The sequence below is a fragment of the Caballeronia sp. LZ024 genome (assembly GCF_031451455.1).
Lineage (GTDB): Bacteria > Pseudomonadota > Gammaproteobacteria > Burkholderiales > Burkholderiaceae > Caballeronia > Caballeronia telluris.
Map to the genome: position 1 here is coordinate 1,310,148 of NZ_JARUXL010000004.1, position 109,619 is coordinate 1,419,766.

General features: G+C 64.7%; 107 protein-coding genes, 1 tRNA gene and 1 pseudogene. 37 read left to right on the plus strand and 72 right to left on the minus strand.

The window, feature by feature from the left end:
• Nucleotides 1-888 (minus strand): Tar ligand binding domain-containing protein (locus QCE48_RS28270; RefSeq protein WP_309794360.1); only part of this gene is annotated, 888 nt, incomplete at its 3' end.
• A gap of 145 nt (nucleotides 889-1,033) precedes the next feature.
• Nucleotides 1,034-2,989 carry a propionate catabolism operon regulatory protein PrpR gene (gene prpR, locus QCE48_RS28275; protein ID WP_309782124.1) on the minus strand — a complete coding sequence of 652 codons (1,956 nt, stop codon included), beginning with the start codon at nucleotides 2,987-2,989 and terminating at the stop codon, nucleotides 1,034-1,036.
• Nucleotides 2,990-3,182: 193 nt separating this feature from the next.
• Between prpR and prpB the strand changes: the two genes are divergently transcribed.
• The 4 genes from prpB to prpF all read left to right on the plus strand — a co-directional run bounded on the left by prpB (nucleotide 3,183) and on the right by prpF (nucleotide 9,183).
• Nucleotides 3,183-4,079 carry a methylisocitrate lyase gene (prpB, locus tag QCE48_RS28280; RefSeq protein WP_404981953.1) on the plus strand — a complete coding sequence of 299 codons (897 nt, stop codon included), beginning with the start codon at nucleotides 3,183-3,185 and terminating at the stop codon, nucleotides 4,077-4,079.
• A 26-nt stretch (nucleotides 4,080-4,105) separates the two neighbouring features.
• Nucleotides 4,106-5,272, plus strand: coding sequence for a 2-methylcitrate synthase (prpC, locus tag QCE48_RS28285; protein WP_309782120.1), 1,167 nt, complete (start codon nucleotides 4,106-4,108; stop codon nucleotides 5,270-5,272).
• A gap of 69 nt (nucleotides 5,273-5,341) precedes the next feature.
• Nucleotides 5,342-7,939, plus strand: a complete 2,598-nt coding sequence (gene acnD / locus QCE48_RS28290) for a Fe/S-dependent 2-methylisocitrate dehydratase AcnD (protein ID WP_309782118.1) — start codon at nucleotides 5,342-5,344, stop codon at nucleotides 7,937-7,939.
• A 62-nt stretch (nucleotides 7,940-8,001) separates the two neighbouring features.
• Nucleotides 8,002-9,183, plus strand: a complete 1,182-nt coding sequence (gene prpF / locus QCE48_RS28295; protein WP_309782117.1) for a 2-methylaconitate cis-trans isomerase PrpF — start codon at nucleotides 8,002-8,004, stop codon at nucleotides 9,181-9,183.
• Nucleotides 9,184-9,224: 41 nt separating this feature from the next.
• Here prpF and QCE48_RS28300 read toward each other — a convergent pair whose 3' ends face one another.
• The 4 genes from QCE48_RS28300 to QCE48_RS28315 form a co-directional block, all read right to left on the minus strand.
• Nucleotides 9,225-9,989, minus strand: coding sequence for a hypothetical protein (locus QCE48_RS28300; protein WP_309782116.1), 765 nt, complete (start codon nucleotides 9,987-9,989; stop codon nucleotides 9,225-9,227).
• 124 nt (nucleotides 9,990-10,113) lie between these two features.
• Nucleotides 10,114-11,799, minus strand: coding sequence for an arylsulfatase (locus QCE48_RS28305; RefSeq protein WP_309782114.1), 1,686 nt, complete (start codon nucleotides 11,797-11,799; stop codon nucleotides 10,114-10,116).
• A gap of 240 nt (nucleotides 11,800-12,039) precedes the next feature.
• Complete coding sequence (locus QCE48_RS28310; RefSeq protein ID WP_309782112.1) at nucleotides 12,040-12,486, minus strand: VOC family protein; 447 nt, start codon at nucleotides 12,484-12,486, stop codon at nucleotides 12,040-12,042.
• A 47-nt stretch (nucleotides 12,487-12,533) separates the two neighbouring features.
• Nucleotides 12,534-12,974, minus strand: coding sequence for a MarR family transcriptional regulator (locus QCE48_RS28315; protein ID WP_309782111.1), 441 nt, complete (start codon nucleotides 12,972-12,974; stop codon nucleotides 12,534-12,536).
• Between the two features lie 158 nt (nucleotides 12,975-13,132).
• On the opposite strand from QCE48_RS28315, the gene QCE48_RS28320 reads away from it, so the two are divergent.
• The 3 genes from QCE48_RS28320 to QCE48_RS28330 are packed head-to-tail and all read left to right on the plus strand — an operon-like array spanning nucleotide 13,133 to nucleotide 15,571.
• Complete coding sequence (locus QCE48_RS28320) at nucleotides 13,133-13,645, plus strand: hypothetical protein (protein ID WP_404981949.1); 513 nt, start codon at nucleotides 13,133-13,135, stop codon at nucleotides 13,643-13,645.
• 60 nt (nucleotides 13,646-13,705) lie between these two features.
• On the plus strand, nucleotides 13,706-14,626 hold the full coding sequence (locus QCE48_RS28325; RefSeq protein WP_309782110.1) for a 3-keto-5-aminohexanoate cleavage protein: 921 nt from the start codon (nucleotides 13,706-13,708) through the stop codon (nucleotides 14,624-14,626).
• Nucleotides 14,627-14,629: 3 nt separating this feature from the next.
• Entirely contained in the window at nucleotides 14,630-15,571 is a 942-nt protein-coding gene (locus tag QCE48_RS28330) for a 3-hydroxyacyl-CoA dehydrogenase NAD-binding domain-containing protein (protein WP_309782108.1), read from the plus strand.
• 36 nt (nucleotides 15,572-15,607) lie between these two features.
• Here the strand turns inward: QCE48_RS28330 and QCE48_RS28335 are convergent.
• The 7 genes from QCE48_RS28335 to fdnG form a co-directional block, all read right to left on the minus strand.
• Nucleotides 15,608-15,703: transfer RNA gene (locus QCE48_RS28335), tRNA-Sec, on the minus strand.
• A gap of 36 nt (nucleotides 15,704-15,739) precedes the next feature.
• Entirely contained in the window at nucleotides 15,740-17,650 is a 1,911-nt protein-coding gene (gene selB, locus QCE48_RS28340) for a selenocysteine-specific translation elongation factor (protein ID WP_309782107.1), read from the minus strand.
• A complete protein-coding gene (gene selA, locus QCE48_RS28345; protein WP_309782105.1) occupies nucleotides 17,647-19,083 on the minus strand; it encodes an L-seryl-tRNA(Sec) selenium transferase in 1,437 nt (478 codons plus the stop codon). Before selA ends, selB begins: the two co-directional genes overlap by 4 nt.
• A 48-nt stretch (nucleotides 19,084-19,131) precedes the next feature.
• Entirely contained in the window at nucleotides 19,132-20,115 is a 984-nt protein-coding gene (fdhE, locus tag QCE48_RS28350) for a formate dehydrogenase accessory protein FdhE (protein ID WP_309782103.1), read from the minus strand.
• A 205-nt stretch (nucleotides 20,116-20,320) separates the two neighbouring features.
• Nucleotides 20,321-20,980, minus strand: coding sequence for a formate dehydrogenase subunit gamma (locus QCE48_RS28355; protein ID WP_309782102.1), 660 nt, complete (start codon nucleotides 20,978-20,980; stop codon nucleotides 20,321-20,323).
• Nucleotides 20,967-21,905: a formate dehydrogenase subunit beta gene (gene fdxH, locus QCE48_RS28360; RefSeq protein ID WP_309782101.1), complete on the minus strand. Its 939-nt coding sequence runs from the start codon at nucleotides 21,903-21,905 to the stop codon at nucleotides 20,967-20,969. The genes QCE48_RS28355 and fdxH overlap by 14 nt, the downstream gene beginning before the upstream one ends.
• Before the next feature lie 10 nt (nucleotides 21,906-21,915).
• A complete protein-coding gene (fdnG, locus tag QCE48_RS28365; protein ID WP_309782099.1) occupies nucleotides 21,916-24,984 on the minus strand; it encodes a formate dehydrogenase-N subunit alpha in 3,069 nt (1,022 codons plus the stop codon).
• A 291-nt stretch (nucleotides 24,985-25,275) separates the two neighbouring features.
• Between fdnG and QCE48_RS28370 the strand changes: the two genes are divergently transcribed.
• A complete protein-coding gene (locus tag QCE48_RS28370; protein ID WP_309782098.1) occupies nucleotides 25,276-26,604 on the plus strand; it encodes a YihY/virulence factor BrkB family protein in 1,329 nt (442 codons plus the stop codon).
• 301 nt (nucleotides 26,605-26,905) lie between these two features.
• Nucleotides 26,906-28,087: a porin gene (locus tag QCE48_RS28375; protein WP_116566465.1), complete on the plus strand. Its 1,182-nt coding sequence runs from the start codon at nucleotides 26,906-26,908 to the stop codon at nucleotides 28,085-28,087.
• Between the two features lie 121 nt (nucleotides 28,088-28,208).
• On the opposite strand, the gene QCE48_RS28380 is transcribed toward QCE48_RS28375, so the two are convergent.
• The 7 genes from QCE48_RS28380 to QCE48_RS28410 all read right to left on the minus strand — a co-directional run bounded on the left by QCE48_RS28380 (nucleotide 28,209) and on the right by QCE48_RS28410 (nucleotide 36,747).
• Nucleotides 28,209-29,066, minus strand: a complete 858-nt coding sequence (locus QCE48_RS28380) for a proteasome-type protease (protein ID WP_309782097.1) — start codon at nucleotides 29,064-29,066, stop codon at nucleotides 28,209-28,211.
• Nucleotides 29,067-29,219: 153 nt separating this feature from the next.
• Nucleotides 29,220-30,017: a transglutaminase family protein gene (locus tag QCE48_RS28385; RefSeq protein ID WP_309782096.1), complete on the minus strand. Its 798-nt coding sequence runs from the start codon at nucleotides 30,015-30,017 to the stop codon at nucleotides 29,220-29,222.
• Nucleotides 30,018-30,068: 51 nt separating this feature from the next.
• Nucleotides 30,069-31,022 (minus strand): alpha-E domain-containing protein, encoded by a 954-nt coding sequence (locus QCE48_RS28390; RefSeq protein ID WP_309782095.1) that lies wholly within the window; start codon nucleotides 31,020-31,022, stop codon nucleotides 30,069-30,071.
• Between the two features lie 57 nt (nucleotides 31,023-31,079).
• Nucleotides 31,080-32,486, minus strand: coding sequence for a circularly permuted type 2 ATP-grasp protein (locus tag QCE48_RS28395; RefSeq protein ID WP_309782094.1), 1,407 nt, complete (start codon nucleotides 32,484-32,486; stop codon nucleotides 31,080-31,082).
• A gap of 843 nt (nucleotides 32,487-33,329) precedes the next feature.
• Nucleotides 33,330-34,073, minus strand: a complete 744-nt coding sequence (locus tag QCE48_RS28400) for an SDR family oxidoreductase (RefSeq protein ID WP_309782092.1) — start codon at nucleotides 34,071-34,073, stop codon at nucleotides 33,330-33,332.
• 109 nt (nucleotides 34,074-34,182) lie between these two features.
• Complete coding sequence (locus QCE48_RS28405; RefSeq protein WP_309782090.1) at nucleotides 34,183-35,514, minus strand: MFS transporter; 1,332 nt, start codon at nucleotides 35,512-35,514, stop codon at nucleotides 34,183-34,185.
• Nucleotides 35,515-35,565: 51 nt separating this feature from the next.
• A complete protein-coding gene (locus QCE48_RS28410; RefSeq protein WP_309782089.1) occupies nucleotides 35,566-36,747 on the minus strand; it encodes a M20 aminoacylase family protein in 1,182 nt (393 codons plus the stop codon).
• Nucleotides 36,748-36,879: 132 nt separating this feature from the next.
• Between QCE48_RS28410 and QCE48_RS28415 the strand changes: the two genes are divergently transcribed.
• The gene (locus QCE48_RS28415; RefSeq protein WP_309782088.1) at nucleotides 36,880-37,776 is read left to right on the plus strand and encodes a LysR substrate-binding domain-containing protein; all 897 of its coding nucleotides are present in this window, start codon (nucleotides 36,880-36,882) and stop codon (nucleotides 37,774-37,776) included.
• Between the two features lie 72 nt (nucleotides 37,777-37,848).
• Here QCE48_RS28415 and QCE48_RS28420 read toward each other — a convergent pair whose 3' ends face one another.
• The 12 genes from QCE48_RS28420 to QCE48_RS28475 form a co-directional block, all read right to left on the minus strand.
• Nucleotides 37,849-38,319 carry an HU family DNA-binding protein gene (locus tag QCE48_RS28420; RefSeq protein WP_309782086.1) on the minus strand — a complete coding sequence of 157 codons (471 nt, stop codon included), beginning with the start codon at nucleotides 38,317-38,319 and terminating at the stop codon, nucleotides 37,849-37,851.
• Nucleotides 38,320-38,517: 198 nt separating this feature from the next.
• The gene (locus QCE48_RS28425) at nucleotides 38,518-39,234 is read right to left on the minus strand and encodes an endonuclease/exonuclease/phosphatase family protein (RefSeq protein WP_309782085.1); all 717 of its coding nucleotides are present in this window, start codon (nucleotides 39,232-39,234) and stop codon (nucleotides 38,518-38,520) included.
• Nucleotides 39,231-41,597, minus strand: coding sequence for a VTT domain-containing protein (locus QCE48_RS28430; RefSeq protein ID WP_309782084.1), 2,367 nt, complete (start codon nucleotides 41,595-41,597; stop codon nucleotides 39,231-39,233). The genes QCE48_RS28425 and QCE48_RS28430 overlap by 4 nt, the downstream gene beginning before the upstream one ends.
• A gap of 88 nt (nucleotides 41,598-41,685) precedes the next feature.
• Nucleotides 41,686-42,261: a PqiC family protein gene (locus tag QCE48_RS28435; RefSeq protein ID WP_309782082.1), complete on the minus strand. Its 576-nt coding sequence runs from the start codon at nucleotides 42,259-42,261 to the stop codon at nucleotides 41,686-41,688.
• Nucleotides 42,261-43,880 carry an MlaD family protein gene (locus QCE48_RS28440; protein WP_309782081.1) on the minus strand — a complete coding sequence of 540 codons (1,620 nt, stop codon included), beginning with the start codon at nucleotides 43,878-43,880 and terminating at the stop codon, nucleotides 42,261-42,263. The genes QCE48_RS28435 and QCE48_RS28440 overlap by 1 nt, the downstream gene beginning before the upstream one ends.
• Nucleotides 43,873-45,117, minus strand: a complete 1,245-nt coding sequence (locus QCE48_RS28445) for a paraquat-inducible protein A (protein ID WP_309782080.1) — start codon at nucleotides 45,115-45,117, stop codon at nucleotides 43,873-43,875. Before QCE48_RS28445 ends, QCE48_RS28440 begins: the two co-directional genes overlap by 8 nt.
• Nucleotides 45,114-46,577, minus strand: a complete 1,464-nt coding sequence (locus tag QCE48_RS28450; RefSeq protein ID WP_309782079.1) for an efflux transporter outer membrane subunit — start codon at nucleotides 46,575-46,577, stop codon at nucleotides 45,114-45,116. Before QCE48_RS28450 ends, QCE48_RS28445 begins: the two co-directional genes overlap by 4 nt.
• 1 nt (nucleotide 46,578) lies before the next feature.
• Entirely contained in the window at nucleotides 46,579-49,758 is a 3,180-nt protein-coding gene (locus QCE48_RS28455) for a multidrug efflux RND transporter permease subunit (protein ID WP_309782078.1), read from the minus strand.
• Nucleotides 49,759-49,784: 26 nt separating this feature from the next.
• Nucleotides 49,785-51,035, minus strand: a complete 1,251-nt coding sequence (locus QCE48_RS28460; protein ID WP_309782077.1) for an efflux RND transporter periplasmic adaptor subunit — start codon at nucleotides 51,033-51,035, stop codon at nucleotides 49,785-49,787.
• A 73-nt stretch (nucleotides 51,036-51,108) separates the two neighbouring features.
• Entirely contained in the window at nucleotides 51,109-51,537 is a 429-nt protein-coding gene (locus QCE48_RS28465) for a hypothetical protein (RefSeq protein ID WP_235021182.1), read from the minus strand.
• 59 nt (nucleotides 51,538-51,596) lie between these two features.
• A complete protein-coding gene (locus tag QCE48_RS28470) occupies nucleotides 51,597-52,073 on the minus strand; it encodes a YMGG-like glycine zipper-containing protein (RefSeq protein WP_309782072.1) in 477 nt (158 codons plus the stop codon).
• A 168-nt stretch (nucleotides 52,074-52,241) separates the two neighbouring features.
• Complete coding sequence (locus tag QCE48_RS28475; protein WP_309782071.1) at nucleotides 52,242-52,622, minus strand: response regulator; 381 nt, start codon at nucleotides 52,620-52,622, stop codon at nucleotides 52,242-52,244.
• A 277-nt stretch (nucleotides 52,623-52,899) separates the two neighbouring features.
• Between QCE48_RS28475 and QCE48_RS28480 the strand changes: the two genes are divergently transcribed.
• The 3 genes from QCE48_RS28480 (at nucleotide 52,900) to QCE48_RS28490 (ending at nucleotide 54,408) form a co-directional block, all read left to right on the plus strand.
• Nucleotides 52,900-53,514, plus strand: a complete 615-nt coding sequence (locus QCE48_RS28480) for a LysE family translocator (RefSeq protein ID WP_309782069.1) — start codon at nucleotides 52,900-52,902, stop codon at nucleotides 53,512-53,514.
• A gap of 295 nt (nucleotides 53,515-53,809) precedes the next feature.
• A complete protein-coding gene (locus QCE48_RS28485; protein WP_309782067.1) occupies nucleotides 53,810-53,977 on the plus strand; it encodes a hypothetical protein in 168 nt (55 codons plus the stop codon).
• A 269-nt stretch (nucleotides 53,978-54,246) separates the two neighbouring features.
• Complete coding sequence (locus QCE48_RS28490) at nucleotides 54,247-54,408, plus strand: DUF1328 family protein (protein ID WP_031363615.1); 162 nt, start codon at nucleotides 54,247-54,249, stop codon at nucleotides 54,406-54,408.
• An 87-nt stretch (nucleotides 54,409-54,495) separates the two neighbouring features.
• On the opposite strand, the gene QCE48_RS28495 is transcribed toward QCE48_RS28490, so the two are convergent.
• Entirely contained in the window at nucleotides 54,496-55,032 is a 537-nt protein-coding gene (locus QCE48_RS28495; RefSeq protein ID WP_309782043.1) for a cysteine hydrolase family protein, read from the minus strand.
• A 17-nt stretch (nucleotides 55,033-55,049) separates the two neighbouring features.
• On the minus strand, nucleotides 55,050-56,456 hold the full coding sequence (locus QCE48_RS28500; protein ID WP_309782042.1) for a PLP-dependent aminotransferase family protein: 1,407 nt from the start codon (nucleotides 56,454-56,456) through the stop codon (nucleotides 55,050-55,052).
• Between the two features lie 152 nt (nucleotides 56,457-56,608).
• On the opposite strand from QCE48_RS28500, the gene QCE48_RS28505 reads away from it, so the two are divergent.
• Together QCE48_RS28505 and QCE48_RS28510 are read left to right on the plus strand one after the other, a co-directional pair.
• Nucleotides 56,609-57,937: an aspartate aminotransferase family protein gene (locus tag QCE48_RS28505; protein WP_309782041.1), complete on the plus strand. Its 1,329-nt coding sequence runs from the start codon at nucleotides 56,609-56,611 to the stop codon at nucleotides 57,935-57,937.
• 128 nt (nucleotides 57,938-58,065) lie between these two features.
• The gene (locus QCE48_RS28510; RefSeq protein WP_309782038.1) at nucleotides 58,066-58,857 is read left to right on the plus strand and encodes a hypothetical protein; all 792 of its coding nucleotides are present in this window, start codon (nucleotides 58,066-58,068) and stop codon (nucleotides 58,855-58,857) included.
• 21 nt (nucleotides 58,858-58,878) lie between these two features.
• Here the strand turns inward: QCE48_RS28510 and QCE48_RS28515 are convergent, their stop codons facing one another.
• Nucleotides 58,879-59,997: a M14 family metallopeptidase gene (locus tag QCE48_RS28515; protein WP_309782037.1), complete on the minus strand. Its 1,119-nt coding sequence runs from the start codon at nucleotides 59,995-59,997 to the stop codon at nucleotides 58,879-58,881.
• Between the two features lie 24 nt (nucleotides 59,998-60,021).
• Nucleotides 60,022-60,792, minus strand: a complete 771-nt coding sequence (locus QCE48_RS28520) for a transporter substrate-binding domain-containing protein (RefSeq protein WP_309782036.1) — start codon at nucleotides 60,790-60,792, stop codon at nucleotides 60,022-60,024.
• Nucleotides 60,793-60,907: 115 nt separating this feature from the next.
• Between QCE48_RS28520 and QCE48_RS28525 the strand changes: the two genes are divergently transcribed.
• Nucleotides 60,908-61,837: a LysR substrate-binding domain-containing protein gene (locus QCE48_RS28525; RefSeq protein WP_309782034.1), complete on the plus strand. Its 930-nt coding sequence runs from the start codon at nucleotides 60,908-60,910 to the stop codon at nucleotides 61,835-61,837.
• A 12-nt stretch (nucleotides 61,838-61,849) separates the two neighbouring features.
• Here the strand turns inward: QCE48_RS28525 and QCE48_RS28530 are convergent, their stop codons facing one another.
• The 15 genes from QCE48_RS28530 to QCE48_RS28600 all read right to left on the minus strand — a co-directional run bounded on the left by QCE48_RS28530 (nucleotide 61,850) and on the right by QCE48_RS28600 (nucleotide 75,439).
• Nucleotides 61,850-62,335 (minus strand): DUF6496 domain-containing protein, encoded by a 486-nt coding sequence (locus QCE48_RS28530; RefSeq protein ID WP_309782032.1) that lies wholly within the window; start codon nucleotides 62,333-62,335, stop codon nucleotides 61,850-61,852.
• A 96-nt stretch (nucleotides 62,336-62,431) separates the two neighbouring features.
• Entirely contained in the window at nucleotides 62,432-64,237 is a 1,806-nt protein-coding gene (locus tag QCE48_RS28535) for a VWA domain-containing protein (RefSeq protein ID WP_309782029.1), read from the minus strand.
• Nucleotides 64,234-64,860: a pilus assembly protein gene (locus QCE48_RS28540; protein ID WP_309782028.1), complete on the minus strand. Its 627-nt coding sequence runs from the start codon at nucleotides 64,858-64,860 to the stop codon at nucleotides 64,234-64,236. Before QCE48_RS28540 ends, QCE48_RS28535 begins: the two co-directional genes overlap by 4 nt.
• A gap of 56 nt (nucleotides 64,861-64,916) precedes the next feature.
• On the minus strand, nucleotides 64,917-65,387 hold the full coding sequence (locus tag QCE48_RS28545) for a pilus assembly protein (protein ID WP_309782027.1): 471 nt from the start codon (nucleotides 65,385-65,387) through the stop codon (nucleotides 64,917-64,919).
• Entirely contained in the window at nucleotides 65,384-66,277 is an 894-nt protein-coding gene (locus QCE48_RS28550) for a tetratricopeptide repeat protein (RefSeq protein WP_309782026.1), read from the minus strand. The genes QCE48_RS28545 and QCE48_RS28550 overlap by 4 nt, the downstream gene beginning before the upstream one ends.
• Nucleotides 66,274-67,242, minus strand: coding sequence for a type II secretion system F family protein (locus QCE48_RS28555; RefSeq protein ID WP_309782024.1), 969 nt, complete (start codon nucleotides 67,240-67,242; stop codon nucleotides 66,274-66,276). Before QCE48_RS28555 ends, QCE48_RS28550 begins: the two co-directional genes overlap by 4 nt.
• Nucleotides 67,239-68,213, minus strand: coding sequence for a type II secretion system F family protein (locus tag QCE48_RS28560; protein WP_309782022.1), 975 nt, complete (start codon nucleotides 68,211-68,213; stop codon nucleotides 67,239-67,241). The genes QCE48_RS28555 and QCE48_RS28560 overlap by 4 nt, the downstream gene beginning before the upstream one ends.
• Nucleotides 68,210-69,613 carry a CpaF family protein gene (locus QCE48_RS28565; RefSeq protein ID WP_309782021.1) on the minus strand — a complete coding sequence of 468 codons (1,404 nt, stop codon included), beginning with the start codon at nucleotides 69,611-69,613 and terminating at the stop codon, nucleotides 68,210-68,212. Before QCE48_RS28565 ends, QCE48_RS28560 begins: the two co-directional genes overlap by 4 nt.
• A complete protein-coding gene (locus QCE48_RS28570) occupies nucleotides 69,613-70,833 on the minus strand; it encodes an AAA family ATPase (protein ID WP_309782020.1) in 1,221 nt (406 codons plus the stop codon). Before QCE48_RS28570 ends, QCE48_RS28565 begins: the two co-directional genes overlap by 1 nt.
• 25 nt (nucleotides 70,834-70,858) lie before the next feature.
• Entirely contained in the window at nucleotides 70,859-71,233 is a 375-nt protein-coding gene (locus QCE48_RS28575) for a CpaD family pilus assembly lipoprotein (RefSeq protein ID WP_309782019.1), read from the minus strand.
• A gap of 10 nt (nucleotides 71,234-71,243) precedes the next feature.
• Entirely contained in the window at nucleotides 71,244-72,731 is a 1,488-nt protein-coding gene (locus tag QCE48_RS28580; RefSeq protein WP_309782018.1) for a type II and III secretion system protein family protein, read from the minus strand.
• 50 nt (nucleotides 72,732-72,781) lie between these two features.
• Complete coding sequence (gene cpaB, locus QCE48_RS28585; protein ID WP_309782017.1) at nucleotides 72,782-73,741, minus strand: Flp pilus assembly protein CpaB; 960 nt, start codon at nucleotides 73,739-73,741, stop codon at nucleotides 72,782-72,784.
• A 12-nt stretch (nucleotides 73,742-73,753) separates the two neighbouring features.
• Nucleotides 73,754-74,263 carry a prepilin peptidase gene (locus QCE48_RS28590; RefSeq protein ID WP_309782016.1) on the minus strand — a complete coding sequence of 170 codons (510 nt, stop codon included), beginning with the start codon at nucleotides 74,261-74,263 and terminating at the stop codon, nucleotides 73,754-73,756.
• Between the two features lie 78 nt (nucleotides 74,264-74,341).
• The gene (locus QCE48_RS28595) at nucleotides 74,342-74,521 is read right to left on the minus strand and encodes a Flp family type IVb pilin (RefSeq protein WP_087632020.1); all 180 of its coding nucleotides are present in this window, start codon (nucleotides 74,519-74,521) and stop codon (nucleotides 74,342-74,344) included.
• 492 nt (nucleotides 74,522-75,013) lie between these two features.
• Nucleotides 75,014-75,439, minus strand: a complete 426-nt coding sequence (locus QCE48_RS28600; RefSeq protein WP_309782013.1) for a low affinity iron permease family protein — start codon at nucleotides 75,437-75,439, stop codon at nucleotides 75,014-75,016.
• Between the two features lie 44 nt (nucleotides 75,440-75,483).
• Between QCE48_RS28600 and QCE48_RS28605 the strand changes: the two genes are divergently transcribed.
• Nucleotides 75,484-76,056: a DNA-3-methyladenine glycosylase gene (locus QCE48_RS28605; RefSeq protein ID WP_309782012.1), complete on the plus strand. Its 573-nt coding sequence runs from the start codon at nucleotides 75,484-75,486 to the stop codon at nucleotides 76,054-76,056.
• Nucleotides 76,057-76,099: 43 nt separating this feature from the next.
• Here QCE48_RS28605 and QCE48_RS28610 read toward each other — a convergent pair whose 3' ends face one another.
• The 4 genes from QCE48_RS28610 to QCE48_RS28625 all read right to left on the minus strand — a co-directional run bounded on the left by QCE48_RS28610 (nucleotide 76,100) and on the right by QCE48_RS28625 (nucleotide 80,757).
• Entirely contained in the window at nucleotides 76,100-77,311 is a 1,212-nt protein-coding gene (locus QCE48_RS28610) for an ABC transporter substrate-binding protein (protein ID WP_309782011.1), read from the minus strand.
• Between the two features lie 70 nt (nucleotides 77,312-77,381).
• Nucleotides 77,382-78,101, minus strand: a complete 720-nt coding sequence (locus QCE48_RS28615; protein WP_309782010.1) for an ABC transporter ATP-binding protein — start codon at nucleotides 78,099-78,101, stop codon at nucleotides 77,382-77,384.
• Nucleotides 78,098-78,883 (minus strand): ABC transporter ATP-binding protein, encoded by a 786-nt coding sequence (locus QCE48_RS28620; protein ID WP_309782009.1) that lies wholly within the window; start codon nucleotides 78,881-78,883, stop codon nucleotides 78,098-78,100. The genes QCE48_RS28615 and QCE48_RS28620 overlap by 4 nt, the downstream gene beginning before the upstream one ends.
• A complete protein-coding gene (locus QCE48_RS28625; protein ID WP_309782008.1) occupies nucleotides 78,880-80,757 on the minus strand; it encodes an ABC transporter permease in 1,878 nt (625 codons plus the stop codon). The genes QCE48_RS28620 and QCE48_RS28625 overlap by 4 nt, the downstream gene beginning before the upstream one ends.
• A gap of 93 nt (nucleotides 80,758-80,850) precedes the next feature.
• On the opposite strand from QCE48_RS28625, the gene QCE48_RS28630 reads away from it, so the two are divergent.
• From QCE48_RS28630 to QCE48_RS28640, 3 genes are all read left to right on the plus strand, one after another.
• Entirely contained in the window at nucleotides 80,851-81,222 is a 372-nt protein-coding gene (locus QCE48_RS28630; RefSeq protein WP_309783808.1) for a hypothetical protein, read from the plus strand.
• Between the two features lie 193 nt (nucleotides 81,223-81,415).
• Nucleotides 81,416-82,750: a glutamine synthetase family protein gene (locus tag QCE48_RS28635; protein WP_309782007.1), complete on the plus strand. Its 1,335-nt coding sequence runs from the start codon at nucleotides 81,416-81,418 to the stop codon at nucleotides 82,748-82,750.
• Nucleotides 82,751-82,766: 16 nt separating this feature from the next.
• Nucleotides 82,767-84,164, plus strand: coding sequence for an aspartate aminotransferase family protein (locus QCE48_RS28640; protein WP_309782006.1), 1,398 nt, complete (start codon nucleotides 82,767-82,769; stop codon nucleotides 84,162-84,164).
• Between the two features lie 13 nt (nucleotides 84,165-84,177).
• On the opposite strand, the gene QCE48_RS28645 is transcribed toward QCE48_RS28640, so the two are convergent.
• Nucleotides 84,178-84,810 (minus strand): TetR/AcrR family transcriptional regulator, encoded by a 633-nt coding sequence (locus QCE48_RS28645; protein ID WP_309782004.1) that lies wholly within the window; start codon nucleotides 84,808-84,810, stop codon nucleotides 84,178-84,180.
• A gap of 136 nt (nucleotides 84,811-84,946) precedes the next feature.
• Here QCE48_RS28645 and QCE48_RS28650 point away from each other — a divergent pair, with 136 nt between their 5' ends.
• The 4 genes from QCE48_RS28650 to folE all read left to right on the plus strand — a co-directional run bounded on the left by QCE48_RS28650 (nucleotide 84,947) and on the right by folE (nucleotide 86,886).
• Nucleotides 84,947-85,369 carry a nuclear transport factor 2 family protein gene (locus QCE48_RS28650; RefSeq protein ID WP_309782003.1) on the plus strand — a complete coding sequence of 141 codons (423 nt, stop codon included), beginning with the start codon at nucleotides 84,947-84,949 and terminating at the stop codon, nucleotides 85,367-85,369.
• A 14-nt stretch (nucleotides 85,370-85,383) separates the two neighbouring features.
• Complete coding sequence (locus tag QCE48_RS28655) at nucleotides 85,384-85,815, plus strand: VOC family protein (protein ID WP_309782002.1); 432 nt, start codon at nucleotides 85,384-85,386, stop codon at nucleotides 85,813-85,815.
• A gap of 142 nt (nucleotides 85,816-85,957) precedes the next feature.
• Nucleotides 85,958-86,161, plus strand: a complete 204-nt coding sequence (locus QCE48_RS28660) for a hypothetical protein (protein ID WP_309782001.1) — start codon at nucleotides 85,958-85,960, stop codon at nucleotides 86,159-86,161.
• A gap of 74 nt (nucleotides 86,162-86,235) precedes the next feature.
• Nucleotides 86,236-86,886 (plus strand): GTP cyclohydrolase I FolE, encoded by a 651-nt coding sequence (gene folE / locus QCE48_RS28665; RefSeq protein ID WP_309782000.1) that lies wholly within the window; start codon nucleotides 86,236-86,238, stop codon nucleotides 86,884-86,886.
• Nucleotides 86,887-86,893: 7 nt separating this feature from the next.
• Here the strand turns inward: folE and epsC are convergent, their stop codons facing one another.
• Entirely contained in the window at nucleotides 86,894-87,859 is a 966-nt protein-coding gene (gene epsC, locus QCE48_RS28670) for a serine O-acetyltransferase EpsC (protein ID WP_309781999.1), read from the minus strand.
• A gap of 140 nt (nucleotides 87,860-87,999) precedes the next feature.
• A complete protein-coding gene (locus QCE48_RS28675) occupies nucleotides 88,000-88,233 on the minus strand; it encodes a hypothetical protein (RefSeq protein ID WP_062635598.1) in 234 nt (77 codons plus the stop codon).
• Nucleotides 88,234-88,515: 282 nt separating this feature from the next.
• Here QCE48_RS28675 and QCE48_RS28680 point away from each other — a divergent pair, with 282 nt between their 5' ends.
• Nucleotides 88,516-89,139, plus strand: a complete 624-nt coding sequence (locus QCE48_RS28680; RefSeq protein ID WP_309781998.1) for a DUF3005 domain-containing protein — start codon at nucleotides 88,516-88,518, stop codon at nucleotides 89,137-89,139.
• 85 nt (nucleotides 89,140-89,224) lie between these two features.
• Here QCE48_RS28680 and QCE48_RS28685 read toward each other — a convergent pair whose 3' ends face one another.
• Nucleotides 89,225-89,377 (minus strand): hypothetical protein, encoded by a 153-nt coding sequence (locus QCE48_RS28685; RefSeq protein WP_309781997.1) that lies wholly within the window; start codon nucleotides 89,375-89,377, stop codon nucleotides 89,225-89,227.
• Between the two features lie 138 nt (nucleotides 89,378-89,515).
• On the opposite strand from QCE48_RS28685, the gene QCE48_RS28690 reads away from it, so the two are divergent.
• Genes QCE48_RS28690 through QCE48_RS28700 form a run of 3 tightly spaced genes read left to right on the plus strand, consistent with a single transcriptional unit; the run spans nucleotide 89,516 to nucleotide 91,116 of the window.
• Nucleotides 89,516-89,995 (plus strand): hypothetical protein, encoded by a 480-nt coding sequence (locus QCE48_RS28690; RefSeq protein ID WP_309781995.1) that lies wholly within the window; start codon nucleotides 89,516-89,518, stop codon nucleotides 89,993-89,995.
• 54 nt (nucleotides 89,996-90,049) lie between these two features.
• A complete protein-coding gene (locus QCE48_RS28695) occupies nucleotides 90,050-90,649 on the plus strand; it encodes a short chain dehydrogenase (protein ID WP_309781994.1) in 600 nt (199 codons plus the stop codon).
• 47 nt (nucleotides 90,650-90,696) lie between these two features.
• Nucleotides 90,697-91,116, plus strand: coding sequence for a GNAT family N-acetyltransferase (locus QCE48_RS28700; protein ID WP_309781993.1), 420 nt, complete (start codon nucleotides 90,697-90,699; stop codon nucleotides 91,114-91,116).
• A gap of 16 nt (nucleotides 91,117-91,132) precedes the next feature.
• Here QCE48_RS28700 and QCE48_RS28705 read toward each other — a convergent pair whose 3' ends face one another.
• The gene (locus QCE48_RS28705) at nucleotides 91,133-91,453 is read right to left on the minus strand and encodes a YnfA family protein (RefSeq protein ID WP_087632004.1); all 321 of its coding nucleotides are present in this window, start codon (nucleotides 91,451-91,453) and stop codon (nucleotides 91,133-91,135) included.
• A 108-nt stretch (nucleotides 91,454-91,561) separates the two neighbouring features.
• Between QCE48_RS28705 and QCE48_RS28710 the strand changes: the two genes are divergently transcribed.
• Nucleotides 91,562-92,902 carry an MATE family efflux transporter gene (locus QCE48_RS28710; RefSeq protein ID WP_309781992.1) on the plus strand — a complete coding sequence of 447 codons (1,341 nt, stop codon included), beginning with the start codon at nucleotides 91,562-91,564 and terminating at the stop codon, nucleotides 92,900-92,902.
• 3 nt (nucleotides 92,903-92,905) lie between these two features.
• Here QCE48_RS28710 and QCE48_RS28715 read toward each other — a convergent pair whose 3' ends face one another.
• Nucleotides 92,906-93,985 (minus strand): alpha/beta hydrolase, encoded by a 1,080-nt coding sequence (locus tag QCE48_RS28715; RefSeq protein ID WP_309781991.1) that lies wholly within the window; start codon nucleotides 93,983-93,985, stop codon nucleotides 92,906-92,908.
• 168 nt (nucleotides 93,986-94,153) lie between these two features.
• Between QCE48_RS28715 and QCE48_RS28720 the strand changes: the two genes are divergently transcribed.
• From QCE48_RS28720 to QCE48_RS28730, 3 genes are read left to right on the plus strand one after another with little or no spacing between them, the layout of a single operon-like run.
• Entirely contained in the window at nucleotides 94,154-94,957 is an 804-nt protein-coding gene (locus QCE48_RS28720; RefSeq protein ID WP_309781990.1) for a DNA/RNA non-specific endonuclease, read from the plus strand.
• Nucleotides 94,950-95,210 carry a hypothetical protein gene (locus QCE48_RS28725; RefSeq protein ID WP_309781988.1) on the plus strand — a complete coding sequence of 87 codons (261 nt, stop codon included), beginning with the start codon at nucleotides 94,950-94,952 and terminating at the stop codon, nucleotides 95,208-95,210. The genes QCE48_RS28720 and QCE48_RS28725 overlap by 8 nt, the downstream gene beginning before the upstream one ends.
• A 34-nt stretch (nucleotides 95,211-95,244) precedes the next feature.
• Entirely contained in the window at nucleotides 95,245-95,760 is a 516-nt protein-coding gene (locus tag QCE48_RS28730; RefSeq protein WP_309781986.1) for a methylated-DNA--[protein]-cysteine S-methyltransferase, read from the plus strand.
• Between the two features lie 79 nt (nucleotides 95,761-95,839).
• On the opposite strand, the gene QCE48_RS28735 is transcribed toward QCE48_RS28730, so the two are convergent.
• From QCE48_RS28735 to QCE48_RS28745, 3 genes are all read right to left on the minus strand, one after another.
• Nucleotides 95,840-96,547 (minus strand): OmpA family protein, encoded by a 708-nt coding sequence (locus QCE48_RS28735; protein ID WP_309781984.1) that lies wholly within the window; start codon nucleotides 96,545-96,547, stop codon nucleotides 95,840-95,842.
• 334 nt (nucleotides 96,548-96,881) lie between these two features.
• A complete protein-coding gene (locus QCE48_RS28740; RefSeq protein ID WP_309781982.1) occupies nucleotides 96,882-97,556 on the minus strand; it encodes a DUF2968 domain-containing protein in 675 nt (224 codons plus the stop codon).
• 135 nt (nucleotides 97,557-97,691) lie between these two features.
• Nucleotides 97,692-97,973 carry a hypothetical protein gene (locus tag QCE48_RS28745; RefSeq protein ID WP_309781980.1) on the minus strand — a complete coding sequence of 94 codons (282 nt, stop codon included), beginning with the start codon at nucleotides 97,971-97,973 and terminating at the stop codon, nucleotides 97,692-97,694.
• Between the two features lie 418 nt (nucleotides 97,974-98,391).
• Between QCE48_RS28745 and QCE48_RS28750 the strand changes: the two genes are divergently transcribed.
• The 3 genes from QCE48_RS28750 to QCE48_RS28760 all read left to right on the plus strand — a co-directional run bounded on the left by QCE48_RS28750 (nucleotide 98,392) and on the right by QCE48_RS28760 (nucleotide 100,628).
• Nucleotides 98,392-99,903 carry an ATPase domain-containing protein gene (locus QCE48_RS28750; protein WP_309781978.1) on the plus strand — a complete coding sequence of 504 codons (1,512 nt, stop codon included), beginning with the start codon at nucleotides 98,392-98,394 and terminating at the stop codon, nucleotides 99,901-99,903.
• A complete protein-coding gene (locus tag QCE48_RS28755) occupies nucleotides 99,900-100,256 on the plus strand; it encodes a response regulator (protein WP_309781977.1) in 357 nt (118 codons plus the stop codon). The genes QCE48_RS28750 and QCE48_RS28755 overlap by 4 nt, the downstream gene beginning before the upstream one ends.
• Before the next feature lie 117 nt (nucleotides 100,257-100,373).
• Nucleotides 100,374-100,628, plus strand: coding sequence for a CsbD family protein (locus tag QCE48_RS28760; RefSeq protein ID WP_087631993.1), 255 nt, complete (start codon nucleotides 100,374-100,376; stop codon nucleotides 100,626-100,628).
• A gap of 93 nt (nucleotides 100,629-100,721) precedes the next feature.
• Here the strand turns inward: QCE48_RS28760 and QCE48_RS28765 are convergent, their stop codons facing one another.
• Genes QCE48_RS28765 through frc form a run of 3 tightly spaced genes read right to left on the minus strand, consistent with a single transcriptional unit; the run spans nucleotide 100,722 to nucleotide 103,528 of the window.
• Entirely contained in the window at nucleotides 100,722-101,453 is a 732-nt protein-coding gene (locus tag QCE48_RS28765; protein ID WP_309781970.1) for a hypothetical protein, read from the minus strand.
• Nucleotides 101,454-101,469: 16 nt separating this feature from the next.
• Nucleotides 101,470-102,249 (minus strand): fumarylacetoacetate hydrolase family protein, encoded by a 780-nt coding sequence (locus QCE48_RS28770; protein WP_309781968.1) that lies wholly within the window; start codon nucleotides 102,247-102,249, stop codon nucleotides 101,470-101,472.
• 31 nt (nucleotides 102,250-102,280) lie between these two features.
• Nucleotides 102,281-103,528 carry a formyl-CoA transferase gene (gene frc / locus QCE48_RS28775; RefSeq protein WP_309781967.1) on the minus strand — a complete coding sequence of 416 codons (1,248 nt, stop codon included), beginning with the start codon at nucleotides 103,526-103,528 and terminating at the stop codon, nucleotides 102,281-102,283.
• Between the two features lie 424 nt (nucleotides 103,529-103,952).
• Between frc and sucC the strand changes: the two genes are divergently transcribed.
• Together sucC and sucD are read left to right on the plus strand one after the other, a co-directional pair.
• Entirely contained in the window at nucleotides 103,953-105,152 is a 1,200-nt protein-coding gene (gene sucC, locus QCE48_RS28780; RefSeq protein ID WP_309781965.1) for an ADP-forming succinate--CoA ligase subunit beta, read from the plus strand.
• An 11-nt stretch (nucleotides 105,153-105,163) separates the two neighbouring features.
• Nucleotides 105,164-106,036, plus strand: coding sequence for a succinate--CoA ligase subunit alpha (sucD, locus tag QCE48_RS28785; RefSeq protein ID WP_309781962.1), 873 nt, complete (start codon nucleotides 105,164-105,166; stop codon nucleotides 106,034-106,036).
• Nucleotides 106,037-106,095: 59 nt separating this feature from the next.
• On the opposite strand, the gene QCE48_RS28790 is transcribed toward sucD, so the two are convergent.
• The 5 genes and pseudogenes from QCE48_RS28790 to QCE48_RS28810 all read right to left on the minus strand — a co-directional run.
• Nucleotides 106,096-106,827 (minus strand): GntR family transcriptional regulator, encoded by a 732-nt coding sequence (locus QCE48_RS28790; RefSeq protein ID WP_309781961.1) that lies wholly within the window; start codon nucleotides 106,825-106,827, stop codon nucleotides 106,096-106,098.
• Nucleotides 106,817-107,038 (minus strand): hypothetical protein, encoded by a 222-nt coding sequence (locus QCE48_RS28795; RefSeq protein ID WP_116566615.1) that lies wholly within the window; start codon nucleotides 107,036-107,038, stop codon nucleotides 106,817-106,819. Before QCE48_RS28795 ends, QCE48_RS28790 begins: the two co-directional genes overlap by 11 nt.
• Before the next feature lie 113 nt (nucleotides 107,039-107,151).
• The gene (locus QCE48_RS28800) at nucleotides 107,152-108,165 is read right to left on the minus strand and encodes a 2-dehydropantoate 2-reductase (protein WP_309781957.1); all 1,014 of its coding nucleotides are present in this window, start codon (nucleotides 108,163-108,165) and stop codon (nucleotides 107,152-107,154) included.
• Between the two features lie 203 nt (nucleotides 108,166-108,368).
• Complete coding sequence (locus QCE48_RS28805; RefSeq protein WP_309781955.1) at nucleotides 108,369-109,364, minus strand: LysR family transcriptional regulator; 996 nt, start codon at nucleotides 109,362-109,364, stop codon at nucleotides 108,369-108,371.
• A pseudogene (locus tag QCE48_RS28810) lies at nucleotides 109,361-109,619 on the minus strand (oxalate/formate MFS antiporter); the annotation flags it as partial. The pseudogene QCE48_RS28810 and the gene QCE48_RS28805, both read right to left, overlap by 4 nt.

The following is a 109,619-nucleotide window of genomic DNA, read 5'->3' on the forward strand; positions in this document are numbered from 1 at the left end:
TTCCTGCAGCGCCGAAGCCTGCTCTTCCGTGCGCGAAGACAGATCGATGTTGCCCGCCGCGATCTGCTTGGTCGCCGAGGCGATGGATTCGCTGCCCGAACGCACGGTGCGGACGGTTTCGATCAGCGCAGCCTGCATCTTCGCGAGACCGCGCAGCAACTGACCCATTTCGTCGTTCGACTTGGTCGCGAGTTCGCGACGCAAGTCGCCGGCCGCGATGGCGTCGAACTGCGCGAGCGCTGCGTCGAGCGGTCGTGCAATCTTCTGCCGCAACGAGAACCACGAATAACCCGCGGCGATGACACCGAGCAGGATCGCCGCAATGCTGATCATGCGCGAGCGTTCGAATTTCGCCTGCCCTCCTTCGTATGCCGCCTTCGCCGCTTCGAACTGGAACTTGCGCAACTCGACGCCGGCCTTCGCGAACACGTTGAATGCGACCTGCATGTCGTTCGCGGCCTTGATGATCCTGTCGTGATCGTTCGAGCGAACGTCGGCGTAGCCCGAGTCCAGCAGCTTTTGCAGCGCGACACGTTCCTTGTTGAAGGTTTCGGCCAGCTGCTTTTCCTGCGCGTTTTGCGGCAGCGACATGTAGGTCGTCCACGCTTCGTCGGAGGTCTTGCGCATCAGCGCGCCGCGGCCGATCGCGTCCTCGGCGGCCGGTGTGCCGGCATTGAGCGCGGCGCGATCGAAGCTCAGTCGTTCGCGCGCCATGAACATCTCGGCATTGCCCACCGACACCGCGCTCGGCATCTCGTTGGTGAACAGATCGCGCGACGTCGTGTTCGCCCGGTTCATGCCGAAAATCCCGAGCGCGCCGATCGCGATCAGAAGCGCGCTTAGAAACGCCATCGCCAGCGCAAGGCGGCCCTTTATCGTCGAGAACATGTTGATCCTGCACTATGGCACCGCATATTGCACGACAGCGGCGGCGATGCGCGTCTGCTGCGTGGACCGAACGGATGACGGACAGCCTTATTTACGACGGGGCGAGGGATATCTTTAGGGGACGGCCGAAAACCCTCCCGCACCGTCACTTCGGCCCGCCGCCATTCAGCCTGCGCCACAGCGTCGTCTTGCTGATCCCCAGCGCCTTGCACACGGCATCCCGGTCGCCGTCGCACGAAGCCAGCGCCGCGCGAATCTCGTCCGCCTCGATATGGCGGCTGCGCTCGCGCAGCGTGAGCGCGTCGTCCCGCTCGGCCAGACGCGTCGCGAAGAGTTCCGGCGCGATCAACCGCAGATTGTCGCCCGCGAGCGCGCTCACGCCGGCGCTCTCCTCATCGGCCAGTTCGACGGCAATCCGTTCGATCACGTTTTGCAATTCCCGCACGTTGCCCGGCCAGGCATACCCGGCCAACTCGCCGGCGACGCCGCCAAGCGCGCGCCCGGCCGCCTCGGCAGTCTTGACGCGAGCGCGAAGCCGCGGTTCGCGCTTCGCGATCTGCAGCAGCAGTTCGACGGCGAGCGGCATCAGATCGGCCTGCCGCTCGCGCAACGGCGGCAGCGCGATGTTCAGGATGTTGAGCCGATAGTAAAGATCCGCGCGAAACGTGCCGGCCTCGATGCCCTCGGTGAGCGCGCGATGGGTCGCGGCGATGACGCGGATGTCGACGCGCGTCGGTTCGGTCGAGCCGAGCCGCACGACCTCGCGCTCCTGCAGCACGCGCAGCAGGCGGCTCTGCAACGGCAGCGGCATCTCGCCGATCTCATCGAGAAAGAGCGTGCCGCGATGCGCCGCTTCGATCAACCCCGCCTTGCCGCCCTTGCGCGCGCCGGTGAAAGCGCCCTCCTCGTATCCAAACAGTTCGCTTTCCAGCAGCGCCTCCGGAAAGGCGCCGCAATTGATCGCCACGAATGCGAAGTCGCGCCGCGCGCTCAGTTGATGCAGGCTTTGCGCGACCATCTCCTTGCCGGTGCCGCTTTCCCCGCGGATCAGCAGCGTAGCGGTCGATTTCGCATAGCGCTGCACGAGCGAGCGGACGCGCTGCATCGATGCGCTTTCGCCGATCAGATCGTCGAGCCGGTAACGCGCGGTGAACTGCTGGGTGCGCCGCGTCGAGCGCAGCGTGCGATCGAGGCGCTCGACCGCGCGCGATTCCTGGAACGTCAGGACCGTTCCGGCGGCCGCGCCGTTCGTCGCGAGCGGCCCGCGATGCACGACGTAGCTTACTCCGCGCACCGAGCCGAGCGCGTCGCCGTCGGCATCGGGGACGGCGGCCGCGATGTCGGGCGCCAGATCCAGCAGCGTGCGGCCCACGGCGTCCATCGCATCGATGCCGAGGACCGCAGCCAGACGGCGGTTGATCGCTTCCACCTTGCCCTGCGAATCGAGCGCGACGACGCCATCGCGCATGTGCTGCAACAGGTTGTCGAGTCGCTGACGACGCAGCGCCTCGCCGCGCGTCGCCTGCGCGACATCGAGCGCGGTATCGAAAGCGGCACGCACCGAGGCGCGCGAGTAGAGGAACACCGCCTCCATTCCAGCGCGCGCAGCGAGATCGGTGACGAGCCCGGGACCGACGACAGCGCCGATGCCCCGGTCGCGCAGATCGAGCACGCAGAGTTCCGCGTCCTCGGCGGACTGGTACGAGGCAAACTCGACGTCGATGCCATAAGCGGCGGCGAAGCGCCGCAACTCGTCCGGCGTTTCGCCGTGCGTGACGAGCGCCACGGATGCCGCTTCCCGGCGCGCGCGAGCGAGCGCGTGCATCACGTCGAAACCGGTCGGGTTGATCAGCACAACGGGAATGGACACGCGCGGCTTCAGATAAGCCCCGTTCGAACCTCCGGCGACGATGACGTCGGGCCGCGCATCGCCAGCGGCGGCGATTTCCTTGACGGCGTCCTCGAAGCCGCGCGGCACGACGCGCAGATCCGCGCGTTCGCCGTACTCGTTGGCAATGTCGAAAAACAGGTCGCGCAGCCGGCTGATGCCCATCGCCCAGAGGCGGGGACGCTCGCTGCCAGGGGAAAATTCGGGAGACATGATCGGCCGTTTATTCAGGAAATGCAGACCGTCATTATGCGCTCCGGTTGCGAATCTGAACTCTCGATTTCATTAAGGAAATGATTCGGTGGAAGCTGAGATTTTAAATTTCATTTCGAATCAATGCGTTAGGATTTTGAAGCATCCTGGCCCGCCTCTTGCTTAAATGAGCCATCTTTACCGGAGACACCAATTGGACTCAGCCCGCAAGAACATCACCAGCGCAGGCGCGCGCTTTCGCACCGCCGTGTCGGAAGGACAGCCGCTGCAAGTCGTCGGCGCAATCACGGCGTATGCCGCGAAAATGGCCGAAGCGGTCGGCTTCAAGGCAATCTATCTGTCGGGCGGCGGCGTCGCGGCGAACTCGCTCGGCATTCCCGATCTCGGCATCAGCACGATGGACGACGTCTTGACCGACGCGCGCCGCATCACCGATGCGACCGACCTGCCGTTGCTCGTCGATATCGACACGGGCTGGGGCGGCGCTTTCAACATCGCGCGCACGGTGCGTTCGTTCATCAAGGCGGGCGTGGCCGCCGTGCACCTCGAAGACCAGGTCGGCCAGAAGCGTTGCGGTCACCGCCCGGGCAAGGAAGTCGTGCCGATGGATGAGATGGTCGATCGCGTGAAGGCCGCCGTCGATGCGCGCACCGACGACCAGTTCGTCATCATGGCGCGTACCGATGCGGCGGCGTCCGAAGGCATCGATTCCGCGATCGAGCGCGCGGTCGCCTACGTCGAAGCGGGCGCGGACATGATCTTCCCCGAAGCGATGCAGTCGCTCGACGACTATCGCCGCTTCAAGGCCGCGGTCAAGGTGCCGATCCTCGCGAACCTGACCGAATTCGGCTCGACGCCGTTCTTCACGACGAGCGAGTTGCGCGACGCCAATGTCGACATCGCGCTGTACTGCTGCGGCGCGTATCGTGCGATGAACGCGGCGGCGCTGAACTTCTACGAAACGACGATGCGCGACGGCACGCAAAAGGCCGCCGTCCCGACGATGCAGACCCGCGCCGACCTGTACAAGTACCTCGGCTATCACGCGTATGAAGACAAGCTCGACGCGCTGTTCGCCACCAAGAAATAATTTTTGCACCGGAGATGACCTACACCATGAGCGAAGCAGACAACAAGACGACCGCCGCTGGCACGTTCAAACCGAAGAAGTCGGTGGCCCTCTCGGGCGTGACCGCGGGCAACACCGCGCTGTGCACCGTCGGCCGCACCGGCAACGACCTGCATTACCGCGGCTATGACATTCTCGAACTCGCGCGCGCGTGCGAGTTCGAGGAAATCGCCTATCTGCTCGTGCACGAAAAGCTGCCGACGCAGGCCGAACTCACCGCCTACAAGACCAGGCTCAAGTCGTTGCGCGGCTTGCCCGCCAATCTCAAGCTCGCGCTCGAAGCGATCCCGGCCTCCGCGCATCCGATGGACGTGATGCGCACCGGCGTCTCCGTGCTCGGCACCGTATTGCCCGAGAAGGACGACCACAACATCGCGGGCGCGAAGGATATCGCCGACCGCCTGATGGCTTCGCTCGGCTCGATGCTTTTGTATTGGTATCACTTTTCGCACAACGGCCGTCGCATCGAAGTCGAAACCGACGACGATTCCATCGGCGGACATTTCCTGCATCTGCTGCATGGCGTGGCGCCGTCGAAGTCGTGGGTCGACGCGATGCACGTTTCGCTCAACCTCTACGCCGAGCACGAATTCAACGCATCAACGTTCACGGGCCGTGTGATCGCGGGCACGGGTTCCGACATCTACTCCGCCATCACCGGTGCGATCGGCGCGCTGCGCGGGCCGAAACACGGCGGCGCCAACGAAGCCGCGTTCGACATTCAGTCGCGCTATCAGACCGCCGACGAAGCCGAAGCGGACATCAAGCGGCGCGTCGAGAACAAGGAAGTCGTGATCGGCTTCGGTCATCCGGTGTACACGATCTCCGACCCGCGCAACGTCGTGATCAAGGATGTTGCCAAGAAGCTGTCGCAGGAAGCGTCGAACATGAAGATGTTCGATATCGCCGAGCGGCTGGAGTCGGTCATGTGGGAAGCCAAGAAGATGTTCCCGAACCTCGACTGGTTCAGCGCGGTGTCGTATCACATGATGGGCGTGCCGACCGCGATGTTCACGCCGCTCTTCGTGATCTCGCGCACGTCGGGTTGGGCGGCGCATATCATCGAGCAACGCATCGACAACAAGATCATTCGCCCGAGCGCGAACTACACCGGTCCCGAAGACCTGCCCTTCGTGCCGTTAGCCAAGCGCTGACCGGGAAAGGGGATAATTGATCCGGACGCCGGCAACGATCCCCGATTACACCTATTACTCCCCCACGGTATGAATACTGCAAACCGCAAACCCCTGCCCGGCACGAAGCTGGACTTCTTCGACGCGCGCGCCGCTGTCGATTCCCTCCAGCCCGGCGCGTACGACAAGCTGCCGTACACGTCTCGCGTGCTCGCCGAGAATCTCGTGCGCCGCTGCTCGCCGGCCACGCTTGCCGCGTCGCTCAGGCAGATCATCGAGCGCAAACGCGATCTCGACTTCCCGTGGTTTCCGGCGCGCGTCGTGTGCCACGACATTCTCGGGCAGACCGCGCTCGTCGATCTCGCCGGCCTGCGCGATGCGATCGCTTCGCAAGGCGGCGACCCCGCGCTCGTCAACCCGGTCGTGCCGACGCAGCTCGTGGTCGATCACTCGCTCGCCGTCGAGTGCGGCGGTTTCGATCCGGACGCGTTCGAGAAGAACCGCGCCATCGAGGACCGTCGGAATGAAGACCGCTTTCACTTCATCGACTGGACGAAGAAAGCGTTCCGGAACGTCGACGTGATTCCGCCGGGCAACGGCATCCTGCATCAGATCAATCTCGAACGCATGAGCCCGGTCGTGCAGGTGACCGACGGCGTGGCCTTCCCGGACACGCTCGTCGGCACCGACTCGCACACGCCCATGGTCGATGCGCTCGGTGTGATCGCGATCGGCGTGGGCGGGCTGGAAGCGGAGAGCGTGATGCTCGGACGCGCTTCCTACATGCGCTTGCCGGATATCGTCGGCGTGGAACTAAGCGGCAAGCCGGGCCCGGGCATCACCGCGACCGACGTCGTGCTGTCGCTCACCGAATTCCTGCGCAAGGAAAAAGTGGTCGGCGCGTATCTGGAGTTCTTCGGCGCGGGCACCGCGAACCTTACGCTCGGCGACCGCGCGACCATCGCGAACATGGCGCCCGAGTTCGGCGCGACCGCCGCGATGTTCTACATCGACGAGCAGACCATCAAGTATCTCAAGCTCACCGGTCGCGACGACGAACTGGTGAAGCTCGTGGAAACCTACGCGAAGCAAACCGGCCTCTGGGGCGACAGCCTCGTGAACGCCGAATACGAGCGCGTACTGAAGTTCGACCTGTCGACCGTGGTTCGCACGCTCGCGGGTCCGTCCAATCCGCATCGCCGTTTGCCCGTGTCCGAACTGGCTGCGCGCGGCATCAGCGGCAAGGTCGAGAACGAGCCGGGGCTGATGCCCGACGGCGCTGTCATCATCGCCGCGATCACGAGCTGCACGAACACCAACAACCCGCGCAACATGATCGCCGCCGGACTGCTGGCCCGCAACGCGAACCGGCTCGGCCTCTTCCGCAAGCCGTGGGCGAAGACTTCGCTCGCGCCGGGTTCGAAGGCCGTGACGCTGTATCTGGAGGAAGCCGGGCTGCTGCCGGAACTGGAACAACTGGGCTTCGGCGTCGTCGCGTATGCGTGCACGTCGTGCAACGGCATGTCGGGTGCGCTCGATCCCGCGATCCAGAAGGAGATCGTCGAGCGCGATCTGTACGCCACCGCCGTGCTGTCCGGCAACCGCAACTTCGACGGCCGCATCCATCCGTATGCGAAGCAGGCGTTTCTCGCGTCGCCGCCGCTCGTGGTCGCGTATGCGATCGCTGGCACGATCCGCTTCGACATCGAAAAGGACGTCCTCGGCACCGATGCGCAAGGCAAGCCGGTGATGCTCAAGGACATCTGGCCGTCCGACGAAGAAATCGACGCGACGGTCGCCGCAGCCGTCAAGCCCGAGCAGTTCCGCAAGGTCTACGAGCCGATGTTCGCCGTGTCGGTCGACACGGGCGAGAAGGCGAAGCCGCTCTACGACTGGCGAGCGCAGAGCACCTACATCCGCCGCCCGCCGTACTGGGAAGGCGCGCTCGCCGGCGAGCGCACGCTCACGGGCATGCGCCCGCTCGCCGTGCTGGGCGACAACATCACGACCGATCATCTGTCGCCGTCGAACGCAATTCTCGCCGACAGCGCCGCCGGCGAGTACCTGACCAAGATGGGCCTGCCGGAAGAAGACTTCAACTCGTATGCGACGCACCGGGGCGATCACCTGACCGCCCAGCGCGCCACCTTTGCCAATCCGACGCTGCTGAACGAAATGGTGCGCGAGAACGGTAAGGTGAAGGCGGGATCGCTTGCGCGCATCGAGCCCGAGGGCAAGGTCACGCGCATGTGGGAAGCCATCGAAACGTACATGGCGCGCAAGCAGCCGTTGATCGTGATCGCGGGCGCGGACTACGGTCAGGGTTCGTCGCGCGACTGGGCGGCGAAGGGCGTGCGGCTCGCGGGCGCGGAGGCGATCGTCGCCGAAGGGTTCGAGCGGATTCACCGTACCAATCTCGTCGGCATGGGCGTGCTGCCGCTGGAGTTCAAGCCGGGCGTGAACCGCCTGACGCTCGGTATCGACGGCACGGAAACGTTCGATGTGACCGGCGAGCGCAAGCCGCGCGCCGACCTGACGCTCGTGATCCATCGCCGAAATGGCGAACGCGTGGACGTGCCCGTCACGTGCCGTCTCGACACCGCGGAAGAACTGTCGATCTACGAGGCGGGGGGCGTGTTGCAGCGATTCGCGCAGGACTTCCTCGAATCGTCGCAGGCGGCCGCCTGACGCACCTTGAAACGGAGGGCACGCCGCGTGCCCTCCTCTCGAACAACGCACACGACATCACCATGACCCACGCTCCACAGATCAGGATTCGCGCCACGTACATGCGCGGCGGCACCAGCAAAGGCGTGTTCTTTCGTCTGCAGGACCTGCCCGAGGCCGCGCAGGTTCCGGGCGCCGCGCGCGATGCGCTGCTGCTGCGCGTCATCGGCAGCCCCGACCCCTACGGCAAGCAGATCGATGGCATGGGCGGCGCGACGTCGAGCACCAGCAAAACGGTGATCGTCGCGAAGAGCAGCAAGCCGGATCACGACGTCGACTATCTGTTCGGTCAGGTCGCCATCGACCGCGCGTTCGTCGACTGGAGCGGCAACTGCGGCAATCTCTCCGCCGCCGTGGGACCGTTCGCGATCACGAGCGGCCTGATCGATCCCGAGCGCGTGCCGGATAACGGCGTCGCCATCGTGCGGATCTGGCAGGCCAATATCGGCAAGACGATCATCGCGCACGTGCCGGTCACAAAAGGCGCCGTGCAGGAAACAGGCGCCTTCGAACTCGACGGCGTGACGTTCCCCGCGGCCGAAGTGCAACTCGAATTCATGGACCCGGCGGCCGAGGAAGACGGCGCGGGTGGCGCGATGTTCCCGACGGGCAATCTCGTCGACGATCTCGACGTTCCCGGCATCGGCACGCTGAAGGCCACGATGATCAACGCCGGCATCCCGACGATCTTCCTGAACGCGGAAGCTATCGGCTACACGGGCACCGAGTTGCAGGACGCCATCAACGGCGACCCGAAAGCGCTCGCGATGTTCGAGACGATCCGCGCACACGGCGCGGTCCGCATGGGCCTGATCGGACACATCGACGAGATCGCGAGCCGGCAGCACACGCCGAAGGTTGCGTTCGTCGCGAAGCCTGCGGGCTACGTGGCATCGAGCGGCAAGCAGATCGGTGCCGAAGACGTGGACCTGCTGGTGCGTGCGTTGTCGATGGGCAAACTGCATCACGCGATGATGGGCACGGCGGCGGTCGCCATCGGCACCGCGGCGGCGATTCCGGGAACGCTCGTGAGTCTCGCGGCCGGGGGCGAAGGGCGCGACGCCGTGCGCTTCGGACACCCGTCGGGCACGCTGCGCGTGGGTGCGCAGGCCGCGCTCGTCGACGGCGATTGGTCGGTCACCAAGGCCATCATGAGCCGCAGCGCGCGGGTGCTGATGGAAGGATGGGTGCGCGTGCCGGGTTGAACGTGGCAGCGCTTGCGAACAGCGAGCGCATGCCAATCACTTCACATCGCAAGCGACTGAACAAGTCGATTAAGGTTCTGGGGCTGAACATGAATGAGGCCGCCGCGAGGGCTGTCGACGTCCGATATGAGGGCAAGCGACAGTGAGATGGTCAGCGGAAGAATGGTGAACAGCAATCCTGTTCGGAGTTTGCCCCGCCCGCCATAGCCTTGCACGACACAGGCAATGAACGCGATGGTGAACATGAGGCACCACGCGCCGACAGGAATGTGATTGATTCGCGCCGCCTCTGAATAATCCTGCGAATTGAGTACGTCATTCATTCCGGTGACTACAGTGGCACCGATAGGCGTGGGCTGGTTCTTAGCCACCTCGGTTGCAAGTTGCCATAGCTCTGACTGCAACTTGCTCGTATCACGATCGATGCGGGCAAGTTCCTGCGCATCTCGCGTCTGGAAATGGGTCAGTCTCAGTCTTGCATAGCGGAGAAGCTCATTTTTCAACCGTGCCTGGATCGCAGCATTTGTCAGGTCCGCTCTTGCGTACTCCGTGCCTATCGCGTTTGCTTCGCTTTCTTCGAGTGTCTTGCGCTGATCGTAGCGGCTCACGGCCATCGAAAGGCTGAAGCCGATCAGCAACGCCAGTAGTGTCAGTGTCGAAGTCTGCACCACGTTGAACTCGTCCCTTGCTTCGTCGGAGAGCGGGACAACACGCCTCAAAACGAGCGCGCCCAGCGCTACCGCAACGATAAAACCCACCAGAAGCACGACGAACAGGACGGCCGGGTGGTCGACGAATGCTGCCATGCGACGCCTCCATCGAGAGACTTTCGATACCTACGCAAACCTCAACGATCACGCGGTGGAGCTAACGCGATTTATCTTCCGGCGATGTCGCGCATGTCGAGTCTCTTAAGGTGAGCGCCGGCCATCAGTTTCCACTTGGCAACGGAATGCTGAAGCCATTCTTCTCCAGTTCGTCGCGGACATACTTGAAGCGTTCATACTGTGTCAGCGTAACGGGACCCGAGTAACCTTCGCCCTGCATCTTGCGCGGTGGGTACTTCACATACGTCTGCATCAGGTCCTTGACGGCGCCGTTAAAGGCCAGCAGCGTCCAGGAGTGCTCCGTGTAATTGTTCATGAAGATGTCGTAGCGTTCCTGCGGGTCCTGGTACAAATCGAACACCTGCGGAACCGTCGCTACGTAACTCTCGGGTCCTTTCCAGCCGAGGTTCGTATCGACCGCGAGACCGCCCGTCTTCACGCCCGAATCGCCGCGCAGATTGAACACCGCCTTGAACTGGCCGACCCGCACGGCGCCCGGCGTCAATTCGTTTTCCGTGAAATAGAACCACGAATTGCGCTTGCTCTTGCCGGTGCCGAACAGCACGGGCGACATGTCGTAGCTGTCGAAGATGATCGGCTTGCCTTCGCGATCGTTCTTCGGCAAGTCGATGCCCGCGAGCGCCGCGAAGGTCGCCATGCAATCGAGTCCGCCGAGGATGTCGAAGTTTCGCGAGTGCGCCTTGATCTTGCCGGGCCACCACGCGATGGCCGGTACGCGCGAACCGCCTTCCCGGTCGGTCCCCTTGGTGCCCCGGAATGGCGTGTACCCCGCATCGGGATAGACGTCCTGCCACGCGCCGTTGTCGGTCGTGAAAAAGACGAGCGTGTTCTTGTCGAGGCCTTTTTCGCGCAGCTTGTCCATGATGTGGCCGACGCGGGCGTCGAGTCCGACGAGCGAGTCTGCGTATTTCGACTTGGACAGCGATTTGCCGGCGTAATCCGGATCGGCCATGTTCGGCTGGTGAACCTTCATGAAGTTCACGTTGATGAAGAACGGCTGTCCTTTCTGCGCGGCGTCGTCGATATCGTCGAGCGCGGCTTTCTCGATATAGCGATCCACAAACGGAATGCCGACGATCCGTTTTTCGGGCTCGTTCTGGTATTGCCCATTCAGCTTGAAGTCTTCATGCGCTTTCTCGCCGGCCTTGCCCGAGAGCATGCCCGTCGTCACCTTGGCGAACATCTCCCGGGTCTGCTGGTCCATGTCCGGAAACCATTTCGGATCGGAATATGTGTACGCGTTCAGGTGATACAGGCCGACGTATTTCATGTCGTCGTAGCCTTGTGCATTTGGAAGCGCGTAGTCCGCTTCGCCAAGGTGCCATTTACCCGTGAAATAGGTGTTGTATTTCGCCAGTTTCAATACCGACGCCAGCGTCCATTCGGCTTTGGGCAGGCCTCCGCCCTGTCCCTGGAACGCGACGGTCGTCATGCCGCTGCGATTGGGGTTGCGGCCCGTCTGAAGGGCGGCACGGCCGGGCGTGCAACTCGGCTGGCCGTAAAAACCGTAGAACGTCATGCCCTCGTCGGCCAGCCTGTCGAGGTTCGGCGTCGGGATGCCGCGTCCCTCGCCGCCGCCGTAGGCGCCGAGGTCGCCCCAGCCGACATCGTCGCCGACGATCAGCACGATATTGGGGCGCGTCGGCTGCTGCGAATCCGTCTGTGCCTGCCCGGGATTGGCGATGCCAAGCAGGCTCGCCGTCACGAGCGTGAGCAAAGCGTATGCACGTCGGCTGGGCAGGCTAAAAAAGCGCGTTCCAAGTGTCATGGAATTCCCCTCAATATCGACCATGCCTGACGGTGACGAACGTCTGGTTCATCGTTTCAATCGGCGCCACCAATCTGATTTCGCAACCAATAACGTTTTAGCCGCCAATGGACAAGCGTTTTTTTCGGCCGGGCGTCAGCCGTCGGCCGAGCACGTTGGATTGATACTGCATTTCGCGCCAACGGGCTCGTGGCCTTTAGAACGTGGAGATTCGGGCGAACTCCACGCTTAATGGAGGAGCTAAGTGCCATGCCCAAGTTCTTGAGCAAGCCCGATGAGGATTCCTTCGGGGCCGCGGATGTAGCAGAGCCGATACGCGTTTTCGTACTGCGTCAAGTTGCCGACGAGTTCCGCGCCGCGTTTACAGAGACGGGCAAGCGTATCGTCGATGTCTTCCACGGTGAACATCACGCGTAGGTAGCCCAGGGCGTTCACCGGGGCGCGACGGTGATCGGCGGCCACCGATGGCGCAAGGAATCGGGAAATCTCGAGCCGGCTGTGACCGTCTGGCGTACGCATCATGGCAATCTCGACGCGCATGCCACGCAATCCAGTGACGCCATCTGCCCAGTCTCCTTCGATTGGGGCACGTCCTTCGAGCTCAAGGCCAAGTTCGGCAAAAAACTCAATGGCGGCATCGATGTCCTCAACGACGATGCCGACGTTGTCCATACGCTTCACCGTCATGACGTCTCCTTGTCGCCGAGCCAAAGCGCCGATCGTAGCACTGCACGCTATTCGTCAAACGGGAGCAACGCCAAGAGCATGCGTCGCAACTCCCGAACTTCAGCCGGCGTCAGCTTCGCAGTCAGAATGCGCTCCACTTCCTCGACGCGCGGTCGCAACGTCGAAAGCTGCTTCTTACCGGCTGACGTGAGAAACAGCACATAGCTACGCTTATCGACGGGATCGTCGGTGCGTTCGATCAACCCATTGCGGACCATGCGTGCGACGAGATCGGCAATCGTCGACCGGTCGACGTCGAGTTCATCGCCGAGCTGGCGCTGGTTGACTCCCGGCGTCCTCTGCAGGATTTCGAGCGCCGCGTACTGGACGCTCGTGATCTCGGCGGACACCTCGCTTTGCCATACAGCCGAATGCCGCTGTTGAGCGCGACGGACAAGGCTGCCGGTGAATCTGGACAGCGCGGCTGGGTGATCGATTTTGGCTGGCACTTTCTAACGGCTTTGCAAAATGGGATCGGATCGAAAAATGGGCCGCAAGAACGCATTCAATTCGGCAAAGGCGTCGAGCGGAAGCACATGCGCGACGTACTGGTGTCTACTTCTGCTGCGCCTGCGCGGTCTACACGCTGACGTTCTGGCTGCCGACCATGATCAAGGGCCTCGGCATCGCCCCGATCGCGACGATCGGCTGGTACACCGCCGTGCCCTATGTCTTCGGCGCGCTGGGCGTACTCGTCATCAGCCGCAGTTCGGACCGGCTAAGGGAACGTCGCTGGCACGTCGGGGGAACGCTCGTTCTCGGTGCAGCTGCCCTGGCGTCCACATCCTTCCTCGGCACCGCGGTCGTCCCTGTCATGGTCCTGTTGTGCATAGCGGCGTTCTTTATCTTCGGAGGCGGGTCGCTCTTCTGGTCGATTCCTCCCACCTACCTTGGCCGGGATGCAGCGGCGTCCGGCATCGCCGTGATCAGCTCGCTAGGAATCCTCGGCGGCTTCGTCAGCCCGACCCTCATCGGCTGGATCAAGAGTGCGACCGGCACCATCCAGATGGGACTCCTCGCCTTGACCGCGCTCGTCATCTGCGGCGGCCTGACCATCCTGCTCGGGTTGCCAAAGAGCGCGGTCCGGGTGGGCACGACCGGCGACGCCACCGCGCACTGACCGGGCAACCGCAGTCGCCGCCCTTTCTTCGTTTACACATCCTCTTCGGAGAACATCGGCATGAACAAACCCAAAGTCATCGTGACGGTTGCCCCGACCGGCGGCATGGCAACCAAGAAAATGAACCCGAACCTGCCGACACAGCCGCAGGAGATCGCTGACGATACCTACCGCTGCTACAACGCCGGCGCCAGTGTCGTTGCGGTGCACGCGCGCCGTCCCGACGACCAGGCCACCTGCGATCCGGCCATTTATAGCCGCATCAACCGGCTGATTCGCGACAAGTGCGACATCATCCTGAACAATTCGACGGGCGGCGGCATCGATGGCGACATGGTTCGTGAACTCGACAACGGCCTTTGGGAGATCCAGTGGGAAGAACGCCTCAAGGGCATGCAGGGTGACGGTGTCGAAATGTGCACGCTCGATGCGCAGACCGTGATTGCAAGTTTCGGCGGCAAGGAGATTCTGGTTGCGACGCCGCCCTCGCGAATCCGGCAGATTGCCGAGATGATGAAAGCGCGCGGTATCAAGCCCGAATGGGAAGTCTTCGGCCTTGCCGACATCGTTCAGGACGTTCAACGGGCGATCAACGAGGGACTGGACGACGCGCCGCATTTCATTAACATCGTCATCGGCGCCAATGCGTTCCAGGGCGCTTTGCCCTATACGCCTCGCCTCTTGCAGACGATGGTCGATCATCTGCCACGCAACACCGTGTTCAACGTGAGCGCCATCGGCGCGGCGCAGTTGCCTGCGGCGATGAATTCGCTTTTGCTGGGAGGCCACGTGCGAGTCGGTCTCGAAGATAACCTGTACTACCGGCAGGGAGAGTTAGCCACCAACGTGCAACTGGTCGAGCGGCTCGTTCGCATGGTACGCGAGATGGGCTACGAGCCGGCCACGCCCGCTGAAGCACGCGAAATCATTAGATTGCAGCCGTTGCGCGAACCGATCGACGCTGCCTGCCTGGCGCAATAGGCCATGACAAAGCGAGCCGTCAAGATCGCGATCGTTGGGGCCGGAGTGATCGGCGCTGGGTGGGCCACGCATTTCCTGGCGCATGGTTTCGACGTCACCGCGACGGACCCCGCGGACGGAGCCGAGTTGCGACTGCGCGCGTGGATCGACGACAACTGGACTGCTGTCGAGAGACTCGGGCTTGCGAATGGCGCCTCGCGAGAGAACCTGGTCTTCACGACGGATCTGGACGCGGCATTGCGCGATGCCGATTTCATTCAGGAGAGCGGCCCCGAGCGTCTCGATGTGAAACAGGCGTTGATTGCAAGCATCGAAAGCGCGGCGAAGCCGGAGGCGATCATCGCGTCTTCGTCGTCGGGGTTGTCGGTCAGCGAGATTCAGGCCGGTGCGAAGCATCCGGAACGAATCGTCCTCGGACATCCGTTCAATCCCTCTCACATCATTCCGTTGGTCGAGGTGGGCGGCGGCGCATTGACATCGCCGGGAAGCATTGCGACGGCTATGGCGCTCTACGCCTCGACGGGCAAGAAGGTTATCCGGATCAACAAGGAAGTCAAAGGTCATATCGCCAATCGCCTGCAGGTGGCGATATGGCAAGAAGCGTTTAGTCTGGTACAGCGCGGGGTCGCCACAGTGGAGGATATCGACACGGCGATCGCCTACGGCCCCGGCCTGCGCTGGGCACTGCTCGGTCCGTTTCTCAACCTTCACGCTTCCGGCGGCTCGGGTGGCATCACGCATGTGCTGCGGCATCTTGGCGCCGCTCAGCGCGAGTGGGCGAGAGATCTGGGCACGTATCCCGAGACGGACGACTACATTGAATCAATCGCAAGAGGCGTCGAAACGACGCTGCAAGCGCACGACTTTGCGGAAATGATTCGGCAACGCGATCAATTGCTGATCGAGTTGCTCGAAGCGAAGCGCAAGCTTTCTCAGATTCCCTAGAGCCTGCGACACGCACGCGGACCATGAGCCAAGGACTGGCGGAAGGCAGCCGGAGTCGAACCGACCAGGGAGCGGCTGACGCCCCCTACTGGGTTTGAAGCCCAGCCGCACCACCGGATACGGATGCCTTCCTGCGGAGAAAAAAACGCGCGTGGCCCAAGCCGACAATCAGATCAGCTCGTGCCAGCGACTATCGACGCGCAACACGTGGAAGTCGCGGTGGAAGCGAGTATACCCAACGCGGTCGAAGAACTCCAAAACCTGAATCGCACGCTTGCGGCCAAGCGCGCTCGCATCGCGAAACGGCGCCGCGCCGAGCCGGCCATCGTGCTTCGCCGCCTCCGATGCGACGAGCCGCGCGAGCTCGCGCACCGCGTCGCGATGATAAAAGAGATCGCGCACGACCTGGAACACCTCGCCTTGCCGCGCGAGCTTGCGCAGCAGTTGCCGCACGCGCTCCTCGTCCGCGTCATGCGCACGGGCGAGATCGCGCACCCAGGGCGGATCGAACCGGCCTCGCGCAATCGTCGAGAGCAGCACATCGGCCAGCGCGCGCTCGGCGTCATCGAGCGTGACGGAGTGCGCGGGAAGATGCAGCCACGGCCCGCTCCTCGCAATGATCTTCTCCTCGACTGAGCGATCGACGAGCGCCCGCCACAGCGCATCCGGCGCGAGCGGTGCCGCAATGCGACGCAAGCGCGCCATATCCGGTCCCTGCTCATCCGGCGAGCGTTCGTGATACGCCGCGAGCGCATCGACGAGCCGCCGCTGCAAACCATCCCAGTGCGACGCCGCGACGAACAGCACGTCGCCGGATAACGGCACCGCGCGCGTGCCATGCGGCAGTTCGAGCGACTCGGCCGGCATGCCGCAAAGATGCTCGACGAGCGAGCGCTTCAAACCATATGGCGCCTCGACGAGCAAGCCGTCGATACGCCGCGTTTCGAGCATCGCCGAGAGCGCGTCGAGCCACGCGCGGCGCTCCGGCGTGCGGCGCTTGCGCGCGGGACCGAATGGATCGAGCACCCGTCCGCCGCCGACCGTCCGGTTCGCCTGCGCATTGCGCACGATGAAGCGATCGCCCGGCAGCGCGCAAACGGGCTTGTCGAAAACGAGTTGCACACGCGCGGTGTCGCCGGCCGAGAGCAAGTCGCCGTCCAGCAGCGCGACGTGCGCGACCTGATGCGTCGTCCCGAGATGCACGTGCAGCGGCGCCCAGTGTGTGAGGCTCATGCCCGCATCGGGCAGGAGCGCGAGTTCGGTGTCGATACGCAGCGACGTCTCGCCAAGCCGCGCATCGACGATCCAGTCGCCACGCGCGATCGCGTCCTTCTCGATCCCGGCGAGATTCAGCGCACAGCGTTCGCCCGCTCGACCGGACTGTGCCGCGCGGTTCTGCGCGTGGATGCTGCGCACGCGCACCGGTTCGCCGCGAGGCGCGAGCAGCATTGTGTCGCCGGCATCGACGCGGCCCGAGAACACCGTGCCGGTCACGATCGTGCCCTGCCCGCTCAACGTGAACACGCGATCGACCGCGAGCCGGAAAAGGCCGTCGTCGCGGCGCATGCGCCAGCGCGCGGCCGCTTCGCGCAAGTGCGCGTCGAGCGCGGCGACGCCCGGGTCGTCTGCGTGCGTGGCGTTCGTATCGAAGCGCGGCGCGCCGGCCAGCGTGCTCGACGCAAGCCATGATTCGATCTCGCGGTGCACTTGCCCGAGGCGCGCTGCATCGACGCGATCCGTCTTCGTCACCGCGACCGCGCCTTGCCTGACGCCGAGTAGTTCGAGGATCGCGAGATGCTCGCGCGTCTGCGGCATCACGCCGTCGTCGGCGGCGATCACGAGGAGCGCGAAGTCGATGCCGCACGCGCCCGCCGCCATCGTATGCACGAGCTTCTCGTGGCCGGGCACGTCGATCAGTCCGAGCACCTCTCCGTTCGCGAGCGGCACATACGCGTAGCCGAGCTCGATCGAAATGCCGCGCGCCTTCTCTTCCTTCAGCCGGTCCGTATCGACGCCCGAGAGCGCGCGCACGAGCGTGGTCTTGCCGTGGTCGATATGCCCCGCCGTCCCGACGATCATGCGCGCGTGTCCAGCGCCTGCAATTGCGCGATGAACGCCGCTTCGTCGCGCGGTTCGAGACAGCGCACGTCGAGCCGCAATGCGTCGTCGGCGATGCGGCCGATCACCGGGCGCGGCAACTCGCGCAACTTCTTTTCGAGCGCGTTGAGCTGGCGTCCCGCGCGCTTGCCGCTCGCCAGACGGATCGTCAGGCCATAGCTCGGCAGCACGTCGACGGGCAGCGCGCCGCTGCCGATCTGGCTGAACATCGGCTCGACCGCGATTGAGAACGCTTCGCCGACGAACCTCAACAACGCGGGCGCGATACGCTCGGCGGTGTTGCGCATGTCGTCGGCGGGACGGGTGAAGAGACGCAGCGTGGTGAGCCGCTCGCACAGAAACTCGGGCGCGCGATAAAGGCGCAGCACGGGTTCGAGCGCGGCGAGCGTGAGCTTGCCGACACGCAGCGCGCGCTTCAACGGATGCTTCTTGATCTTCGCGATAAGGTCGCGGCGCCCGACGATCAGCCCCGCCTGCGGGCCGCCGAGCAGCTTGTCGCCGCTGAACGTGACGAGGTCCGCGCCTGCGTCGATGGTCTCGCGCACGGTGGTCTCGCGCGGCAACCCCCACTGTGTCAGATCGACGAGCGTGCCGCTGCCGAGATCGACCGCGACCGGCACCTTGCGCGCCTTCGCGAGCGACGCGAGTTCCTGCAACGCGACTTCCTTCGTGAAGCCGCTGATCGCGTAGTTGCTGCAATGAACCTTCATCAGGAGCGCCGTGCGCGCGCCGATGGCTTCGTCGTAATCCTTCAGATGCGTGCGGTTGGTCGTGCCCACTTCGCGCAGCTTCGCGCCGGCGCGGCTCATGATGTCGGGAATGCGGAACGCGCCGCCGATCTCGACCAACTCGCCGCGCGAGACGATCACTTCCTTCTTCGACGCCAGCGCCGACAGCACGAGCAGCACCGCCGCCGCGTTGTTGTTGACGACCGTCGCGGCCTCGGCGCCGGTCAGCTCGCAAATGAGTTCGTCGATCAGGTCGTCGCGGTCGCCGCGACTGCCGGACGCGAGATCGAATTCGAGGTTCGCCGGACGCGTCAGCACTTCGACGACCGCCTGCACCGCTTCATCCGGCAACAGCGCGCGGCCGAGATTCGTATGCAGAACCGTGCCGGTGAGGTTGAAGACACTGCGGACCTTGCCGCGCGCACGTTCCGCGAGCGCGGCACCGACCGCCTGCACGAGGCGCGCTTCGCCCAGTGCATCGACGCAGGCGCGGCCCGCCTGCGCGTCGCGGCGCCAGTCATCGAGAATGCGGCGCAGTGCGCCGAGCGCCTGCGTACGCCCGTATTCGCCGACGAGCGGCGCCATGCCCGCCGACGCCATCACGCGCTCGACCGACGGCACCCGCGCCATCAGCGATTTCAATTCGACACTCGTTACATCGCTCACTCGGCCTTCCCCGCTTTGTGCTTACCCGCTTTGTGCTCGCGCGTATTGTTATTCCTGATCCCGGTCTTCGCCGCCTTGCTCGGGCCACAACCACGGATTCGGCGACGCGCGCCGATAACCTTCCTCGCCCATCAGCAGATCGAGCGTGAGGCTCGCGAGGTCGTCCGCGAAAGGTTCGAAATCGTATGCCTTGCTCTGATACCCGATCTTGCGATACGTGCCGCACTCGTCGCACGATTCGGCCTTGAGCGGCGCGTCCTTCGCCTGCGCATCGCTGGCTTCCTTGTTGGCATTGGCGGCACCGATGGCGTGATACGCAATGCCCTTGGTCGAATCGCAATTCGAGCATTTCGAGCGGACCATGTGCCACTCCGTCGCACACAGGCCGCATTGCAGATAGCGATAGCCATCGTAGACGCCGCCCACCCGCACGACGCTCGCCACCGGATGCGAGCCGCAGACCGGGCACAGGCCCGGCGTGTCGAGATAAGGCACCTGAGACGCGTCGATCCGGCTCGCGAGGTCGGTCCATACCACTTGCAGCGCCGCCATGATGAACGGCGCGCTGGCCGGATCGACTTCCGCGAAACGCTGGGCGAAGAGGGCGTCGGCCTGGGTGTCGAGCGTGCGCGCATCGAGCGCGCGCAGCCTCTCGAACAGTTGCGCGAGCGGTGGCGTGACCGCTCCCGCGGCCTCGATCCTGTCGACGAGCCGCAGCAGGACCTCGCGCCACGCCGGATCGCGCACGCCCGAGAGCGCGGGAATCAGCGGCATCGAATGCTGCTGGGCGCTGGCGAGCAGCTCGGCGCTCGGCGGCGTGGCTTCGAATCCAGAGAGCGTTTCCTGTTGCGCATCGGCGAGCGCGGCCATCAGGCGCAGATAGCCCGCGATCGGATTGCTGGCATCGGCGAGCTGGCGCAGGCGCGCCGCGCGCGCCGGAAAAACCGCCGCGCGTTCGGGCATCCGAATGCGCGGAATCGCAGAGGGATCGAGCGATGTAATCTGCTCGGGTTCGAGAATGCGTTGGACCACAAGCTACCTCGTGAGACGTAAACGGCCGGCGCGAAACACAAGCGCCCGGCCCGAAAAACTGGTTGAAGAATAGCAGTTTCGATGATCCGGCGTCGGCGCACACCGCGAATAACCCGGCTCCGGATGCACGGTCAAATGAAAAGGCCACCGCCTCTGACAAGACGCGGTGGCCTCGATCGCCCGAAAGAACCGAGCGCTTAAAGAACTACTTCCCGATGATCTCCCTGAACCATCGCGGATGGTGCTTCCTCGCCCATCCATACGTCACTGTTCCGCGCGTCATCGCGCCGACCGATCCCTTCACCCAGATCGCCGCATAGATATGCACGATGATGCCGACGATCAGCACGAACGCCGCCACGGCATGCACCACCGACGCGAGCCGGATAATGCCGATCGGAAAGTAGAACGAGAAGTAGCGCCGCCAGATGACGATGCCGCTTGCCAGCAAGAGGAACAGGCAAGCGACCATCACGAAGAACAGCAGCTTCTGCCCGGCGTTGTAGCGGCCGACTTCCGGCAGGTTCTCCTCGTGGTTGCCGAATACGTCGCGCGGCTGTTTGAGCCACTGCACGTCGTTCTTGTCGAGGTAATTGTGATGCCAGAACCGCAGCGTCAGAACCAGAAACGACAAGAACATCACCACGCCGATGAACGGATGCAGAATGCGCGTCCATTGTCCGCCGCCGAGCACGAAGTACAGCCACGACATCGCCGGATGGAACATCGCGAGCCCCGACAGCGCGAGCAGCACGAACGTGATTGCGGTGATCCAGTGGTTGCTGCGCTCGTTCGCCGTGTAGCGGACGATCAGACGATTGCCTTCGACATCCCTCAACTCGTGTTTCAAGTCATCGTGCTTCATCTGAGCGCTCCTCTTTGCGACGCTGCACCGCTTCCTCGCCTTCCCGCTGCGCTTCGAGTTCTTCCTCCGCGCTCACCTCGTTCGGACCGACCCGCGTGTAATGGAAGAATCCCGCCACCGCCGCGACCGCCATGCCGGCGAGCGCAAGCGGCTTGGCGAGCCCCTTCCACAGCGAGACCATCGGACTGATGTGCGGATTCTCGGGCAGGCCGTGATAGAGCGTCGGCTTGTCCGCATGGTGCAGCACGTACATGACGTGCGTGCCGCCCACGCCCGCCGGATCGTACAGGCCGGCGTTCGCGAAGCCGCGCTCCTTCAGGTCGACGACGCGTTCGGCCGCCTGATGCTGCATGTCCTCCTTGGTGCCGAACATGATCGCGCCGGTCGGGCAGGTCTTCACGCAGGCCGGTTCCTGGCCGACCGCGACGCGATCGGAACAGAGCGTGCACTTGTACGCGCGATGATCCTGCTTCGAGATGCGCGGCACGTTGAACGGACAGCCCGTCACGCAGTAGCCGCAGCCGATGCAGTTTTCCTCATGAAAATCCACGATGCCGTTCGTGTACTGCACGATCGCACCCGGCGACGGACACGCCTTGAGACACCCCGGGTCCTCGCAATGCATGCAGCCGTCCTTGCGGATCAGCCACTCGAGGTCGCCCGCCTCATTCTCGTACTCGGAGAACCGCATGACGGTCCACGAATGCTCGGTCAGGTCGCGCGGGTTGTCGTACACGCCGATCGAATCGCCCACTTCGTCGCGCAGGTCGTTCCACTCCATGCACGCCGTCTGGCACGCCTTGCAGCCGATGCACTTCGATACGTCGATCAGCTTCGCGACCGTGCCCGTCACGGGTTCGCGAATCTCGGGCGGCGGCGTCGTGGTCGCGGAGACGCGTTTGATATCCAGTGATTGCAGAGCCATCTCTTTTCCCCTATGCCTTTTCGACCTTCACCAGGAACGACTTGAATTCGGGTGTCTGCGAATTCCCGTCGCCCACGGAAGGCGTCAGCGTATTGACGAGATAGCCCGGCTGCGTGAGGCCCTTGAAGCCCCAGTGCAACGGGAGACCAACGGTCTGCACCTTCTTTCCCTCGATCATCAGCGGCTTGATCCGCTTGGTGACCACCGCCACCGCGACGATGTGCCCGCGGTTGCTGGATACCTTCACGCGATCGCCCGCGACGACGCCCACTTCCTTCGCCAGATCCTCGCCGATCTCCACGAACTGCTGCGGCTGCACGATCGCATTCAGGCGCGCGTGCTTGGTCCAGTAGTGGAAATGCTCGGTCAGACGATAGGTGGTCGCCGTGTGCGGGAAGTCCTTGGCCGTGCCGAACGCGGCGCGGTCGTCCGGGAACACGCGGGCCGCCGGGTTGCTGACGGCCTGCTTGTTGTCCGGATAGAGCGGGTTGTAGCCGAGCGGATTCTCGAACGGCTCGTAGTGCACCGGGAACGGACCTTCGTTCATCCCGTCGCGGGCGAAGAAACGCGCCACGCCTTCCGGATTCATGATGAACGGATTCATGCCGTTTTCGGGCGGCTCGTCCGCCTTGAAATCGGGGACATCCGTGCCGGTCCACGCCTTGCCGTTCCACGCGATCAGCTTGCGGGTCGGATCGAACGGCTTGCCCGACACGTCGCACGATGCGCGGTTGTAGAGAATGCGCCGGTTCGCCGGCCACGCCCACGCCCAGTTCAGCGTCTGGCCGATGCCGGTCGGGTCCGAGTTGTCGCGACGGCCCATCTGGTTGCCCGCCTGCGTCCACGATCCGCAGAAAATCCAGCAGCCGGAAGCCGTCGATCCGTCGTCGCGCAACTGGGCGAAGCTCGCCAGTTGTTCGCCTTTCTTCGCGAGGACTTTGGTTTTGTCGACCGCGTCCGTGACGTCGGCGAGCGCGCGTCCGTTGAACTCCATCGCGATTTCTTCGGGCGTCGGACTTTTCGGGTCCGCGTAGGGCCAGGTCATCTTCAGGATCGGATCGGGATACTTGCCGCCCTTCTCCTGATAAGCCTTCCGAATGCGCAGCCACAGCCCCGACATGATCTCCAGATCGCTCTTCGCTTCGCCCGGCGGCTCCGCGCCCTGCCAGTGCCATTGCAGCACGCGGCTCGAACTCACGAGCGAGCCGCGCTCCTCCGCGAAGCACGACGTCGGCAGACGGAACACTTCGGTCTGGATCTTCGACGCGTCGACGTCGTTAAACTCGCCGTGGTTCTTCCAGAACTCCGAGGTTTCGGTCGCGAGCGGGTCCATGATGACGAGCCACTTCAGCTTCGAGAGCCCAAGCCCGATCTTCGCCTTGTTCGGCGCGGCCGCGAGCGGATTGAAGCCCTGCGCGATGTAGCCGTTCATCTTGCCCTGCGCCATCAGCTCGAACACTTGCAGCATGTCGTAGGACTTGTCGAGCTTCGGCAGATAGTCGTAGCCGAAGTTGTTCTCGGCGGTCGCGTTGTCGCCCCACCACGACTTCATGAAGCTCACGAAAAACGCGCGATAGTTCTTCCAGTAGGAAAGCTGGTTCGGCCGCAACGGCTGCGTCGCGCGCTTGCCGATGTAGCCCTCGTAGTCCTGTTCGGCTTCCACCGGCAGCGTCATGTAACCCGGCAGCAGATTCGACATCAGGCCGAGGTCGGTCAGACCCTGGATGTTCGAGTGTCCGCGCAGCGCGTTCATCCCGCCGCCCGCGATGCCGATATTGCCGAGCAGCAACTGCACCATCGCGCCGGTGCGGATCATCTGCGCGCCGACCGAGTGATGCGTCCAGCCGAGCGCATACAGGATTGTGCCCGCGCGCCCCGGCACGGCCGTCGATGCCAGCATCTCGCAGACCTTCAGGAACTTGTCCTTCGGCGTGCCGCACGTCTTCTCGACCTGCTCGGGCGTATAGCGCGCGTAGTGCTGCTTCATCAGGTTGTAGACGCAGCGCGGATGCTGCAGCGTCGGATCGACCTTGGCGAAGCCGTCTTCGCCGCGCTCGTAGTCCCAGCTCGATTTGTCGTAGTTGCGTTTTTCCGCGTTATAGCCAGAGAAAAGTCCGTCGTTGAACGCGAAGTCCTCGCGCACGATGAACGGAAAATCCGTGTAGTTCTTCACGTACTCGTGCTGGATCTTGTCGTTCGTGAGCAGATAGTTGATCACGCCGCCAAGGAACACGATGTCCGTGCCGGTGCGGATCGGCGCGTAGAAATCCGCGACCGATGCCGTGCGCGTAAAGCGCGGGTCCACCACGACCAGTCGCGCCTTGCGGTGCGCCTTCGCCTCGGTTACCCACTTGAAGCCGCACGGATGCGCTTCGGCGGCATTGCCGCCCATGACCAGGATTACGTCCGCGTTCTTGATGTCGACCCAATGGTTCGTCATCGCTCCACGGCCAAACGTCGGGGCAAGACCTGCCACCGTCGGGCCATGTCAGACACGCGCCTGATTGTCGAACGCGAGCATCCCGAGACTGCGGATGGTCTTGTGCGTCAGGTATCCGACTTCGTTGCTGCCCGCCGATGCGGCGAGCATGCCGGTCGTCAGCCAGCGATTCACCTTCTTGCCGTCCGGCGTCATTTCGACGAAGTTCGCGTCGCGGTCTTCCTTCATCAGGGCCGCGATGCGATCGAGCGCGTCTTCCCACGAGATGCGCTTCCATTCGTCCGACCCGGCCGCGCGATACTCGGGATACTTGAGGCGGCTCGGGCTGTGAATGAAGTCGATGAGCGATGCACCCTTCGGACACAGCGTGCCGCGATTGACCGGATGATCGGGATCGCCCTCGATGTGAATGATGCTCGACTTCGCGTTCTTGGCGTTGTCGCCGAGGCCGTACATCAGGATGCCGCAACCGACGGAGCAGTACGGGCAGGTATTGCGTGTTTCTGTGGTACGCGACAGTTTGTACTGGCGGACCTCGGCGAGCGCGGGCGCCGGCGAGAAGCCCATCAGGGCCAGACTCGATCCGGCGAGCGTGCTCGCGGAGACCTTCAAAAACTGTCGCCTGGACATTTGCAACATGGTCGCCTCAGGCTTTCTTGTGGGGGGTTCGTAAATTATAGAGACAACATTCGCCTTTCGCCGGGACGCGCCGGGCGCGCGTGCGGGCGCGGGGCCGGATTCTACGTGTCACCGCAAAGAATTCGTGGAATTTGTTCCATGCAACAGCAGCGCTTACTGCCGATCGTCATGGCAATCCGCGATCCAAACGCGCGAGCCGCACCGAACCATCGGTTCTGGAACGGATCGTGCTCGACCGAAGCGAACGCGCAGTCCCCGGAACATTCCATCTACGAGTCACAGAGGTCGGCGATGAGCACCTTGTCCACGCAAAAGCTGCAAGCGGTCGTCAAGAAGGACGCCTCCTGGGTCGTCGGCGCGCTCAAGCAGTTCGGCGAGGACCGCTGCGCGGCAATGGCGGCGAGCATCGCGTTCTACTCCGCCTTTTCGCTCGCGCCGACGCTCGTCATGGTGATCGCGGTCGCCGGCTGGGTGTTTGGCGCCGAAGCCGCGCGCGGTCAGCTCTTTCATCAGGTGAACGGCCTGATCGGCGATCAGGCGGCGGCGGGCGTGCAGAGTATCGTCGAAAACGCCCATCGCAGCGGCGGAACCGGCTTCGCGGCGATCATCTCCTTCGTGCTGCTGGCCGTGGGCGCGTCGGCGACTTTTTCTTCGCTCAATACCGCGCTCAATCTGGTGTGGCCCGTCCCCGGCGACCAGAAATCGAGCGTGTTCGCGCTCGTGCGCGTGCGGCTGATCTCGTTCGGGCTCGTGCTCGGCGTCGCGTTCCTGCTGATCGTGTCGCTCGTGCTCGATACCGCGATCCAGGCGGTCGGCATGTGGCTTTGGGGCGATTCGCCGTTCGTGATCATCGGCGACATCGTGCAGCTCATCGCAGGCCTGATGATCCTGACCGTCGCGTTCGGGGCGCTGCTCAAGCTGCTGCCCGACGCGCGCGTGGAGTGGCGCGACGCGCTCGTCGGCGGCGTGATGTCGGCGGTGCTGTTTTCGGCCGGCAAGAAACTGTTCGCGTTCTATCTGACCCACGCTGGCACGGCGAGCGCGTTCGGCGCGGCCGGCTCGCTCGCGGTGCTGCTGATGTGGCTCTATTTTTCCGCAGCCGTGCTGCTGCTCGGCGCGGAATTTTCGGCGGCCCGCGCGCGCCTGCACGATCCGCGCGGCGCGTGGGGCGTCCAGAACGACCGCGTGCCGCCCGGCAGCCGCGCGAAAATCGGCTCGCTGCTCGCCTCGTCGACGCGCGCCGCCGGCGCGGCAACCGACGGCAGCCTGGCGCCCGCCCCCGGCGGCGCGTCCGCTGCGATGGTGCCCGCGGGCGCACGCCGTTCGATCGGCACGCGCCGCGGCCGCACGCAGCAACTCACGCAGCAGGCGCGCGCGAAAGTCTCCGCGATAAGCCGCGCGCTCGCGATCTCGCGCAAGGTAGCGCGCGCCGAGACGACGGCCACGCGCGTCACTGCCGATGCCTTGATCGGCGCGAGCCGCAAGGCGACGCAGGCCAACGAGATGGTGCGACGCCATCCGTGGCGCGCGGTGCTGGTCGCGGCGAGCGCGGGCATGGCGGTCGCGCTGCTGTCGAACCGCGATTCGCGCCGCGCCGGTCCTCGCCCGCCGAGCGCCTGAAACCTTGTCGAACGGCTGTTCGCAGCGATTTCTTTGTTACCAAAAGTAACGGTAATCGGCGCATCTAATCAGTAGGCGGGTCACACGCCCGATGGCCGACGGTGCGTGCACGGAACTTTTCCGCAGCCGTTCTGTCGTCCCGAAAACACCCGCGAAAAGTTCGCAAACCCTTTACCGGCGGCCATTTGGCGAAGTGTCTGTTTTTCGAGACAGTCTATTTTTTTCGTTTCTTAAGTTTTGAAACACTGCGTTATTCTCTGCGCCGGCAACAACGATTTTAATCATTCGCGTGGAGAATTCGATGAAACGACTCGCACTGACGTCCCTCTCGCTGGCACTGCTCGGCGCAGCTGGTGCGGCACAAGCACAATCCAGCGTGACGCTGTACGGCGTGATCGACGCAGGTCTCGGCTATGTCAGCAACGCCAACGCAAACGGCGACCACCAGTACGGCATGATCAACGGCAACCTGTCCGGCGACCGTTGGGGCCTGAAGGGTCAGGAAGACCTCGGCGGCGGTCTGAAGGCGATCTTCCAGTTGGAAAGCGGCTTTGACGTCGGCACCGGCCAACTCGGCCAGGGCGGCCGCGAATTCGGCCGTCAAGCGTTCGTCGGTTTGACGGGCGACTCGTGGGGCACCGTGACGGTCGGCCGTCAATATGACCCGCTGGTCGACATGGTTCAAGGCATCACCGCCGACAACTACTTCGGCAGCGCGTTTGCAACGCCGGGCGACGTCGACAACTACGACAACAGCCTGCGCGTGTCGAACGCAGTGAAGTACGTTTCGCCGAACTTCGCCGGCTTCCAGTTCGAAGGCCTGTACGCGTTCAGCGGCCTGGCAGGCGCAACCGGCCAAGGCCAGACGTGGGCGGGTGCAGCGACCTACAACAACGGCCCCCTGGCTCTTGCTGCTGGTTACTTCTACGCGAACAACCCGAGCGCCGGCCGCCCCGTGGCGAACCCGACCACTGGCGCGATCAACGGCTGGAACAGCACGACGTCGGACTCGCTGTTCAACAGCCCGGTCAACGTCGGCTACCAGACGGCTCACTCGGTCGCTATCGCCCGTGCCGCCGGCCAGTACGCATTCGGCCCGGTGACGTTCGGTGCGTCGTACAGCAACTCGCAGTACAAGAACGACGGCAACTCGATCTTCACGTCGAAGGAAAAGTACAACATCGGCACCGGCTTCGTGAACTTCCAGGCTACCCCGGCGCTGTTGCTGGGTCTGGGCTACACGTACATGAAGGCTAGCGGCGACACGTCGGCGACGTACCATCAGGCATCGCTCGGCGCGGACTACTCGCTGTCGAAGCGCACCGACCTGTACGCTGTCGGCGCTTACCAGCACGCGAGCGGCACGCAGCGCAACGCGGACGGCACGACGTCGGACGCGCAAGCTTCGATCGGCTCGTATGGCTACGAAAGCGGCAGCAGCCATCAGGAACTCGTGATCGTCGGTATCCGTCACAAGTTCTAAAGACGGCTCGGGATGCGCCGCTCGCGCGGCGTGTCTTCGACTGCGGTACAAAAAAACCAGCCTCGCGGCTGGTTTTTTTATGCGCGCCGTTTGCGTGCGCGCCCGGCGAATCCGGCAGCGGTTACTGCTGCGTCGCGCCCGGATCGGTTTGCGCGAGCGTCTGCGCGGGGGATTCGGGACATGGCAAATCGCCGATCACGAGACGCGGCACGCTCGCGTTCTGCTCGCGCTCGCGACGCGGCACGTCGGCGGAATCGGTCCACGTCGGATTCGGAATCTCGCCGAAAATCTGCCGCAACCGCTCGCCCCATGTGCGATGGATCATCTGGAAGTATTCGCTGTCGTTGTCGAGCGACGCGAAACGCGTGACGGACAGCGAATCCTTCTCGTAGACCAACAGATCGAGCGGCAGTCCCACCGAGAGGTTCGATCGCAGCGTCGAATCCATCGAAATCAGCGCGCACTTCGCCACTTCGTCGAGCGGCGTGGCGGGCGTGATGACGCGGTCGATGATCGGCTTGCCGTACTTCGACTCGCCGATCTGGAAATACGGGCTCACGCGCGTCGATTCCACGAAGTTGCCTGCCGCGTAAATCATGAAAAGCCGTGGGCTTTGCGTGCCGATCTGGCCGCCGAGAATGAAGCTGCAATTGAAGTCGACGCTGAATTCGGCGAGCGAGAGCGCGTCGCGCTTGTGCACTTCGCGCACCGCATCGCCGACGATGCGCGCCGCTTCCGCCATGTTCGTCGCGTTATAGAGCGTCGGCCTTTCGGGGTCGGCGGGCGCGGCGAGCAGATGCGTGACGGCCTGCGTCAGCGCCAGATTGCCGGCCGCGAGCAGCACCAGGACGCGTTCGCCCGGCTGCTCGAACACGGCCATCTTGCGCGCGGCGCTTACGTGGTCCACGCCGGCGTTGGTGCGCGTGTCCGACAGGAAGACGAGTCCCTCGTCGACGCACATACCCACGCAATAAGTCATGACTTTCTGTTCCGATGAAATGCAAAAACGTCATTGTACTGACGTCGTTGCGATGCGGCATCCGCCGGCAGCGATACTCAGTGTTTCACCGCCGGCCCTGACTTCACCCTACTTTACGGCAGATTCTGGCGGCGGCTTGAGGATCGCGTGCGCTCATTGGTCGGCCTGTGAGTCGACGGACACATGCACGCTCAAACGCTCCTCCTTGCCGCCAACCCGCGAGCCGCGCACCGGCGCTGCGGCCTCGTAGTCGCGCCCGACGGCGAGCCGGCAGTAGCGAGCGCTCGCGAAGCGCGCATGGGTGACATCGACCGACACCCAGCCGTCGCCGAGCCACACGTCGACCCAGGCGTGACTCGCGGCACGATCGACCTCGCCGGGTTCCACATAGCCGCTTACGTAGCGCGCCGGCACGCCGCGCGCGCGGCAGCAGGCGAGCATCAGATGCGCGTGATCCTGGCAGACGCCCTTGCCGAGCCGGAGCGCCTCGGCGGCCGGGCTCGTTACTTCCGTCACGCCCTGCTGGTACGCGATGCCGTCCGCGATGCGTTCCGCGAGCGCGATCAGCGCAGCGGGCGTGTCGATCGACGGCAACTGGTGCGCGAGATCATGGATCGCCGCGTCCGGTTCGGTCAGCAGGGTCGGACACGTGTAGTGCTCGAGCGGGATCGGACCGGCGTCGTCCCAGAGACGGCCATCGTCGAGCGGCGTCGTTTCGACTTCACCCGCCACCGACAGATGGATCTCGCTATGCGGCTTCGTCAGCACGAGCGTGTGCAGCGTGTTGCCGTAGGCATCGCGGGTGACGTCGAGTTGCCCGGGCGCATCGACGACCCAATGCCGCACGAGTTGCGCCGCGCCGTTCGCGGGCGTGAGCCGCAACTGCTGGATCGAGTACAGCACAGGCGCGGCGTAGCGGTAGTTGGTGTCGTGGCGGATGGTGAGAAGCATGGTCGGTCCTTCGATGTTGCGTGCCGCGTCGGCCCGGCGCTTGGGCCCGCTTTAGCCGAGCGGAAGCATGAGAAACGAACGCATCACGCGCAGGCCCAGTTCATCGACGCGCTTTAAGAACTGCGTGAGCCACGCGTGCACGCCCGTTTCGAGAATCTGGCGGATGTCCGCATAGAGCACGTCCGCGCGCAGCTTGCCCGCGAAGCGCTCGCACTCGTTCGAGTTGGTCGTGCGCAGCCTGACGAGCGTATCGCAGACGCCGTCGAGCGACGCGAGCAGCGAGCGCGGCATGTGCGGATTGAGGATCAGCAATTCGACGACGCGCGACGGCGTCACGACATCGCGATACACCTTGCGGTAGATCTCCAGCGCCGACACCGAACTCAGGATCGACGTCCAGTAATAGAAGTCCTCGAGCTGGCGGGCGGCCTCGCGCGAGTTCGGCTCGGCGTCGGCGAAGCGCACGTCGAGAATGCGCGCCGTGTTGTCCGCGCGCTCCAGAAAGGTGCCGATCTGCATGAAGTAGTACGCGTCGTCGCGCAGCGCGGTGCCGGCCATCACGCCGCGGCACAGGTTCGAGCGGTACTTGACCCATTCGAAGAGCGTGTCGGGGCTGTGCGACAGTTCGCCCGTGGCGAGCCGCTCGTTGAATTCGAGCCAGGTGAAGTTGATCGTCTCCCAGCCTTCGGTCGTGAGCGTGCCCCGCACGGCGCGCGCATTCTCGCGCGTCGCATGCAGGCACGCGATGATGCTCGACGGATTGCCCGGGTCGGCGACCATGAAGTCGAGCATGTCGCCGCGAGATTCCGACCCCGGATGACGCTCGGCGAACATCTCTTCCAGTTCGGAGATGCGCAGCACCGAGCGCTGCGCGCGCGCTTCCTGCTCGGGCGTCTGCGGCAGCAGGAGGCCTTGCGAGTTGATGTCGAGCATGCGCGCCGTGTTCTCCGCGCGCTCCATGTAGCGTGCCATCCAGAAAAGGTGATCGGCGGTGCGGCTTAGCATGATGTTGATCCGTTCCTTGTCGTCCCGCTGCAAAACACGCGATGTCCGGCGGATGGCTCATTCCACCATCCAGGTGTCTTTGGTGCCGCCGCCCTGCGACGAATTGACGACGAGCGAGCCCGCCTTCAGCGCGACCCGCGTCAGCCCGCCCGCGCACATGTTGACCTCGCGCCCGGACAGCACGAACGGCCGCAAGTCGATATGGCGCGGCGCCACGCCCGATTCCACGAAGGTCGGGCACGCGGAGAGCGCGAGCGTCGGCTGCGCGATGTAGCCGCTCGGGCGCGCGACGAGCCGCTCGCGAAACGATTCGATCTCCGCTTTCGTCGCAGCCGGTCCGACGAGCATCCCGTAGCCGCCCGCGCCGTGCACCTCCTTCACGACGAGTTCCGGCAAATGCGCGAGCGTGTAGGCGAGATCGTCGGCCTTGCGGCACTGGTAGGTCGGCACGTTGTTCAGGATCGGCTTCTCGCCGAGATAGAACTCGATCATGTCGGGCACGAACGGATAGATCGATTTGTCGTCGGCGATACCGGTGCCCATCGCGTTTGCGAGCGCCACGCGTCCCGCCCGGTATGACGTGAGCAGCCCCGGAATGCCGAGCGCCGAATCCGCGCGGAACGCGAGCGGGTCGAGGAAGTCGTCGTCGAGGCGGCGATAGATGACGTCCACGCGGCGCGGGCCCTGCGTCGTGCGCATGAAGACGTAGTTCTCGTCGACGAAGAGGTCTTTGCCCTCGACCAGCTCCACGCCCATCTGCTGCGCGAGGAACGAGTGCTCGAAATACGCCGAGTTGTACATGCCGGGCGTGAGCACGACGACGACCGGATCGTCGACGCCCGCCGGCGCGATCGAGCGCAGGGTTTCGAGCAGCAGGTCTGGATAGTGCGCGACGGGTGCGACGCGGTTCTGCACGAACAGCTCGGGGAAGAGGCGCATCATCATCTTGCGGTTTTCGAGCATGTACGACACGCCCGACGGCACTCGCAGGTTGTCCTCCAGCACGAAGAACTCGCCCTCGTCCCCTGCCCGCACCACGTCGACGCCCGCGATGTGCGCGTAGACATCGAGCGGCACGTCGACGCCCTGCATCTCCGCGCGGTACTGCGCGTTCGTGTAGACCTGCTCGGCGGGCACGCGGCCGGCGCGCACGATGTCGCGGTCGTGATAGATGTCGTGGATGAAGAGATTGAGCGCGCGCACGCGCTGCCTGAGGCCCGCTTCGAGCGTGCGCCATTCGTCGCCGGGAATGATGCGCGGGATCATGTCGAAGGGGATCAGGCGCTCCCTGCCCGAGAGGTCGCCGTTCACGGCGAACGTGATGCCGACGCGGCGAAACAGCAGGTCCGCTTCCTTGCGCTTTCTCGCGATGGTCTCGGGCGTCTGCGACGCGAGCCAGCGCGAAAAACGGGCGTAGTGTGCCCGCACGGTTTCGTCGTGACGCATTTCATCGTAGATCTGCATCGTGGCGTCCTTGGTTTTTGGCGCGGCCGTTCGGGTGGGTTGGTTTTAGGTTGTGCTTACACCGTTTGATGCCTTTCTGCTCTTTGGAACTTGCTTTCGCGTCGGTCTATTGGCTCTGCCCCTGTCCGGGGGCGGGGCTTACTTTCTTTGGCTAGCGCAAAGAAAGTAAGCAAAGAAAGCAGCTTTTCTCGGCAGCAGTCGCCAAGCGAAAACGCAATTGATGCACTGAGTGGACATACCGCCTAAGTGTCGCCCTCAAACATCCACCCGGCTTGGCGCGCAGTACGACTGACACCTCCCGAACTTCAACAAAGTGGTATGCGCTCCGTTCAGCTCCGTCCAGGCTTCGCTCGGACGAGGGGCACAACCGCGAAGCTCAACTGCGCGACTCGTGCACCCCTCGTCCAGCGAAGCGAAAACGGATGAATGACTGCTGTGCCAACACGTTCGCTGTGCGATGACACAATGGTTAATCGGACCAAGTCCCTCTTGTCCTTTGAGGGCGACACTTAGGCGGTATGTCCACTCAGTAATGCTAGTGCGTTGACGGTGCTGCGACTGCTGCCTGAAAAAGCTGCTTTCTTTGCTTACTTTCTTTGCGCTAGCCAAAGAAAGTAAGTCCCGCCCCGGACAGGGGCAGTGCTAATAGACCACAAAGAAAACAAGCTCCATAGAAGCACAGAAAAGCATCAACCCCAACGGCGATATCTAAGTATCGCTGTTAAAAAGCACGAGGTGTGCCATTTTTTGAAGGGCAAGGCCCAAAGCGATGCTCCACGGGTGCGGAGCCGAAAGCGCATCGAACGAGTGCATGCCGCGCGCAAAAGCAAGCGCCCTCGGCCGTCAGGCGATCCCGCCATTCGCGCGCAGGATTTGCCCGTTGATCCAGCCGCCATCCGGCCCGGCAAGAAACGCCACGACCGATGCAATATCCTCCGGCTGCCCCAGACGTTGCAGCGGCGGCATGTTCGCGAAGGTCTGGATCTGTTCGGCGGTCTTGCCGTCGAGAAAGAGCGATGTCGCGATTGGCCCCGGCGCCACCGCGTTCACCGTGATGTTGCGGCCGCGCAATTCCTTCGCGAACACGTGCGTAAAGGCTTCGACCGCCGCTTTCGTCGCGTTGTAGACCGCATAGCCCGGCATGTTCAACGCGAGCGTCGTGCTGGAGAAATTGACGATGCGCCCGCCTTCGTTCATCCGCGCCGCCGCTTCGCGCAATGTGTTGAAGGTGCCGCGCACGTTGATGTCGAAGGTCTGTTCGTAGAGCGCGTCGGTGGTGTCGGCGAGCGGCACCGTCTTCAGCACGCCTGCGTTGTTCACGAGCACATCGACGTGGCCGAGCTGCGCTTCGGTGGTCTCGAACATCGCGCGCACGTCGTCCGGACTCGCGACGTCGGCCTTCACCGCGATCGCCTTCGCACCCTTGGCCGCCAGTTCGGTGACGAGCGCATCGGCCTCCTTCGAACTCGACGCAAAGTTGATCGCGACGGCGAAGCCATCGCTCGCGAGCCGCCGGGCGACTTCCGCGCCGATGCCGCGCGCCGCGCCGGTGACGATGGCGACCTTGGATTGACTGTTGGCGTTCATGATTCGCGTCCCTCTCGACAAATGTGAGCAGATGAAGCGAATCATGGATCATTTCGACGCCAGGATAATCATCCGGCGGCTGCCAACTTCATTCCATTTGCTTTAACAATCAGTCGAGCGCCGTGCCCGCGCTTTCTCGCATGTACGCCACGCCGATCAGACTCAGTGCGCCGCACGCGATGACATACCACGCGGGCGCGAGCGTGCTGCCCGTCAGGACGATCAGCGAGGTGACGAAGAACTGCGCGAAGCCGCCGAAGATAGCGACGCCGAGGCTGTAGACGACGGCGGCGCCCGTCGCGCGGACCGAACGCGGGAACAGCTCGCCGAGCATCGCGCCGACGCCGCCGATGTTGATGCCGTGCACGCACGACAGCAGGGTCACGGTGGCGAGCAAGGTCGTCGCCGTGGGCCAGCGGTTCAGCGCGACGAACGCCGGATAGATCGCGAGCATCAGGAGAACGCGCGTCACCTGCGCCATGCGCTTTCTGCCGAAGCGGTCCGACAGATAGCCGCCGATCGGCGCAAGCACAAAGAGAATCGCACCCGAGACGCAGCCGGAAAGCATCGCCGTCCACGCGGGCAGGCCGAGCATCTTGACGCCGTAGATCGACAGATAGAACACGATGATGAAGTGCGCCGCCGTCCCGCCGATCGTGAGGCCGAGACCCGTGAGCACGGCGCGGCGATGGTCGCGCAGCACGTCGATCAGCGGCACTTTCGGCGCCTTGCCCTTCTCTGCCGCGCGCGCTGCGGGCGGCTCTTCGTCGAGCGTCTTGCGCAGCCACCAGCCGACCGGCACGATCAGCGTGCCGATCACGAACGGTACGCGCCAGCCCCAGCTTTCGAGCTGCGCGGGCGAGAGCGCCGCGGTCAGCCAGACGCCCGTCAGCGCGCCCGCCATCGCGGCGAGTCCCTGACTCGCGAACTGCCACGACGCATACAGACCGCGCCGGTTGGCGGGCGCCTGTTCGAGCAGCAATGTGGTCGATGCGCCGACTTCGCCGCCCGCCGAAAAGCCCTGGATCAGCCGCGCCACGACCAGGATCACCGGCGCGGCGATGCCGACCTGCGCGTAGGTCGGCGCGAACGCGATCATCGCCGTGCCGAGCGCCATCAGCCCGAGCGTGAGCACCATCGCTTTCTTGCGGCCGGCGCGGTCGGCGTACATGCCGATCAACAGACCACCCACCGGCCGCGTGAAGAAGCCGACGCCGAAGCTCGCCACCGCCAGCAGCAACTGGCCGATCGGATCGTGAACCGGGAAAAACAGCTTGCCGATCAGGAGCGCGAAAAAACCGTAGACGGTGAAGTCGTAGAACTCGAGCGCGTTGCCGACGGCCGCCGCCGTCACGAGCCGCGTGCGACTCTGCTTGCGGGTGATCGGCGCGGGCGGCGGAGCGGCTGCGTCGTTGAGGCGGGTCAGCGTCGGGGTTTCCATGATGTCTCTCGGTGCGCGATGCGGCGGATGAGGTGAACGTACGTTCGGCGGTCAGTCGGCCAGATACGCTTCGGCGAGGCGCACCCAGTAGCTTGCGCCGATCGCGAGGATGTCGTCGTTGAAGTCGTAGCCCGGGTTGTGGACCATGCAGCCGCCCTTGCTGCCGATGCCGTTGCCGATCCACGCATAGCTGCCCGGACAGGCTTCGAGCATGAAGGCGAAGTCCTCGCTGCCCATCAGCGGCGCGGCGGCATCGTCGACACGCTGCGCGCCGAGCATCTTCTTCGCGACATCGGCGGCGAAGGCGGTCGGTTCGGCGTGGTTCACGAGCACCGGATAACCCAGTTCGTAGTCGATCTGCGCTTCGCAGCCGTAAGCCGCCGCCTGCGCGTGGACGAGCGCCGTGATGCGCTCCTGCAGCAGCTTGCGCACGCCCGCGTCGAGCGCGCGCACGGAGAGCTTCATCAGCGCGGACTGCGGGATGACGTTGTGGGTATCGCCTGCCTGCACGCTGCCGACCGATACCACCGCGGCCTGCTGCGCATTCACTTCGCGCGCGACGATGCTGTTCAGACCGAGCATGATCGACGCGACGGCGGGCATCGGATCGCGCGCGAGATGCGGCATCGCGCCGTGGCCGCCGTGGCCGCGCACGGTGATCGTCACGCGGTCGCTCGATGCCATGCCGGGACCGGGGCAGAAGCTCATGTCGCCGGCCGCGAAGCCGGGCATGTTGTGCAGACCGAAGACGGCGTCGCAGGGAAACTGCTCGAAGAGGCCTTCTTCGATCATCACGCGCGCACCGCCCTCGCCTTCCTCGGCGGGCTGGAAAATCACGTTCAGCGTGCCGGAAAACTGCCGGCTTTCCGCGAGATAGCGCGCGGCGCACAGCAGCATCGCGGTGTGGCCGTCGTGGCCGCATGCGTGCATCGTCTTCGGCACGGCGCTCGCGTAGGGCAAACCCGTGGCTTCCTCGATCGGCAACGCGTCCATGTCGGCACGCAGACCGATGCGTCGCGTGCCTTCGCCCTCGCGCATCACGCCGACGACGCCCGTGCCGCCCAGTCCGCGATGCACTTCGTAGCCCCACTCGGCGAGCAGGCCGGCGACGAGATCGCTCGTGGCCGTCTCCTTGAACGCGAGTTCGGGATGCGCGTGGATGCGCCGGCGCACCGCGATGAGTTCGGGCGCGATGGCGGCGATGCCGGGGAGGACGGGTTCGACTGACAGCATGGCAAGCTCCTGACATTAATGGCGTGATGACTTGATGCATCCAAGCATATAAAGTCGAAAAGAAAACCAAAAGACTGTGAATTTAATTTACGACCACCTTTGGTTGTCGGCGAAAACCCTTGGTTTATCCCTATGAAGTATCACCAGTTGCGCGCTTTTTTGACCGTCGCCGAGCAGGGCAGCATTCGCGCCGCGGCGCGCAGTCTGCATCTGTCGCAGGCCGCGTTGACGAAGGCACTGAAGGAAATCGAGCAGGATCTCGGCGTGCCGCTCGTCTTGCGCACCGCGCGCGGCGTTCAGTTGACCGCGTTCGGGCAGCAGTTGCGGATTCGCGCGCAACTCGTCGTGAGCGAAATGCGCCGCGCCGAGGACGACATCGCGCAGATGAAGGGCGCGGCGGCCGGCAGCGTGTCGGCGGCGGTGACGCCGGCGGCGGCGCTCGCGATCTTGCCGCAGGCGTATCGCGCGTTTCGTCGCGAGATGCCGAACGCGCGCGTGAGTTTCGTCGAGGGATTTCCGGGCGTCGCGTTGCCTAGGTTGCGTGACGGGACGCTGGATTTCGTCGTCGCGGTGATCGTGCCCGAGCATCTCGGGCCGGAGTTCGATCACATCGAGTTATACGAGAGTCACTCGGTGGTGGTCGCGCGCGAGGATCATCCGTTGAAGGATTGCACGTCGCTTGCGGCGTTGTCGGAGGCCGAGTGGCTGTTGAATTCGTCGCCCGAGAGTTCGACGCGCGCGCTGCTCGATCTGTTCGGCGATCTTGGGTACGCCGTGCCGCAACGAGTGGTCGAGTGTCCGAGCTTCGTCATCGCGCATGGATTGCTGCGCGGCTCCGACATGCTCGCGGCGATGCCCGCGCCGTTGCTCGAACATCCGTGGGTCGGCGACGGGCTCGCTGTTTTGCCTATCGTCGATCGGTTGCCTGCGATTTCTGTCGGGGTGGTCACGCGACGCGATAGTCCGTTGACGCCCGCGGCTTCGTTGCTGCTCGATTGCTTGCAGCGGGCCGTGCGGGGAAGGACGTGAGCGAATAAAAAAAAGCCAGCTTCGAAACCGAAGCCGGCTTTTTCCAGAACCGCAAACCGAAGGATGAAAAAATCAGGCTGCTGCGTCCTTCAGCTTCTTCAACGGACGGGCCTTGATGCGAACGCTCGCCGGCTTCGCCGGGAACCAGCGCTCTTCACCCGTGAACGGGTCCTTGCCAAAGCGCCTCTTCTTCGCCGGCACGATCTGCGCCGAGATCTTCAACAGACCCGACAGCGTGAATTCACCCGCGCCCTTCTTGTGGACCGAGCCGAGGATCGTGTCTTCGAGCGCAGCGAGGACAGCCTTCACTGCCTTCACGTCGACCGTCGCGCGATCGGCAAGGTGCGCTGCAAGCGATGCCTTCGTGAACGTGTCCTTGATCGGCGAAAGCGTTCCCGATGCCTTCGCCGCAACCTTCTTGGCCGCGACTGCGGGCTTCGCGGCAACCTTCTTGGCTGCTACTTTCTTCGCCGGTGCGGCAGCGGCCTTGGTCGCGGCCTTCGGTGCGGCTTTCTTGGCAGCGGTCTTTGCGGAAGTCGGCATGTTTCTCCTACCTGTTATGGTCAGTGTCATGAGAATACGTGCGCGTCGATGCACGCGTATCAACGCCGGATTCTACATACGCCGCGCGCGTTCGTGCGAGTCTTTTGCGATTTTGTACCGCAATTTAAGGGGTTTTCTGTAGCGCAGGAGTCACGAAGCGTCACAGGGACATCGCTTTTTGCTTGCAAGCGCTTCGCTTCATGCCGCCGCAGTGAAGTGCGCGATGAGCGGATAGTGATCGGATGCGATGCGCGAAAGCGCCGTTCGATGCACCTCGACTCCGATCAGCCGCTCCCCCGGATGCACCCAGATACGGTCGAGCGCGAAGAGCGGATAACGCGTCGGAAACGTGCGCGGCGCGTCCACGCGATAGAAATGCGTGACAAGCCGCCGCAGCGTGCGGCCATGCACGAACCACTCGTTGAGATCGCCGAGCAGGATCACGGGCATCGCGGGCGTGTCGAAGCACTGCAGCACCTGTTCGACCTGCGCGCGCCGCTCGCTCGATGCAAGCCCGAGATGCGTCGCGACCACGCGCCACACTTCGCCATCGCAGTCGATGTCGGCATCGAGCGCGCCGCGCGGCTCGCGGCTCCTGAACGAAAGATCGAGCGTGCGCACCGCGCGCACCGGAAAGCGCGTCAGCACCGCGTTGCCGTAACGACGCGCGGGCGTATCGAGCGTCGGCCCCTCGACCGCCGTCAGTCCTGTCATGCGCTGCAATGTTTCGAGCACGTTCGGCGCACCGCTGCCGCCGAGCGGCACTTCCTGCAACGCGAAGATGTCGGCGTCGATCTCGCCCAGCACTTCGCCGATACGCTGCGGCGCGAACTTGCCGTCGATGCCGACCGCGCCATGCACGTTGTATGTGGCGATCTTCAATTCGCGCTGCCCCGCCGATGCGTTCGGCGTCATGGGCTCACCTCGTCCGCGCGCTTGCGCCTGTGCGCGTCATGCGCGCCGCCGCCCGCCGCCACGGCGGAATCGTCGCGCGGCGGCGTCGTCGTCTCGCGGTAATCCTGCGCGCGGGCGGCTTCATCGCTTGCCTTTTCCTTCGCTTCGTCGTGCGCCGCGGCTTCCTCGCGCGCCTGTTCGGCTTCGTCCTCGCCTGGCTTCGCGCGGCCGAGAAAGCGCTGCAACAGCAGCGACACACCGACGAGTGTCACGCCGATGCCGATCAGAATCGCGAACGAACCGGCCGTCGGATGACGCAGCGACGCCACGAGCTGATGCGCGAACGCGACCGTCAGCAGGATGCCCGGACCCATGCCGAGCAGCGTGCCGAGCAGGAAATCGCGCAGGCGGATGTGCGAGGCGCCCGCGACCAGATTGACGATCGAAAACGGCGCGACCGGCAAGAGGCGCAGCACGACGACCGCGACGATGCCGCGTTTCGCCACGCGCTCGGAAAGCTTGTTCACGCGCGTGCCGGCCACGCGCCGCACCATGTCGCGGCCGAGCCAGCTGCCGAGCAGATACGTGACGGCGGCCGCCGCCATCGTGCCGACGAGCGCATACACCGCGCCCCACAGCGCGCCGAACACGAGCCCGGTCGCGGCGATGAGCAGCGTCACCGGCACCGCGACGACCGCCGCGCTCACATAGCAGAGCACGATCCAGAGCGGCGCGAGCGGCAGCGATTCGATATGGCGCGTCGCGCGCGTGAGCGACTTGAGGTTCACGTAATCCGCGAGCGGCGTCCAGTGCCATAGGCCCGCGAGCCCGACCATCAGGAGCGCGAGCGTGCCGAGCAGCGCGAACCGCCCGATCAGCGGACGCGCCTTGTCGACCGGCACGAATTGGCCGACGAGTTCATCCGGCGCGACGGGCGTCTCGGGATCGATCAGCGCTTCGGGCGGAATCAGCTGATCGAGATCGGCCGAGACCGTCGGGTTCAACCGCTCGAGCGTGCGATGCTCGTCCGCGTTCTTTTGCAGCGCTTCGATCGCCGCGTTCATGCCGTCGCGTGCTGCGCGTTCGCGGGCGACGTCGTCCGCGGTGCAGCCGAGATGCTCGGCGAGCAGCGTGTCGCGCATGCGCGCGATCGCCGCCTGAATGCGCGGGTCGCCGGCCGCGTCGATGGCGATGTTGCATTCGGTGTCGAGCACCATCGAGCGATTGTTGAGATTGGCCGAACCCACGAGCAGCAACTCGTCGTCGACGATCATCAGCTTGCTGTGCACGTTGACGAAATGCTCGCCGAGCCCGGGCACGCTCGGCGCCATGATGCGATAGCGATCGTGCTGGTCGGCGGCCGTGAGCAGCCGATGCAGCCGCGCGCGCAGCACGCCCATCGTGACCTGCTGGAGCCAGCCGCTCTGGTCGCGCGGCACGACGATCGCGAGATCCGGGCCGTCCGGTTTCGCCAGCGACTGCGCGAGCGCCGTGCCGATCGTGCCCGAGGTGAAGTACTGGTTCTCGATATAGATGCTGCGTTTCGCGCGGTCGATCGCGTCGAGGTACTGCGCGCGGATCTGGCGCACGGCCGGGCGGCCCGCGTAGGCGGGCTCCGTGAGCGCGATGGCGAGATCGACGTCGGCGAGATCGACGGCGCGCGACGGCGGCCACGGATCGCTCTCAAGCGTCGCCCGATGCGCCCGGATCGCGAAGCGCCGGCCGCACGCGCGCTGCCAGCGCTCGCGGGCGAGCAGGCCGATTTCGCGGGCGGCGTCGCCGTCGAACATCGTGTGGACGTCGTGAAAGGGCGCGTAGGGCGCGTCGTTCGCGTCGCGGCGCAGCGGGTCGCCGGGCGCGTGCTCGGGCGAGTCCCATCGCGAGCGCGTGAGGTCGAGACCGCCGACGAACGCGAGCTTGTCGTCGATGACGACGATCTTCTGATGCTGCGAGCCGCCGAGCGGATGCTTGCCGTCCATCTGGAACGCGATGCGCCGGTGCGTGCGCCAGCCCATCTTGTAGACCGGGAGCCATTCGCGCTCGAATGCGTAGAGCATCGCGAAGTCCCACGCGAGAATGTAGATGCGAAGGCGTCGGCGACGCGCCGCGATCTCGTGCAGGAAATCGCCGAGAGCGGCGGGCAAATCGTCCGGCGCGCCTTCGGGCGTGAGTTTCATGCGGCTGTCGATATCCCAGCCGAGGATGAACACGGTCCGCTCCGCGCGGCCGATCGCCTCGCGCAGCACGCGGAAATAGTCAGACCCGTCGATGAGCAGGCTGAAGCGCTCGGCATGTTGCACGGTGGCGCAGTTCTCTCCGGGGACGGAAAACGGCGCCTCGGTCATGGAGGGCGGCGGGTTCGCGTCCCGTGAAGCGGTTTCCATTCTGGTGCGTCCTTTTGCTGGCATTTCGGTTCCGAAATGCTTTTGCAAGGCGCATTCCCGGGCTTCGGGGTGCTATCGAGCGAGCCTGTCAGTGTTGAGCCTGTTGAATACTCCGGGCGATGTCGGCGCTGACCGCGCCAATCGCGCGGTTGTGCGCATCGACGAGCGCGTCGTACCCGCCGCCTGCGACCGGTTCGTGAACCACGGTACGCCCGGAAACGACGGTCCCCTTCGGCGGCCGCACCGACCAGAGCACCGCGATTCCCGCCATCGTCCCCGGCGCGGATTCGAAGCGCTGCACATCCACCGACACGCGGTACACCGCGCCATCGTCCGCGCGTTGCGGATACACCGACACCCTCGCCCCCGGCACGAGCCGCGTCAGATCCTCGGCGATCACGGCCGGAATCTGGCTCTTGAGCGGCTCCGCCCAACGCGAGAATTCGTCGATTTCGACGCGCGACGCATCCACGCGCACCACCATCTGGGGACGGTCCACCAGTTCCGGGACCGTTACCGCTTCGATCGCGATCGGCACCGGCGACGCAGCCGTCGCGGACGGCGCCGGGCCGACCGCGCTCAGCGTATAGAACGTCGATTTCGGCGATCCGGCACAGCCGGCCATCGACAGCACCGCCGAGCACATCAGAATGAAGGCGCGCATCACTTCGAATCCTCCGGCTTGCCGCGAATCAGCGCTTCGGGATGACGCTCCAGGTACTCCGCGAGCGCCCGGAACGCAGCAGCCGTGCGGGCCAGTTCGCGCATTGCGTCGGCGGCGTTCTGCTGCAGCGGCGAGTCCGTCTGCATCACGCGATTCGTCGCGTTGAGCGCCTCGCGTGCCTGCACGAGCGCGCCGCGCGCCTCCGGCGCCACTTGAGTATCGAGCGTCGTCACGAGCCGCTTCGCCTCCTGCAACGTCGCGCGCAGATCGTTGCCGATGCCCTCGAACGGAATCTTGTTGAGCTTCGCGACGAGGCTCGACACCGATTCCTGCAAGGACTGCAACCCGCCCGGCACGGTCGGCATCTCGGGGGGATTGGCTTCCCAGTTCATCGCTGCCTTGGGCGCGGTCGGGAAGAAATCGAGCGCGACGTACAACTGTCCGGTGAGCAGACTGCCGGTGCGCAACTGCGCGCGCAAACCGCGCTCGACGAGCCACTGCGCCACTTCGCGCCGGTTCTCCGCGACCCGCCCCGCTCGCCTGCCCGACTCGTAACGCGACGTGAAGCGCTCGGGATAGAAGCGCACCTGCACCGGAATGCTGAATTCGCGCGTCACGGGGTCGTAGCGCGTGTTGATCGCCGCGACCTCGCCCACGACGATGCCGCGGAAATCGACCGGCGCGCCCACCGTCAGCCCGCGCACCGACTCCTTGAAGTTGAAAACGTAGTTGTCGACGATGCGCTCGTGCCGCTGCATCGCCTCGGTGCGCGTGGCAAAGAGCTGGAACGGCGTCTGCGAGCTTGCTTCGACGACGTCCTGCGAATCAGGCGGACTCTGGAACGCCAGGCCGCCGACCAAAATCGACACGAGCGACTCGGTGTTGATCTTCACGCCTGACGTGTCGAGCACGACATCCAGCCCGCTCGCCTGCCAGAAGCGCGTGTTGCCCTTCACGTACTTGTCGTAGGGCGCGTTGATGAACACGCGCATCGTCACGCCGGAGCCGTCCGCGTTGAGGTCATACGAGGTCACCTGCCCCACCTGCAGCCGGCGGAAATAGACCGGCGAGCCGACGTCGAGCGAGCCCAGGTCCTCGCTCTTCAGCACGAATTCGCGCCCTGGCACGCCGCTCGCGAAGACGGGCGGTATCTCAAGTCCGACGAAATCGCGCCGCGCCTTTTTCTGCGTGCCGATGTCCATGCCGATGAACGAGCCCGAGAGCAGCGTGCCGATGCCCGAGACCGTTCCGCCCGAAATGCGCGGACGCACCACCCAGAAGCGCGTGTCGTCGACGAGCATGTCGGTCGCCTGCTTCGCGAGTTCCGCGGTCGCGATCACGTGCTTGTGATCCGGCGAGAGGACGACGCTCTGCACCACGCCGATGTCGACGTTCTTGAACTTGATCTTGGTCTTGCCCGCTTCGAGGCCTTCGCCTGTCGAGAAGCTGATCTTGATCGTCGGACCCTTTTCGAGGATCGCCTGCACCGCGAGCCAGCCGCCGATCAGCACCGCGATCAGCGGCACGAGCCAGACGAGTTGCACCCGCCAGCGCGACTTGGGCGCGGCGACGGCTTCGGGAAAGCCCGGTTCGTCGGGCGGTCCTGGCGGCCTAGCCATGATCGGTCTCGTTGGCGTCCCAGATGAGGCGCGGATCGAACGACATCGCGGCGAACATCGTCAGCACGACCACCGCGCCGAACGCGATGGCGGCCGGGCCCGCCTTGATCGTCGCGAGCGCGTTGAACTGCACGAGCGCGACGAGCATCGTGACCACGTAGATGTCGAGCATCGACCAGCGCCCGACGAACTCGACGATCCGGTAGATCTTCGTGCGCGGCCTGAGCATGCCGCGCGAGCGCCGCTGCGCGCTCACGACGAGAAACACGAGCGCCATGATCTTGAGCATCGGCACCGCGACGCTCGCAATGAACACGATCACCGCGAGCGGCCACGCGCCCGACGTCCACAGATACACGACACCGCTCATGATCGTGTCGCGCTGCGCGCCGAAGAGCGAACTCGTATCCATCATCGGCAGCGCATTCGCGGGGATGTAGAGCGTGATCGCGGCGATCAGGAACGCCCACGTCCGCGCGATGCTCTCCGGTTTGCGAAAATGCAGGGCGGCGCCGCAACGCGGGCAGCGTCCCGCATGGGCGCGCGGCGCCGCCTTCGACAGCAGCCCGCAGTCGTGACACGCGAACAGCCCCGCGCGCGCGGCGGTCGGCGCCGACGCGAACGTGTTCGGCTCGGCGCGGTTCACGCGCTCCCAGAACGCACGCGGATCGAAGGCCGCCGAGCTTGCCGCGAGCGCCATCATCAGCGCGCCGAACGCCCAGAGCGCGACGCCCGGCACCACGCCCGCGATATGCGCGAGCTTCACGAGCGCGACCAGCACGCCGAGGATCAGCACTTCCGTCATGCCCCAGGGCGCGGCCAGATGCAGCAGGCGAAACACGAGCTCGGCGCGGTATGGCACGCGGTTAAAGCGCAGCGGCACGAGCAGATACGCCATGCTCCCCATCTGCAAGAGCGGCATCAGGATCGTCGTGACGAGCACGAGCCCGGCGATGGGCCACATGCCGTCGCGATAGAGCACGTCCACCGCGCCGCCGAGCGAAGCCTGCACGAAATTGCCGCTCACCTTGAGCCCGACGATCGGATACGCATTCGCGATCGCAAACAGCACGAGCGCGCCGACCGTCAGGGCGAGCGAGCGATTGAGGCTGTCGGGACGATTTCGGTAGAGTTCGGCGCCGCAGCGCGTGCAACGCGCGATGCCCGCATTCGGCAACACGGTCTCGCGCTGCAGCAGGTCGCATTCGTGGCAAGCGATGAGCGGTGCGGGATTCATGGCGGCGGCTCCCGTGTCGTCGGGACCGGCCCGCCGTTTGCGCCGTACATGGTCGCGCTCATGCGCTCGGCGTCGCTCACCCAGCCGCCGCCCATCGCCTTGTAGAGGTTGACCATCGAGGTGAAGACCGTGCCCTGCGTCTGCGTGTAGGTTAGTTGCGCGTTGAAGAGACTGCGCTCGGCATCGAGCACTTCGATGTAGCTCGTATAGCCGCCTTCGTAGCGCAGCCGCGCGAGCCGCGAATAGGTGCGCAGTGCATCGACCTGGCGTCCTTGAACGACGAGCGCATCGCGCGATTTCTGCAACGTGACGAGCGCGTCGTCGACTTCCTGGAACGCGACCTGGATCGCCTTCTGGTATTCGAGCAAGGCCTGCTGTTGCTGCGCCTCGGCCTGCTTCACCTGACCGGCGATGTTGCCCGCCGTGAAGATCGGCAGCGTGACGGCGCCCGCGTAGGACCAGACGCGCGCGGGGCCCGTGAAGAGCGACGAGAACTGTCCGCTCGCGGTACCGAACAGACCGGTGAGCGAAATCGACGGGAAGTAGAGCGCGCGCGCCGCGCCGATCAGCGCGTTGGCCGCGATCAGGTTCTGCTCGGCCTGTCGCAGGTCGGGACGGCGCGTCAGCAGTTCCGACGGCAGGCCCGCGGGCACGACGGGAATCGCGAGATCGTCGAGTTCGCGGTCGCGCATGATCGGCTGCGGGTTGCGGCCGAGCAGCACCGACAGCGCGTTCTCCTGCTGCGCGATCTGTTGTTCGAGCTGCGGAATCGTCGCGAGCGATGCCTCGTATTCCGACTGGCTCTGCGCGAGTTCCATCTGCGAGACCTCGCCATAATTGAAGCGCAGCGTGAACACATGGACCGAATCGGCGCGGCTCGCGGTGGTGGCCTTCGCGATGTCGAGCTGCCGGTCGAGCGATACCAGACCGATATACGTCGACGCAACCGACGACACCAGCGTGAGGATCGTCGCGCGCCGCCCCTCCTCGCTCGCGAGCAGGTTCGCGCGCGCGGCTTCGGTCTGCCGGCGCAGCTTGCCGAACACGTCGATTTCCCACGAAGCCGAAAGCGTCGCCTCGAAACTGTTCACCACGAGGCCGGTGCCCTGCGGCACGACCGTGCCGAAGGGCAGGCGCTGGCGCCCGGCATCGAAGCCCGCCGCCGCCTGCGGAAACAACTGCGAGCGCGTGGTCTGGAACTGCCCGAGAAACTGCTCCACGCGCGCCGCCGCGATCTTCACATCCTTGTTCTCCGCGAGCGCGACGGCGATCAGGTCGTTCAGCGCCGGGTCGTTGAACTGCTCCCACCAGACCGTATCGACGATCTGCGTCGCTTCGGTGCTCGCGAAGCGGTACGAGGGCGGCGTTTCGATAGCGGGCTTCTCGTAGTTCGGTCCGAGGAGGCAGCCGCCGAGCGCGAGCGGCGCGATCACGAGGACGATTCGGGCGAGCGTGCGCATGTCAGTCGTCCGCCGATGCGGCAGGCTGAGTCGCTGGAACGTCGCCCGCTTTTTTCTTCGTACTGCCAACCTTGGCCGAAGCCGTTTCGATCAGATAGTAGAACATCGGGATATAGAACGCGGCGATCAGCGTCGCGGCCAGCATCCCGCCGATCACGCCAGTGCCGATCGAATGGCGGCTGTTCGCCGAGGCGCCTGTCGCGATCGCGAGCGGCACGCAGCCGAGGATGAACGCGAGCGACGTCATGATGATCGGGCGCAGGCGTTCGGTCGCGGCCGTCATCGCGGAGTCGTAGATCGACGCGCCGTTCTCGCGGTTCAGCACCGCGAACTCGAAGATCAGGATCGCGTTCTTCGCGGCCAGCGCGACGAGCATAGTCAGGCCGATCTGGAAGTACACGTTGTTGTCGAGCCCGCGCATCAGGATCGCGAGCAGTGCGCCGAAGATCGCGAACGGCACGGCCATCAACACGCCCACCGGCAGCGACCACTTCTCGTACTGCGCCGCGAGAATGAGGAACACCATCACGAGCCCGAACGCGAACACGAGCGCGGACGTGCTGCCCGCCTTCTGCTCTTCGAACGCCTCGCCGCTCCACGCGATGCCGAAATCCGGCGGAATCACGCTCGCGCCGATTTCCTCCAGCGCGGTGATCGCCTGGCCCGTACTGGAACCGGGTGAGGGATTCGCCGTGATCTTCACCGCCGGGAAGTTGTTGAAGCGCGTGATGAGATCGGGGCCGGTCACGTACTTGGTCGTCACGACCGACTTGAGCGGCACCATTTCGGCATTGCGGTTGCGCACGAAGATGCGGTTCAGGTCGTCGGGATTCAGGCGATACGCAGGCTCGGCCTGAACGATCACCTGCCACAGCCGGCTCGACTTGTTGAACTGCGAGACATAGAGCGAGCCGAACATCGTCTGCATCGCGCTATAGACTTCCTCGATCGGCACGCCGAGCGTCTCGGCCTTGTCGCGGTCCACTTCCACCAGCAATTGCTGCGCGGCCGCGTTAAAGGTCGATGTGACACCCGCGAGTTCGGGGCGCTGCTTCGCCTTCGCGAGGAATTCGTTGACCACGCCGGCAAGCTGCGGAATGGTCGCGTCGCCCTTGCTCTGGATCCACATCTCCATGCCGCCCGTCGTGCCGAGTCCCGGAATCGCCGGCGGATTCACCGGCACGATGATGCCCTCGCGCACCGTCGACAGCGCCTTGTAGGCGTCGACCAGCACCGCGCGCGCGTTCTGGGTCCGGATGTTCGCGGACGTGTAGCGCTCGTCGAAACTCTTGAAGCCGACGAAGAATGTCCCCGCGTTGTTCTTGTTCTGGCTGTCGAGCAGGCTGAAGCCGTCGACCACGGTGATGTTGCTCACCGCCTCCTGCTTCATGAAGTAATCGGTCACGTGCTTCGAGACGTCGCCTGTGCGATCGAGGCTCGCGGCATCGGGCATGATGACCGCGCCGAGCAGATAGCCCTGATCCTCGGGCGGCAGAAAGCCCGTGGGGATGGAACGCATCATCACGACGGTCAGCGCGATCATCCCGGCGAAGAAGAGCAGCGCGATCAGCGAGCGCCGGATCAACGCCGCGACCCAGGTCGCATAGCCGCGCGTCATCTTTTCGAACGACCGGTCGAACCACTGGAAGAATCTGGGCTTCGTGTGATGCCCCGGCTTGAGCAGCACCGCCGCGAGCGCGGGCGATAGCGTAAGCGCGACCAAGCCCGAGATCACGACCGAGATCGCGATCGTGATGGCGAACTGCTTGTACAACTGCCCGGTGATGCCGCTGAGAAACGCCACCGGCACGAACACCGCGCACAGCACGAGCACGATCGCGACCACGGGTCCCGCGACTTCGTCCATCGCGCGCTTGGCCGCGTCCTTCGGGTTGAGCTTGTGCACGTTCATGTTGCGCTCGACGTTCTCGATCACGACGATCGCGTCGTCCACGACGATGCCGATCGCGAGCACCATGCCGAATAGCGTCAGCATGTTGATCGAGAAACCGAGCGCCGCCATGCCGATGAACGTGCCGACGATCGACACCGGCACCGCGAGCACCGGAATCAGCGTCGCGCGGAAACTCTGCAGGAACAGGTACACGACGATCACGACGAGCACCAGCGCCTCGAAGAAGGTATGGACCACGTCCGAGATCGACGCGCGCGTGAACTCGGTCGTATCCATCGCGATGCTGTAGTCGATGCCTTCGGGAAACGACTTCTTCATCTCGGCGAGCGTCGCGCGGACCTGCTTCGAGACGTCGAGCGCATTCGCGCCCGGCTGCTGGTACACCGCGAGCACGGTCGCCGGCTTGCCCTGATAGCGGCTTCTGATCGAGTAGTCCTTTTGCCCCAGTTCCGCGCGTCCGATGTCCTTCAGACGCACGATCGCCGCGCCGCCGCTCTGCGCGCGGATGATGATGTTCTCGAACTCGGCGGGATCGGTCAGTCGCCCGGTGGTCGTGACCGCGAACGACTGCTCGACGGCGGTTCCTGTCGGCGACTGCCCGATGCGCCCGACGGCGAACTGCTGGTTCTGGTTCGCGACGGCCTTCTGCACGTCGGTCGCGGTAATGCCCAGTTGCGCCATGCGGTCGGGCTTGATCCAGATGCGCATCGCGTAATCGGGCGTGCCGAAGATGCTCGACTGGTTCGCGCCCGGAATGCGCTTCAGCGCATCGAGCACGTACAGGTTCGTGTAGTTCGCGATATAGGTGGCGTCGTAGCGGTTGTCGGGCGAAAAGATCGCGATGACCATCATGAACGCCGACGACTTCTTCTGCACTTGAATACCCTGCGACTGCACCGACGAAGGCAGTTGCGGCAAGGCGAGGTTCACGCGGTTCTGCACGTCGACCTGCGCAAGCGCCGGGTTCGTGCCGATCTCGAAGAACACGTTGAGCGTCATGTTGCCCGTCGACGAACTCGACGAGTTCATGTAGATCATGTTGTCCGCGCCGTTCACCTGCTGCTCGATCGGCGCGGCGACGTTGTTCGCGACGACATCTCCGCTCGCGCCCGGATAGGTGGCCGACACGGTGATCTGCGGCGGCGTGACGTCAGGGTACTGCGCGATCGGCAGGCCCAGCATCGCGACCGCGCCCCCGAGCGTGATCACGATCGAGATCACCGATGCGAAGATCGGGCGGTCTATGCAGAAGTGGGAGATGTTCATGGGCGCGGGAGCGGTTGCGTGAGCGGTTACTTGGCCGCTGCGCCGGAGCCGGCGCTGGCGCCTGCCGCCTTACCGGCGCCGGTGGCCGTGGCGCCGGACGGTCGCGCGATCGCATCGCTTGCCGGCGGGGCGAGCGTCGCATCGCCCGTCACCTTGATCGGCAGGCCCTGGGCCACGCGAATCGCGCCGTCGACTATCACGCGGTCGCCGGCGCGCAGGCCCGCGGTCACGAACCAGTTGTCGCCGTACCAGTCGCCGACTTCGACCACCTGCTCCTTCGCCGCCTTGCCGTCCTTGTCGACGAGCCACACGTAGTGACTGCGCGCGCCCTGCAGCACGGCGCGTTGCGGCACGAGAATCGCGCCGGGCCGCGTCGCGCCGTACACCCGCGCGCGCACGAACTGGCCGGGGCGCAAGATGCCCTGTGAGTTCGGCAGCACCGCGCGCACGAGGAACGTGCCGGTCTCCTTGCTGTACGACGGATCGAGGAAATTGATGCGCCCGCGCTTCGGAAAGACCGAGCCGTCGGCGAGCACCACTTCCACCTCGAAGTCGCGACTGGCGGGGAACTTCAGTTGCCCCTTCGCTTCCTGGTCGCGATACCGGAGCACCTCGTTTTCGGAGAGGCTGAAGTTGACCCAGATCGGATCGAGTTGCGCGACGTAAGTCAGCAATCCCGATTCGCCCGGCGTCACGTAGCTGCCCTCCTGTTTTCTCGCGTAGCTGGAAAGACCCGTGAGCGGCGTGGTGATCGTGGTGTAGCTCAGGTTGAGTTGCGCCGTCTGCACCTGGCCCTGCGCGGCGATCACGGCGGCTTCGGCTTCCTTCTCGTTGCCGACTGCGTCGTCGAGATCCTTCTTGCTGACGGCGTTCTGTTCGACGAGCGGCCGCACCCGCGCGAGGTTCGCCTTCGTCACCGTGAGGCGCGCCTGCTGTTGCGCGAGTTGCCCCTTCGCGGTCTGCAGCGCCGCTTCGAACGGCCGCCGGTCCATCTGGAAGAGCGTCTGCCCGGCATGCACGAGCGAGCCTTCGACATAAAGCCGCTTGTCGAGAAAGCCTTCCACGCGCGCGCGGATTTCGACTTCGCGCGAACTCTGCGTCTGCGCGACGAACTCGAAGGTGACGGGCGTATCGTTCGCGCTGACCGTGAGCACGGTCACGTCGGACGGCGCGCGCTCGGGCGTCGCGGGCGCCTTCTTGCACCCGCCGACGAGACACACCGCGACGAGCGCGGCCCCCGTCACTGCGACTGTAGCGATCGATTTAATCGTTGCCATCGTGATGATCCGCGGCGGTGAACTCACCATGAGGGTCTCCCTGCGGGAGCCGGGACGATTGACCAGTGTCTCGTCAGGGCGGCGTGCAATTGCCGAATACGACGAACGCGTCGTCGCGATTGACGAGGGAGAGCGTCATCGAACCATCGGTCTTGTCGACGACCATCGTCCAGGCGTAACCGAGTTCCGTGCCCTGCATCAGGATCTGCTCGGTGCCCTTTTCCATCTCGCGGATCGGCGTCGTGCGCTTCGCGCCGGCAATCGTCTTGCGCTCGAAGTCGACGCGCATGAAGCGCGGCAGGCCGAGGTCGTCGGGCAGACCGCGCAGGCAGATTTCGCCGGGATCGCACGCATGCGTTTCGATGACCGCGCACAAAAGCGGCTTCGAGCCGTCGAAATCGGCGGCCGACGCGGGCGTGAACGCCGTGGCGCAGGCGGTGACGCACACGCTGCCGCCAAGCCACGCGGCGGCCAGTGCGATTCGTCGGGATGTCGTCGGCATGGGTCGGTCTCCGCTTGGTGTGTGCCGGTTTCCGGATCGGGTCCGGCGGCCCCGCCTTCTTACTGGATGGTGTATCCGCGCCCCGACATGCACGCGGCGACCGCGCGGTTGTAAGTCGCCATCTGCTCCGACGTCTGCTGCTGCATGGATTGCTGTTGCGCGCTGGCCTCGCGCTGGCCGCGCCGCTGGCGCGAACCGCCGGCGACCGTCCCCGTGACCGCGCCGATCGCCGCGCCCTTGCCGGCATCGCCCGCGATCGCGCCGATCGCCGCGCCCGCCGCGGCGCCGCCCGCCGCGCCCCGCACGCGTTGGCCCTGATGCCCGGGCGGCGGCGGCTGGTTGGCGCTTTGCTGCGCGAGCGCGGCCGGATCGACGCCCGTGTTCTGCTTCGCCCAGAGCTGGCACTCGGCGGTATCGGAGTTTTGCTTCTGCGGGCTCTGGCCCTTCGCCGGATAGACGATCGGCTGCTGCGCGGCCGCCGCGAAAGCAAGCGTCCACACGATCAGCCCGGTACAAACGCGCCACTGTCGTTGCATGGCTCGAACCTCATGAAGGACCGCGGGCGACGCGCCCGCGTGCCGTGTCGGGGCTGCGGCGCAGAGCGACGGTCTCGCCGGACGCCGCCGGATTCACTCCGAATAGTGGTTGCTGTGTTTGCCTAAAACAATTGGCCTTTGGTCCAATAGAACAAGCCGGCGCGCGCCTCAGGGCGTCGTGCCGATGGCCGCGCGCACTGCGTCGATGAGCGTCGCGTCGTTGAAAGGCTTGGTGATGTAGGCGGCGGCTCCCGCTGCGAGCGCCTGTTCGCGGATGCCGGGCTCGTCGTGCGCGGTGATGAAGATCACTGGGATGCCGCTGCCCGCGAGGCGCTGCTGCACCTCCAGTCCGCCGATGCCCGGCATCTGGATGTCGAGCACGATGCAGTCCGGGCGATGCAGGGGCGCGGCATCGCAGGCGTCGAGGAAATCCCCACCGGACTTGTACGTTTCCGACGCCAGCCCGATGGAGCGCAGCAACCGCTTGATGGCGCGACTCACCGATTCGTCGTCATCCACGACTGCGACGAACGGTTTGGCTTCGGTCATGGCGAATATTCCCCGCACAGGCGAACACATTACGCAAACGCGCTTCGACGCTTGTTGCAAGCCTATGACAGCGCGCCGCCGCGAGATATTGGACTTTGGTCCAAGCGAAGCGGCGAACCTCCCGTCGGCGAAGCGCGCGCGGGTGTCTGACGCGGCATCGGAATCCGTACTGGAAATCGCCCGAGAATTTGTACCGGTACTGTACAGATGACAATCGCTACACTCGGTTCAGGAGTTCGGTCCTCGACTCCATTCCGAGCCAAGGAGTGCCACCGCCATGCCCGCCGAACTGTTGAGCGCCCTTCCCGCCGCCGTGCTCTTCGCACTGGTGACGACGATCACGCCCGGTCCGAACAACACGATGCTGCTTGCCTCGGGCGTCAACTTCGGCCTGAAGCGCACGGTGCCGCATCTGCTCGGCATCAGCGCGGGCGTCGCGTTTTTGATGCTCGCGGTCGGTCTCGGGCTCGCCGAGGCGTTCGCGCGCTTCGCGTGGCTCTACACGGTGCTCGAAACCCTGAGCGTCGTGTATCTGCTGTATCTCGCGTGGAAGATCGGCACGTCGTCGTCGGTGCAGATGCGCGACGGCGAGCGCCGTCCGATGCGCTTTTACGAAGCCGTCGCGTTCCAGTGGATCAACCCGAAGGCCTGGATGATGGTGCTCACCGCCGCCACGACCATCCACCTGCACGCGAGCCTTTCGCTCAACGCCGCGCTGATGGCGCTCGTGTTCATCGTGGTCGGTTTGCCGTGCATCACGATGTGGGCTGCGTTCGGCATGTCGATGCGCCGTTTCCTCAGCCGCCCGCGCTGGCTGCGCATGTTCAATCTCACGATGGCGGCGCTTCTCGTCTTTTCGCTTTATCCGATCGTGCAACGCGCGTTCGATTGACAGCGCGTTGCGCAACGGCGAAGCCACCGGAAGCGGTATCGAAACAAACCATACGACGAACTGTCACACGCCTCTTTATCGGTGCGTCGGACCGGTGCATACTGGGTCGTGCGCGTCGGCCAAGCAAAATATGCAGTCCTGTTTGCAAAATTGGGGCTGCATTTTTTCTCCTGTCGTTCCAATCATCCGTCGATGCCGCTGGATGCGGCCCATCCGCCGGCGTGTACAGCCCTTGCTTGCATCGTTCATTCGCGCCGTCCTGGCGCGGCTTTGAAATCTGTTCAAGGAGTACGCCATGTCTGGAGCCAATCGCCCGTCCGGTCCCGCAACACGGAAGTCCCTGGATCTCGCCGATCAAATTGAACGCGATGAACTGGAGAACAACCTGCCGGATGCGCTGAACAACGTCGACGACGACGATTTCGACGACGAATCCGACTCCGATAGCACGCCGGGCCACTAGCCCGAGCCTGGATGCGCGCCCCGGGGCGCGCCGCTCCGCACTGCGAATAGCCGCATGAGCCGCGAGGCCGTGCGGCTTTTTTGCGGGGTTTTTATTCGGCATGCTTCGGAATGGGCGGGCGCGCGCTCGTCGGGCGGTCAGTCGGGCACACACGTTGCTTGGTGCTTGCGTGCCGCCGGTTCGCGCGCGGCATAACTGATAAACCGATGCGGCGACACTGTCAGCCCGCACGCGAATCAAACCGACAAATCGATCCTGTGGAGGGCTTCATGCTTCGATACGCAGTCATTTTCTTCATCATCGCGATCATCGCGGCATTCTTCGGCTTTGGCGGCATTGCGTCGGGGGCGACGGAAATCGCGAAGATTCTGTTCTTTATCTTCATCGTGATTTTTCTCGCGACGTTGCTGCTCGGCGTCTTCAGGCGATGACGATGTGAGCTTTGGCGGCTTGCGGTAAGCGCTGCCATCGGGTTGAAAAAGCGCGAGCGAACTCGCGCTTTTTTCTTGCGCACCGGATTATCGGAACCGGATTTCCGCCGCCTCGATCGCGTGTATCGGCACGCCGAAGCTGCGCAGATTGCAGACCGTCGCGTTTTCGTGCGCGCGGATCTGCGCGCCGGTCGCATGCGGCTTGTCGACCGTCGTGTGCGCATCGGCGACGAGCGTCACCGCGAAACCTTTTGCCAGCGCGGACCGCGTGGTCGTATCGACGCAGAATTCGGATGCGTAGCCACAGATGAACAGCGCGCGCACATCGAGCGACGTGAGCACGTCGGCCAGGTTCGTGCGCAGGAACGAATCAGGCGTCGTCTTGCGCACGCGATGATCGTCCGGGCGCGCATCCAGCCGGGGTTCCAGCGCCCACGCCGGCGCGCCGAACGCGAGCGCGCTGCCCGGCGTCTCGTGCTGGACGAAAATGACGGGCACGTGCGCTTCCCGCGCGCGCTGCGTCACCGTATTGATCCGCTCGACGACCGCGTCTGCTTCGAACGGACGCGGCGTTGCATCGAAAAGCCCGCGTTGCACATCAATGATCAAAAATGCTGCATTCATACCATCGCGCTCCCTTGTCAAATCCACTTCGCTAAAAACTTCCACAACGCGTCGTCTTCCGAATACGGCACGTTGAACCTGAACCACGCGCTCGCGGCGTCGCCGGGGCGAAAGTACGAACCCGGCGCGAGCCAGATGCCGTCCGCGAGCGCGCGCGTCGCGATGTCAGCCGCCTGCTCGGGTTCGATCGCGAGCCGCGCCCACACGAACAGTCCCGCGCGCGGCCGGTGAAACAGTTCGAGCCCGAGCGAATCCATCCGCTCCTCGACGAGCGCATGCGCTTCCTTCAGCTTCTCGCCGACGAACTCGACGTGCCGCGCATAGCGTCCCTCGGTCAGCACTTTCTCGACGATGCGCTCGGTCGTCGCTGACGACGTGAGTCCCACCGCCATCTTGGTGCGCGCGAGTTCGCGCAGCACGTCGCGTTCGGCGACGACGTAGCCGCAACGCAGCGCCGGCGTGATCGTCTTCGCGAAGCCGCCGACGTAGACGACGCGCTTCAGTCCTTCCATCGCCGCGAGCAGCGGCGCGCCGGGCGGCGCGAGTTCGCGGTTCACGTCGTCCTCGACGACCCACAGGCCGTGCCGTTCCGCGATCTGCAACAGCCGGAACGCCGACGCCATGCCGAACGTCGCGCCCGTCGGATTCTGCAGCGTCGTGTTGAGAAAGACGGCTTTCGGCCGATGCTCGACGACGAGCCGCTCGAACACGTCGGTGTCGATGCCCGCCGCCGTGCGCGGCACGCCGAGCACCGTGAGCCCGGCGAGCTGCAGGATTTGCAGCAGATTGCAGTAGCCCGGATCTTCGACGACGACCGCATCGCCCGCGCGCAGCAGCGTGCGCACGACGAGGTCGAGCGCGTGCGTGGCGCCCGCCGTCAACAGCACGTTCGATGCGGCATCGACCGGCAAACCGTGGCGGTCGAGATGCTCGGCGATCCGCTCGCGCAACGGCGCGAAGCCATAGGGATGCCCGTAGTCGGCCATGCGCGCGGCCGGCACGCGGCTGACCGCGCGCAGCGCGTGATGCAGCCCGCTTTCGTTGACCCACTCGTTCGGCAGCCAGCCGCAGCCGGCCTTGATCGGCACGGAATGATCGGCGAAGACGTCCGACAGCAGCCAGGTCGCGTTCAGGCTCGGCGGCTGCCATTCGATGGCCCGCGCCCGCTCCGCCTGCAAGCGCGGCGCCACGCGATACCCCGAGCCGCGCCGCGCAACCACGAGCCCCATCGACACCAGCCGCCCGTAGGCCTCGGTGACGGTAAACGTGCTCAGTTGCTGCGCCTCGGCAAAGCGCCGCACGGACGGCAAGAGCGCGCCCGGGCGCAGCGTCTCGGCTTCGATGGCGGCGGCGAATGCCTGCACGATCTGTTCGACCAGCGTCGGCGCCTGCGCGCGGTCGCGTTCCAGCGTAAGTTCGATCATGGAATCGAGAATAACGTCGCCCAATGCGACGCGCCAATACAGTTTGCCGCATTTTGCCAGCACAGTTAACAGCGCAGTCGCTCAACTGTCTATGCCGCGCGGAATTGTCGCGGAATAGAGTGAGCGTTCTTTCCTCCGAGGAGACCTGCATCATGAACGCCCGCCCCGTCATCGACGACCTCTCGTCCTTCTGGATGCCCTTCACCGCCAACCGCCAGTTCAAGGCCGCGCCGCGCCTGCTGGAAAGCGCGAAAGGCATGTACTACCGGTCGACCGACGGTCGCGAGATTCTCGACGGCTGCGCCGGCCTCTGGTGCGTGAACGCGGGGCATTGCCGCGACGAAATCGTCGAAGCGACGCAAAAGGCGCTTGCCACGCTCGACTTCGCGCCGACTTTCCAGATGGGCCACCCGCTGGCGTTCGAGGCGGCATCGCGCGTGGCGAATCTGATGCCCGAAGGGCTCGACCGCATCTTCTTCACGAACTCGGGCTCCGAATCCGTCGATACCGCGCTGAAGATCGCGCTCGCCTATCACCGCGCGCGCGGCGAAGGCCAGCGAACGCGCCTGATCGGCCGCGAGCGCGGCTATCACGGCGTGGGTTTCGGCGGGATTTCGGTCGGCGGCATCGCGCCGAACCGCAAGACGTTCTCGGGCGCGCTGCTGCCGTCCGTCGACCATCTGCCGCACACGCACGATCTCGAACACAACGCGTTCTCGAAGGGCCAGCCGGCGTGGGGCGCGCATCTCGCCGACGAACTCGAACGCATCGTCACGCTGCACGATCCTTCGACGATCGCCGCCGTGATCGTCGAGCCGCTCGCGGGCTCGACGGGCGTGCTGGTGCCGCCGCAAGGCTATCTGCAAAAGCTGCGCGAGATCTGCACGAAGCACGGCATCCTGCTGATTTTCGACGAAGTCATCACCGCGTTCGGCCGTCTCGGAAAGGCGACGGCGAGCGAGTACTTCGGCGTCACGCCCGACCTCATCACGATGGCGAAGGCCATCAACAACGCCACCATTCCGATGGGCGCCGTCGCCGCGCATCGCAACGTGCACGACACGGTCGTCGGCGCGGGCGCGCAGAACGCGATCGAGCTGTTCCACGGCTACACGTATTCGGCGCATCCGGTCGCGACAGCGGCGGCCGTCGCGACGCTCGATTTGTACGCACGCGACCGCCTGTTCGAGCGCGCGGCGTCGAAGGCGGAAAAGTTCGAATCGGCGGTGCATGCGTTGCGCGGCGCGCCGTATGTGAAGGACGTGCGCAATCTCGGGCTCGTCGCGGGTGTCGAGCTGGAATCGCGCGAAGGCGCGCCGGGCGCGCGCGCTTACGAAGTGTTCGTCAAGTGCTTCGAGGCGGGCGTGCTCGTGCGCTATACCGGCGATATCCTCGCGTTCTCGCCGCCGCTGATCGTCGAGGACGATCAGATCGATCAGATCTTCGGCACGGTTCGGAAGGTGCTCGAAAGCGTGAAGTGACGGGTTGGGGGTTGGAAAGAAAAGCCGTTCAGCTTTCGGGCTGAACGGCTTTTTTTGTGCCACAACCTGGCGCACTTTGCGAGCCGCAACGCCCGTACAATCCCCGTTTAATATCCTCGCGTCTCGACATGCTTGCACTCAAGCTCTCGCTCGTTCCGCTGTTTCTGTTGATCGTTTCGATGTCGGGCAAATGGTGGGGGCCATCCGTCGCGGGGTGGCTTGCCGGCCTGCCGGTAGTCGCCGGACCCATTCTCTTTCTTCTCGTTCTCTCGCATGGCGCCCCGTTCGGTGCACACGCGGCAACACTCTCCCTGTCGGCGATCCTCGCCTCCGAAGCGTTCAATTTCGCCTACGCATGGACTTGCCAATCCCGTCGATGGCCGTTCGCGATGAGCGCCGGTCTCATCGCGTGGCTCGTCTGCGCGTGTGCCCTCTCGCTCCTTCCAGCGTCGCCAGTCTGGGCCGCTGGCGTAGCGTTAGCAGCGGTCGCGTTTGGACAGTCGTTCTTGCCGCGCAGCTCAGTCGCCGCTGCGGGACTGCCGCTGACACGCGCCGACCTGACCGGCAGAATGGTCGCTGGTGCGGGGCTCACGCTCGCCGTCACGTCGCTGTCGGGCTGGGTGGGCGCGGCTTGGAGCGGCTTGCTCGCCGTGTTTCCCTTGCTCGGGATCGTGCTGTCCGTTGCGTCGCACCGGGCGCACGGACCCGACTTCGTCGTGTCGATGCTGCGCGGAATGGTTCTCGGCAGATTTTCGTTCGCGGCCTTTTGCCTGCTTCTGTCGTTTGCGCTCGAGCGCCAACCGGCGATCGTCGCGTTCGCCGAAGCCGCGGTGTTGGCGATGTTCGTCCAGTGGTGCACGAAACGACTGGCGGTCGCGAGTGTTGCGCAATCGTCTGGACGCGCTCCCGCTGGGAAGTGAGCGTCGGGCGAATCGCTTCGATCACGCCCCGACCAACACCCCCGTCCTGAATGCCCGCTCGCCCGACACGCGTCCCATCGGCGCGCCCGCGTAGGCAAAGCGAATCGCACGTCGCATATAAAACACGCCGTCGTTCTTCGAAGTCACGGTCGTAACGGCATCCGTCAGCGGATCGACGATGTCGAACACGGGATCGCCCGCCTTCACGAAAGCGCCGGCGTTCGCCCGATACACCACCACGCCCGCCACCGGCGCGACGAACTGCTCGCTGCCCGCAAGCGGCGTCGCTGGATGCAGCAACGGCGGCAACTCGCGCGCCTCGCCCTCGATCACCCCGCGCCGCACCAGAAACTCGACAATCGCATCCGCATCCTGTTGCGCCGCGTCGTAGGAGACGTCGCGCTGTCCGCGATGCTCCAGCGTCACCGCGATGTTCGGCGCCGCCAGCGGCGTCGCGCCGAGCAGCGCGCGCACTTCGTTCCAGAGCAGCGTGTGGATCTCATCGAACGACTGTCCGCCCGAATCGGTCGCGAGCAGCACGCCGTTCGCGCCGATATAGCGCGCGAGCGGTTCGACGTCGGGCCAGCTCGCCGGGCTCGTATACAGATGCATCGTGGCTTCGAGCGAGCAGTGCAGATCGAGGACGATGTCGGCATCGGCGGCGAGCGTGACGAGCGTCAGCCGCAGCGATTCGAACTCGTTCGTAGCGACGCTCTCGACGAGCATCTCGCGCACGGCGCGCCGCAACAGGCGCGTGTTCTTCTGCGCGTCGCCCGTCCAGGCCGTGCCGACGCGCGCGATCAGCGCCTTGGCCGCCGGCATCGGAAAACTGCGATTGAAGTTGTGTCCGCTATTCGCTTCGAAGCGTCCGAGAAACTGGCCGAGCACATGCTGCGACAGTCCCACCGGATTCGCCACCGGCACGAGCACGACCTCGCCGCGCAGACGCCCGTCGGCTTCGAGCGTCGCGAGGCGGCGCTTGAGTTGCCACGCGGTGAGCATCGCGGGCGTTTCGTCCGCATGGAGCGACGCCTGCACGTACACTTTTTCGCCCGCGCCCGGCGTGCCGAAGTGAAAGCTGACGAGTTCGCGGTTCGTGCCGAGCGTCGTCGAGACGAGCGGCGTGCGTTGGGTTTGCATCGGGTGATCCTTGAGTCGAAGCGTTCAGTCGCCGTACACGTCGAAGTCGAAATACTTGCGCGCGATCTTCTGATAGGTGCCATCGGCGCGCATGTCCGCAACCGCGCGATCGACCTTGGCCTTGAGCGCCGTGTCGTCCTGCCGCAGACCCATGCCGACGCCGTGATCGCCCATCGAAAGCGGCTCGCCCACGAAGGCGAAGCCCGCGCCGCGCGGCGTCTTCAGGAAGCCGTGCTCCGCTTCGACCGAACCGAGCAACGCGGCATCGATGCGGCCGGCCATGAGATCGTTGAACACGCCCTCCTGGCTCTGATACGCGACCACTTCGACGCCGCCCGGCTGCCAGTTCTTGAGCGCATACGTTTCGAACTGACTGCCGCTCTGCACGCCGATGCGCTTGCCGCGTAGTCCTTGTGCGCTCGCGGTGAGCGGCGCGCCGTTCTTCGCGATCAGCCGCGACTTGAACTGGAAGAGCTTGGTGGAGAACGCGATCTGCTTCATGCGCTTGTCGGTGATCGCCATCGACGACATGATCCCGTCGATCTTGCGCGCCTGCAGCGCCGGGATCATGCCGGAGAATTCGAGTTCGACCCACTCGCAATGCATCGCGATGCGGCGGCAGATTTCGTCGCCCAGATCGACGTCGAAGCCGGCGACGTGGCCGTCCGGCGTCTTGACGTCCATCGGCGGATAACCCGGGTCGATGCCGAGGCGCAGCGCGCTGGCATCGCGGGCAATGGCAGGCAAAGCGGCCAGCGCCGCGGCGATCGTGAGAAGCAAAGCGAGTCTTTTCATGGCAGGCGGAAAGGTTCTTTTCGAGAAAACGCCTGACGATGGTACGGGCGCAAAACGCTACCAATAAGGGGCGATTTGCTTATCATGATCACTTTTCAAGATCACCGGACAGCCCGTGGAACTGACTCTCACCCAGTTGCGCATGTTCATCGCGGTTGCCGAAAGCGGCAGCCTGCGTGCGGCGGCGCGGCGTTTGAACGTCGCGCAAAGCGGCGTGACGCAACAACTGCGCAAGCTCGAAGCGAGCGTCGGCGGACCGCTTTTCGAGCGCGGGCATCGCGGCGCGCGGCTGACGTCGGTCGGTGAACGCCTGCGGCTGCGCGCCGACGTCATCCTCGGCGAGTGCACGCGCACCGAAGAGGAAATGCGGCAATTGCGCGGCCAATCGACAGGACACGTCGCGCTCGGGCTCGCGGCCGAAGCCACAATGCGCCTGTTCCCCGCGCTGCTGGTGAGCTATCGCGAGCGATGTCCGCGCATCGAGGTGCATCTGACGAGCGCGACCTCGCGCGTGCTGACGTCATGGGTTCGCGACGGAAGCCTGGATTTCGCGCTCGCGCTGGTGTCGCAGGAAGCCGACGTCCACGATCTGGAGACGACTCGCCTCTTCGATTCGGAAGTCTCGGTGATCGCGCGGCGGGATCACCCGCTCGCACAGGCGCGCACGCTCGCCGATCTGCGGGCGTGCGAATGGGTGAGTACGCGACCGCGCCGCGCCGTATCGGCGACGAACCGCCTTTCGATGCTCTTCGACGCCGCCGGTCTCGAACCGCCGCGCATCGCCGCCACGACCGAGGCCGTGTTCGATACGCTGCACTGCGTCGCGCATTCCGACTATCTCGCGCTCGAACCGTCGCGGCTCGCGGACCACGCATTCTTCCGCGACTCGCTCGCCGTCGTGCGGATCGCGGAGCACGCGGCCCTCGCGCCGGTGTGCCTCGTGCGCCGCGCGGGCGTGCCGCTCACGCCCGCTGCGCAGGAACTCGCGACGATGGCCGTCTCGTTCGCGCGGATGCTGCCCGATTCCGCGCGAAGCCGCCGCTAGGAACGCGACGGCTCAGCGCGTCGCGTGACGTGCGGCCGCGGCTTTGCGGCGAGTCGCCCAGCCCTTCTTCGCGGCGGCCGAGCGGTCGGCGGCCGAACGCCGGCTCGCGCTCGCGTGCGACTGCCGCGACAAGGCCGTATGCGACGCCGCCTTCGTGCTCTCGCGCTTGAGCACGCGAGTCGAGACGGCGGAGCGCTTGCTCTTCGACTCCGTGCTCGCGCTCTTCTTCGTCTTGTGCTGGCCCGCGGCCGTGTCCTTGCCGGCCTTCTTGCGCGTGGCTTCGGACGTAGTGCCCTTCTTCGGCGCCTTGGTCTTGACGCCCGAACGGCGCGCCTCCGACAAGCCGATCGCGATCGCCTGCTTCGCCGACTTCGCGCCGTGCTTGCCTTCGCGGATGTGGTCGATCTGTTCCTTCACGAACGCGCCGGCCTGGGTGCTCGGCGACTTTCCTGCGCGCTTTGCGGCTTGCGCGCGCTCGACGGTTTTCTTCTCTGGCATGTCGACTCTCCTTCAAGAGTTCAAGTGGACTTGCAGAGATTTTTTTAGCAATGGACGTGCCCGCGATGCGCGTGTCTTGCGTCGCGGGCACGGCTTTCATTGCGTCAGGCGAAGCACGCCGAGGTTGCCGGCGATCTGCTGGAAGATCGCGTCGAGGTCGTCGTTGGTCGGCGCATGGAAGTAGTCGCCCGGCGACGCGCAGTTCTGCATCACCTGCTGCGCGACGCCGCTCGACGCATCCGCGCCGAAGGTGATCGCGTACACCACGATGCCCGCGTTCTTCATCGCCGTGCAGACGCCGAGCTGGAATGCGTTGATGTCCGTCACCGACGACATCGACCCGTTGACGAGCGACGTGCCGTTGGTCCGCTTGAGTGTCGGCGCCTGCAGCACGTTGTTGCCGACGCCCGAGAGCCCGTTGAACGATGGCATCGGCATGATGCCGCTCGCGCTGCCGGGATCGTTCTGGCCGTCGGTCAGCACGATCGCGACGCGCTGCAACGCCTGCGTGGTTTCCGGCCGCGGCATGCTCGTGTCGGTGGAAATCCAGCCGTTGCCCGCGCCCGCCACGTTGTCCGACCAGTCCGACGACAGCATCCGCCATCCCCAGAGGAGTCCGGTCGGGATGATCGTCGAGCCGCTCGCCTGCATCTTGTTGATCGCGGTGGTGAGCGCGGTCGAGTCCTGCGTGAGGAACTTTGCGGGCTGAATGCCGCACGGTCCGTTCATCGTACCGGTCGAATTCGTGTTGCCGTTCTGGTAGAGCGTCGTGATCGTGGGCTTGTCCGTCTTCGGCTGGCCCCACAGGTTCGCGATCGTGGAACCGTTCTTCGTGCTGCAGTACGTCAGCGAACCGTTGGTCTGGTAGCTGAGCGGCCCGCCCATGAACGACGTCGTGCCGGTCACGTTGCACTTCGTGCTGTTGTCGTAGGTCGTGACCGTGAAGCCCGCTTTCGGCACGTTGTAGTAGAACGGCGTGAAGGCCGGAATGTCCTTCGGCGCATACGCCTTCGGATAAAGATTGCCCGACGCGTCGCGCGGCTCGACCGCACAGCCACCCCACCCCGACTGCGTGATGGTCGAATCCGGCGCCATCGATACATTCTTGGGGTTGTAGGTGAACTTCGGCGTCATCCAGGTTCCGCCGGACTGCAACGCACCCTTCACGTTCACCAGCGTCGTGAACGGCACGAGCCCGATGTACGAATCGTGGCCCGACTGGCCGAGAATGTTCGCGACGAGCCGTGCCGCCGCCGTCCGCAGCCCGGCGATCTTCGTGCCCTGCGTCTTGTCGCTGCTGGCGTAGTCCGCCATCGAGCCGGTGTTGTCGAGCACCAGCACGAGTTCGAGCGTGCTCTTCGGCAGGCGCAGCGCCGCGTTGGAGGCCGTGACGGTCGAGACATCCGGCGTGTTGCCCGACCCTGAACCGGAGCCGGAGCCGCTACCCGTCGTGTTGGTGCCGAAGAAGACCGGCGCGAGCAGCGGCATCGAACCCGAAGCCGAGAGCCTGATCGTCTGGCCGGCGGCGGGCGTGCCGCTCACGGTCGCGGAGAACTTGTTGTCGGGCATCACGAGGTCGAGATAGCCCTTCGGCATGTTGGCGTCGTAGTACGCGCGGGCGTCCTTCTGCCAGTTTGCGAGATCGCTGCCCGAGGTGCTCGCGTAGTGCGAGAGATCGGCGCCGGCCGAAAGCGTCGCGACGTCGAGCGCCATCTGCATGCGCGCCTGCGTCATCTCGTAGTGGATTGTGTCGAGCGCGGTGCACATCGCGCCGATCATCATGCTCGCGCAGACCGCGAGGATCATCGTGACCGCGCCTTCTTCGCCCTTCACGAGCGCAGCGGCGCCGCGCCCTTCGGGCTTAAAGCGGCGCCGGGGTGTCATGTCGGTGCTTCGCATCATGAGGCGGCCTTGAGCAGGAGCGGCTGCCCGTCGCGCTGGCGCACGTAGACGCGCTGATAGATCGTCTGCTTGCCGGGCGCGTTGGTCCAGAACGGAGCGGTCATCGCGAACGGCGTGTACGAATAGAACACCTCGACGACGACCGCCGAGTCGCCGCTGCGAAACGGCCAGGTCTTCGGCAGGACGCTCGTCTTCGTGACGAACGAGGTCATGCCCGAAGCGGTCCACGGCGCCTTGCGCTGCCAGGCGATCTGGGCGGTGCCCGCGCCCCAGGTCTGGCTCGGCGGCAGGATCGGCGTGGTGCAGGCGGTGCTCTGGTCGCACACCGAGGTCACGATCACACCGCCCTTGGCCTGCAGCGCGTTCGGCATCGCGAGCACGGCCGCGGCGTTCCAGATCGAACCGAGGTTGTTCGAATTGCTCGTCGTGTTGTCGTCGATGACTTGCTGCATCTGGCCGATCGAATCGGCGAGCGTGAACGCCGTATGCTCGACGATGCTCACCGTGCGCATGTACAGATAGAGTTCGGTGAAGCCGAGCAGCACGAGCAGCATCAGCGGCACGATCACCACGAATTCGATCGCCACGCTGCCGCGCTCGGAACGCCACAGTCGTTCGAGCATCCCTTTGGCCCCGAGAGAGCGTCCGCGTCGGCCAAGCCTTGCGTCAGGCGTGCGTTTCATTTTTCGTTCTGCACGATGTAGTTGCGTTGGAACGTCATCGACTTCACGCCGAGGAGTTGGGGAATGCCCGAGAAGCCCGGAATCGTCACGGCGATGTTGTAGGACACGACGTCGCCGAAATTGCCCATGTTCGCCTGGTAGTTGGTGCTTCCCACGTTGTTATAGCTGCCGTAGTTCAGCGTCGTGATGGTCACGGTGCCGCCGATGCCGCGCCAGCGGCCCAGCACGTTATTCACGACGGTCTGCGCCTGATCGGCGCGCGTGCCGCTCGCGGGATTGGTCGTCGTCAGCCCGATGCGCGACGCCTGTTGTGCCGCGATCTGCACCGATGCATCGACGATCATGTCGAGCGCGATCTCAAGCGTGCTCAGCACGAGGATGAACACGACCGGCGCGACGAGCGCGAATTCGATCGCGGACACTCCGTGGATGTCACGCCAGAGGCGCGCGACGAAGCGCTGCGTCATCGCAGGCTCGCTGCCTGAATCGGCGTGGCCTGCACCGGCGCGACGCGGGCGGCCGGCGCCGCCGACGATACCGCGTTCGCCGTGTTTCCGGCCGGCCGGTTCAGATACGCGCGCTGGATCTCGTAGTAGCGCAGGTTGTCCTGTACCGACGCTTTCGGCAGATCGCGCGAGAGGATTTCCGCCGCCGCTTCCGTATTGCCGAGCAGGCCGTAGGCCAGCGCGAGATTCTGGCGCGCCTGCGGCGGCGCGGCCGGATAGCGCGTCACGTCGAGCAGCACGTTCGCGCCTTCGCGCGGATTGCCCGCGAGAATCAGCGAGAGGCCGAGATTGACCGAAAGAAGCGGATCGCCGGGATTGGCGTTCAGCGCCTGACGCAGCAGCGCCTGCGCACCGGCGTGATCGCCACTCAGGTCGAGCGCCGCGCCGAGGCCCGCGGACGCGAGCGGATCGTTCGGCGCGAGTGCAAGCACGCGCCGGTAAGTGGCGGTCGCATCGTCGAAACGGCGCTGATGGATCGCCACTCGCGCGATCCCGATGAGCGGTGCCGTCGCGTTCGGATCGCCCTGACTCGCGCGCTGATAGTAAACATTCGCGCGCGTGAAGTCGCCGACTGCGTAGAGCGTGTTGCCGAGCCCCGTCAATCCCGGAACCGATTTCGGATCGGCCTGCACCGCCTTTTCATAGAGGCTCGTCGCGAGTTCGAAGTTGCCGGAATCGAGCGCGGTGTCCGCGATGCGCAGCTCGCTCATCGTGCTCGGCGCCGTGTTGCGCATGACGGGACGCGTGTCGGCGACCTGGCGCGTCGTCGTCGTGCACGCCGCGGCTGCGAGCAACAATGCCGCGCCGCAGGCCGTCATCACGATACGGCGGATTGCTTCGGTTGAGTTCATTTCGATTGCTCTGCGATAAAGGCGAGAAGTTGAATGACGGCCGGGCCGGCTGCGATCGCGATGATCGCGGGAAGAATGAAGAGCATCATCGGCACGACCATCTTCGGTGCGAGCTTCGCGGCCTTTTCCTCCAGCGACACGATGTGCGCGAGCCGTTCCGTGCGCGAAAGCGTGCGCAGCGCCTGCGTGATCGGCGTGCCGTAGCGCATCGATTGCGTAAGCGTCGAGATGAGCGCGCGGATAGAAGGCAGATCGATGCGTTCGGCGAGACCATGCAGCGCGCGCGTGCTGTCGCCGGAGAGCTTCAGTTCGTCTGCGGTCAGCGAGAACTCGTCGGAGAGCGGCGGACAGATGGACTTCATTTCGTCCGCGACGCGCCGGATGCTCACGCCGAGGCTGTTGCCCGCGTTCGTGCAGATGACGAGCAGGTCGAGCGCATCGGGCAGGCAACCGGCCATCGCCTTGCGCCGCCGCGACGCCTGATACGCGACCACGTACTCGGGCAGAATCATGCCGACCACGAACACCATCAGCATCGCGATGCCGCGTCCCGCCGGATATTCGCCGACGACCGGAATGTGCGAGCCGAGCATCACGGTCAGCGCGGCGCACACGAGGCCGACGCAAAACTTGACCGCCAGCAGGATCGACACCGCGACGCTGCTGCGATAGCCGCTGCGCACCATTTCCTTTTGCAGCTTGAGGCGATAGGCGGCGTCGAAGAGCGGAATCTTGTCGCCGATTCTTGCGAGCCGGCGCAGAAGCCGCGTGCGAAAGCCCGCTTGGTCGTCGGCGTCGGCGGCTTCGGTCCGGTCGCTGCGATGCGTGAGCGCGGCGAGACGCGCGCGCTCGGCGATGCGGCCGCGCCGGCCGCCGTGCTTGGACGCCCACCAGATCGCGAGCACCGCGAACAGCGCTAGCAGCATCAGCAGGTTGATTAGTGTTTCAACGTTTTCCGGAGTCATCGCGAGGTATCCAGCTTCGACATCTTCTTGATCACGAAGAGGCCGATGACGATCGAGATCACGCCGAACGTGAGCAGCTTGTGGCCCGCCTGGGCATCGAAGAGCACCATCAGATAGTCGCGGTTGGTCGCATACATCGACGCCATAATGACGACCGGAATCGCAGCGAGAATCTTGGTCGTGATGCGCGCTTCGCCGGTGAGCGCCTTCGTCTTCAGGCGGATCTCGCGACGCGTGCGCACGATGCCCGCGAGGTTTTCGAGCGTCTCGCCCAACTGGCCGCCGGTTTCGCGCTGCAACAGCAGACAGACGCTGAAGAACGAGAAGTCCGCGATCTCGATGCGCTTCACGGCCACCGCGAGCACTTCTTCGAGATCGAGACCGACCTGCAGCGAGTCGCCCATCAGCTTGAACTCCGTGCGCAGCGGTTCCGGACATTCGCTCGCGGCCGAGCCAATCACCTGCGTCACCGGCACGCCGGCGCGCACGGCGCGCACGATCAGGTCGATCACATCGGGAAAGCCATCCAGAAAGCGTTTGCGAAAGCGCTCGACGAGGAAACGGTAGGCTTGCATTGCGCCGAAGACCGGCAGTCCGAAGATCAGCAGCGGTCCCGCGAAGGCAGGCAGCGGCATGAAATGCGTCATCAGCAGCGCGACGATCTCGGCTGCAAGCGCCACGCCGATCACGACCTTCAGTCCATGAGTCGACGCCACTGTCTTGAGCCGCACGATCTTCGGGCCGAACCAGCGGCTCAAGAGATTATCGTGGCGGCTGATCTTGAACAGGTCGGCGTCGCGCCGTGCGCCGTCCTTGACGCGCACGGCCTGCTGCGAAAACGACTGCTGCATGCGCGCGTGGATGCGCGCGTGCGGCTGATGATTGCGCATGTCCTGCACGGTCAGCACCATCACGCCGATGAGCAGCACGACGACAAACGAACAGATGGTGATGAGGTTGACCATGTTCATGGCGTCATCGCTTCGAGGAGCGCGTGTTCGAGACCGTAGTACGCCGCGCGTTGCGCGAACGCCGGCCGCACCGCCGCCGATTCGTACACGCCCTTCACCTCCTCGCTGTAAGCGCTCGCGTCGTAGCGGAACGTGAAGAGATCCTGCGTGATGATGACGTCGCCTTCCATCCCGACGAGTTCGGTGATGCGTGTGACGCGCCGCATGCCGTCGCGCATTCGCTCGATCTGCACGATCAGGTGCACCGCGCTTGCGATCTGGCGACGGATCGAGAGCAGCGGCAGGTTGCCGTTCGCCATCATCACCATGCTTTCCAGACGCGTGATGCCATCGCGCGGCGTGTTCGCGTGGATGGTCGTCATCGAGCCGTCGTGGCCGGTGTTCATGGCCTGCAGCACGTCGAAGGCTTCGGCGCCCCGCGTTTCGCCGAGGATGATCCGGTCCGGGCGCATCCGCAGCGCGTTGCGCACGAGGTCGCGCTGCGTCACGGCGCCGAGTCCCTCGGCGTTTTCGGGCCGCGTTTCCAGGCTCACGACATGCGGCTGCACGAGTTGCAGCTCGGCCGCATCTTCGATGGTGACCGTGCGCTCGCCGAGCCCGATGAAGTGCGAGAGCGCGTTGAGCAGCGTCGTCTTGCCGGAGCCCGTGCCGCCCGACACGATCACGTTGAGCCGGCAGGTGCTGGCGAGCTTGAGCACGTTCGCCATCGCCTGCGACATGTTGCCTTGCTGCGACATCCGGTGCAGCGTGATGTTGCGCTTCGAAAACTTCCGGATCGAGATCGACGCGCCGTGAATCGCAAGCGGCGGCAGCACGACGTTGACGCGGCTGCCGTCCGCGAGGCGCGCGTCGACCATCGGGCTGCTTTCGTCCACGCGCCGTCCGACGCCCGCGGCGATCCGCTGCGCCACGTTGATCACGTGCGCGTTGTCGCGGAACTTGCATTGCGTCAGTTCGAGCCGGCCGTGCCGTTCCACATAGACCTGATCGGGACCGTTCACGAGAACGTCGGTGATGGTTTCGTCGGCGAGCAGCGGTTCGATCGGGCCGAGGCCGAACATGTCGTTCAGCAGTTCGCCGACGATCTGCCCTTGCTCCGCGAGCGTGACGTTCAGGCGCTCGCGTTCCGCGACTTCCAGCACGAGCTGCTCGACGCCCGGCTTCATCTGCTCACGCGTCTTGCCGACCGCCGCCGACGCGTTCATTGCCGTGAACACGCCGTTGCGGATCAGCTTGAAGAGATCGGAACGGACCAGCGTCTCGCCGCCTTCCGGTGCCGGTGCGCGTGCCGGCGCGGGCTCCGCCGGCTTCGGCGCGAGCGTCGTTACCGTGGCGGAATCGGCGGCCGGCGGCGCTGCGTCGTCGAAGGCGTCCCGCGAAATCTGCTTCTGCCCGAACATTACTTCCTCCCCAGCCTGAACTTGTGGAGGAACTTGCGCTCGACGCTCGCATGCTGCCCGGTCAGATCGCTCGCGATACGCGCGACGGCCTGGTTGAAACCGGTCTGCGACTTTTCGAGCGGCGCCTCGCCGAGGTTCTCGGCCGTCGCGATCGCCTTGGTTTCGAACTGCACTTCGTGCAGCACCGTGCGACCGACCGCCGACATGAAGTCGGCGACCTGCACCTTGCCGGAACTCGCCGCGTTCGGGTTGTTCAGCAGCAGCGAGGTAGGCGGATTGTTATCGCGATCCTCGATGAAGCGCAGAAGGCGAATCGTCTCGCGCGTCGAATGCACCGAGCGGTCGACAACCAGATACACGCGCGACGCCTGATCGAAGGCCTCTTGCGCAAGCGAACCGCCCGGGTTGCCGACATCGAGGATCACGTAGTGAAAGCTGTCGCACAGCAGTTCGACCACGCGCTTCAGCGCGCCCGGTTCGAATTGCTTTTCCGTGCCGTAGTCGAGATCGGCGGACAGCACGTAGAGCCGGCTGCCCTTCGCGACCAGCGTGCGCTCGACGTACTGCGGGTCGAGCCGGCGCACGTTCTGCAGCACATCGATCAGGCCGTTGTTGCTCGTCAGGCCGAGCATGCCGTTCGCCGCGCCGCCGCACAGGTTGAGGTCGACGTAGGCCACGCGCCGGTGCGTGTCTTCCGCGAGGTGGCGCGCGAGATTGAGCGCCAGCGTGGTCACGCCAACGCCGCCGCGTGTGCCGGCAAACGCAATCGTCTTGCCTGCGCGCGCGAGCGTCACCGGGCTCACCTTGCCCTCGGAGACATTGACCGTGCGCTTGAGCAGTTCGACCGTCAGCGGCTTCACCAGATAGTCGCGCACGCCGATCTTCAGAAGGCTGCGGAAGAGGCCGACGTCGTTGCGCTCGCCCAGTGCGACGACCTGCACCGACGGCTCGCACACTTCCGCGAGGCGCCCGAGGTCCGACAACGGCATCACCGAGTTCTGCAAGTCGACGAGCAAAAAGAGCGGCGAGCGTTCGATCTTCGACAGGTGCGCGATGGCATCGTCGACGCCACCCATCGCGATATGCACGTGCGGCATCGCCTGTTCGAGGACGAAGCTCTTCAGGACCTGCTCGGTCTTGCGATCGGAGACGAACGCGATGAAATCCGCGACGCGCACACCGCTCTTCGGCTTCAGGAAACTCAGTTCTGTCGTGCTCATGGTCTTCTTCTTCGAGAGTGGCGCGTTACTTGGAATCGCGCGACGTCGTGGTGTCGAGCTGGATCACGCGACCCGACTCGTAGCGACGCACCGCGCTCGCCGCGACCGCCGCATCGGCGGGGCCGAGCGTCTGCGGCCTGACGGCGTCCTCGGGGTGCGCAAGCTGCGCCGCGAGATTCGTGTAGGTCGCGCAGCCCCATTGCATGCTCGGACGGCGCAAGCCCGCGTCGGTCAGGAGCGACGGGCGCGCGAGACTCGCGCAGTCGGGCGGCACGATCGAATGGCCGTCGAAGCCGATCACCGATTCGTTGGGCATGTTGCGCGGCGGCTTGAAGCAGCCGCTCGCGGTTGCGGCGAACGCGCAGGCAAGGGCAAGAATGAGAAGTCGTGAAATGTTCATGGCATCGCGCTCAATAGACATAGCCGGCCGCGCCGACCAGACGCGGCTGGCCCGGCTGCGGCTCGTCGCCGGACTGGCGTTTGAAGCTGTATTCGACGTCGCTCGACGGCGAGATCAGCGAGTCGAGCGGCGAGCGCAGCTTCGCCGGATCGGTCGGTTCGACGAGGTACGGCGTGACCATGATCACGAGTTCCGTCTTGTTGTTCTGGTAGTTCGAGGACGAGAAGAGCTTGCCCAGCACCGGTATCGAACCAATGCCCGGCACTTGCGACACGATGTCGGACGTATTGCTCTGCAACAGGCCGCCGATCGCGAAGCTTTGCCCGCTCGCGAGTTCAACCGTGGTGTCCGCGCGCCGCACCGAGAGGCCCGGTACGGTCACGCCGCCGGTTGTCACGCTCGCGGTCGAATCGATCTGGCTCACTTCCGGGCGCACCTTGAGGCTGATGCGACGCTCGTTGAGCACAGTCGGCGTGAAGTCGAGTTTGACGCCGAACTGCTTGAATTCGACCGAGATCGCGCCGTTGGTCTGCGAGACCGGGATCGGGAATTCGCCGCCCGCGAGGAAGCTTGCGGTCTGGCCCGACAGCGCGACCAGGTTCGGCTCGGCGAGCACGGTAAGCAGGCCCTCTTGATTCAGCGCATCGACGAGCGCGCGGATGTCCACGTTGCCCGTCTTGAATGCGCCGAGCAACGAATATGCGTTGTTGGTCGGCAGGTTCACCGGATAGGTGACGCCGCCCGCGCCGTTTGCGATCGGCTGATTCAGGTTGTAGATCGGGCGGCCGCTGAAGATGCCGCCATAGAAGTTGCCGACCGCGCTGCCCATCGCCTGCCAGTTGATGCCAAGCTGCTGCGTGACGTTGCGGTCCACTTCGGTGATGCGCACGCGCAACTGCACCTGCAACGGCCGGTCGATGGTCATGCGGTTGATCAGCACTTCCTTGTCGGCGAGGTAAGGCGTGATCGCCTGCACGACGGCATCCGCATCCAGGGAATTCGGCACCTGGCCGGTCAGAAGGAGCGACCCCTGGCCCGTGCTCACCTGCACGTTCAGATTCGGGAAGCGGGCAGCGATCGTATTGCGCACCGTGATCATGTCGCGCGCGACGACGATCGTGCGTTGCAACAGCGTCTTGTTGTTCGGCCCGAGCACGTAGAGCGTCGTGCTGCCGGTCTTCTTGCCGAGCACGAAGATCGTCTTCGGCGAAGGCACGTGCACGTCCGCGATCGTCGGATCGGCGACGAACACCGACACGGCGTCCTCGCTCAGGCGCAGCATCGTGCCCTTGCCGGCATCGATCGAAAGCGGGCCTTGCTGGAGCGCCGGCTGTTCGGCCGCCGCCGTGCCGAACGGATTGGCGACCGTCCTGACCGGCGCGGCACCGGGCTGGGCCGCCAAGGCCGTGGGCATCGCCCCGAGCACGAGCATCGCGCACGCCAAGACGGGCGCGACGAGCCTTGCATCGGTGCAACTCGAACTGAACTGCGTTTTCATGACGTTGAATCCTGGCGATATGACGCTGCGGCGACCGGTGGACACGGCTTTCAGCGCGGAGTGGGAACGGTCGGCAGCGGCGGCGCCGTGTCGGCGGCGCCGCTCACTTGCGCGACGCTCGATCCGTCGGCTTTGTCGGAGCCGCGATAGATGGTCACCGTGCGCGGCACGGGTGGCGCGACGTTGCCCGTGCTAGCGTGCGGCGCGTGCGAACGCGGCAGATCGCGCACCGCGCGCGAGATGTCGCCTGCCCAGATCGGCGCGCGTTCAGTCGACGAGGCCGACGCCGCCGCCGACGCAGCCGGATCGCGCGTGACGGTCGCGAAGCTACGCAGCGCGAGCGACAGGCTGCCGAGACGCGCGGCGACGGCGACGACCTCGCCCATGCGCGGCGTCACTTCCAGCGTGACGGTACGGGCGCGGCTAGTGGTTTCGGGCGCGTCGCCGTTGTTCTTCGGGCGCTTGATCTCCGAGCCGACCGCCAGCACGCGCACATGCTCGACGACCGTTTCGCTCGACACCGCGAGATCCGGCGAGTCCGTGCGGCGCTCCATCTGCTGGGTCAGCAGCAGGTCGACATAGTCGCCCGGCTGGATCAGGCCCGCGTTGCCGGAGACGTCGTCGACCGCAACCGAGACCGCGCGCATCTCCGGCTTGAGCGTCGCCGCGAGGAAGCCCGGCGCGCTCGGCAGGATGACGTCGTCGGCGACGAGCACCGCGCCGCTTGCCACCGGATGGCGCAGAAGCGCGCCTTTCAGGTCGGGCGCGTTCGGCGCGCCGGCGACGATGGCATTGACCGGAACAGCGGTCGCGGGCAACTGCTTCCAGACGAGGTCTTCGTCGCGCAAGAGGAGGCCTTGCGGAAGATCGGCGGCGCTGACCTGCACCTTCTGGGTCGAAACGACGGGCGGCGCGGAAGGACGCGAGGCGCTCGCGATGACCACCCGCACGATCAGGGCAATCAGGATCGCACCGACGAGCAGCACGGCAAATTTGATGATGTTGGACATGCTGACGTCGACCTATCGCGTGGAAAGCAGGGGGAGCAGCGCGGGCAACACGATGACGACACCGCCACCGAGTGCGAGCGCCACGCCGTAAGGCACACCGCGTGCGCCGGAAAACATCGCGAGCGCCCGCATCGGGTGGGAACCCTGCGAAGGATTCATGTTTCGCGTGGCAAGACTGACCAGGGACACCAATGTCCCGATCACCGAAATAAGCGTCAATGCGGGCAGCGAGAGACCGAGGCCCGCCCACAGAAAGATGACGGAGGCGAGCTTCGCGTCGCCGCCGCCCAGCATCCGCGCCGCGAAGAGCGCGGCGCAGACGAGAAAGACGGCGAGCGCGAGAAGCAGATGCGCGAGGACGTCATCGGCGGACAGGCCGGAGAGCAGCGCGTCCGCGAAAAAGAGAGCGCCGATCGTGAGGACGATCTTCGTCGGCAGGCGCCGCGAACGAACGTCGATGACCGCGAGCCACAAAAGCGCGCACAGTACGACAAGGCGAATGGCAAGGGACAGGGTCTGCACGATGGTCCGGCGTGTGAATCGTGAATAAGGAAGATCCAGGCGAGCGGCGCCCGGATCTTCGGCGTCACGGATCGTTGCTTAAGGCTTGGACGCCGCCTGGATGTTGTTGAACAGGTTCGTGAACAACGTGCCCATGCCGGTGTTGAACTGCGTGCCCACCGCCGTGAGCGCTACGACGACGATGCCTGCCAGAATTGCATACTCCATGGCGCTCACGCCGCGTTCATCGCGGACGAACGCTTTGAAGAAATTGCGCATTTTGATTTCCTTTTACGAGAAGGTAGGTGTGGACCCGGTACGAGAACACGGACCGAGTACGACACATCCTAGCGACTGTTCAAAGAAATAATCTCGCCAATTGAAGCCCTTAATGGCCTCATTTCCGGCGTTTGGAAAGATGTTGGGATCGCCGCTAAACGGCAGAAAACGAAAAAACTTTAGGGAGGAGAAACCGCTTATTTGCGCGCCGGACGCACGGAATCATGCAGTCGTGATGAAGGTAGGTTTTGCCGCTAAACGTTTGCGAGCTTGGCGCGTTAAACCCTACCTTTGGCAGGGCCCAAGATCGCGTCGATCATGCTTTGCGCTCTTTTGAGAGCGCTTAGCGCCATGCTAAAGGAGCGCGGCAACCGTTGTTTTGCCGAAGGACGGCTAAAGACGGGTGATGCATAATCCGCATTTTATCCCGTACTCCCCTACAGTTGGCAAGCCGGTGCGTCATAAATATCGGGAAAACCCTTTGCCGGTTAGTCAATTCTTGTGCGTCCGATCCACCGAAGGCAGATCGATCTCCCTGCTTACATCGCGCAAATCGTCGCGCGCCTCTCTAGCGAGCTTTTCATAACGCTCGCGAAAACGCCCCAGATCCTTTTCGTCGAGTTCTTCCAGATCGAGCAGCGCGTTGTGCGCCTTGTCGACAGCGCGGATCAGTTCGTCGAGCTTGATCTGCATCGCGGCGGTGTCGCGGTTCTGCGTGTTCTGAATGAGGAAAACCATCAGGAACGTGACGATGGTGGTCGACGTGTTGATGACGAGTTGCCAGGTATCACTGAAGTGAAAGAGCGGCCCGGAAATGGCCCACACGAGGACAAGCAGCACCGCGATCACGAACGTCGATGCATGTCCGGCAATCTGCGCAAGCGAATTCGAGAACTTGAGGAACCAGGATTTTTTCATGTTGATTCTCCGCGACGATCAGAAAGGCGAGCCCGGCTAGAATAATGCCTGTGACTTCCACCATCGACTTTTTCGCTTCCTCGGACGTTGTCGCGAGGCTATTGATCGGCGCCGTGCTGACGGTCGACGGCGTCGGCGGACGCATCGTCGAGACCGAGGCGTATGACCGCGAAGATCCGGCGTCGCACAGTTTTTCCGGGCCCACGCCGCGCAATGCGGTGATGTTCGGCCCGCCCGCGCATGCGTATGTCTATCGCTCCTACGGAATCCACTGGTGCCTGAACTTCGTGTGCCGCGAGGCGGGTCATGGCGCGGGAGTGCTGATTCGCGCGATCGAGCCGCTTCATGGCATCGACGTCATGCGCGAACGGCGCGGGCTCGAACCGCTCAGGCTATTGTGCTCCGGACCGGGACGCGTCGCTCAGGCGCTTGGCGTGACGCATCGGAACAACGGGATGTCGGTGCTCGAAGCGCCGTTTTCCGTGGAGCCGGCGCCGGCCGGCGAAGCGGTCGAGATCGTCTGCGGTCCGCGAATCGGGATATCCAAGGCCGTCGACGTGCCGTGGAGGTTTGGACTCGCCGGGTCTAAATTCGTCAGCAAGCCGTTTAAAGCGTGATCGCCGACGCCTGAATACGGTTTCGCCGGCTCACGCAACGCCGTTACTCCGCGACCCTCAACTTCCTGACTTCATCGTCGGAAGGCTGGACACTGGCTCCATCGATGTATCGATACGAAGCCATGATTCCTTTACCGTCCTTTAGCGCAGTTACGCCGACATACGCGCCCATCGTCGACTGGTTGTCGATGGCCCGATACGAAATGGGCCCGAACGGTGTGTCCACCGCCAGCCCCTTGAACGCCGCGGCCAGCTTGTCCGAATCGGCCGACCCGGCTTTTTTCAAGCCATTGGCAAGCGACATCATCGCGCTATACCCCACCACCGATCCAAGCCGCGGATAGTCGTGATACTTCGCGCGATAGTCGGCGACGAACTTCTTGTTGGCCGCCGTATCGACGGAATACCACGGGTAGCCCGTCACGATCCAGCCGACAGGCGCCTCCGCGCCAAGCGGATCGAGATACTCCGGCTCGCCCGTCAGCAGCGACACGACCGCACGATCCTTAAAGAGCCCACGCGTGTTGCCCTCGCGAACGAACTTGCCCAGGTCGGCGCTGAACAGCACGTTGAAGATCGCATCGGGCTTCGCATCGGCCAACGCCTGCGCCACCGCGCCCGCATCGACATTGCCAAGCGGCGTGGCCTGCTCCGTCACGAACTCGACATCCGGTTGCGCCGCCTTCATGAGCCGCTTGAACGTCGCCACGGCGGACTGGCCGTATTCGTAGTTCGGATACACCAGCGCCCAGCGCTTCTTCTTGAGCTTCGCCGCTTCCGGCGCCAGCATCGCGACCTGCATGTACGTGGACGGCCGCAGGCGATACGTGTACTTGTTGCCGTCCTGCCAGACGATTTTGTCGGTGAGCGGCTCGGCAGCCAGGAAAAAGATGCGGCGCTGCTTCGCATAGTCGGCGAGCGCCAGGCCCGTGTTCGACAGATACCCGCCGAACAGAAGCTTCACCTGCTCGCGCGCGACGAGTTCCTGCGCGACGCGAATCGTGTCGCCGGGGTTTCCGTTGTCGTCGCGCGAGACGACTTCGAGCTTGTTGCCGTTCACGCCGCCCGCCGCGTTGATCTCGTCGAGCGCGAGGTTCCAGCCGTTCTTGTACGGACCCAGGAACGCCGGCTGCGCCTTGTAACTGTTGATCTCGCCGATCCGTATCGTCTCGGCCCGCGCGCCGCATGCGGCGAACGTGGCGCCAAGCGTTGCCGCAATGACCGTCAGACGAGAGAGCGTTGCCGCGCGCTTCATGAAGATGACTCCGGGTTAAATGTTCGGTTAAAACGTCATTGTGCCAGCGGACCGCCGCGCTGCCGAACGCCTAGACAGCGAGATAGTCCCGCCGCACCGTTTCGTCGCGCGCGAGTTCGTCTAGCGTGCCTGCGAAGCGCACCTGCCCGCGTTCGAGCACATACGCGCGATCGCTCACGAGTTCGGCGAAGTGGAGGTTCTGTTCCGAGAGCAACACGGAAAGGCCTTCGCGCTTCAACTGGAGAATCATGTTCGCCATCTGTTCGACGATGACGGGCGCGACGCCTTCCGAAGGCTCGTCGAGCAGCACGAGATGCGGATTGCCCATCAGTGTGCGCGCGACGGTAAGCATCTGCTGCTCGCCGCCGCTCATCCGGCTAGCGAGACGCTGGCGCATTTCGCCGAGATTTGGAAACAGGCGAAAGAGGCGCTCGGGCGTCCAGAGCGGCGCGCCTTCGCGCGGCGGCTGACGGCCTGCGTCGAGATTCTCCATTACCGTCAGGTCGCCGAACACGCGCCGGTCCTCGGGCACATAGCCGAGCCCGAGCCGCGCGATGCGATACGGCGGCAGCGCGGCGATACCGTGTCCTCTGAACGTCAGCGAACCCGACGTCCCCGGAAGAAGCCCCATGACCGCCTTCATCGCCGTCGACTTCCCCGCGCCGTTGCGGCCCATCAACGCGACCACTTCGCCGCGTCCGACCTCGAAGCTCACATCGAATAGAACCTGCGCCCGGCCATAGAACGCGTTCAGCCCGGCGACTTCGAGCATGGGTTCGCGCGCGCTCATCGCCTGACTCCGCCGGCGAACGTCGCGCGCGGTGCAAATGACTTGCCGGTGCCGAGATAAACCTCCTGCACGCGCGGATTGTTGCGCACGCTGTTCGCATCGCCCTCGGCGATCACCTTGCCGCGGGCGAGCACGATCAGTCTGTCGGCGTATTCGAACACAACGTCCATGCTGTGCTCCGTGAACAGCACGCCGATGTTGCGCTCGGCGACGAGGCGTCGCGTCAATACCATCAGCGCGTTGCGCTCGCCCGGCGCCATGCCGGCGGTCGGCTCGTCCATCAAGAGGAGCTGCGGCCGGTTCGACAACGCAATCGCCAGTTCGACGCGCTTCACATCCCCATAAGCGAGCACGCCGCACGCGCGCCGCGCATGTCCCGCCATGCCGACTTCGTCGAGCAGCGCCATCGCCTCGTCGGCATGCGATGCGGCCGCGGGCCTCCACAAACCGAAGAGGCGCCGTTCACGCGATGCGAGCGCCATCTGCACGTTCTCGAGGACCGTCATCGAGTTGAAGGTGGCCGCGATCTGGAAGGTGCGCCCGACGCCCAGCCGCCAGATGTCGCGCGAGCGCATGCCGGCGATGTCGTTGCCCTTGAAGATGATCGATCCCGCCGACGGCTTCAACTGGCCGTTGACCATGTTGAAGCACGTCGATTTGCCCGCGCCGTTCGGACCGATCAGCGCGAGCAGGCGTCCGGCGGCGACATCGAAGGAAACGGCATCGACGGCCTTCACGCCATCGAACGACTTCGAGAGATTCGTCACGCGCAACAGCATCACTCGGCCTCCGCGAACCGCTCGCGCACGAATCCGGCGATGCCCTGCGGAAACGCGATCACGAGCAGCAGGATCGCCGCGCCGAGCAAGGCCTGCCAGTAGTCGGTCTGACGCGCGACGGTATCCTGCAGCCAGGTGAAAACCGGGGCGCCGACGAGTGGCCCTGCGAGTGTCTGCACGCCGCCGAGCAACACCATCACGAGGCCGTCGACGGAACGCCCGACGCTGATCACTTCCGGCGAGATGTTGCCCTTCGAGAACGCATAGAGCGAACCGGCGAGCCCGCAAAAGAGCGACGAGATCACGAACGCGGCCCACTGGATGCGCTGCACGTCGATGCCGATCGCCTCGGCGCGCAACGGCGAATCGCGCGCGGCGCGCATCGCGGCGCCGAGCGGCGCGAACAGCATGCGGCGCATCAGCCACACGCCGCCTGTCGTGAAGACGAGCGTCACGTAGTAGTACGCGGTGGGCGAACTCAGCCACGGTGAAGGCCACAAGCCGAGGATGCCGTTGCTGCCGCCCGTCACCGCGTCCCACTGGAAGACGACCGACCACACGATCTGCGCGAACGCCAAAGTGAGCATCGCGAGATAGACGCCCGAGAGGCGCACGCTGAACCAGCCGAACACGATGGCGCCGAGTGCCGCAAGCAACGGGCCCAGCACGAGCGCCACTTCCATCGGCAACGCGAATACCTTGAGGAACAGCGCCGCGCCATAGGCCCCGAGCCCGAAGTACGCGGCATGACCGAACGAGTGCATGCCGCCCGGGCCCATGATGAAATGCAGGCTCGCGGCGAACAGCGTCGCGATCATGATCTCGACCAGGAGCACCGGCAGGTACGGAAACCAGCCGGACAGAAGCGGCGCGAACGCCAGCATCGCGACGACGATTGCAGCGACGACCCGAAGCCTTTTGCCTGCGGGACGTAGCGGGCGCTCGGACAGGCTCATCGACCGCACCGCGGTCTGCGCGCGGCCGAGCAGGCCCCACGGGCGCAGCACGAGCACGATCGCCATCACGACGAATTCCGCGACGAGCGTGAACTTGCTGAGCGAGAAGTCGATCCCGAAGATCGACGCGTGCCCGATGCCGATGCACAGCGCCTTGATCTCCGCGATCAGCAGCGCCGCGATAAACGCGCCCGGAATCGAACCCATGCCGCCGACCACGACGACCACGAACGCATTGCCGATCGTGTCCAGATCGAGCGACAGGTTCGCCGACATGCGCGGCACCTGCAACGCGCCGCCGAGTCCGGCGAGAAACGCGCCCGCGAAGAACACGCCGGTGAAGAGCCACGACTGATTGACGCCGAGCGCGCCGAGCATCTCGCGATCGCCCGTTGCGGCGCGCACTAGCGTGCCCCAACGCGTGCGCGTGAGCGCATACCAGAGCGCGGCGAGCACGAGCGGACCGATGACCACCAGCGCGATGTTGTAAGCCGGCAGTTGATGGCCGAGCAACTCAACCGCGCCGGCCAGGTGCGGCGCGCGCGGGCCGAAGAGATCTTCCGGTCCCCACAGGTACAGCGCGGCGTCGTGGAAGATCAGCACGAGCGCGAACGTGGCGACCAGGTTGAAGAGCTCGGGCGCCTTGTAGATGCGCCGCATCACGATCACTTCGACGAGCGCGCCGAGTACCGCGATCACGAGCGCAGCCGCGAGTACCGAGAGCCAGAAGCCCGCGATCGTCGAACCGAAGCGGCTCGTCAAACTATAGGCGACATACACGCCGAGCATGTAGAACGATCCGTGCGCGAAGTTGACGATGCGCGTCACGCCGAAGATCAGAGACAGGCCCGAGGCGACTAGAAAGAGCGCGCAAGCATCGGCGAGTCCATTGACGAGTTGTACCAGCAGGTTCGAAAGCATCGGCTCGGCGGCGGATTGGCGAATGAGGCGTAATTATCAATGAATTGCTGCAGCCGGTCTCGATGTCCTTCGTTTCGTTGCAGGCTTGCCCGCATGCGGCATCCGCCCGTGGAAAAACGTATTGACGCCGATTTTGGCTCGTATATCCTCGACGCCAGGGAATCGTCGACTTCGCGCACAGCATTCGCCACTTGCAGCGCCTCGCGCCACGGCTCCCTCAAACCTCAACAATCGAGTGAAATCGTGAGAGTCCGAAGCCCTCTGGTCATATGGAGCAGAAGCCTGTACACCGGGCCTTCGCGCGCCGAGCGCTCCATTACCTGTCGCTGCGGCAGTCTTTTCGATCGCCGCTTCCAGTCCGCGTTCACCATTCTGTCGCGCCGCTCGGTGCGACGTCACAACTCTGTGGCTGCACGCGCGTTCATCGCGGTTCATTGCGTCGGCGTGTCGTCGCTGCTGCCGTAGCGCCTCTCTCGCCCTTCCTTCCTCTTCCCATCCGATTCGTTCATCGCGCCTGAGCGCGGGCGGCGTTTTGCGTTTGCGTTTGTATTTCCTTTTGCTGCTGACGAATTCGAATCGAATCCAACGCTTTTGCCGCGCGCAAACGCCGGGGCGCCGTGCTGCCCTGCGTTCGCGCGGCAATTCAGGGACTCACACCATGCAACGCATCGACGAATTTCTTAAGCAGCATCGCATCACCGAAATCGAAGCCATCATCCCCGACATGGCCGGCATCGCGCGCGGCAAGATCATGCCGCGCAGCAAGTTCGAGTCGGGCGAGACGATGCGCCTGCCGCAAGCCGTGATGATCCAGACCGTCACGGGCGAGTATCCCGGCGACGGCACGCTCACGGGCGTCACCGACCCCGACATGGTCTGCGTACCCGATCCTTCGACGATTCGCCTGATCCCGTGGGCCGTCGATCCGACCGCGCAGGTGATTCACGACTGCGTGCACTTCGACGGCACGCCCGTCGCTATCTCGCCGCGCCGCGTGTTGCGCCAGGTGCTCGACAAGTACGCGGCGAAGGGCTGGACGCCGGTCGTCGCGCCCGAGCTGGAGTTCTTTCTCGTCGACATGAACCGCGACCCGGACCTTCCGTTGCAACCGCCGATAGGCCGGACCGGCCGTCCCGAGACGGGCCGTCAGGCGTATTCGATCGAGGCCGTCAATGAGTTCGATCCGCTCTTCGAAGACATCTACGAGTACCGCGAGGTGCAGGAACTGGAAGTCGACACGCTGATTCACGAGGTGGGCGCCGCGCAAATGGAGATCAACTTTCTGCACGGCGATCCGCTCAAGCTCGCGGACCGCGTGTTTCTCTTCAAGCGCACCGTGCGCGAGGCCGCGTTGCGCCACAAGATGTACGCGACCTTCATGGCGAAGCCGATGGAGAACGAACCGGGTTCGGCGATGCATGTGCACCAGAGTCTCGTCGATGCGGAAAACGGGCGCAATCTTTTCACCGGCCGCGACGGCGAACCGACCTCGCTCTTCTACGGCTATCTCGCGGGGCTGCAAAAGTACACGCCCGCGCTGATGCCGATCTTCGCGCCGTACATCAACTCGTACCGGCGGCTCTCGCGTTTCATGGCCGCGCCGATCAACGTTCAGTGGGGCTACGACAACCGCACCGTCGGCTTTCGCGTGCCGCATTCGGAACCGGCCGCACGGCGCATCGAGAACCGCATACCGGGCGTCGACTGCAATCCGTATCTGGCGATCGCCGCGACGCTCGCCGCCGGCTATCTCGGCATGACGCAACGCATCGAACCCACCGCCCCGCTCGCGAGCGACGGCTACGCACTCGCGTATCAACTGCCGCGCAATCTCGAAGAAGGCATTACGACGATGGCCGCATGCGAGCCGCTCGCCGAGATGCTCGGCGAGAAGTTCGTGCGAGCGTATCTCGCGCTGAAGGAAACCGAGTACGAAGCGTTCTTTCGCGTGATCAGTTCGTGGGAACGCAAGCATTTGCTGCTGCACGTATGAGTCCAGGAGACAAGACATGAACGATCGAATCGAAGCCATCGCATCGAAGCAGGACCGCACCACCGCCGAATATCGCGCGCTCGACGCCGCGCATCACCTCCATCCGTTCTCGGACATGGCCGCGCTCAACCGCACCGGCAGCCGCGTGATCGTCAAGGCGGAAGGCGTCCATCTTATCGACTCGGACGGCAGGCGCATGATCGACGGCATGGCCGGCCTCTGGTGCGTAAACGTCGGCTATGGACGGCGCGAACTTTCCGAGGCGGCGTATCGGCAGATGCAGGAACTGCCCTTCTACAACACGTTCTTCAAGACGACGCATCCGCCCGTCATCGAACTGTCGGCGCTGCTGGCCGAACTCGCGCCCGCGCCGTTCAACCGCTTCTTCTATTGCAGCAGCGGCTCGGAAGCGAACGATACGATGCTGCGCGTCGTCCATCGATACTGGGCGGCTGCGGCCAAGCCGCAGAAAAAGTTCGTAATCGCGCGCAGAAACGGCTACCACGGCTCGACGATCGCGGGCGGCACGCTCGGCGGCATGGACTTCATGCACGAGCAGATGCCGTCCAAAGTCGAAAACATCGTGCATATCGACCAGCCGTACTGGTTCGGCGAAGGCGGCGACTTGACGCCCGAAGCGTTTGGATTGGAGCGCGCGCGGCAGCTCGAAGCAAAGATCCTCGAACTCGGCGCCGACCATGTGGCGGCGTTCGTCGGCGAGCCGTTCCAGGGCGCGGGCGGCGTGATCTTTCCGCCTTCGACCTACTGGCCGGAAATCCAGCGCATCTGCCGGAAATACGACGTGCTGCTCGCTGCCGATGAAGTCATCGGCGGATTCGGCCGCACGGGCGAATGGTTCGCTCACCAGCACTTCGGATTCGAGCCGGACGTCATCACGCTGGCGAAGGGGCTCACGAGCGGCTACGTACCAATGGGCGCCGTAGGTCTGCACGATCGCGTGGCGGACGCCATCGTCGCCAATGACGAGTTCAGTCATGGATTCACGTACTCCGGGCATCCCGTGGCGGCGGCTGTCGCCGTGGCGAACCTGAAGCTCTTGCGCGACGAACGGATCGTCGAGCGCGTGAAGCACGACACCGGCCCGTATTTCCAGCAGCGCCTGCGCGAAACATTGGAGGCGCATCCCATCGTCGGCGAGATTGCGGGCGCCGGGCTCGTCGCGGGCATTCAGCTCGCGCAGGAACCGCGCACACGTAAGCGCTTTGCTAATGGCGACGAAGTCGGCACGCTTTGCCGCGACTTCTGCTTCGAAGGCAATCTCGTGATGCGCGCGAGCGACGACCGCATGCTGCTGTCGCCGCCGCTCGTCATCTCGCATGCGCAGATCGACGAACTGATCGCGAAGGCCAGTTCCGCGATCGATGCCACCGCACGCGCGCTCGGCCTCTCGTGACGCGGGACGCGCCTCAGATGCCCTTCTCGACCATGTCGAGAAGGCGCTCGCCCAGCGCCTCGGCTGCGCGGCGATCGAGGCGCTGCAAAGGCCCTTCGATCAGCAGCAGCGCGAATCCATGCACCGCCGACCACGCGAGATATTCCGCATCAGGCCGGCGCGCGGCAGGCAACACCTCCGACTCGACCATCCGGTCCAGCGCCGCGCTCAGCAACTGAAACGGATCGAGGCCGCTCTTTCCCGCGCTGTCGGGATCGTGGCTTTCCCAATCGGATTTCGGCGCGACGAATGCGGTGCGAAAGAGCCCCGTCTCGGTCTGCGCAAAACGCAAATAGCCGGTGCCGACCGCGCGCAGGCTCGCGCGCGCCGCGTCCGCGCGCCGCCGCTTTTTCGGCAGCGCGGCGAGCTCGGCCTCCATCGCCATTGCCACCGCCGACAGCGCCGCTGCGCGCACCGCCGCCAGCAATTCGTGACGGCTCGCGAAGTGCCGGTAAGCCGCATTCGGCACGACGCCCGCGCGCCGCGTGGCTTCACGCAGCACGACCGCATCCGGGCCGCCATCGCGTGCAAGTTCGATGCCCGCATCGAGCAAAGCGCGTCGCAGGTCGCCATGACGATAGGTCGTGCGCGGCTTCGGTTTTGTCATATTGTTCTTCTAAAGCGCTGCAATGTGGACGTCGTCCATTATCTCTGCTATTTTTTGTGGACGGTGTACACAAACAAAAAAACCCTGTTTTCAAGGGACTTTCTTTATCGTCGTGCATCGAGCCAAGGAGGCGAGCATGGTCGAATCGAATGATCGCGCGAGCGACGAATCCCGCATCCGCGAACTCATCGCCGCATGGCAGCGCGCGGTGATCGCCAAGGATGCCAATGCGTTGATCCGTCATTACGCAAGCGACGTCATCGTGTTCGACGTCGTGCCGCCCGCCTCCTTCACGGGATCGGAGCGCTACCGCGAGCACTGGCAGCGCTGGTTCGATTCCATGAAGGGACCGATCGGCTTCGAGATGAATGACATCCACGTGGTCGCAGGCGGCGACGTCGCGTTTGCGCACAGCGTCAATCGCGTCGTCGTCGACGGGCAGGAGAATCTGGTGCGCGCCACGGTGGGCTTTCGCAGGATCGGCGGCGACTGGCGCGTCGTGCACGAGCACGCGTCGGTGCCGCTCATGATGGACATGGACCCCGACGACGAGTCATAACTCAAGGAGCAGTCATGCTAGTTCAGCCGTATCTGTTTTTCGAAGGACGTTGCGAGGAAGCGCTGAAGTTCTATTCGGAGAAACTCGGCGCGCAGTCGCAGATGATGATGCGCTACAAGGAAGGCCCGCAAGAGAACAACGCCTGCACGAGCCGCCCGGAGATGGCCGAAAAGATCATGCACGCGTCGATTCGCATCGGCGAAACCGAGGTGATGGCCTCCGACGGCATGTGCAGCGGCAAACCGAATTTCCAGGGCGTGTCGCTCTCGCTTACCGTCGAGGACGTGGCGAAGGCCGAGCAGTGCTTCAACGCGCTGGCCGAAGGCGGGCAAGTGCAGATGGCGCTCACGCCGACCTTCTTCGCCGAACGCTTCGGCATGGTCGCGGACAAGTTCGGCGTATCGTGGATGATCCTCGGCGGTCTGCACAAAGGCGCCCCGCAATAAGTGCCCGGTGCGTGCGGCATCGGGCCCCGCGCGCCGCTTGAACACTCTGTCACAGGCGCGTGCTGGCGCGCTTCGTGCATCAACGAAGCCTTGGAACGTCTCTTGCGCGCTTTTCTTCTGTCCAAACCGAAGGAGAAGCGCCATGAGCAACTATGCCGGACGTTCACAGGAAGACCGCATCGCCCAACGCAAGGAAGAGAAGCCGAAGGCGCAGGAACAGCCGGGCGGCGAGATGGCCCGGGAAGGCACGCAGCCGGACAAGGAGCGCAGCAGCGGCGAGTTGTCCGAGAAAGGCAAGGAAGTCTGGCGCACCGGTTCCGGCATCGACGGTGGCGGCAAGACCTAGCGCCACTGCGGGCTTCCCGGAACTCCAAAACGTGGAACAATGGATTTCCCAAGAGAAAGCCAGAGGAGTCGTCGATGAGCGCGCCGCGTCAATCCAACACTTCCGCTTCGGACATGCCGGCGGATTCCGTCGATCGTCCAAGCCGCGAAGAGGCCGAAGCCGCCGTCCGGGTGCTGCTGCGCTGGGCCGGCGACGATCCGCGCCGCGAAGGCCTGCGCGATACGCCGGCGCGGGTCATCCGCGCGTACGAGGAATTTTTCCGCGGCTACGAGCAGGACCCGCGTGAAATCCTCGCGCGCACGTTCTCGGAAGTGCAAGGCTATGACGAGATGATCGTGCTCAAGGACATCCGCTTCGAGAGCTATTGCGAGCATCACATGGTGCCGATCATCGGGCGCGCGCACGTGGCCTATCTGCCGAGCAAGCGCGTCGTCGGCATTTCGAAGCTGGCGCGGCTCGTCGATGCATTCGCCAAACGCTTGCAGATTCAGGAAAAGATGACCGCGCAGATCGCCGACACGCTCGATGAAGTGCTGCAGCCGCTCGGCGTCGGCGTGATTCTGGAGGCGGCGCACCAGTGCATGTCGACGCGCGGCGTACACAAGGCGGGCGCGTCGATGGTCACGTCGCGCATGCTCGGCTCGTTCCGCGACGACCCCTCCACGCGACGAGAATTTCTCGCGATCGTCGGCAATCAGAACGCGTACAGCGTGTCGAACACCTGACGCTGATTCAAGCGCCGTAGCTGTGGCCGTTGTCCGGCGGCTCGGTGCCGCTGCCTTCGCGCACCTTGCCCTGTGACACACTGCTCCCCGGCGGCACACTGTGCGTAAGCCACACGTTGCCGCCGATCACGGAACCGCGCCCGATCGTCACGCGGCCGAGAATCGTCGCGCCCGCGTAGATCACCACATCGTCCTCGACGATCGGATGCCGCGCGTTGCCCTTCACCAGCGCGCCGTCGCTGCCCGACGGAAAGCTCTTCGCGCCGAGCGTCACGGCCTGATACACGCGCACCCGCTCGCCGATCACCGCCGTCTCGCCGATCACGACGCCCGTGCCGTGGTCGATGAAAAAACTCGGGCCGATCGTCGCGCCCGGATGGATGTCGATGCCGGTCGCCGAATGCGCGATCTCGTTGATGAAGCGCGCGAGCAGCGGCACGCCGAGCCGATGCAGCGCATGCGCGAGGCGGTGGTGCGTCATCGCGCCCACGCCGGGATAGCACAGCAGGATTTCCGTGATGTGCTGCGCGGCCGGGTCGCCGGTGAACGCCGCATGGATATCGGACACGAGCAGCGCGCGGATGGCGGGCAGCTGCGCGCCGAATTCGCGCGAGATGTCGAAGGCGCGCTTGGTCAGATCGGCGTCGCGCATATCGTGCGATTCGGGCAAGAAGCGCAGCGCACGACGCACCTGCTCGAACAACAGTCGCAGCGTGCTTTCGAGCGTATGGCCGACGTAGTAGTCCACGCTTTCGTCAGTCAGATCGGGGGCGCCGTAATGCGTCGGAAAGAGCGCGGCCCGCAGACCGTTGACGATCTTCACGATCGCATCGCGCGAAGGCAACTCGCGGATACCCAGCGGATGGCGCGTCCGATGCAACTCCTCGCGCGACGCGCGCAGTCCGGAGACGATATCGGCGAGTCCCCATTCAGTGGTCGGATCGTCGGGAGACGGGGGCAGTTTGTTCGGCATGGTCACGATGAACGAGGGGAACGGCCGCCACGAGCGGACAATGTGGAACGATTATCCAAGATTATCCGCTTTTGCGGATCGGAGTTTGATTGGCGGCGCGGGCTGCCGGGTCCGGCCGTGCGCGCATCGTTTCCGCTCGTTCAGACCGTGATGTTGCTCGCATCGATCCATCGCACGGCCCAGTCGCGGGCGTGCGCGATGGCCTCGTCCGCGTTCCGGAAGCGCAGCTCCGAGGGAAAGAACCGGTTCGCCACGAGTTCGCCATCGCTGGTTCGCGAGATCACGACGTAGGGCTGGAAGCTGCCATCTCCGGCCCGGGCGGGCGCACAATTGAGTAGATAGCCGCGATGTGAAAAAGCAGCATCATGTTGCATGAGTCACCTGTGTGAAAGTGCCCTGCTAATTCGATTCGGCAACGCGCCAGCGCGAAGCCCGGCCGCGAACCACGCATCGGTTGCGAGGCTCGATGAGACTCCGCTTACGGGCTGGCAAGTTTCGAATCATACTCTGTAGAAAACGCGCCTTGGGTTGAAAAACGTGCGTGAAATTTCGATGATCGGTCGAATGGCCGCTCCGACAAGGCTTGCGGTTCCGGCGCCAAAAAGCCGGAACGAGTCTTGCGGGCGCAAGTTCTCGTTTGCAGAACGGAGCACATCATGAACAACGCGGAAGGCAACGAACCGAAGGACAAGCAGGCACAACGCGCGGGCGAAAGCCCACTGAAGGCGCCCGAGACCGAGACGGCCCATGTCAAGGTCCAGGACGCCGCGAAGGCGGCCAGCGGGCAGGAAGCGGGGCTTGGTCAGGCGGGCGGCTCGGGCGCATCGAAGTCCGGCGACGCGGGCCTGTCGGACGGACCGCGCGGCCTCACGGCGCGGCATCCGGTCGGGCAGGACGTGCTGAACGACGAATCGCTCGACGACACCGTCGACACCGACGGCAAGAATCGCGATGCGAAGCGCGACATGGAAATGCGTGAGCGCGACCCCGACTCGGTGATCATGTCGAACGCAACGCTCGTGAACTACGTGGGCGAACCCGGCGATGGCCTCGGCGGCTTCGACAGCCGGCCCGGCCGCAATGGCCTGCTGCTCGCACTGGAGCACGGCTACCGGATGATCGACAAGGGCATGGTGGCGCCGCAAGTGACCGACGTCGAGCACCGGTTGCAATTCGAAGCACGCGATCCTCACGGTCACACGCTGCGCGGGCGCAAGCACTATGCGCTCAACCACATGCGTCCGTCGCGGCTGATCGAATTGCAGCGACGCGACAAATAACCGTTTCCATTCATCCAATCGCAAAAGGGCCGCTGAGCATTCAGCAGCCCTTTTTCAATTGCAGCGTGCAGGCTGCGTCGGCGAATCAATCCTTCTTGTCCTTCTCATCCTCTGGCTCGATGCGCGTCACGCCGCCCGTCGCCGGGGGATCGCTTGCCGGAAAAGTGTCTTCGACGGCTTTATCCACGTCCTCGTCGTCGCGTTCCGAATGCGGGTTCTGCTCTTTCACGTTGCTCATCGCTGACTCCCTTAGTCGTAGTGTCTTACGGTCATTCGAGTGAGCAACCGCCGTTCCAGAGAGGGCGAGTCGCGATCGGGCACGAGTCCTGCGGTAGCGTCCCGCGCCGATCAACCCTGCACTGACACGGAGCCGGACATGAGTACTGTCAACGCGTATTCAGGCGACACCGCGCATTCCCTCGACGCGACCGATGCACTCAGCCAGACGCGCACCCGCGTCCGGCCCACGCGGATCGAGCGCAATCCGCCGCATGCCGCCGCGCTGGCGAGCCTGGCGCTCGCCTACGCCCTGTCGTGGGCCGAACTCGGCCTCGCCGCGACGATCGGTCTTCCCGGCGATGCCGGCAGCCACCCGTTCGCGGCGTCGGTGGTCGCGCGCGTGCTCGTCGGCTTGCTGTATCTGTGCGTCGCCGCGCGGCTGCAATGGGCGCGCTGGGTGACGATCGCGCTCGGGTTCGCATCGGTTGCGCTCGTCGCGCCGACGCTCGCGCTTCAGTGGGAGACATTCCCCGCGGCTGCGGTCGTGTCGGGCGTGGCGCTCGTGTGCAGACTCAGCGCTTCGCTCTTCCTGCTCGCGCCGTCAGTCGACGTTTCGACAAAAGCCGAATCCGCCTGAACACCGAACTCCGGCGCAGAATGGTGGCCTTCTCCCTTTACGGATGAGCCAGCCATGAAAATTGCCGTGATCGGTGCAACGGGCACCGTCGGACGCGCCGTCTTCGCCGAACTCACGAAGCGTCACGAGACCCTTGAAATCGGCGCCACGCGCGGCGCGCATCGCGTCGATCTGAAAGATCGCGACAGCATCCGTCGCCTGTTCGATTCCATCGGCCAGGTAGACGCGATCGTCGCGGCCGCGGGCCACGTTCACTTCGGCGAACTGGTGAAGATGACGCCCGAACAATTCCGCATCGGCCTCGACGACAAATTGATGGGCCAGGTCAACCTCGTGCTCGGCGCGCGCGACTATCTGAACGACGGCGGGTCGTTCACGCTCACGAGCGGCATCGTCGGCGCGGAAGTGATCCGGCTCGGCGCGGCTGCGGCGGCGGTGAACGGCGCGATCGAGGGTTTCGTGCGCGGCGCGGCGATCGGACTGCCGCGCGGATTGCGCATCAACGCGGTATCGCCGACGATGCTCGAAGAGGCAAGTGAAAGCTTCGGCCCGTACTTCCGCGGCTTCGAAGCAGCGCCGGGCGCGCGCGTCGCGCTGGCGTACAGCCGCAGCGTCGAGGGCGCCGAAACCGGGCGCGTGTACAAGGTGCATTGACCTCGCTTATGCCCGATCTGCTGTTCGAGACGAGAGGAGCCAAGCCGATGCAGTGGACGAAAGGCGCATACCGCGTCACAACCGACGTCGACGCATTCCAGTTCGACGTCGTGCACCGCTATCTGAGCGAGGTCGCGTACTGGTCGCCGGGCATCGCACGCGAGAAGGTGGAGCGCGCGGCGCGCCGGTCGCTCGCGTTCGGCCTGCTCGAGCGCGATGTGCAGATCGGCTACGCGCGCATGATCACGGACGCGACGACGTTCGCCTATCTCGCCGATGTCTTCGTGCTGCCGGAGCATCAGGGCAAAGGCCTCGGCATCTGGCTGATGGAATGCGTCCTCGCCCACGACGACCTGCAGGACCTGCGCCGCCTGATGCTCGTCACGTCCGATGCGCACGGCCTCTACGCCCGATTCGGCTTCACCGAGCCCGCGAACCCGGAGCGGATCATGGAGAAGAAGCCATAGCGTCGGGAATCGCGCGTCAGACGCGCGGCTGAAACGCGATCACGCCCATCCCGACGAGCGCGATCGCCGCTCCGGCGACATCCCACGCGCTCGGGCGAATCCGGTCCACGGCCCACAGCCACGCAATCGCCACGCCGATATACACGCCGCCGTAAGCCGCGTAGACGCGCCCGGCAGCGGCGTCGTGCAGCGTCAGCAGCCACGCGAACAGCGCGAGCGACAGCGCGCCCGGCACGAGCAGCCACGGCGATCCGCCGGCCTTCAGCCATCGATACGGAAAGTAGCAGCCGGCAATCTCCGCGACGGCGGTGATCACGTAGAGCAGAAAGGTTTTCATGGGCAATGGCGGGTCGGTCGAGACCGCACATTATCGGGCGCGCCGAAGGTTGCGTCGACGCACTTCGCTCGGGACAATGACGCCTTCGCCGCCGTCATCCAATCGACATTGAGCCCTTCCCCCACCTCGTCGCCCGTTCCGGTGCGCTGGCATCGCCGCGTGCTGACGCTCGCGTTTCCGATCGTCCTCGCGAATCTCACGCAGCCGATCCTCGGCGCGGTCGATACCGCCGTCGCCGGCCATCTCGACGGTCCGCAGTATCTCGGCGGCGTCGCGCTCGGCGGGCTCGTCTTCAACTTCGTGTTCTGGGGCTTCGGCTTCTTGCGCATGGGCACGACCGGCATCGTCGCGCAGGCTTACGGCGCCCGCGACGACGCCGCGCTCTCTGCCAGCCTCCTGCGCGCATTGCTGCTCGCGGCCGCGATCGGCGCGGCCGTGCTCGCGTTGCAGGTGCCGCTGATCGGCTTCGGCGTCGCCGCGCTCGGCGGCAGCGACGCCGTCCAGGCAAGCGCGCGCCTCTACTGCCACGCGCGCATCTGGGCGGCGCCCTTCGTGCTCGCGAACTACGTCGTGCTCGGCTATTTGCTCGGCACGCAGCGCGTGCGGCTCGCGCTCGTCACGCAGGTCTTCATCAACGCGGTGAACATCGTCGCGGTGCTCGCGTTCGTCTACCGGCTCGACTGGGGAATCGCGGGCATCGGCGCCGCGACCGCCGCCGCCGACGCGTGCGGCTTCGCGCTCGGCATCGCGATCCTGTGGCACGTGCGCACGCGCGGTCTGTCGCCGCCCGCGTGGACGCAGCTTTTCGACGCCCGCGCGATGAGGCGCCTCGTCGCGATCAACCGCGACATCTTCGTGCGCACGCTCTGCCTCGTCGGCTCGTTTGCGTGGTTCGCGCATCTCGGCGCGCGGCAAGGCGACGCGATTCTCGCGGCCAACGCGCTGTTGCTCAATTTCCAGACGTTCATGGCGTTCGGACTCGACGGCTTCGCGCACGCGGCCGAAGCGCTGGTCGGCGCGGCGACGGGCGCGCGCGACCGTCATGCCTTCCGACAGGCCGTGAGGGTGACGATGCTGTGGTCGGCGATCGGCGCGGCGGGCTTCACGCTCGTCTACTGGGCGGGCGGCGCCTGGATCATCGGACGGCTCACCGACCAGCCCGCCGTGCGTGCAGCCGCGCTGGACTATTTGCCCTGGGCGGCCGCGCTCCCGGTCGCGTCGGCGGCGGGGTTTCAGCTCGACGGCGTGTTCATCGGTGCGACGCGCACCCGCGAACTCATGAAAGCGATGGCCGTCTCGTTCGCCGTCTTCATGCTGGCGGCGTGGGCGCTTGCCGGGCCGCTCGGCAATCATGGACTGTGGCTCGCGCTGACGATTTTCATGATCGCGCGCGGCGTGACGTTGCTGGTGCAACTGCCGTCCATCGAACCCGGGACGCCTACGCGCTGACCGTCACTGGGCTTTCACATCCTTCGCTGCAAGCCCATCCAGCAGCGCCTTGTGAAACGCCGCCGGGTCCTGCATCTGCGGCGCATGCCCGAGTTCCGGAAACTCGACGAGCTTCGCCCCCGCGATACGCTGCGCCGCGAGCTTCGCGAGATCGGGATAACGGCCGAGCGTCGGACGAATCTCGGGCGGCGCGAAATCCTTGCCGATGGCAGTCGTGTCCTTGTCGCCGACGAGCAGCAACGTCGGCACGCGCAGTTCGTCGAATTCGTAGACGACGGGCTGGGTGTAGATCATGTCGTAGAGCAACGCCGAGTTCCACGCGACCACTTCCTTGCCCGATCCGCGATACATGCCCGCGAGCATCTGCACCCACGGCTCGTAGTCGGCGCTCCAGTGGCCCGCGTAGTAGGTGCTCTGTTCGTAGCGGCGAATGCCGTCCGCACTGGTTTTCAGTTCGCGCGCGTACCAGTCGTCCACGGAGATCGACGGCACGCCCTTCGCTTTCCAGTCCTCCAGCCCGATCGGGTTGACGAGCACGAGCTGCTCGGTTTCGCGCGGATACATCAGCGCATAGCGCACCGCGAGCATGCCGCCCGTCGAATGCGCGATGAGCGTCGCCTGCTTCACGTTCAACGCCTGCAACAGCGCGTGCGTGTTGCGCGCGAGTTGCTGGAAGCTGTACTGGTAGCGCACCGGCTTGGTCGATTTGCAGAAGCCGATCTGATCCGGCGCGATCACGCGATAGCCGGCTTCGGTCAGCGTCTCGATCGTTTGCCGCCAGGTCGCGGAGCAGAAGTTCTTGCCGTGCAGCAGCACGGCGGTGCGGCCGTTGGGACGCGGCGGATGCACGTCCATGTAGGCCATTCGCACCACCTGCCGCTGCGACGTGATCGAGAACTGCGCGACCGGATACGGATAGTCGAAGCCCTGCAACTCGGCGCCGTAGGAGGGACCGTCGTTGCTGTAGGCAGGCGCGCTCCCGGCGGTCGACGAAGACGACGGTTCCTGCGCGGCTGCATGCATCGCGAGGCATAGCGTCGCGAGCGAAAGAAATGCGGACAGCGAGCGGCTCGTGAAGGTCATGGATCGTATCGGCTCGATTCGGACAGGGAGGATGCGGGAGATTCTATCGCGCGAGGTTTTTCGGCGTGAAAGCGCCTCCGCGCGTCTGAACTGGTCGTATACTTTGCGGCCTTTCTCCTGGCGCGTCTCTCGCGCCGCGTATCGATATCGCGTTAGAGATTCCAAAGCATGACAATCCGCATCAAGGCAGTCTTAGCCGCGCTGCTCGGCGCTTCCTGTTTCCTTCCGGCCATCGTTCCGGCCGTCGCATCGGCTTCGCCGCTTTCGTGGATCACCTCGAACGACTGCTCGCAGTTCAGCCCGAACGGGCGCGCGCCGGTCGTCGCCAACGCGAAGCTGCGCGCGTCGACGCAAACGCTCTGTTATTCCGACTTCGCGGTGCTGCATTCCGGCATCACGAAAGGTCCGCTGTGGTCGGCGGAACACCTGACGGCGCAACACGTCGACGACGCGAAGAACAACACGCGCACCAACCGCTTTTTCGCCGAGAAGCAGCTCCAGCCCGGCGCAGGCGCGCAACTCGACGACTACAAGCGCAGCGGCTACGATCGCGGCCACATGAGCCCGGCCGGCGACCGCTGGAGCAAAAAAGGCATGGCCGAGTCGTTTTCGCTGGCGAACATCGTGCCGCAAAATCCGTCGAATAACCGGCGCGTCTGGGCGCGCATCGAGGAATCGGTGCGACGGCTCGCGGAGGAATCGGGCGACGCCTATGTCGTGACCGGCCCACTCTTTTCCGGCCGCGAATTGCAGACGATCGGCGAATCGCGGGTATTCGTGCCGACGCAGTTGTATAAGGTCGTCTATCTGCCGGCGCGCAAGCTGGCGTTCTCGGTGGTGGTCGACAATACGGCGACCGACGCGTACACCATGAAGACCGTGCGCGAACTGGAGACGATGAGCGGGCTGCAGTTTCCGGGCATCCCCGACGCGCTGAAGGACAAACGAATTGGAGGACTGAAAGGTGTTTAAGCCATTTGCCAACGATACCGACGTGCTCAACATCAACGGCGACGCATTCACCGTGACCAACGGCGAGACGCACATCGCGATTGCTGCCGACATCGGCATCGCGCGCGACAAGACCGGGCTCGCGACCGCGCTCGCGTTGCAGAAGGCGCTGAATGCGATCGTCGATGCGTTGCAGAAGGACGCGTCGCTGCCGGCCCGAATCGCCGACGAGCCGCCCGCGCCGGCGGGCAAGACCGACAACCCGTTCATCTGACGCGCGGTCCTGAAAAAGCACGCGGGGACGCGAAATGATCGAATGCCATGTTGCCCCGAGTCCGCTCGGACACATCCTGTACCGCGCCGAAGACGACAGCCTGACGGGGCTCTTCTTCGTCGGACAGAAGCGTTTCCCGGCGGGTGTCGCCGCGCCGACCTTGTCCGAAGACGCGCCGGCCGCGCGCGTGATCGCCGAAGCGCGCGAACAGGTCGATGCGTATTTCGCGGGCGAGCGGCGCGCATTCTCGGTGAAGCTGCGGCTCGACGGCACGGCGTTCCAGCAGCGCGTGTGGAGCGCGTTGCAGGAGATTCCTTTCGGCGACGCCTGGACTTACGGCGACCTCGCTCGGCGGCTCGGCTTGCCGCCGGGTGCGTCGCGGGCGGTGGGCGGCGCGAACGGACGCAATCCGGTGGCGATCATCGTGCCGTGTCATCGGGTGATTGGCGGCGATGGCGCCTTGACCGGTTATGCGGGCGGCGTGCAGCGCAAGCAACATCTGCTCACGCTCGAAGGCGGCCCGGGACGCGCGCAACTCGACCTGTTCTGAGTCGCGCCTCGCGCGCATGTCAAAAACCCCCGCAAGCCGGCAGGCTTGCGGGGGTTTTTAACGGACCGCGTCTTGCGCTTTACTGCTGCGTGCTGACGCGAACCTCGACGCGGCGGTTCTGTGCACGGCCGGCCGACGTCGCATTCGACGCAACCGGATTCGCTGCACCGAAGCCTTGCGCCGAGAAGTTCTGCGAACGCAGGCCGTGGCTCTTCAGATACGACAGCACGGCTTGCGCGCGACGCTCGGAAAGTTGCTGGTTATGTGCGGCCGAACCCGTCGAGTCCGTGTAGCCCGCGATCTGCACCGACTTGAACGTGACGTTCTGACCGGCCTGGATGAACTGGTCGAGCGTGCCCGTGGCTTTCGGCGTGAGCGTTGCCTTGTCGGTGGCGAAGTTGGCGTCGCCGCTCAGGTTGATCTGGCGCGGCACTTCCGGTGCGGGCTGCGGAGCCGGCTCGGGTGCTGCCACCGGTGCTGCCGCGGCGACTTGCGGCGCGCCGCACTGGAACGTGACGATGCGCGGGTCGTTGGCATCTTCACTGATCGCGCGCAGGCGCTCCATCGTGTCGAGCTTGTACGCGGGCTGGTCGCCGCACACGCGCTGCGCTGCCTCGACGCACGCCGCCACGCCTTCGAACACGCCGTGACATTCCGCGCGATAGGCCTTCGTGCCGTTCGCCGTCTGAATCTGATACACGTTGAACTTGGGTCCTTGGGCGACGGTGGTGCAACCGGCCATCACGCCGATCGAAAGAAGACTTGCTATGACTAGTTTTTTGGACATCTCGGGTACCGTTCTGAACTTACTTCCTGACTGAAAAATCGAGACAAATGCGCACTGCTTGGGCGCTTGAGAGCAACCCGATCTTCACAGCCACCTTATTCGCCTCATGTCGACGATCCGGACCACCGAATTAGTCGGGAATCCGAAAATCGCGCGGAATCTTAGCATGGGGTATCGGCCCCTTTTCACGCGAAAACTCTTAAACCGCGGGGCCATCGACGAGCATTTTTTGCTCGCCGGCACGGCTGTGCGCGATGCAGGCGCACAAACGAAAAGCGGCCACATAGCGGCCGCTTTCGTCTGCCCGGATGTCATCCGGAAATGCCCATCTGCTTCACTTCGCCGGTGTCGGCAGATCGCCTTCCTGCTGTTTTTGCAGATCCTGCACGCGGGCCTGCAACGCGCGCAGTTGCGCCTGCGCCGCCGCCTGCTCGTTGCGCAGTTCGCGGATCGCCTCCTGCTGCTGCTGCTGACGGTCCGCGACCTGGCTCTGCTGCGCACGCGCGACGTCGAGGTCCGCTTGCAGGCGGTTCGCGCGGTTTTGCTGCGTAGCGATCAGGCGGTCCGCGTAGGCTTTTTCTGCCTCCAGTTTGACCCGGCGCAATTCCGTGTCCGAAAGCTGAATTGTCGATTTCGCGAAATCCGCATATACGGATTCCGCGCGGGCGTCGTTTTGAGTCTTGATTACGCGCCAGAATTTCTTTTGCTGAAACATTGCGACGTAATAAAGCATTTCGTCCGGGTAGTACAGCAGGCTGGCGCCGTAACTGCCGTTATACGTGGTGCGCAATTCGCGCACTTTTCCGTCGCGAATCATTTGCTGCAATTCGGCGATATCTCCGCTGGCCGGCTGTTGCTGCGCGTCGTCCGTATTGCCCGAAAGAACGTCGCGACGACCGCCCGTGTCGGCGACGGCATTGCCGGCCGGCCCCGCGGCCGTTGCTTCGGTGTTGGCAAGCAGGAAACCCGACATCAGCAGGGCGCTTGCGCAGATCGATTTGTAATTCATGTAGCGTCCGTCTATTCAGAGAGCAATGCCTGGTCTTTTCAGATTAGGGCGACTTGAAACGTCGAATTCCAGATTTTACCGCGCCGCACGAGTTTGCCGACTCGTTTCAACGCGATGCCTGAATTAATTGGAGACCTAAAGCACGTCGCCGCGATGCCACCGGTCCGGCGCCGTATTTTCCGATTCCCCGTGACGCCAGCGATCGAGACGCGAATAGAACCGCAAATTCGCCGATCCTTCGCGCGGCGTCGCGACGATGGGCCGGTCGAGGTCCGCCGAACGCCCGGTTTTGGCGAAGATTCCCGTATCGACGATGTCGTCCGGGTCCGCGATCGAAGCCGCCCCGCATGGCGACATATTGATGAGCGCGCCGGAAGCAAGCATCGCGGCGACAACGGCAAGGTGAGACGGGGACATGGCTGGGATCGGCTGGGCAACCGCATGCGTCCGGCGCGAATCTCCGGTGCATGGGCGAGCAAGGTGGTCGAAGCGCGGACCGTTTGGCCCTGGCGCGGCGGATCGTCATGAGAACATCTGCGGCGCGTCCGGGGCATCGGAGCCGTCCCAAATCGCCCTTTGCCTGTCCTGCCGGCTTCGCGGCCGGATTTGACATCGATCGACGCCAGCCCGCCGGGCGCAGAAAATGCTCATTCCACCGCAAGAATGGATGTGCCCCTAGACACAAACCGCCGTCCGCCAGCAACGAAAACGCACCGCCCAAACCGCCTCTGCCTGGCGCCGTTGGCCGCTAAAAGCGCATGGGTATGCGACACCGGGCGCTCGCTCCGCCATAATTCGCCTTCGCACGGCGCTTTTGCCACACAAAGACACATTCATGATCAAAGACGAAATGGCAGCGAAGGAGCCGGCTCACCCGCCCGCGACCGATGCGACCAACATCACGACCGGCATTCCGGGCCTCGACGACATCCTCGGCGGCGGGCTGGTCGAAGGCGGCCTGTACCTGATCGAAGGCATGGCGGGCGCGGGCAAGACGATACTTTCGTCGCAGATCGGCTTTCACCGCGTCTCCGAAGGCGACATGGTGCTGTACGTCACGCTGATCGCCGAGTCGCACACGAAACTCCTCGGCCACCTGCGCGCGCTCTCGTTCTACGACGCGGACGCGATCTCCGACCGCATGCTCTTCGTGTCCGGCTATCACGAGCTGATGCGCGACGGCCTGTCGGGCTTCCTCGCGCTGATCGCCGCGACGATCCGGGCGAACCGCCCGCGCTTCATGGTCATCGACGGCTTTCGCAGCGCCCGCGAATTCAGCACGACGGAACTCGAACTCTCGCAGTTTATTCACGAACTGAGCGCGTTCGTCACGGCCGCGCGCTGCACCACGCTGATTCTCGCGCCGCTCTCCGGCAACGAGCCGCATCCGGAACACACGCTCGTCGACGGCCTGATCGAGCTGAACCGCTACAGCACCGGCATGCGGCGCGCCCGCGAGATCGAGGTCCACAAGTTGCGCGCCCGCGATCATCTGCTCGGCAAGCACTTTTTTAAGATCACGGGCGACGGGCTCGTGACGTTCCCGCGCCTCGAAGCGCGTCCATCGCTGATGGAAAGCGCGCCGGATTTGAAGACGAAGCTCGCCTTCGGCATGTCCGAATTCGACGCGATGTTGGGCGGCGGCGTCGTGAAGGGCTCGACCACGACGCTGATCGGGCCGTCCGGCGTCGGCAAGACGCTGCTTGCGCTCAAGTTTCTCGAAGCGGGCGTCGAGCGCGGCGAGCGCTGCGTGTATTTCGGCTTCTATGAATCGCCGGAGCGGCTGATCGCGAAGGCCGAGGCCGTGTCGATCAGGCTCGCGGACGCCGCGCAGGACGGCCGGCTCACGATCCAGTGGCAGCCCGCGGTGGAACTCGCGATCGACGAACTCGCCGCTGAACTGATCGCGGTGATTACGCGGACGAACGCGTCGCGGCTCGTGGTGGACGGCATCGAGGGCTTCCACGATTCGGCGAACCGCGTCGAGCGCTTCGGCCTGTTCCTGAACGCGCTCACGCACCGGCTGCGGCAGGCGGGCGTCACGGCGCTCCTGACCGAGGAACTGCCGCTCTACACCGACGCAGTTCATACGCAGGCGATGCGCGCCTCCGCGATGACCGAGAACATCGTGCTGCTGCGCTATGTCGAGGCGAATTCCGGGCTCTACCGGATGCTTTCTGTCATCAAGCAGCGCGAGAGCGCGCACGATTCCGCGATTCGCCGCTTCGTCATCGACGAGCGCGGGCTGCACGTGAGCGAAGGCTTCATCGGCGCGACCGGGTTGTTGTCGGGGCGCGGTTCGATGGGTCCGTCGCTTTCGGTGTCCGATGCCGGCACGCGGACATGAAGAACATTCTTGTCGTCGACGACGAATTCGACATCCTGACCACCTGGCGCCTCGTGCTGCAGATGGAAGGCTACGAAGTCGTGACGGCCTCCAACGGTCTGGCGGCGCTCGAAAGCGCGCGCCACCGCGCACCCGATCTGATCATCACCGACTGGATGATGCCGAAGATGGACGGCGTCGCGCTGATCCGCGAGCTTTCCCGCGACGACGCGCTCGCGCAGGTGCCCGTGGTGCTGATGAGCGCGGCCGCGAGAGCGCCGCAGATCGAGCACGCGGCGCTCGAATTTCATCGGAAACCGCTTTCCATCGACGACCTGCTGGCCGCAGTGGTGCGGCTGATCGGCGCGGCCTGATTGCAAGCCGCTTCCTGGGCACGAAGCGTGCTGTAACTAGCGTTCCGGTCACGCCGGAATCTTCGGTCGAGTCCTCTGAGGATTCGATTCACACGATTCATTCCAACGGGAGGCACCATGGTGCAGGATCAGGTAGAAGGCGCGGCGCAGACCGTCGCGGGCAAGGTGCAGGACGCAGTCGGCGCGATTACCGGTGATGCCTCGACGCAGGCGGAAGGCAAGGCGCGCCAGGCGTTGGGGTCGCTCCAGCAGAGCTACGGCCAGACCATCGACAACGTGCGAACCGCCGTCGTCAGCCAGCCGATCAACGGTGTGCTGATCGCGGCCGCCGTCGGCTTCGTGCTCGGCGCGTTGTGGAACCGCGATCGCTGAGCGCAACTGGTGCGCGTCGAAGTCGCGCGTCGCATGTAAAAACGGCGGTCCGCTGCAAGGCGAACCGCCGTTTTGTTTGCTGGCGAGGCCGGCCTACTTCGAATAACTCGCACGCGACTGCATCGCGCTCGCATGCGACGCCGCGCAGCCGATCGCGAGCGCGGTGCCCGTCACGAGCAACGCGCCGCTGCCCCCAACGATTCCGACCGCGACCACCGAACACGCCGCAAAGCCATCGAGCGTCGAGACGAGCCCGGGCCACGCCGGCCCGGCGAGCGCCATCGTCAGATGGGAGAAGATCAGCGCGCCCATCGCGCTCACGATCACGACCGCCAGCGCGCCCGCCTCCTGCCCCGCCACATAGCCGATCACGGCGCACACGCCCGCGCAGGCGAAGTGCAACGAGCTGGCGAGCGACGCGTCCTTTATCGTGAAGCGCAGCCGCGAGAGCAGCGCGGCGCCGGCGAGCGCAACGCTCCCGCCGATCAGCGCGGCTACCGGCTCGTCCGGCTTGGCGAAGAGCGTCGACGCGAGCGCCGCCGCCGCGATCATGCCGTGCAAGCGCGAGAGGCGCGGCGCGCGATCGATCCCGAAGCGCGCGCATACGGCCGCCGCACCGCCCGCGATGCCGAGCGCGACGATCATCGACAAGACGGCCGATGCGCTGCCGCCCGCCGCATGCGCAAGCACGACGAGCGCGCCCATCGCGCCGATTTCCCATAGCACGCGCCGCCGCGACGCGGAGATGCCGCCGCTCGCGCGGAGCGCCTCCATCGTCGCTGCGACAGCCAGCACGCAGAGCGCGCCGTCGAGGGCATCGAACATGGCGCGTCCGCCTGCGCTATACCGCGAGCCGGTTGGAGAGCTTGCCGATCCCTGCGATCGTCACATCGACGGTCGAGCCGTCCTTGATCGAGCCGACGCCGATCGACGTGCCGCACATGATGACGTCGCCGGGCACGAGCGTCATGTCGGCGGAAACCATCGCGACCTGCTCGGCGGGCGAGAAAATCATGTCGTCGAGCGGATAGTTCTGGCGCTCGACGCCGTCGAGCGTCGTCACGACGTGCGCGGCGCGCCAGTCGAAACCCGTGGCGATGGTCGGTCCGAGGCAACTGAACGTGTCGAAGCCCTTCGAGCGGCACCATTGCGCGAAGTTGGGATCTTCCTGCAGCAATTCGATCGCGGTGACGTCGTTCACGCAGGTGTAGCCGAAGATCGCGCTTTCCGCTTCCTCGACGCTCGCGTTACTGCACGTCTTGCCGATCACGATGCCGAGTTCGCCTTCGTAGGCGATCTTGCCCTGATAGCTCTTCGGGCGGCGAATGTCCGCGTCCGGCCCGATTACCGACATCGGCGGCTTGATGAGGAAGAGCGGATGTTTCGGCGGCGCCTTGTCGAGTTTCTGCGACAGCGCATAGAAGTTGTTCCAGAGCGCCACGACCTTGCTCGGCTGGCAAGGCGCGAGCAGCGTGACTTCGCTGAGCGCAAACGAGTTGTTGGTGGGCTTGGGCTTTTCGAAGAGCGAGCCGTCGTATTGAAGGACGCGAAGTGCGTGCTGATCGAGCGTGCCGAAGCCGATGCGGCCCTCGGCATCGCGAAAGCGGATCCAGTTAGTCACGAGCTTTCCTTGAAAGTGTTGTTTGAGACGCTCAGATGGCGCCGAGGCTTTTAAGCGTCGCGATCTGGTCGGCGTTGTAGCCGAGCTCGGCCATCACTTCGTCGGTGTGCTCGCCGAGCAGCGGCGAGCGCGTGACGTCGGTCGGGCTGTCGGAAAGCTTGATCGGATTGCCGACCGTCAGGTACTTGCCGCGCACCGGATGATCGACTTCGACGATCGTCCCGGTCTTGCGCAGCGACTCGTCTTCGGCAATTTCTTTCATCGACAGGATCGGGCCGCACGGAATGTCGTGCTTGTTGAGGATTTCCATCGCCTGGAACTTGGTCTTCGACATTGTCCAGCGCTCGACTTCAGCGAAGATGTCCTTCAGGTGCGGCAGGCGCGCGGCGGCCGTCTTGTAGTCGGGATGATCGATCCACTCTTCCCGGCCGATCACCTTGCAGATTTCGCCCCAGACCGGCGCCTGCGTGATGAAGTAGATATACGCGTTCGGATCGGTTTCCCAGCCCTTGCATTTCAAAATCCAGCCCGGCTGGCCGCCACCCGAGGCGTTGCCCGCGCGCGGCACGGCGTCGCCGAAAGTGCCGTTCGGATATTGCGGATATTCCTTCATGACGCCGGTGCGTTCGAGCCGCTGCTGGTCGCGCAGCTTCACGCGGCACAGGTTGAGCACGCCGTCCTGCATCGCGGCGAGCACTTTCTGGCCGCGTCCGGTGGTTTTGCGCTGATAAAGCGCCGCGACGATGCCAAGCGCCAGATGCAGCCCCGTACCCGAGTCGCCGATCTGCGCGCCGGACACGACGGGCGGGCCGTCGTCGAAACCGGTCGTCGACGCCGCGCCGCCCGCGCATTGCGCGACGTTCTCGTAGACCTTGCAGTCTTCGTAAGGGCCGGGGCCAAAACCCTTCACCGACGCGACGATCATCGCCGGGTTCAGTTCCTGGATGCGTTCCCACGTGAAGCCCATGCGATCGAGCGCGCCGGGCGCGAAGTTTTCGACCATCACGTCGCATTTCTTGATCAGCGCTTCGAGAACCTTCTTGCCTTCCGGGTTCTTGGTGTCGATCGTGACCGAGCGCTTGTTGTGGTTGAGCATCGTGAAGTAGAGGCTGTCCGCCTCGGGAATATCGCGCAGTTGCTCCCGCGTGATATCGCCCGTGCCCGCGCGCTCGACCTTGATCACGTCCGCCCCGAACCACGCGAGCAACTGCGTGCAGGTCGGACCCGATTGAACGTGCGTGAAATCGAGGATGCGCACACCATCCAGTGCCTTGCCCATTGCCGTCTCCCTTTCGTTTCGTATCCGTTCTATATATGTGTCGATCGCGCGCGCCCATCGTTTCCTGGGCGCTGGGGACAGCAGCGAGCAGCGCCGGCCGTCGATCCGTTGTGATATACAATATTCCACACACAGTATTAGTCAAGCGTTCGGGCCATCTCGGAAACCCTGTAGTGCGCTGCAACATCACTGGAAACGCTTATCAGGCATCGCTCTTACGTCCACGCTTTCTGCGTCGCAGCAAAAGTCGTTTGTGCGTAATCCGCATCGATCAGTCTTTAAACTGCTGCTTACTTCCTGCATCGTCGCTTTCGCTCACAACCTCCTTTTGGTCGCCGTGAAATGTGATATATCATATTTCAGCGCTCGACTTTGGCCCATCATCGCCTGGCGCTTCATTCTGTTCAGAACAACAGGAGACGCAATGAACATCCATGAATATCAGGCGAAGGCGTTGCTGCGGCAGTACGGCGTGGCGGTGCCGCAGGGGCGTGTCGCGTTTTCGGCGCAGGAAGCCGCCGACGCGGCCAACGCGCTCGGCGGGCCGGTGTGGGTCGTGAAATCGCAGATTCACGCGGGCGGACGCGGCGCCGGCCGTTTCACCAACGATCCCGACGGCAAAGGCGGCGTGCGCGTGCTGAAGTCGGTCGAGGACGTGCGGGCGAATGCGCAGCAGATGTTGTCGTCGGTGCTGGTGACGAAGCAGACCGGGCCGGCCGGCAAGGAAGTGAAGCGGCTTTATGTCGAAGAAGGCTGCGACATCGCGCGCGAACTGTATCTCGGCATGCTCGTCGATCGCGCGTCGTCGCGCATCACGATCATGGCGTCGACCGAAGGCGGCATGGAAATCGAGGACGTCGCGCATCGGACGCCCGAGAAAATTCTCAAGATCGCGATCGATCCGGCCACCGGGCTACAGCCGTTCCACGCGCGTCAGGTCGCGTTCGGACTCGGCCTGTCGGGCAAGCAGGTCGGCGCGGCGTCGAAGTTCATTGCGGCGCTCTATCAGGCGTTCGTCGATCTGGATGCGTCGATCGTCGAGGTCAATCCGCTCGTCGTGACGGGCGAAGGCAGCGTGATCGCGCTCGACGCCAAGCTCAATTTCGACGACAACGCCCTCTTCCGCCATCCTGACATCGAAGCGCTGCGCGACGAAGACGAAGAAGAGCCCGCCGAAATCGAAGCGGCGAAGCACGGCCTGAACTACGTGAAACTCGACGGCAATATCGGCTGCATGGTGAATGGCGCCGGCCTCGCGATGGCGACGATGGACATCATCAAGCTCTACGGCGGCGAACCGGCGAATTTTCTCGACGTCGGCGGCGGCGCGACGCAGGAACGCGTCTCGACGGCGTTCAAGCTGATCCTGCGCGATCCGAAAGTCGAAGGAATTCTGGTCAACATCTTCGGCGGCATCATGCGCTGCGACGTGATCGCGCAAGGCGTGGTCGCGGCGGCGCGCGAGGTGAACCTGCACGTGCCGCTCGTCGTGCGGCTCGCCGGGACGAACGTCGACGCCGGCCGCGAAATCCTGCGCACGTCCGGCCTCACGATCATTCCCGCAGAAAACCTGGCCGACGCTGCCGACAAGATCGTCAGCGCCGTCGCCGCCGCACGCCAATAAGGGGAAAAATCATGAGCGTATTGATCGACAAGAACACGAAGGTGATTTGCCAGGGCTTCACCGGCGCGCAGGGCACGTTTCACTCCGAGCAGGCGATCGCCTACGGCACGCACATGGTCGGCGGCGTGACGCCCGGCAAGGGCGGCACGACGCATCTCGACCTGCCGGTTTTCGATACCGTCGCGCACGCCGTCCACAAGACGGGCGCGGATGCTTCCGTGATCTACGTGCCGCCGCCGTTCGCGGCCGACGCGATCCTCGAAGCCGTCGATGCCGAAGTGCCGTTGATCGTCTGCATCACCGAGGGCATTCCGGTGCTCGACATGCTGCGCGTGAAACGCGCGCTCGCGGGGTCGGCGAGCCGGCTCGTCGGGCCGAACTGCCCGGGCGTCATCACGCCGGGCGAATGCAAGATCGGCATCATGCCGGGACACATTCACCGGCCCGGCAAGATCGGCGTGGTGTCGCGTTCCGGCACGCTCACTTATGAGGCCGTCGCACAGACGACCGCAGCCGGCCTCGGCCAGACGACGTGCATCGGCATCGGCGGCGATCCGGTCAACGGGACGAATTTCATCGATTGCCTCGCGCTCTTCCTCGCCGACGACGCCACCGAAGGCATCATCATGATCGGCGAGATCGGCGGATCGGCGGAGGAGGAAGCGGCGCAGTTCCTGAAGGAGTCGGGCACGAAAAAGCCGGTGGTCGGCTTCATCGCCGGGACGACGGCGCCGCCCGGCAGGCGCATGGGCCACGCGGGCGCGATCATTTCCGGCGGCTCGGGGACGGCGGGCGCGAAGATCGACGCGATGAAATCGGCTGGCATTCACGTCGCCGATTCGCCCGCCGCACTCGGCGAAACGATGCTGCACGCGATGCGTTAAACAAAAAAGCCGTCCGGCGCGATGCCGGACGGCTTTCCATTTCTTGTCACGCTCGGCTTTCAGTCGAGAAAGTCGCAATTCACCTCGACGAACGCGGCCAGATCGAGCGAATGCTGCCTGACCAGCCGCTCGACCAGTTCGGTATCGCGCTGTTCGAGCGCTTCGATGATCCGCATGTGATCGACGATCGAGCGCGACGCGCGGTCGCTCTGCGAAATCGTCATCTTCCGGATCGCGCGCACGTGCACGAAGATGTTCTTGATGGTGTCGAAGATGATCTGCGACTTGCCCAGCTGCACGATCGCCTGGTGAAAGGCGATGTTCGCCTCCGAATACTCGTCGATGTGTTCGGCGGGCGTCGAATCGCGAAAATTGTCGAACATGTGGCGCAACCCGGCGATTTCCGCGTCCGTCGCGCGCTGCGTGGCGAGGCGCGCGGCCATGCTTTCGAGCGCCGCCCACATGTGAATCATTTCGACGATCTCACGCTTCGTCTTGCGCAATATGTATACGCCACGACGCGGCACCGTGCGCAGGAAGCCTTCCTGCTCCAGCAGCGTCATCGCTTCGCGGATGGGCGTGCGGCTTACGCCGAGCGCCTCCGTCAATTCCTTTTCGTCGAGCCGGATCTCTTCGCGCGAGCGATAGATGTCCGCCTCCGCGATCGCTTGCCGCAGTTTCGCGTACGCCTGATCGCGCAGCGAAACCGTGGCATTGATCGGTTCTAGCGAGAGCGTCAGCCCAGCGGGACGAAGCTCGAGTCTGTCTACAGATTGAGTATCAGATGGCATTGATGGTTCGATTTCCCATTTGCGGCTGGCCCGCCGACACGCGCTTGCCCGATCCGCCGTTCTGATCGTCCGCCGCCAAGCCGGCAAACCGACCGTGATCCGATGCGCGCTGCAACATGGACTGCGGCACCGACGATGCAATCATAAACGTAACGCTCACGCCAATGGCCATCAAAGCGATTCCCAACACGACGACTAATGCGATGCTCATTTGAATGCTCCGGGTAAGTACTTAGGAGCCTCCAGTATATGTTGCGTCGCATCACGACGCAACATATTTTGCATCTTGTATATCAGAAACAACAGCGTCCGCTTACAAGCAGTTTAGGCGGCTTTTTGCGTTTCCGTCGGCGGTTGCGCGACCGCCGTACCTTGGTTGATGCCTTCGCGCAATTTGATCAATGCGAGCACCGCATCGAGCATCGGCGTCTCGACGTGAACGAGGCGCCCGATTTCCTGCACGACGGTCATCAGCGGATCGATTTCCATCGGCCGGCCGGCTTCGCAGTCCATCAGCATCGAGGTCTTGTGCGCACCCACCGCGCCCGCGCCGTTGATGCGCTTCTCCACATCGACGCGGAAATTCACGCCGATCTTGTCGCCGATCGTCTTCGCTTCCAGCATCATCGCCTTCGACAGCGCGCGCGTGCCCGGATCGCTCGTCAGGACGTCGAGCGTGGCGCCCGTCAGCGCGCTGATCGGGTTGAAGCACAGGTTGCCCCACAGCTTCAGCCAGATTTCGTCGCGAATGTTGTTGCGCATCGGCGCTTCCATGTCGGCGGCGGCCATGATGTCGTGGAACGCTTGCAGGCGCGGCGTGATCTCGCCGCTCGGCTCGCCGATCGGGAATTTCTTGCCGTACACATGCTTGATGACGCCCGGCTCCGCGATCTCGGCCGCCGGCAGCAGCACGCAGCCGATCGCGCGTTCCGGTCCGAGCACTTTCCACTGCTTGCCGCCGGGGTCGATCGACTGCAACGTCGTACCGGCCAGCTCGCCGCCGTGATTGTAGAAATACCAGTAGGGCAAGCCGTTCACCGCGGTGACGACCGCCGTGTCCGGTCCGAGCAGCGGCGCGATCAGATCGACGACGCCCGGCACCGAATGCGCCTTCAACGCGATGATCACGTAATCTTGCGGGCCAAGTTCCGCCGGATTGTTGGTGCAGCGGACCTTGACCGTGTGCTCCTGGCCGTCGATCTGCAGGCGAACGCCGTTCGCCTGCATCGCCGCAAGGTGCGGTCCGCGCGCGACGAAACTCACGTCCGCGCCCGCGCGCGCGAGTTGCGCGCCCATATAGCCACCGATTGCTCCCGCTCCGTACACGCAGATCTTCATGCTCGTCTCCTAAGGGTGATTATTTGCCTTCTGATATACAACATACTACATTCCACATAGCCACTAAACAAGGCGATTTGTGCCCTCGCAGACAAGCGCAAACCCGCGCTCGCGAAGGCTTCGCGCGCGTATCGATGAAGTAAGTGCTGGCTTGCTGCGGAGAAAATCGGGGGCGGCGAAGACCTGCGTCTTCGCCGCTGAGATCAGGCTTCGACGGCCCGAAGCGTCGGCGATGCGGAGCGCCGCGCGAGCGACGCCGCGACGACATGCGCCCAGACGTGTGCCGCGCCGGCGCGTAGCGCGCGGCCCTTGCGGCGCACGAGCATGATGGACCGCGAGGCTTCGGGCGTGAGCACCACCGCCTGCACGCCGCGCCCGGCCCATGCCGCGCACGCGTGCATCGGCATGACGCCGATGCCGAGCCCCGCTTCGACCATCTGCATCACGGACTGCGCCTGCGCAAGCCGCTGGCGCGTCGTTCCGGCGACGTCGTGCAGCATCAGCGCACGCTCGGTGGCGGCGTGGCTTTCGGCGTCGTCGTCGAGCACCAGCAGCGATGCGCCGCGCAACGCGCGCCAGTGCGCGCTGCGCTGCGACGCGAGCGGATGACACGCGGGCACGAGCGCGCACAACGGATCGTCGAAGAGCGGCTCGGCCACGAGTTCGCTCACGTTGTCCGGCGCGATCACGACGCCCAGATCCGCCTCGCCTGCGCGCACGAGTTGCAGCACCTGGTTCTGCGGCCGGTCGACGAGCGCGATCGACAGATCGGGATGGCTCGCCGCGCACGACGCCAGCCACGCCGGCAACACGCTCGCCGTCAGGCTGGAACTGCTCGCGAACTGGACGATACCCGGCTCCGCACTGTCGCCCGAACGCGGCCGCAAGGTCGCTTCGAGTTCCTCGACGAGCGGCGCGACCCGCGCGATCAGCTTGCGCCCAGCGTCGGTCAGCGCGACCTGGCGCGTAGTCCGGTCGAAGAGCCGCAGCGCGATTTCGTCCTCCAGTTCGCGGATGCTGCGGCTCACCGCCGACTGCGTGATGCCGAATTCATCGCCCGCACGCGTGAAGCTGCGATGCCGCGCGAGCGTGATGAAAAGACGCAGCTGATGCAGCGAAACACTCAGCGCCTTCGCCACCTGCGCGGTGTCCGGCGCGGCGTCGCGCACATCCGGACGCGGTTCGCTCAGCGTGCTCATCGCGCGGACGAGTTGCGCGGCGTCTCGGACCACGTCGCCTGGAACGAAGCGTCGACCGATTTCGAGGTCTGTTCGACCGTGTTGTTGATCCAGCGCTTTCTCATCGGCGCGAGCAGGAACTTGGCTGCGATCGCCGCGGCGATCGAGATGCCCGCAGCGCAGATGAACACCGCGTTCCAGCCACCGACCGCCGACAGCAGCGACGCCACCGGAACCAGCATCGACGCCGTGCCCTTCGCCGTGTACAGCGTGCCG

Coding starts and splice junctions, on each gene's coding strand:
- prpR (WP_309782124.1), bottom strand. CDS start 2,989: ATGTCTCCCGAATTTTCCCCTGGCAGCGAGCGTCCCCGCCTCTGGGCG.
- prpC (WP_309782120.1), top strand. CDS start 4,106: ATGAGCGAAGCAGACAACAAGACGACCGCCGCTGGCACGTTCAAACCG.
- acnD (WP_309782118.1), top strand. CDS start 5,342: ATGAATACTGCAAACCGCAAACCCCTGCCCGGCACGAAGCTGGACTTC.
- prpF (WP_309782117.1), top strand. CDS start 8,002: ATGACCCACGCTCCACAGATCAGGATTCGCGCCACGTACATGCGCGGC.
- QCE48_RS28300 (WP_309782116.1), bottom strand. CDS start 9,989: ATGGCAGCATTCGTCGACCACCCGGCCGTCCTGTTCGTCGTGCTTCTG.
- QCE48_RS28305 (WP_309782114.1), bottom strand. CDS start 11,799: ATGACACTTGGAACGCGCTTTTTTAGCCTGCCCAGCCGACGTGCATAC.
- QCE48_RS28310 (WP_309782112.1), bottom strand. CDS start 12,486: ATGACGGTGAAGCGTATGGACAACGTCGGCATCGTCGTTGAGGACATC.
- QCE48_RS28320 (WP_404981949.1), top strand. CDS start 13,133: ATGATCAAGGGCCTCGGCATCGCCCCGATCGCGACGATCGGCTGGTAC.
- QCE48_RS28325 (WP_309782110.1), top strand. CDS start 13,706: ATGAACAAACCCAAAGTCATCGTGACGGTTGCCCCGACCGGCGGCATG.
- QCE48_RS28330 (WP_309782108.1), top strand. CDS start 14,630: ATGACAAAGCGAGCCGTCAAGATCGCGATCGTTGGGGCCGGAGTGATC.
- selB (WP_309782107.1), bottom strand. CDS start 17,650: ATGATCGTCGGGACGGCGGGGCATATCGACCACGGCAAGACCACGCTC.
- QCE48_RS28355 (WP_309782102.1), bottom strand. CDS start 20,980: ATGAAGCACGATGACTTGAAACACGAGTTGAGGGATGTCGAAGGCAAT.
- fdxH (WP_309782101.1), bottom strand. CDS start 21,905: ATGGCTCTGCAATCACTGGATATCAAACGCGTCTCCGCGACCACGACG.
- QCE48_RS28370 (WP_309782098.1), top strand. CDS start 25,276: ATGAGCACCTTGTCCACGCAAAAGCTGCAAGCGGTCGTCAAGAAGGAC.
- QCE48_RS28375 (WP_116566465.1), top strand. CDS start 26,906: ATGAAACGACTCGCACTGACGTCCCTCTCGCTGGCACTGCTCGGCGCA.
- QCE48_RS28380 (WP_309782097.1), bottom strand. CDS start 29,066: ATGACTTATTGCGTGGGTATGTGCGTCGACGAGGGACTCGTCTTCCTG.
- QCE48_RS28385 (WP_309782096.1), bottom strand. CDS start 30,017: ATGCTTCTCACCATCCGCCACGACACCAACTACCGCTACGCCGCGCCT.
- QCE48_RS28390 (WP_309782095.1), bottom strand. CDS start 31,022: ATGCTAAGCCGCACCGCCGATCACCTTTTCTGGATGGCACGCTACATG.
- QCE48_RS28395 (WP_309782094.1), bottom strand. CDS start 32,486: ATGCAGATCTACGATGAAATGCGTCACGACGAAACCGTGCGGGCACAC.
- QCE48_RS28400 (WP_309782092.1), bottom strand. CDS start 34,073: ATGAACGCCAACAGTCAATCCAAGGTCGCCATCGTCACCGGCGCGGCG.
- QCE48_RS28405 (WP_309782090.1), bottom strand. CDS start 35,514: ATGGAAACCCCGACGCTGACCCGCCTCAACGACGCAGCCGCTCCGCCG.
- QCE48_RS28410 (WP_309782089.1), bottom strand. CDS start 36,747: ATGCTGTCAGTCGAACCCGTCCTCCCCGGCATCGCCGCCATCGCGCCC.
- QCE48_RS28415 (WP_309782088.1), top strand. CDS start 36,880: ATGAAGTATCACCAGTTGCGCGCTTTTTTGACCGTCGCCGAGCAGGGC.
- QCE48_RS28420 (WP_309782086.1), bottom strand. CDS start 38,319: ATGCCGACTTCCGCAAAGACCGCTGCCAAGAAAGCCGCACCGAAGGCC.
- QCE48_RS28425 (WP_309782085.1), bottom strand. CDS start 39,234: ATGACGCCGAACGCATCGGCGGGGCAGCGCGAATTGAAGATCGCCACA.
- QCE48_RS28430 (WP_309782084.1), bottom strand. CDS start 41,597: ATGGAAACCGCTTCACGGGACGCGAACCCGCCGCCCTCCATGACCGAG.
- QCE48_RS28435 (WP_309782082.1), bottom strand. CDS start 42,261: ATGCGCGCCTTCATTCTGATGTGCTCGGCGGTGCTGTCGATGGCCGGC.
- QCE48_RS28440 (WP_309782081.1), bottom strand. CDS start 43,880: ATGGCTAGGCCGCCAGGACCGCCCGACGAACCGGGCTTTCCCGAAGCC.
- QCE48_RS28445 (WP_309782080.1), bottom strand. CDS start 45,117: ATGAATCCCGCACCGCTCATCGCTTGCCACGAATGCGACCTGCTGCAG.
- QCE48_RS28450 (WP_309782079.1), bottom strand. CDS start 46,577: ATGCGCACGCTCGCCCGAATCGTCCTCGTGATCGCGCCGCTCGCGCTC.
- QCE48_RS28455 (WP_309782078.1), bottom strand. CDS start 49,758: ATGAACATCTCCCACTTCTGCATAGACCGCCCGATCTTCGCATCGGTG.
- QCE48_RS28460 (WP_309782077.1), bottom strand. CDS start 51,035: ATGGCAACGATTAAATCGATCGCTACAGTCGCAGTGACGGGGGCCGCG.
- QCE48_RS28465 (WP_235021182.1), bottom strand. CDS start 51,537: ATGCCGACGACATCCCGACGAATCGCACTGGCCGCCGCGTGGCTTGGC.
- QCE48_RS28470 (WP_309782072.1), bottom strand. CDS start 52,073: ATGCAACGACAGTGGCGCGTTTGTACCGGGCTGATCGTGTGGACGCTT.
- QCE48_RS28475 (WP_309782071.1), bottom strand. CDS start 52,622: ATGACCGAAGCCAAACCGTTCGTCGCAGTCGTGGATGACGACGAATCG.
- QCE48_RS28480 (WP_309782069.1), top strand. CDS start 52,900: ATGCCCGCCGAACTGTTGAGCGCCCTTCCCGCCGCCGTGCTCTTCGCA.
- QCE48_RS28485 (WP_309782067.1), top strand. CDS start 53,810: ATGTCTGGAGCCAATCGCCCGTCCGGTCCCGCAACACGGAAGTCCCTG.
- QCE48_RS28490 (WP_031363615.1), top strand. CDS start 54,247: ATGCTTCGATACGCAGTCATTTTCTTCATCATCGCGATCATCGCGGCA.
- QCE48_RS28495 (WP_309782043.1), bottom strand. CDS start 55,032: ATGAATGCAGCATTTTTGATCATTGATGTGCAACGCGGGCTTTTCGAT.
- QCE48_RS28500 (WP_309782042.1), bottom strand. CDS start 56,456: ATGATCGAACTTACGCTGGAACGCGACCGCGCGCAGGCGCCGACGCTG.
- QCE48_RS28505 (WP_309782041.1), top strand. CDS start 56,609: ATGAACGCCCGCCCCGTCATCGACGACCTCTCGTCCTTCTGGATGCCC.
- QCE48_RS28510 (WP_309782038.1), top strand. CDS start 58,066: ATGCTTGCACTCAAGCTCTCGCTCGTTCCGCTGTTTCTGTTGATCGTT.
- QCE48_RS28515 (WP_309782037.1), bottom strand. CDS start 59,997: ATGCAAACCCAACGCACGCCGCTCGTCTCGACGACGCTCGGCACGAAC.
- QCE48_RS28520 (WP_309782036.1), bottom strand. CDS start 60,792: ATGAAAAGACTCGCTTTGCTTCTCACGATCGCCGCGGCGCTGGCCGCT.
- QCE48_RS28530 (WP_309782032.1), bottom strand. CDS start 62,335: ATGCCAGAGAAGAAAACCGTCGAGCGCGCGCAAGCCGCAAAGCGCGCA.
- QCE48_RS28535 (WP_309782029.1), bottom strand. CDS start 64,237: ATGATGCGAAGCACCGACATGACACCCCGGCGCCGCTTTAAGCCCGAA.
- QCE48_RS28540 (WP_309782028.1), bottom strand. CDS start 64,860: ATGCTCGAACGACTGTGGCGTTCCGAGCGCGGCAGCGTGGCGATCGAA.
- QCE48_RS28545 (WP_309782027.1), bottom strand. CDS start 65,387: ATGACGCAGCGCTTCGTCGCGCGCCTCTGGCGTGACATCCACGGAGTG.
- QCE48_RS28550 (WP_309782026.1), bottom strand. CDS start 66,277: ATGAACTCAACCGAAGCAATCCGCCGTATCGTGATGACGGCCTGCGGC.
- QCE48_RS28555 (WP_309782024.1), bottom strand. CDS start 67,242: ATGACTCCGGAAAACGTTGAAACACTAATCAACCTGCTGATGCTGCTA.
- QCE48_RS28560 (WP_309782022.1), bottom strand. CDS start 68,213: ATGAACATGGTCAACCTCATCACCATCTGTTCGTTTGTCGTCGTGCTG.
- QCE48_RS28565 (WP_309782021.1), bottom strand. CDS start 69,613: ATGTTCGGGCAGAAGCAGATTTCGCGGGACGCCTTCGACGACGCAGCG.
- QCE48_RS28570 (WP_309782020.1), bottom strand. CDS start 70,833: ATGAGCACGACAGAACTGAGTTTCCTGAAGCCGAAGAGCGGTGTGCGC.
- QCE48_RS28575 (WP_309782019.1), bottom strand. CDS start 71,233: ATGAACATTTCACGACTTCTCATTCTTGCCCTTGCCTGCGCGTTCGCC.
- QCE48_RS28580 (WP_309782018.1), bottom strand. CDS start 72,731: ATGAAAACGCAGTTCAGTTCGAGTTGCACCGATGCAAGGCTCGTCGCG.
- cpaB (WP_309782017.1), bottom strand. CDS start 73,741: ATGTCCAACATCATCAAATTTGCCGTGCTGCTCGTCGGTGCGATCCTG.
- QCE48_RS28595 (WP_087632020.1), bottom strand. CDS start 74,521: ATGCGCAATTTCTTCAAAGCGTTCGTCCGCGATGAACGCGGCGTGAGC.
- QCE48_RS28600 (WP_309782013.1), bottom strand. CDS start 75,439: ATGAAAAAATCCTGGTTCCTCAAGTTCTCGAATTCGCTTGCGCAGATT.
- QCE48_RS28605 (WP_309782012.1), top strand. CDS start 75,484: ATGCCTGTGACTTCCACCATCGACTTTTTCGCTTCCTCGGACGTTGTC.
- QCE48_RS28610 (WP_309782011.1), bottom strand. CDS start 77,311: ATGAAGCGCGCGGCAACGCTCTCTCGTCTGACGGTCATTGCGGCAACG.
- QCE48_RS28615 (WP_309782010.1), bottom strand. CDS start 78,101: ATGAGCGCGCGCGAACCCATGCTCGAAGTCGCCGGGCTGAACGCGTTC.
- QCE48_RS28625 (WP_309782008.1), bottom strand. CDS start 80,757: ATGCTTTCGAACCTGCTGGTACAACTCGTCAATGGACTCGCCGATGCT.
- QCE48_RS28630 (WP_309783808.1), top strand. CDS start 80,851: ATGCGGCATCCGCCCGTGGAAAAACGTATTGACGCCGATTTTGGCTCG.
- QCE48_RS28635 (WP_309782007.1), top strand. CDS start 81,416: ATGCAACGCATCGACGAATTTCTTAAGCAGCATCGCATCACCGAAATC.
- QCE48_RS28640 (WP_309782006.1), top strand. CDS start 82,767: ATGAACGATCGAATCGAAGCCATCGCATCGAAGCAGGACCGCACCACC.
- QCE48_RS28645 (WP_309782004.1), bottom strand. CDS start 84,810: ATGACAAAACCGAAGCCGCGCACGACCTATCGTCATGGCGACCTGCGA.
- QCE48_RS28650 (WP_309782003.1), top strand. CDS start 84,947: ATGGTCGAATCGAATGATCGCGCGAGCGACGAATCCCGCATCCGCGAA.
- QCE48_RS28655 (WP_309782002.1), top strand. CDS start 85,384: ATGCTAGTTCAGCCGTATCTGTTTTTCGAAGGACGTTGCGAGGAAGCG.
- QCE48_RS28660 (WP_309782001.1), top strand. CDS start 85,958: ATGAGCAACTATGCCGGACGTTCACAGGAAGACCGCATCGCCCAACGC.
- folE (WP_309782000.1), top strand. CDS start 86,236: ATGAGCGCGCCGCGTCAATCCAACACTTCCGCTTCGGACATGCCGGCG.
- epsC (WP_309781999.1), bottom strand. CDS start 87,859: ATGCCGAACAAACTGCCCCCGTCTCCCGACGATCCGACCACTGAATGG.
- QCE48_RS28675 (WP_062635598.1), bottom strand. CDS start 88,233: ATGCAACATGATGCTGCTTTTTCACATCGCGGCTATCTACTCAATTGT.
- QCE48_RS28680 (WP_309781998.1), top strand. CDS start 88,516: ATGAACAACGCGGAAGGCAACGAACCGAAGGACAAGCAGGCACAACGC.
- QCE48_RS28685 (WP_309781997.1), bottom strand. CDS start 89,377: ATGAGCAACGTGAAAGAGCAGAACCCGCATTCGGAACGCGACGACGAG.
- QCE48_RS28690 (WP_309781995.1), top strand. CDS start 89,516: ATGAGTACTGTCAACGCGTATTCAGGCGACACCGCGCATTCCCTCGAC.
- QCE48_RS28695 (WP_309781994.1), top strand. CDS start 90,050: ATGAAAATTGCCGTGATCGGTGCAACGGGCACCGTCGGACGCGCCGTC.
- QCE48_RS28700 (WP_309781993.1), top strand. CDS start 90,697: ATGCAGTGGACGAAAGGCGCATACCGCGTCACAACCGACGTCGACGCA.
- QCE48_RS28705 (WP_087632004.1), bottom strand. CDS start 91,453: ATGAAAACCTTTCTGCTCTACGTGATCACCGCCGTCGCGGAGATTGCC.
- QCE48_RS28715 (WP_309781991.1), bottom strand. CDS start 93,985: ATGACCTTCACGAGCCGCTCGCTGTCCGCATTTCTTTCGCTCGCGACG.
- QCE48_RS28720 (WP_309781990.1), top strand. CDS start 94,154: ATGACAATCCGCATCAAGGCAGTCTTAGCCGCGCTGCTCGGCGCTTCC.
- QCE48_RS28730 (WP_309781986.1), top strand. CDS start 95,245: ATGATCGAATGCCATGTTGCCCCGAGTCCGCTCGGACACATCCTGTAC.
- QCE48_RS28735 (WP_309781984.1), bottom strand. CDS start 96,547: ATGTCCAAAAAACTAGTCATAGCAAGTCTTCTTTCGATCGGCGTGATG.
- QCE48_RS28740 (WP_309781982.1), bottom strand. CDS start 97,556: ATGAATTACAAATCGATCTGCGCAAGCGCCCTGCTGATGTCGGGTTTC.
- QCE48_RS28745 (WP_309781980.1), bottom strand. CDS start 97,973: ATGTCCCCGTCTCACCTTGCCGTTGTCGCCGCGATGCTTGCTTCCGGC.
- QCE48_RS28750 (WP_309781978.1), top strand. CDS start 98,392: ATGATCAAAGACGAAATGGCAGCGAAGGAGCCGGCTCACCCGCCCGCG.
- QCE48_RS28755 (WP_309781977.1), top strand. CDS start 99,900: ATGAAGAACATTCTTGTCGTCGACGACGAATTCGACATCCTGACCACC.
- QCE48_RS28760 (WP_087631993.1), top strand. CDS start 100,374: ATGGTGCAGGATCAGGTAGAAGGCGCGGCGCAGACCGTCGCGGGCAAG.
- QCE48_RS28765 (WP_309781970.1), bottom strand. CDS start 101,453: ATGTTCGATGCCCTCGACGGCGCGCTCTGCGTGCTGGCTGTCGCAGCG.
- frc (WP_309781967.1), bottom strand. CDS start 103,528: ATGGGCAAGGCACTGGATGGTGTGCGCATCCTCGATTTCACGCACGTT.
- sucC (WP_309781965.1), top strand. CDS start 103,953: ATGAACATCCATGAATATCAGGCGAAGGCGTTGCTGCGGCAGTACGGC.
- sucD (WP_309781962.1), top strand. CDS start 105,164: ATGAGCGTATTGATCGACAAGAACACGAAGGTGATTTGCCAGGGCTTC.
- QCE48_RS28790 (WP_309781961.1), bottom strand. CDS start 106,827: ATGCCATCTGATACTCAATCTGTAGACAGACTCGAGCTTCGTCCCGCT.
- QCE48_RS28795 (WP_116566615.1), bottom strand. CDS start 107,038: ATGAGCATCGCATTAGTCGTCGTGTTGGGAATCGCTTTGATGGCCATT.
- QCE48_RS28800 (WP_309781957.1), bottom strand. CDS start 108,165: ATGAAGATCTGCGTGTACGGAGCGGGAGCAATCGGTGGCTATATGGGC.
- QCE48_RS28805 (WP_309781955.1), bottom strand. CDS start 109,364: ATGAGCACGCTGAGCGAACCGCGTCCGGATGTGCGCGACGCCGCGCCG.